Raw genomic sequence first — 113,408 nt, 5'->3', positions numbered from 1 at the left:
CGGAGTCCAGGGCGGCCGGGGCCGCCGTGATCCACAGCAGCGCCGCGATGCCGTAGCCGAACTGCTCGGAGTCGAACTGCACATCGACGAAGAGGGCTCCGGAGCCCAGCAGCTGATCGAGCCTGCGCCGGACCGCCGACTCGGACCGCCCGGTCGCCTTCTGGAGCTCGGCGAGTGTGGCCCTGCCGTCCCGTTCGAGCGCGGTGACCAGCGGTTCGTCGTCGGCCGAGATCCCGGGAGCCGCCCCCGTGCGGGGCCAGGGGGGCGGACGGAGCGCCGCCACCTGGGCCTCGGTGAGGGCGCGGCTCTTGCCGAGCCAGCCCTCGGGACCACCGTAGAAGCGGTGCAGCAGCTGGTGGGCCCTGATCTCGGTGATGCTCGGGGTACGCGGAAGCTTGCCGAGCAGCAGTTCCTCGTGTTCGCCGCGGGTGCGCGCCCTGGTCTGGCCGACCACTTCCGTACCACCCGATGTGAGCCCGATCCAGGCGGTGTCGGGGCGGCGCGCCAGCGCCCTGGCGATCGAGTCGGCGGCATCGGGCGCGCAGCGCAGCCGGAGCATCCAGGTGTCCTGGCCGAGGCCGGCCGCGTCGCGGACCCCGACCACCCGCATCTCGCCCTCGGTGTGCAGCCGCCGGTAGCGGCGGGCGACGGTCTGGTCGGAGACCCCGAGTACGGCGGCGAGCCTGCTGAAGGAGGCGCGCGCGTTCACCTCCAGCGCGTGCAGCAGCTGCAGGTCGAGTTCGTCGAAGTCGTGGGATTCCACTGTTTCTCGCCCTCCGGTGTCGGGTTCCGGCGAAATTCCGGCCGTGGTTAGGGAATCCCGCCGTACGCCACGGATCGTACGGGGACCGGAAGCACACAGCACAGCCGGCCGTGGCACACGGCACACAGGGAGAAAACGAATGCGTAAGTGGGGACCGCTCATAGCGGTCTGTCTGGGCACCTTCATGCTGCTGCTCGATGTGACGATCGTGATCGTGGCGCTGCCCGACATGGCGGGCTCGCTGCACGCCTCGCTCTCCGATCTCCAGTGGGTGATCGACATCTATGCGCTCGCGCTCGCCGCGCTGCTGCTGGGTGCGGGGGCGGCGGCCGACGTCACCGGGCGGCGCAGGCTGTACGCGGCGGGCACCGCCCTGTTCGCTCTGGCCTCGCTGGCCTGCGGTCTGTCGACGAGTCCGGCGATGCTGATCGCCATGCGCGGGCTGCAGGGGGTGGGCGGCGCCGCCATGTTCGCGACGACGCTCTCCCTGCTCGGCGCCGCCTACCAGGGACGCGACCGCGGTGTCGCGCTCGGGGTGTGGGGTGCGGTGAGTGGCGCAGCTGCGGCCATCGGCCCGGTGCTCGGCGGGGTACTGACCCAGTCGCTGGACTGGCGGTGGATCTTCTTCGTCAATCTGCCGGTGAGCGCCGCCGCCATCTGGATCACGCTGCGGACGGTCACCGAATCGCAGCGGCAGACCGACCGCAGGGTCGACTGGGCCGGGACGGTGGCGTTCGCGGTGTTCGCCGGGGCCCTGACGTTCGCGGTGGTGCGTGCGGACACGGTCGGCTGGACCTCCGGGCGCACCGCGGCCGCTGTGGCCGTTGCCGTGGTGGCGCTGGCCGCCTTCGTGGCCGTCGAGCGGCGCGCCGCCCATCCGCTGCTCGACCTCGGGCTGCTGCGCCGCCCGTCGTTCGCCGTGGTGATGGTGGGCGCGCTGGCCTTCAACGCTGCCGCCTTCGGCGTGCTGCCCTACACCTCGATCTGGCTCCAGACGCTGCTGGGGATGAGTCCGGTACGGGCGGGGCTCGCCGTACTGCCGCTGGCCGTGGCCTCGTTCGTGGTCGCGGCGGTCGCGGGCCGGTTCCTGCACGGCAGGTCGCCCCGGCTGGTGATCGGCGGCGGTCTCGTCCTCATCGGCGCCGGCGCGCTGACCCAGGCCACGCTGGACGCGGGGTCGGACTGGACCGGTCTGTCAGCGGGCCTGGTGCTGGCCGGGATCGGGGTCGGCCTGGTGTCGCCCGCACTCGCCGGCGCGGCGCTCGCCTCCGTACCCGCGCGCAACGCGGGGATGGCGGGCGGCGCGGTCAACACCTTCCGCCAGCTCGGGTTCGCCCTGGGTGTCGCGGTCTTCGGCACCGTACTGACCTCGCGGATGGAGGGCGCTCTGCCCGGTCCCACCGCCCAGGCGCACACCGCGGCCCACGTCCTGGCGGGCGGCGGGGCGTCCGTGCTGCGCTCCCGGGTCCCGGATGCCGTGCTGCACAGCGCCTTCGCCTCGGGCCTCAACGGCGCCGCACTGGTCGCGGGCATCCTGGGCCTGGTGGCCGGGATTGCCGTGCTGGCCTTCCTCCGCCCCGCTCCGGCCGAGCCGGCTGCGGTCCGCGCCGAGGAGCCGGTGCCCGCCGTGTCCGGCTGACCGGACGGGTGAGCACCGCCGCCGGCCCGGAACCGGTCGCCGCGGACCGTTGCTCACGGCGTGGCCCGTAAAACGGCCGCACATCACCGAGGGTGCCCGCACGCGTCGTGCGGGCACCCTCCGCGTTTTCCGCGCGGCCCCGCTCCCGCTCCGGCCGCTCCGGGCGCGCGGGTGATCACAGTGGGATCACAGCGACGTCACAGGACGCTGCCACCCACGGAACGTCCGCCCTCCAGGACCCGCGCAGGTCACAGGGGTTGAGCGGCCCCGGTGCCCGCTCCGTACAGATTCGGTGGAGATTCCGTCTCGCGGAACTTACCGATCAGTCAGGAGGGTGCCCAACCCTTCCCCATGTGGGTAGATTTCACCTGCCGGGCCCCCGCGGAGCCTCGCAATATCCCTGCAAACCGGTCACCGGATCGCTCTCCCGCCGGATCTCACGTTGGGGTAGCGTCACGGCGCTGTGCGGAGCGTCACATAGGAGCAGGTCATTTTGCGCGAGTTCACTGTCCCACCCATAGTGACGGCGCCCCAGGTCGGCGGACTGGCGGACGTCGTGTTCGAGCACGCCGAGGACGACCCCCACCGGCCCGCGCTCGGCCGGAAGGCGGAGGGCCGCTGGTACGACATGTCGTCCGCCGAGTTCCGGGATCAGGTGCTCGCGCTCGCCAAGGGGCTGCTCGCCGACGGAGTGCGGTTCGGCGACCGCGTCGCGATCATGTGCAGGACCCGATACGAGTGGACGCTCTTCGACTTCGCCCTCTGGGCCGTGGGCGCCCAGCCGGTGCCGGTGTACCCGACCTCCTCCGCCGAGCAGGTCTTCTGGATGCTGTACGACTCCGAGGTCACCGCGTGCATGGTGGAGCACGAGGACCACGCCATGACCATCGGCTCGGTGATCGACCGGCTGCCCAGCCTGCGCAGACTCTGGCAGCTGGACGCGGGCGCGCTCGGCGAACTCCTCGAAGCGGGCGCCGGTGTCGAGGACGAGGTGGTGCACCGCCACCGGCGGGCCGTGACCCCGGAGTCCGTCGCCACCGTCATCTACACGTCGGGCACCACCGGCCGCCCCAAGGGCTGCGTGATCACCCACGCCAATCTGATGTACGAGGCCGACACCATGGTCGCCCGCTGGGAGCCGGTGTTCCACTCCAAGCGCAGCGAGCCCTCATCCACCCTGCTCTTCCTGCCGCTCGCCCATGTCTTCGGCCGGATGGTCGAGGTCGCCGCGATCCGCGGCCGGGTGAAGCTGGGCCACCAGCCTGAGCTGGCGGCCCGCGCGCTGCTGCCCGATCTGGCCGCCTTCCGGCCGACGTTCATCCTCGCTGTGCCCTACATCTTCGAGAAGGTCTTCAACGCGGCACGGCGCAAGGCCGAGAGCGAGGGGAAGGCCGGGCCCTTCGACAAGGCCGTCGAGGTGGCCGTGCGCTACGCGGAGGCCATGGAGCACAAGGCGTTCGGGCTGGGCCCCGGCCCTTCCGCGGGCCTGCGGATGCAGCACCAGTTCTTCGAGAAGGTCGTCTACGCGAAAGTGCGGGACGCGATGGGCGGCCGGGTACGGCACGCGATGTCCGGCGGTTCCGGTATGGACCGGCGGCTCGGCCTCTTCTACGAGGGCGCCGGTGTCACCATCTACGAGGGGTACGGCCTCACCGAGTCGACGGCGGCGGCCACCGCCAACCCGCCGGAGCGCACCCGGTACGGCACGGTCGGCGTGCCGATTCCCGGATCCACCGTGTACATCGCCGACGACGGCGAGGTGTGGGTGCGCGGCCGGAACGTGTTCGGCGGCTACCTCAACTCCCCCAAGGCGACCGACGGTGTCCTGCACGACGGCTGGCTCTCCACCGGTGACCTGGGCGCGCTGGACGACGACGGCTACCTGACGATCACCGGCCGCAAGAAGGAGATCCTGGTGACCTCCGGCGGCAAGAGCGTCTCGCCGTCCGGTCTTGAGGAGCGGGTGCGGGGCCATCCCCTGGTCGCGCAGTGCCTCGTCGTGGGCAACGACAGGCCGTACATCGCCGCGCTCGTCACACTCGACCAGGAGGCCGTCGCCCACTGGCTCACCCTCCACGGCAAACCGCCGATGTCCCCGGCCGCACTGGTGCGTGACCCGGAGCTGGAGACGGAGGTCCGGCGGTCCGTCGTCGCGGCGAACACCCTGGTCTCGCAGGCCGAGTCGATCAGGACGTTCCGCATCCTCGCCCATCAGTTCTCGGAGGAGCACGGTCTGCTCACCCCGTCGCTGAAGCTCAAGCGCAAGGCGATCGAGGGCGCGTACAGCGAAGAGGTCGATGCGCTCTACCGCTGACGCCGGCCGGCGGACGGGCGCCGGTGTCCTGAGGGGTTTGCCCACAAGTGGGGTGGCGGGGAATGGGTCGCACTGTGTGATCGTTGACCATGGGCGTATCAACCGATGACGTACTCACCACCACGCACCAGAGGAGTCAATCGCTCGTGAGCAAGGTCCCCTTCATCACCCTCAACAACGGCGCCCGGATGCCGCAGCTCGGCTTCGGGGTCTGGCAGGTCGCCGACGACGAGGCCACGGAGGCAGTCGGCACCGCGCTGGAAGCCGGCTACCGCAGCATCGACACCGCTGCGATCTACGGCAACGAGGAGGGCACAGGGAAGGCGCTCGCCGCGTCGGGAATCGCCCGTGACGAGCTCTTCGTCACCACGAAGCTCTGGAATGCCGAGCAGGGGTACGACTCGACCCTGCGCGCCTTCGACACCTCACTGGCCAAGCTCGGCCTCGACCACGTCGACCTGTACCTGATCCACTGGCCGGTCCCCTCGAAGGACGCCTACGTGGATACGTACAAGGCCTTCGAGAAGATCCTCGCCGACGGCCGCGCGAAGAGCATCGGTGTCTCCAACTTCCTTCCGGAGCACCTGGAGCGCCTGCTGGGCGAGACCTCCGTGGTCCCCGTCCTCAACCAGATCGAGCTCCACCCCCAGCTCCAGCAGGCCGAGTCCCGCGCCTTCCACGCGGAGCACGGCATCCACACGGAGGCCTGGTCGCCGCTCGGGCAGGGCAAGGGCCTTCTGGAGGTCCCGACCCTCGTGGCCATCGCGCAGAAGCACGGCCGCAGCGCCGCCCAGGTGGTCCTGCGCTGGCACCTGCAGACGGGCAACGTGGTCATCCCCAAGTCCGTGACCCCGTCGCGGATCAAGGAGAACATCGACGTCTTCGGCTTCGAGCTGGACGCCGACGACCTGGCGGCCATCGCCGCGCTCGACGAGGGCAAGCGGCTGGGCTCCGACCCGGCCACCATGGCCATCGGCGCCTGAGGCCCACCACCCGCCGGCTCCGCCCGGGCCCTGCCGTCCGGGCCTGCCGCGGGGCGACCCGGTGCGGTCACCCGTACCGCGCCGGCGCCGCCGGGCCCTGTCCGGGCGGCGCCGGCGTACACGGGGCGGCGGTGCCGTGGCCCCGCCCTCAGCGCGCGCCGTGCCCCGGGGCGGCCTCCTCGACCCGGCGGGCGAGCTCGAAGTCCCTGGCGGTGACGGCGCCACCCGCGTCATGGGTGTGCACGCTCAGCGACACGGTGTTGTAGCCGAGGGCCAGATCGGAGTGGTGGCCCAGCTCCTCCTGGATCTGCGCGATGTGGACGACCATCGCGGTGGCGGCGAAGTGGCCCCCGAAGCGATAGCTGCGGGTGATTTTCCCGCCGTCCAGGGACCAGGCGGGCAGCTCGCGCAGCCGGTCCTCGGTCTCTTTCCGCGTCAGCGGTTCTGCGGGCATGTGCGGCACTCCTTCCGGAAGACTTCTCACACGACGTTACGGTCTGGGGATGACAACTGTCGCTCCCGGAAACGGAGTCGGTCCGCTGCTGCGCGACTGGCGCAGGCAGCGCCGGATCAGCCAGCTGGAGCTTGCTCTGCGGGCCGGCTCGTCGGCCCGCCACATCAGTTTCATCGAGACGGGCCGCGCCCGCCCCAGCGACGAGATGGTGCTGCGCCTCGCCGAGCACCTGGATGTTCCCCTGCGGGAGCGCAACGCCCTGCTCCTGGCTGCGGGGCACGCACCGCGGTACACGGAGACCGTGCTCGACGACCCCTCGATGGGCGCGCTGCACGAGGGCATCGGGCGGCTGCTGCGGGGATATGAGCCGTACCCGGCGCTGGTGGTCGACGGCCGTTACGACATCGTCGCCGCCAACAGCGGTATCGCGATGCTCACGGCGGGGCTGCCGGACCTGTTGCTCACGCCCCCGCTGAACGCGATGCGGCTCACCCTGCATCCCCGCGGGCTCGCCCCGCGCATCCGCAATCTCCGGCAGTGGCGGGAGCATCTGCTGCACCAGCTGGAGCGCCGGCTGGCTCCGGCCCGCTCGCCTGCGCTGCGCGAGCTGTACGAGGAGGTCGCCGCCTACCCGCTTCCCGCGTCCGCGGAGACCCGGGAGGAGCTGCCACCGGCGCCGGTGGCGCGATTCGCACTGCCCCTGGAGATCGAACACGACGGCCGGGTGCTGTCCTTCCTCTCGTCCATCTCCACCTTCAACACCCCGATGGATGTGACGGTGGCCGAGCTGGCGATCGAGACGTTCCTTCCCGCCGACCCCGCGACGGTCGCCTATCTGCGCTCGCTGGAGTCCTGACCCGCGGAGGCGGCACGCTGCCGGGGCGCCGTCCGACGGGTAACCCGGCGCCGGGCCGGGTCCGGGCCCTACGGCACCTGCCGCAGATAGAGCGCACCGCAGCTGTGACAGAAAGGCTGGCTCCCGGCGGTCCCCCAGGCGTCCGTGGACTGTCTGGGCGCTCCCGGGTCGAGCTCACGTCCGCACAGCGCGACCCGCGCACCGGCGTGCGCGATATGCCACCACTCCACCTGCGGGTGCTCGTCCGAAGGGGACGAGCCCTCCTGGAGATGGGCCTGCATGACGTATTCCATTGTCGCCTCCTTGTCCCGATTCTCCCACCCCGGGGCGGGGAACGGCCTGACGAACGCAGGGCCGGGGCCCCGTCCCGATGCCGCGCCCCGGAGCGATTGCGATCCGGAACCGCCCCGCCGGCCCTCCCGACGGCCCCGGTGCCTCGTCCCCCCGGCAGTCCCCGGGCCGGACCCGGGTCGCATATGCTTCGCGGCGATACGGCGCCCCGGCAACCCGCGCCGTCAGGCCTGGTGGGGGTGGAGTGTGTCCGAGATGCCGGCGACCGCCGCCGCGCGTTCGACGGTGCCTGCTGCGAGGAACCGCCAGCAGCTCCTGACGGCGCCCAGAGGCTCCGTGCGCGACATAGAGGCGGTCCTGCTGCTGGTCGAGGACGACGCAGGGGACGCGCTGCTCGTCGAGGAGATGCTGGCCGACAGCGATCTGGGCTCCCCGGTCAGCTGGTGCAAGACCCTGGCGGCAGCCCAGCAGTTCCTGCGCACCTGCCGCACGCCCGTGTGCGTGCTGCTCGATCTGCACCTGCCTGATGTGCAGGGGCTCGACGCGGTCACCCGCATCGTCGGCGCTGCTCCGGACGTGGCGATCGTGGTGCTCACTGGCCTCGCCGAGGCCGGGGCCGGGCTGGCCGCCGTCGCCACCGGGGCGCAGGACTACCTGGTCAAGGACCGGCTCGAACCGGAGTCGCTGAGCCGCGCCGTCCGCTACGCCCTCCAGCGCAAGCAGACGGAGCAGTCGGCTGCGGCGCTGCAGGCCAACCGGCTGATGGCCGAGGAGAACGCCAGACTGGAGCGGGGGCTGCTGCCCGTGCCGCTGCTGCGCGGGCGCGACTTCGAGGCCGTGGCGCGGTACACCCCGGGGCGGGCCCACGGACTGCTCAGCGGGGACTTCTACGACGTGGTGCAGACCGCCGACCAGACGGTGCACGCGGTCATAGGTGACGTCTCCGGCCACGGGGCGGCCGAGGCGGCGCTCGGGGTGTGCCTGCGGGTCGCCTGGCGCACCGCCGTGCTGTGCGCGATGGAGCATCTGGAACAGATCAGGCTGCTGGAGGAGATTCTCGTCGCCGAACGCTCCGATCCGAGCATCTTCGCGACCGTGACCTCACTGGTCTTCTCCCCCGGCGGTCGCACCGTGCGCGTCACCCGCGCCGGGCACCCCGGCTTCCTCGTCCGGCACGGTGCGGAGGTCGACTGGGCCGAGCCGGACGGCGGGATGGCCCTGGGGCTGCTGCCGGGCCACGCCCGCTGGACGGAGACCGAGCTGCCGCTGCCCCGGGGCGGACAGGTCGTGCTGTTCACCGACGGACTGTTCGAGGGGCGTACCGGCGAGGAGTCCCGGCTCGGCGAGCCGGGTCTGCTGGATCTCGCCCGAAGACACGGGGCGCTGTCCGCCACCGGATTCGTCGACGCGCTGGTGCGCGGCGCGACCGAGGGCGCAGCGCCCTACGGAGGCCTCGCGGACGACGTGGCCGTACTGCACCTGGGATGGGGGGCCGGCTCAGCATGAGCAGTCAGGTCATCGGCCGGCACGGCGAGAGCCGCGCGGACAACGGCACCGGCACCGGGATACCCGCCGGGACGGAACCGCCGGCCCTCGCGGCCCGGCCGGGTTTCGCGGCACGCCTCTCCGTCCAGAACTGGGTCCGTCTCATCCTCGCCGGGTTCGTGGTCGTGGTCTGCGGCTGCACCGTCGTCGGGGGTGTCTTCCTCTCCCGTACCGACGACCGCACGACGACGCTCGTCGACCGCATCCAGCCGGCCCGCTCCGCCTCCTTCCAGCTGCAGAAGGCGCTCCTGGACCAGGAGACCGGGGCACGGGGGTACGCGCTCAGCGGGGACGAGTCCTTCCTCGCCCCGTATGCGGAGGGCGTACGCGACGAGCAGCTGTACCGGGCCCGGGTGAGTACGGCCATCGGGGGCGGGAGCCCCTACACGCAGGACCTGGACCGGATCCGGCTGGCCGCGCAGAAATGGCGCCGGGAGCAGGCCCAGCCGCTGATCGCCGCCGTACGGGCGAAGGGCCCCGGCGCCGCCTCGGCGGAACGCATCGGGCGGAGCAAGGCCGCCTTCGACGGGCTGCGGGCCGACATGGCCGTGCAGCAGCGCCACATCGAGGCCGCCGGGACACGGGCGCGGGCCGGGCTCGACGCCTCCCGCCACACCCAGAACCAGGTACTGATCGCCCTGCTCGTGGCCTTCGCGCTGGTGGTGGTCACCCTCAGCGTGGTGCTGCACAGGATCGTGGGCCGACCGCTGAACGCGCTGCGCGCCTCTTCGGACCTGGTGCGCGGCGGGGGGTTCCACCACAGGATCGAGATCCGGGGCCCCGCCGATGTGCGGGCGGTCGGAGCCGCCGTGGAGGACATGCGGCGGCGGCTCGCCGGCGAGCTCGCCGACTCGCTGGAGCGCGAGGAGCTGCTGGCCGGGCAGGCCGAGGAGCTCAGACGGTCCAACTCGGAGCTGGAACAGTTCGCCTATGTGGCCTCGCACGACCTCCAGGAGCCGCTGCGCAAGGTCGCCTCGTTCTGCCAGCTGCTGGAGAAGCGGTACGGCGGGGAGCTGGACGACCGGGCCAAGCAGTACATCGGCTTCGCCGTCGACGGCGCCAAGCGGATGCAGGTCCTGATCAACGATCTGCTCACGTTCTCGCGGGTCGGCCGGGTACTCGACAGCTGGAAGCCGGTAAGCCTCGACTCCTCGCTGGACCGGGTGCTGGCCGATCTGGCGCTCGTGACCGAGGAGGCGGGGGCGACCGTCGTGCGGACGGGCCCGCTGCCCGAGGTCACCGGGGACCCGACGTCGCTGGCCATGCTCTGGCAGAACCTGATCGGCAACGCGATCAAGTTCCGCAGAGCCGGTCATCCGCCGGTCATCACCGTCGGCTGCACCGCCGAGGACGACACCTGGCATCTGACGGTTTCGGACAACGGCATCGGTATCGCACCGGAGTTCGCCGAGAAGGTCTTCGTGATCTTCCAGCGGCTGCACGCACGGGACGAGTACGAAGGCACCGGCATCGGCCTCGCGCTCTGCCGGAAGATCGTCGAGTTCCACGGCGGCCGGATCTGGCTGGACGAGTCGGTGGCCGAGGGCGCCTGCATCCACTTCACCCTGCCGGTATCCCCCGACCCCGCCCTCGTGGCCGGGGACCCCACCACAACCCAGGGAGAATCCGAGTGAACACCCCGCTCCAGCCCATCGAGGTCCTCCTCGTGGAGGACGATCCCGGCGACGAGCTGATGACGCGTGAGGCCTTCGCGGACAACAAGATCGGGAACACGCTGCACGTCGTGCGGGACGGCGAGGAGGCGCTGGACTTCTTCTACCGGCGCGGCGCCCACGCCTCCGCGCCGCGCCCGGACCTGGTGCTGCTCGATCTGAACCTGCCCAAGTACGACGGCAGGCAGGTCCTCGAACAGATCAAGTCGGACCCGGAGCTCTGTGACATCCCCGTCGTGGTGCTGACGACGTCGTCGGCGGAGGAGGACATCGTGCGCAGCTACCGGCTGCACGCCAACGCCTATGTCACGAAGCCGGTCGATCTGGAGCAGTTCATGTCGGCGGTGCGCCAGATCGACGACTTCTTCCTCACGGTGGTGCGCCTTCCGCACCGGAGGTGACGGGCCTGCGGCTACCTGTTCTCCAGCTGGAGCTCCAGCTCCTTCTCCTGGTCGCCCATGGCCGACCCGTGCTCCTCCACGGAGAACGCGCTGCCGAGCGCGGTCCGCAGCAGGTCCACCGCGTGGTAACCGCCCTGCACGGTGGCTTTGACCGGTGCCGAGAGCCTGGTGGTGCGGAGGTCTCCCGGAGACGCGTCCAGTACCTCGTAGGACGCCGTCCACACGGTCGGCCTGCCGGGGATCTCCGTCTGCGGGGTGTCATCGGCTCCGCGGTCGCTGGGGAAGGCCTCCCGCAGCGCGCCGAAGACGGCCGCCGCGTCGTCCTTCGAGTGACCGGTGAGTGCCACCGTGACGAGTGTGTCCTGGTTCTCCGTGTCGGCCATCGTGCTCACTTTCCTCGCTGGGGCGCACCGGGTACGGGGCGGGTACCGGTCACGCGTCGGGGTCGGCCGCGTGCCAGACCGTGGTGATGTTGCAGAACTCCCTGATGCCGTGGCCGGAGAGCTCACGGCCGTACCCGGAGCGCTTGACCCCGCCGAAGGGCAGGGCAGGGTGGGATGCGGTCATGCCGTTGAAGAAGATGCCACCCGCCTCGATGTCCCGTACGAACAGTTCCACCTCGTCGGCTTCCCTGGTCCACACGTTGGAACTCAGACCGAAGGGTGTGTCGTTGGCCACTCGGACCGCTTCGTCGGCGCTCGCCACCCGGTAGAGGGTGGCCACCGGGCCGAACGCCTCCTCGTGGTGGATCCGCATGTCGGTGGTGATCCCCATGAGGACGGTGGGCGAGTAGAACCAGCCGCGGTCGGTCCCGGCCGGCCGTGAGCCGCCGCAGAGTGCGGTCGCGCCCTTGCGCACGGCGTCGTCGACCAGCTCCTCCAGGTCGGTGCGGCCCTGTTCGGTGGCGAGCGGTCCGACGTCGGTCGACTCGTCCAGCGGGTCGCCGACCTTCAGTGCGGCCATCCGGGTGGTGAACTCCTCCGTGAACGCGTCGTAGACATCCGTATGGACGATGAAGCGCTTGGCGGCGATGCAGGACTGGCCGTTGTTCTGCACCCGGGCGGTGACCGCGGTCCGCGCGGCCCGGGCCACATCGGCGGACGGCATCACGATGTACGGATCGCTGCCGCCCAGCTCCAGGACGGTCTTCTTGACCTCGTCGCCCGCGACGGCCGCGACCGAGCGGCCGGCCGGCTCACTGCCGGTCAGGGTCGCCGCTGCCACCCTGGGGTCGCGCAGGACGGACTCGACCGCGCCGGAGCCGATCAGCAGGGTCTGGAAGCAGCCCTTGGGGAATCCGGCCCGTTCGAAGAGTTCTCCCAGGTAGAGAGCGGTCTGCGGCACGTTCGACGCGTGTTTCAGCAGGCCGGTGTTGCCCGCCATCAGAGCCGGCGCGGCGAATCGCACGACCTGCCAGAGCGGGAAGTTCCAGGGCATCACGGCCAGCACGACGCCCAGCGGACGGTAGCGGGTGTACGCGCGGGTCGCGCCGGAGTCGGCGGCATCTGCCCGTGAGGGGTGCTCGTCCGCCAGCAGCGCGGGCGCGTGCTTGGCGTACCAGCGCATCGCCTTCGCGCACTTGGCCGCCTCGGCACGGGCGGCGGCGACGGGCTTCCCCATCTCGGTGGTCATCGTGCGGGCGATGTCCGCCTGCTCGCTCTCCAGCAGATCGGCGGCGCGGTTCAGCAGTCGCGCCCGTTCGGCGAACTCCGTGGTGCGGTAGGTGCGGAAAGCGGCGTCGGCCGCCGCGAGACAGCGCTCGATCTCCTCGGCGCCCAGCGCCTCGAAGGTCTGGAGCGTTTCACCGGTGGCGGGGTTCACCGTGGCGATGGGCATGGGTGGGTCCTCCTCGTACTCGCCCTCCGACCTTCGCGCGCCCGGTGCGCCACCGCAACGCGGGCGCCGGGCGGACGTCTCCCCGCGATGGTTCGTGACACGAACCGTCGCCCCTATGCTGACCCGATGGAGATGGCCGGGGGCGAGGAGCCGATGGGGATCGCGGCGGCGCTGGTGAGGACGTCGTTCCTGGTGCAGGCGGTGTACACGGAGGCCAGCCGGGAGTACGGACTTCCGGTGCAGCAGGCCCAGTTGATCTGCCTCCTGATGGCTCAGCCGCGCGGGATGGGAGAGCTGAGCTCCATGCTGGGCCTGGAGAGGTCCAGCATGACCGGACTGGTCGACCGGGCGCAGCGGCGCGGGCTGGTGCACAGGGAGCCGGATCCGCTGGACAGACGCGCGGTACGGGTCGCGCTGTCCGCCGAGGGAGCACGGGTCGCCGGTGACTTCCGGATGGACGCGGCCGTACGGATGGAGGCGCTGGCCGACGGGATAGGACCGGCCGAGCGCGACCGGCTCGCAGCCGTGCTGGGAGAGCTGGTGCGGGGCCACGAGGTGCCGGTGGTCTTCACGGAACCGGAGCAGACCGGGGCGCCCGCGATACGGCGGCCCGCGACGGCGGACGACGGCAGCCCGTGGAAGGCGTGAAGGCGGCTCGGTGAACGAGTTGTCTGAACAAGTTCCGCGAAAGCTGACCGAAATCGGCCGAGTTGTTCGCTTCATATGCCGTGTTCGGTCACTTGTCTGTCACCACCTCTTCCCTTTCACCCCGTCATCTGGGAAGACTCGGCTGGATCATTCCCCTCACACCGCGAGAGGTTCTTCTACACATGCCTCAGTTCAATCGGCGCCGCTTCCTCCAGATCGCGGGCGCGACCGCAGGCTTCTCAGCCCTCTCGAACAGCATCGACCGCGCCGCCGCCATCCCCGCGAAGCGGCGCTCGGGGACGATCAACGACATCGAGCACGTCGTCGTGCTGATGCAGGAGAATCGTTCATTCGACCACTACTTCGGCTCCATGAAGGGCGTACGCGGCTTCGGCGACCCCCGGCCGATGACGCCCGTCGGCGGCAAGCCGGTCTGGTACCAGTCGGACGGCACCAAGGACGTCCTGCCCTACCACCCGGACGCCAAGGACCTCGGCATGCAGTTCATCGCCGGGCTCGACCACGACTGGGCCGGCGGGCACAAGGCCTGGAACCAGGGCAAGTACGACCAGTGGATCCCCGCCAAGTCCGCGGGGACCATGGCCCACCTGACACGTCAGGACATTCCGTTCCACTACGCCCTGGCCGACGCGTTCACGGTCTGCGACGCCTACCACTCGTCGTTCATGGGGGCGACCGACCCCAACCGCTACTACCTGTGGTCCGGTCACGTCGGCAACGACGGCAAGGGCGGCGGCCCGGTGCTCGGCAACGCCGAGGCGGGGTACGACTGGACGACATACCCCGAGCGCCTGGAGAAGTCCGGCGTCTCCTGGAAGATCTACCAGGACATCGGTGACGGCCTGGACAAGGACGGCTCCTGGGGCTGGATCGACGACGCCTACCGCGGCAACTACGGCGACAACTCGCTGCTGTACTTCAACACGTACCGCAACGCCAAGCCGGGCGACCCGCTGTACGAGAAGGCGCGCACCGGTACCGACGCCAAGAACGGCGACGGCTTCTTCGACCTCCTCAAGGCCGACGTGAAGGCGGACAAGCTCCCCCAGGTCTCCTGGATCGCCGCCCCCGAGGCCTTCTCCGAGCACCCCAACTGGCCCGCAAACTACGGCGCCTGGTACGTCTCGCAGGTGCTGGACGCCCTCACGTCGAACCCGGAGGTGTGGAGCAAGACGGCGCTCTTCATCACCTACGACGAGAACGACGGCTACTTCGACCACGCCGTCCCGCCCTTCCCGCCCGCCTCCGCCGACCGGGGCGCGTCGACCGTGGACACCTCGCTCGACTGGTTCCCAGGCGACGCGAGTTACGGCGCCGGGCCCTACGGCCTCGGCCAGCGTGTCCCGATGACCGTCGTCTCCCCCTGGAGCACCGGCGGTTATGTCTGCTCCGAGGTCTTCGACCACACCTCGGTCATCCGGTTCATGGAGCGCCGCTTCGGTGTATCGGAGCCGAACATCTCGCCCTGGCGGCGGGCCATCTGCGGCGACCTGACGTCCGCCTTCGACTTCGCGCTGAAGGACACCAAGCCCGCCAGGCTGCCGGACACCGACGGTTTCCGGCCGCCGGACAACGCCCGGCACGACAGCTATGTGCCGAAGGCGCCCGCGGACCCGGCGCTGCCCAAGCAGGAGGCAGGCTCGCGGCCGTCGCGGCCGCTGCCCTACGCCCCGCTGGTGGGCGGGAAGGCCTCGCCGTCCGACGGCAAGTTCACGCTCTCGTTCAGCGGGGGCGCGAACGCCGGTGCCTGCTTCACGGTGACGTCGGCCAACCGCGGTGACGGGCCGTGGACGTACACGGCCGAGGCGGGGAAGACGCTCTCCGACACCTGGAACACCACGTACTCCAAGGGTTCCTACGATCTGTCCGTGTTCGGCCCGAACGGCTTCCTCCGTACGTACAAGGGCCCCGGCACCACCGCGGGCCCCGAGGTGACCGCCCGCCACCGGGCAGGTGACGGCTCGGTCGAGCTGACCATGACCAACGCGGGCAGCGCCGACTGTCATCTCACCGTCACCAACGCGTACGGCGGGAAGAGCGAGACCTTCACCGTCCGCAAGGGGAAGACCGTCGTGCACACCGTGGACCTGCGCTCCACCCGGCGGTGGTACGACCTGACCGTGGTCTCGGACCGGGACGGCGGCTATCTGCGCCGGCTGGCCGGGCACGTCGAGACCGGCAGGCCCGGGGTGAGCGACCCGGCGATCATCACCGGCTGACAGCTGCAGGTGCCGGACCCCGCGATCCGGGGCCCGGCACCGCACACCGGAGGGCGCCGGCTCAGGCCGCGCCGCCGGGCACGGTCCCGTCCGGCACGGGAACGGACGGGCCGAGCGGGACCTCCGGGCCCCGGCACTCGGTCAGCCAGCGCCGCAGGACGCGGTGCACCTGTTCGGCGCCGGTCAGCTGCCCCTCGTCGAGGGGTGCGGAGAGATCGAGCGGCGTCAGCAGGAAGGGCACCGACTGTTCCCCGCCGAGGCCGCCGTGCGAACCGATCTGCCCCTCGAAGGCGTGCACCGTGCCCGTCTCCGGGTCGTACATCGAATTGACCATGACGTCGGCGACGTGCGGAAAGGTGTCGGTCCTGCGCACCGCGTCGGCCGCGCCGGGCCCGAAGCCCGCGAGGGGCCCCTCGCCGTCGGCCAGCAGGGCGACGGGCACCTCGGCGCCCCCCGCCCCGAGCACCACCGACCCGTGCTCCTCGCTCGCCAGGAGCAGGAACGCGATCCCCGGATGGTTGGCCAGGGTCGGCAGCAGCGCCGGGTGGCGCCGGTCGAGCTCCTCGCGGGTGATCCGGCCCGGCGCGTCCGGGAAGGAGATCAGACCGAGGTTCCCCGAGGCCAGCACCACCGGGTCGGAACCGGGGTCCGGCGGTGTCTCGTCGCCCGCGGGCGCCGGCCGGTGCAGGACGACACGGACCGCGGCCCGCGCCTCCGAGCCGCTCCGGGTCCGCTGCGCCCGGCGCGGGACCGGCAGCCCGCAGCCCGCCCGCACCAGGTCCTTGAGCGTCAGCCCGTACGCGCCCTCGAAGGTCTGCCCGGGGCTCTGCCCGTGGTCGGAGAGCAGCACGATGCGGTAGGGCCGCGGGGCGTGCTCCTCGGCCTTCGCCATCAGCGCCAGCGAACGGTCCAGCCGTGCCAGTACCTTTGCCGCGTCCCGGCTGTGGGGTCCGCTGTGGTGCGCCACCTCGTCGTACGCCACCAGGTCCGCGTAGACGGCGGTCCGCCCGGCGAACATGTCGCCGATCACCGCGGACACCACCACGTCGCGCTCCACCACCGTCGCGAAGGCCCTGATGAACGGGTAGAGGCCACCGCGCTTGATCCGCGGTTCCACCTGGCGGGCGCGGGCCCGCGTCGACTGGCCGATCTCGCGGCCGACCTCGGCGAAGAACGAGATCGCGGTGCGGACCGCGTTGGCCGGGTCGGAGAAGTACGCGAAGTAGCCCGCCCGTGAGCGGTGGTCACGGTCCCGGCGGGCGGCGACCGACAGCACCAGGGCCAGCTCGTCGGCCCCGCCGCTGAAGAGGTTCCCGCGGCTCGCCCCGTCCACCGTGAGCAGCCCGGCGTCGCCGGTGCGCCCGGCGGCCCTGCGCTGGAGCTCGGCCGCGCTGGCCGGCCGGTTGCAGACCATCACGTCGCCGGTCTCCTTCTCGTACCAGCGGAAGGCGGGCACGTCGTGATTGGAGCCGTGCAGGATGCCGAGCTGGCTGGCACCGGTCTGGCTGGACCAGTCGGTGCGCCAGGAGTGGAGCCGGTGGGTGGAGCCCATCCACCCGGCGACGGTGGGCATCAGCCCCTCGTGCACCGCGCGGAGCAGCGCCGCGTGCCCCACCCCGTCGAGCTGGAGGAAGACCGTGCCGTGCGGCCCGCCCCGCCCCGTGTCCGCGCCGCTTCTGCGCCGCCGGCGCGAGGCGAGGCGGGAGAGCCTCCTGCGGTACGCCTCGTCGTCACGGACGGCGAGGCCGGTGGAGGTGGCGGAGGCGACGGCGGACATCACGGCCGCCACCACGACCGCCGTCTCGGGGTTGGACGTGCCCCGGCCGTTCGGGATCAGGTCCAGTGCCACCAGCAGGAGCGAGCCGTTGAGGAAGAAGACCAGCAGCCCGAGGACGAGGGCGGGGACCAGCAGCAGCGCGCGGACGACCACGGGCCACACCAGCGCGCTGAGCAGGCCGAAGGCGGCGGCTCCCCATCCCGCGGTGATGGCCACCGTCGTGGCGCTGTCACCCCGGGCGGACTCCAGCCGGAAGTCGGGCAGGATCCCGGCGAGCGCCAGCATGGTCAGCGTGGACACCGCCCACACCACGATCACCCGGAACAGAGCGCTGCCCGCCCTGCGCCATCGTCCTGCGGCCACGCCTCTTCCCCCTCACGTCCTGCGGCCCCGGGTGGACCCGCCGGTCAGTTTTCCACAGGAGCCGGCAGCGCCCCTGCCGCGGCCCGGGGCGGGAGGGGCGGCGACGGGCCTCCCGCCCCGGCGCACGTCAGGGCGGGGAGGAGTATCCGCAGGAGTGGCAGATCTTCCAGCCGTCCTGCGTGACGGCGAGGACACCTCCGCAGCGCGGACACTGCTCCGAGTGCAGGGTCACGGAGCCTCCTCCCGTTGTGCTGGATCGCTACCCACCATGGGCGGCGGCAGACGTGACACGCTGTCCCGGGAACGGGCCGGACGATGTCGCGCGGAGCCCGGGACGAGGGACGCGACCAGACGTGAGGAGGCGGCAGGTGCCGGTCGATGTGACCTGGTGGGGACATGCCACATGTACGGTCGAGGACTCCGGGGTCCGGGTGCTCACCGACCCGCTGTTCACCCGCAGACTCGCTCACCTGCGGCGCCGCCGCGGCGCGGTGCCGCCGCCCAGCGCCGCGGTGGCCCGTGCGGTCCTCGTATCGCATCTGCACGCCGACCATCTGCATCTGCCGTCGCTCGCCCGGCTGGCACCGGGCACGACGCTGATCGTGCCGCGCGGCGCGGTCCGCGCGGTCCCCGGGCTGCGGCGGCTCGGCCTGGCCGTCACCGAGGTCGGCGCGGGCGACGAGGTGCGGGTCGCGGACCTCGTCATCCGTGCGGTACCCGCCCGCCACGACGGCCGCCGGATGCCTTTCGGCCCGCAGCGTGCCCCCGCGCTCGGCTTCGTCGTCACCGGCGAGGCACGCACCTACTTCGCCGGGGACACCGGTCTGTTCGACGCGATGGCCGAATCCGTGGGCGAGGTGGATGTGGCGCTGCTCCCGGTCGGGGGCTGGGGCCCCTTCCTCGGCCAGGAGCACCTGGACGCCCGGCGGGCCGCCCAGGCGCTGGCCGCGCTGCGTCCGCGCTCCGCCGTCCCGGTGCACTACGGCACCTTCTGGCCGGTCGGGATGGACGGCGTCCGCCCGCACGAATTCCACACGCCCGGCGACGAGTTCGTACGGCAGGCGGCGCTGCTGGCACCGGAGGTGTCCGTGTACCGGCCCGCACACGGCGAAGTCGTACGGCCGGAGGTGGCCGGGTGATACACGAACTGGTGAGCCAGGTGCCCGCCGAATCCACCCAGCAGGCCGTCGGCTACCCGACGCTCTTCCTTCTCGTGGCCCTGGGGTCCCTGGTGCCGGTGGTGCCCACGGGCGCGCTGGTGAGCTCGGCCGCCGTGGTCGCCATCCACCAGACCGATCCGCTGGCACTGCTCTTCGTATTCGCCGTGGCCTCTTCCGCCGCTTTCCTCGGGGACATCGCGCTGTACTGGCTCGGGCGGCGCGGCGTGCACTCCAGGAAGGGCTCACGCTGGCTGGAGGCGCTGCGCAGACGGGCGCCGCAGGCGCGGCTGGCGAACGCGGAGGAGAAGCTCGACAAGCACAGCAAGTCGGTGCTCGTGCTCTCCCGGCTGGTCCCGGCCGGGAGGATCCCGGTGATGCTCGCCTGTCTGCTCGGCGAGATGCCGCTGCGCAGATTCGCCCGCGGCGACGTTCCGGCCTGTCTCGCCTGGGCCGCCGCGTACCAGCTCATCGGCATACTCGGCGGTTCGCTCTTCGACGAACCCTGGGAGGGCGTGGTGGCGGCGATCGCGCTCACCCTGCTGCTCAGCGGGGCGCCGGCCGCGTGGCGCAGGCTCAGGCCGCACGGCGGTTCGCCCGCACCGCGCTGAGCCGCCCGGTTCCGCCAACCCCCCGCCGGCCGCCGCCTGTTCACACCGACCCTCCCCCTACCCGTAGTACTCAGGAGTGACGCGGGAGGTTCGCCCCACAGCGGGACGCCTGCCACCCGGTGTGCTCCCTACCTTCAGTACCGGAAGCACGAAAGCCATCCGGTACGGAAGGACCACCCCATGGCGTCCCGCCCGCACAGCAGCCGTCTGCGCCGCGCCCTGCTCACCGCACTCGTCACCGCTTCGGTGGCCGTGCCGGTGTCGGGTGCGGCCCGCCCGACGGCCGTCCCCGCACCCGCGCCGACGGCCCTCGCCCCTCTGCGGACCGTGACCCCCGCGGTCCTCGCCGAGCGGTACGCGGCGACCCGGGCCGACATCAGGGCCGCGGGGCGGACGGCCCTGGCCGACGGCGACCGGGGGCGCGCCGGTTCGCTGCGTGCCATGGCGCGGCCGGGGCGGCACTTCCTCGCCTTCGACGGGCGTGACGGCGGACGTACCGCCGAGGTGTTCGGCGATCTGTCCCGGGCCCGGCACATCGCGGTACTGGTACCGGGATCGGACACCGGCATCGACCAGTACGAGCGCCTGCTGGACGGTGCGACGGCGCTGCGGCGGCAGCTGGGCACCGGGTCCGCCGTCGTGGCCTGGGTGGGGTACGCGACGCCCGCCACGGTCAGCACCACGGTGCTGACGACCGGCCGTGCGGACGAGGCAGCCCCAGGGCTGCGGCGTTTCGTCGGAGAGCTGGCCGGCGCAACGGCGGGGGCCAGGATCTCGCTGCTCTGCCACTCCTACGGTTCGGTGGTCTGCGGACGGGCCGCCTCCGGCCTCGCTGCCGCCGACATCGTGCTGTACGGCAGCCCCGGAGCAGGGCGCGGCAGTGAAGCCGCCCTGCACACCCGGGCCACCGTCTGGGCGGGCCGGGGCAGCCATGACTGGATCGCGGACGTGCCGCATGTACGGATTCCGCTGCCCTTCGTGACCGTCGGGCTGGGCGCGGACCCGGTCTCGGCGGGCTTCGGCGCCCGGGTCTTCGACGCGGGGGGCGGCGGCCACAGCGACTACCTGAAGCCCGGTTCCCTGTCGCTGGCGAATCTCGCCCGGATCGTCGAGGGCCGGACGCCTGCCGCCGGCACCGGCTCCGGTGAGGCCCGTCGGGTGTGAGCCCGGCAGGCGGCGGGGGCGGTTCAGTCGGCCGGGGCCGGCCGGTCGGCCGACACCTCCTGGAGCACCCGGGACCCGCCCACCGGCAGGTCCCACAGCTCGTCGCGCGGGCGTCCCGCCCGCTCCCAGGCCGCGCGGACCCGGGTGAGCGGTTCGAGTACCGGCTCGGCGGAGAGCAGGAACGCGCCCCAGTGCATGGGCGCCATCCGGCGCGCGCCCAGGTCCTCGCAGGCCGCGACCGCCTCCTCCGGGTCGGTGTGCACCGGCCCGAGCATCCAGCGCGGCTCGTACGCCCCGATCGGCAGCAGCGCCAGGTCGATGCCCGGGTGCCGGTGGCCGATCTCCCCGAACCAGTGGCCGTAACCGGTGTCGCCCGCGAAGTACACCCGCTGCCCCTGCTGGTCGGTGAGGACCCAGCCGCCCCAGAGGGAGCGGCAGGTGTCGGTGAGCGTGCGCTTGGACCAGTGGTGGGCGGGCACGAAGTCGAAGCGGACACCGCCGGTCTCGGCCGACTCCCACCAGTCGAGCTCGGTGACGCGGGTGAAACGGCGGCGCCGGAACCACCGGGCCAGTCCCGCCGGGACGAAGAGCGGGGTGTCGCGCGGGAGCCGCTTGATGGTGGGGGCGTCCAGGTGGTCGTAGTGGTTGTGGCTGATGACCACCGCGTCGATCTCCGGCAGGTCGGCCCAGCGGACCCCGACGGGTGTGACCCGGGCGGGCGTGCCGAGGATCCTGCGCGACCAGACCGGATCGGTGAGGACGGTGAGACCGCCGATACGCACCACCCAGCTCGCGTGCCCCGCCCAGGTGACGGCGATGGTGGTGGCGTCGGTCTCGGGGAGCGGGGCGGGGGCGTACGGCAGCAGCGGGATGTCGCGCAGCCCCTCCGGGCGCGGCCGTACCGCACCTTCGCGGGCCAGTCTGGCCAGCGCCCCGACACCGGGCAGCGGGGCGGTGAGCCGGTCGGCGAAGGACTTCGGCCAGAGCCTGGTCTCCCCCGGCGCGCGCAGCATGCCCGGGGTGCGGCTGCGGGGCCGGGTGTACGGCCGGGGCTGTGCGGGATGCCCGGCCCGCTGCTGCGCCCCGGTCCGGGGCTCCTGGCCGGCCGTGGGTTCCTGGCCCGTCCGGGGCGGGGCCCCGGACGGTGCCTGGGGTTGCGGCCCGGTGAGGGAGCTCTCGGTCTGTTCCGTCATCGAAGGGCTCCGTCCGGTGGCGGTGAGTCGGTCATCGCAGTTGCTCCAGGGCCGTCGCGAAGGTCCTCAACGCGCGGGCCACGTGGGGAAGTCCGAGCGGCTCCGCGGAGCCCAGGGACTCCAGCCGCTCCTCCGGGGTCGATCCGACGAGCGGGCCAGTCGCGAACCTCACCCGCAGCGCGGCCGGATCGTCGCCGAAGCGGTGGCCCCCCGGCGCCGGCGCCCCGAGCCGCTTCCCGAGGTAGTCCTCCAGATCCATCGCGTCGGTGACGCCGTGCTCCGCGAGTCCCGCGCCCAGCGGGCCCAGATCCGCGTAGAGGTGACGCCCGGCCTGCGGGGGCCTGGCGAGGGCGCCCGCGGCGAGTACCGCGTGGTGGGCGGCCGCGGCCACCCGGGCGTGCAGCAGGGCCGCCCGCACCGCCCTTTCCCGCACAGCCACCGGTTCGCCCAGCGCGCACGCCGCGGCCGCGGCGACGGGTGCGGGGACCACGGCCCCGATGGCGGTGAGCGCGTCCAGCGTCCTGGCCCGCCGGGCAGCGCCCTCCCCGGTGGCGGGGAACCGGGCGATGGCCACCGGCCAGGCCTCCGGGGTCAGCGAACCCGCCAGGTCGGACAGCACGGTCACCTCACCGGGGCACATCTCGGCGGGGCTGAGCAGCACGGTCTCGTCCGGCCTGTGCCGGGTGTCGCGCCAGGTCTCGTCGCTGATGATGTGCAGCCCCTCGGAGAGCGCGGCCTCACAGGCCTCGTGCAGCAGTTCGGGCGAGGCGGCCGTGGCGGTGGGGTCGTCGGCGACGGAGAGCAGCAGCAGCCGGGGGTTGCCGCCCTCGGCGCGCACTCTGCGTACGGTCTCCAGGAGTGCGTAGGGGTCCGGCACGCCGCCGCACTCCGCGGGCGTGGGCACCGGGTAGGCGGACCGCCCGGCCAGACGCGCCTGCGGTATCCACCAGGCGGGGCACGGACGCGGCAGCATGAGATCACCGCCGTCCGCCGCGAGCAGGGCGAGGAGCAGCGCCTGGGCGCCCCCGGCGGCGACCGTGTCGCCGGGGGCGCAGCCGAGTCCGCGCCGGGTCCAGTATCCGCAGGCCGCCGCCCGCAGCGCGGGTCCGCCGCCCGGCGGCTCGGGGTCGGTACGGCGGGCCGCGCCGGTGAGCGCCGCGGCCAGTTCGGGGAGCACCGGCAGTCCGGGGCCGGGGGCGGGAGGCCCGTAGCGGACAGGGCCGCGGCTCTCCGGAACCGTCCGCTGCATGCCCGCACCTCCGCTGTCTCCGTCCCCCGAGACCTTTATACGTAGATTTGCCCGGACGGGCGACCGTGGCCGCCGCTCCGCTGCGGGCGGCGCAGGAGCCGTACCGCCCGGGTTCACGGCGCCTGCGCAGGCCGGCGGCGCCCGCGGCGTGCGCCGACGCGCCGGAGCCGCCGGAAGCATCCCCCCGGCCGGACGGGGTACGACGATCAGTCAGCAGAACCGCTGCGCGGAGCTGTCCGCCGCACCGGCGGCCGGTCAGGACGTGCGCACCGATCGTCGAGAGGGTTGATTTCCATGGCATCCGCCGTCCCCCCGAGCGGCCCGCCCCGCTTCGAACGGCTCGTGAGCTGGTTCGGGGCCCGGGACCAGGCGCTGTTCCGGTCCGCGGCTGCCCGGCACTGGCCGGCCGCCGCGCCGGTGCTGCCCCGGCTGAGCCGCAGTGCCAACCACGGCCTGCTCTGGTTCACCACCGCCGCCGGGATCGCCGCAGTGGGCGGTTCGCCCCGCGCGCGGCGGGCCGCGCTGCGCGGAGTGGCCTCGCTGGCTGTGGCCTCGGCCGTCGCCAACACGGTGGCCAAGCGGTCCGTTCGCAGGTCGAGACCGATACTGGACGCCGTACCGGTGATGAGGCAGCTGAAGCGGCAGCCCGTCACCACGTCCTTCCCCTCCGGCCACGCGGCGTCGGCCGCCGCCTTCGCCACGGGTGTCGCCCTGGAGTCGAAGGGCTGGGGCGCGGCCGTCGCGCCGCTCGCCGTCAGCGTCGCGGCGTCGCGGGTCTACACCGGGGTGCACTATCCGAGTGACGTGCTGATCGGAGCCGCGCTCGGGGTGGGAGCCGCCTTCGCGGTGCGGGGGCTCGTACCGACCCGCAGTCAGCTGCCCGCCCCCGGCCGCCCGCACACCGAGGCACCGGTGCTGCCCGGCGGCGAGGACCTGGTCGTGGTGGTCAACAGGGCGTCGGGGTCGGCCGCGGCCACGGCGGCGCTCGTCAGGGACGCGCTGCCGCTCGCCGATGTGGTGGAGTGCGGCCCCGGTGAGCTGGTGGCCACGCTGGAGAAGGCCGCCGGGCGCTGCCGGGCCCTGGGTGTCTGCGGCGGCGACGGGACCGTCAACAGGGCTGCCGTGGTCGCGGCCCGCCTCGGCGTGCCGCTGGCTGTCTTTCCCGGCGGAACGCTCAACCACTTCGCGTACGACGTCGGGATCGAGGAGGTCCACGACACCTGCCGGGCGCTGGCGTCGGGCGACGCGGTCAAGGTCGACCTGGGCCGCTTCACCCCCGGGCCCGCAGGCCCAGGAGGCGAGCCGGGACACTTCCTCAACACCTTCAGCCTGGGGTCCTATCCGGAACTGGTGCGGATCAGGGAGCGCTGGTCACCGAAGATCGGCGGCTGGCCGGCGGGCGTACTGGCGGCGGCGCGGGTGCTGAGTTCGCAGCGGCCGCTGCAGGCCGAGTTCAACGGCGAGCGGCGGACCCTGTGGATGCTCTTCGCGGGCAACGGCATGTACCGGCAGATGGGCCCGACCCCCGGCCGGCGCTTCGATCTGGCCGACGGCCTGCTGGACGTCCGGGTGGTGCACGGCGGCCGGCTGCCGGGGCTGCGGCTGCTGGCAGCGGCGCTCGCGGGTCCGCTGTCCCGCTCCCCCGTGCACGCGGCGGAGCGGCTGCGCCGGGTCCGGCTCGCCGGTCTCACCCCCGGCACACCGCTCGCGTTCGACGGCGAGATCACCCGGGCCCCGGCCACCCTGTGGATCGACAAGGACGACGAGGCACTCACGGTGTATCGTCCGCTGCCGCTCTAGCGGCGTCCGTCACGTCGAGATAGACCTGGTCGGCCTCCGGCCAGGCCTCCTCGATGGACCCCCTGATCCGCATCGAGGTGAGCTCCACCTGCTCGCTCTCCAGACCGGGCACCAGGTCGATCCGGGCGGCCACGAGCGTCGAGTCCATGCCCAGCCGCATGGTCAGCAGCGAGGACACCTCGTCGATCTCGGGCTGCGCGGCGAGCATCTCCTCGATGCCGCGGCGCAGTTCGGGATCGGCGGCCTCGCCGATCAGCTGCTCGCGGGCGTCCTTGCCCAGCCGGTAGGCGACGTATCCGAGCAGGGCCCCGATCGCGATCGAGGCGGAGGCCTCCCAGGCGATGTTCCCGGTCACCATGTGCAGGACCATCCCGGCCATGGCGAGCAGGACACCCACCACGGCCGTGCCGTCCTCGGCGATGACGGTCCGCAGGGCGGGGTCCTTGCCGATGCCCTTGCCGGGCTGGCTGCGCACCTGGAGTACGGCGCGCGCCAGCGAGGTGCCCTCGGCGATCAGCGCGACGCCCAGCACGACGAGCCCCACCACGTAGCCCGACGTGGACTCCTGCTCGCCGCCGCCGCGCAGCGCCTCGACGCCCTGCAGGACGGAGAAGCAGGCGCCCATGACGAAGATGCCCACGGCGGCCAGCAGGGCCCAGAAGTACCGTTCCTTGCCGTAGCCGAAGGGGTGCTGCGGATCTGCGGGACGCTTGCTCCGCCGGAGCGCGAAGAGCAGGAACACCTCGTTGAGGCTGTCGGCGACCGAGTGCGCCGCCTCGGAGAGCAGGGCCGGGGAGCCGGCGAAGACACCGCCGGCCGCCTTGGCGACGGCGATGACCAGGTTGGCGGCGAGCGCCACCAGTACCGTCACCCTGGTCTTCCGGTCGTCGGCTCCGTCCTTCCCGCTGCCGGTCCCGCTGTCGTCCGTTCCGTTGCCGGGGTCGTCACTCATGCCGTACCCCCCGGACGCGCGGTCCCGCCCTGCCGGGTGGCCGGGCGAGTGGCCCGGCCGTGCGGTGACCTGCCGGCCCGCGGCTCCGGGCGTGCCTCTCCCGGTACGTCGTCCCGGTGGGGCCTCCGGTGCGGCTCCGGCTTCCACCGGCCCTCTCCGGCCGTGTGCGCGTCATTGGATCTCATGAGCCACCAGGTACCCGCTCCGGTCAGGGGGAATCCGGGCGGCCCGCCCCGGCCGCCCGGACTGTTCCCCCGGCGAAGGCTCCGCGAGAGGTGCTCAGGCGACCGAGCCCGGCCGGATCACCGCCTTCTCCACCAGCAGCCGGGCGCCCGCTGCGATGCTCTGCGCGTCGATCCCGGCAGCGGCCAGCTGCTCCTGCGGAGTGGCCGACCCCGGCATGTTGCCGACCGCGAGCCGGACCAGCCGGGGCACCGGCCTGCCGTCCGCGAACGCCTCTGCCACCGCGTCCCCCAGGCCGCCCTCGGGGTGGTGGTCCTCGACCGTGATCAGGCAGCCCGTCTGGTCCGCCGCGGTCCGCAGGGTGCCCGCGTCCACGGGCTTGACCGAGTAGAGGTCGATCACCCGTACGGCGATGCCCTCCTGCGCCAGGAGGTCCGCCGCCCCCAGGCACTCATGGAGGGTCTGGCCCGCACCGATCAGGGTCAGCGCGTCGTCCGGGCCGGACCGCAGGACCTTGCTGCCGCCGACCGGGAACTCCTCGTCGGGCCCGTAGACGACCGGGGTCTCACCGCGGTTCGTGCGCAGGTAGCGGATGCCGCGCAGATCCGCCATCGCGGCCACCAGCTTCGCGGCCTGGTTGGCGTCGCTCGGACAGAGGACCGTGCTGCCGTGCAGCGAGCGGAACATCGCCAGGTCCTCCAGGCCCATCTGGGACGGGCCGTCCTGCCCGATCGCCGTGCCGACGTGCGAGCCGACGATGTTGATGTCGGCGGCGCCGATCGCCGCCATCCGGAAGAAGTCGTGGGCCCGGGTGAGGAAGGACGCGAAACTGCAGGCGAACGGGGTGTGGCCGCGTGCCTGCATGCCGACGGCCGAGGCCACCAGCTGCTGCTCGGCGATGTAGCACTCGAAGTACCGCTCGGGATGCTCCTTCGAGAAGAACTCGGCGCGGGTCGAGTCGCCGACCTCCCCGTCCAGCACGACGACCTCGCCGCGCGCCGTACCGAGTGCGGTGACCGCCTCGCCGAACGCGTTGCGCGTGGCGACCTCGTCGCCCTTCTCGTAGCGCGGCAGTTCGAGCTTTCCGCTGCCGGCGATCCGCCGGGGCCGCACGTCCTCGGGCTTGTGCACATCGACGCGGATGGAGCGCGGCCCGCCCAGCTCCTCGACAGCCGCGTCCGCGTCGGGCAGCGGCTTGCCGTGCATGCCCTCGCGGTCCTCGACTGCGGCCACGCCGCGCCCCTTGCGGGTGCCCGCGATGATCGCGGTGGGGACGTCCTTGACGGCGAGGACTTCCTGGTACGCGGCGTCGACGGCGCCGATGTCGTGCCCGTCGATCTCGACCGTGTGCCATCCGAAGGCGCGGAGCCTGCGCCCGTAGGCCTCCAGATCCCGGCCGTGCCGGGTGGGCCCGCGCTGGCCGAGGCGGTTCACGTCCACGATCAGGGTCAGATTGCCGAGGTTCTCGAACCCGGCGTGCTCGGCCGCCTCCCAGACGGAGCCCTCGGCCATCTCACTGTCGCCGCTCAGCACCCAGACCCGGTAGTCCACCTGCTCCAGGCGCTTCCCCGCGAGGGCCATGCCCACCCCTACCGGCAGCCCCTGCCCCAGCGATCCGGTGGCCACGTCGACCCAGGGGATGCGCGGCGTCGGGTGGCCTTCGAGACGGCTGCCCCTGGTGCGGAAGGTGAGCAGTTCCTCGTCGTCGACAGCGCCTGCGGCCTTGTACATGGCGTACAGGAGCGGTGTGGCGTGCCCCTTGGAGAGGATGAACCGGTCGTTGGCCGGATGCTCGGGCCGGTCGAAGTCGTAGCGCAGATACCTGGAGAGCAGTACGGCGGCCAGATCCGCCGCCGACATCGAGGAGGTGGGGTGCCCGGAGCCCGCCGCGTCCGCGGCGCGCACCGCGTCCACGCGGAGCTGCTGGGCCAGTTCGAAGAGTTCTGCGTTCTTGTCCGTGCTCATCATGACGTTCCCTTCCCGCGACCGGACGTTTCGGCGGTGCGGCGTCGAGCGGGCCGCTCCTGAAGTGGGCTCGCCCGCTGGTTCACCCTGTCCCGGCCGCACAGCACCGCGTACCCGGTACGCCGCGACGCGCACACGTTTCCCCGGCATGGCGGCAGACACCCCTCCGGCCGCCCGCTGCGGAGCGGTCGGCCCCACGGATTCCCTGTATCAGGATGCGAGATATGAATCTCAACATTCGGCATGAGCATCTACGGTGGTGACACCACTTCGGATGAGCACGACGTCGAAAAGGGGAGATCCGTCATGCCGGAAGAGACAGCCGTTTACACCCACGGCCACCACGAGTCGGTGCTGCGCTCGCACACCTGGCGGACGGCCGCCAACTCCGCGGCGTACCTGGTGGACGAGCTCAAGCCGCACATGCGGATCCTGGACATCGGCTGCGGCCCCGGCACCATCACCGCCGACCTGGCCGCGCTGGTACCGCAGGGCAGCGTCACCGGGGTCGACCGGGCACCCGCGGTCCTGGAGAAGGCGCGCGCGCTGGCCGCCGGACGCGGCCTGTCCAATGCGGACTTCGCGGTCGCCGACGTGAACGCACTGGACTACCCGGACGAGAGTTTCTGCGTGGTCCACGCACATCAGGTGCTCCAGCATCTGGGCGACCCGGTCCAGGCGCTGCGTGAGATGCGGCGCGTCACGAAGCCCGGCGGCATCGTCGCGGTGCGCGAGAGCGACTACGGCTCGTTCACCTGGTATCCGGAGTCCCCGGTGATGGACGACTGGCTGGACCTGTACCACCGGGTCGCCCGTGCCAACGGCGCCGAACCGGACGCAGGACGACGGCTGTTCTCCTGGGCGCGGCAGGCCGGATTCACCGACGTCAGGACGACCGCCACCAACTGGGTCTTCGCCACGGGTGAGGAGCGTGCCTGGTGGAGCGGGCTGTGGGCGGACCGTACGACCGAGTCGGTCTACGCGCAGCAGGCCGTGGACGGCGGCCACGCGACGCCGGAGCAGCTGACCGCGATCGCCGGCGCCTGGCGCGAGTGGGGGGCGCAGGACGACGGATGGTTCCTGGTGCCCCACGGCGAGATCCTCTGCCGGGTCTGACACACCCGGCCGGAGCGGGCCGCCCGCTCCGGCCGCACGTTCCGCCCGCCCTGACCGAGGGCGCGGCCCCCTTCAGCGCTGAGCGCGAAGGCCGCACCCCGCGCGGGGAGTTGGGGCCGGCGGACTCCGCGGTGCCCGCCCGCGGGGCCCGTGCAATCATGAAGGCCCTGCGGGCGCATCGGGACATGCGCCCCCGGCGGGCCGGAGGGGCAGCGTCGCTCGACCATCTCCCCCTCGTCCGCGCCGGGTTACGAACGTACTGGTCAGAGGGGTAGGAGCATCCCGCATATGGAGATCCTGGGTACTACGCTGCGTATCTGCGTCGCCGACCTCGAAGCTTCGGTGTTCTTCTACGAACGGCTCACCGGGGCCAAGGCGCTGCGCTTCGAGCGCGGCGGGGTGTCGGTCGCCGCGGTGGGCTTCTTCCTCCTGATGAGCGGGCCGGAGTCGGAGCTGGAGATTCTGCGCAAGGTGACGGCGACCATCGCGGTGCGTGATGTCGACGAGGCCCTCACCACCCTCACCGAGGTCGGCGCCCAGGTCATCGCGGGGCCGGTGCCGACCCCGGTGGGCCGCAATCTGATCGCGGTCCACCCCGACGGTTCGGTCTTCGAGTACGTCGACAGGAACGGGAACGGCTCCACCGCCTGAGCCCCGCCCGGCCGGCGGCCCGCCCGGGCCGCCGGCCAAGGGACCGTCAGCTCCGCGGCCGCATCCGGTACTCGTACGCCTCGGGCAGCGGGTCGTCCGTGAGCGCCGACCAGACCTCGTCGAGGATCTCCGCACCCTCCCGGAGATCCGCCACCTCGAAGCCCGCGTCGAAGAGCGCGCGTGCTTCCCCGGTGGCTCCTTCGGCGAGCAGCAACTGGGCCTCGATCAGCCGGAACCGGCCACGGGCGCGGGTCTCCGGGTGCAGCCGGTCCCAGACACTCCGCGCCTCCGCGGTGCGTCCCACCGCCAGCAGTGCCTCGATCGCCTCACGGCCGAGTGCGGCGGTCACCGCCGTCCACTCGCGGCCCTCGCGCCGCTCGGCGCAGAGGTCACCGAAGGCCTCGGACCAGCGGTCGGCCGCCCTCCCGTCGTGTCCGTCGCACCGGTCGGCGACCGCGAGACAGCGCAGCAAAGGCCAGCGCGCCGGGGCCAGTTCGAGACCGCGCTCCCAGCTGCGCACCGCCTGGGCCCGGTCGCCGCCGTGCCACTGCGCGACCCCCAGGTGGTACTCGGTCAGCGGTTCGGCGAGCGCCGTCTCCAGCATGTCCCGCCAGTGCCCGGAGACCAGGGAGGGGCCGGGCGGGGTGGCCTCGCGCGGCGCGGGAAAGGCGCCCGAGCGGCACAGTTCGAGCCAGGGCTGCTGGTCGTCGCCGATGGCCGACTCGTCGAACGGAGTGCCGGGCAGCTTGTATCCGCCGCGCAGCACTTCGAGCGCGCCCCAGCCGGAACCGATGGCGAGCACCTCGTGCGGCTCGCGGTCGGCGCAGCCGCGCCACGCCTCGTGAGCGGCCTCGACCGCGGCTCGGGGAAGTGCGGCTTCGAGCCGGTCGGCCGCCTCACGGCGGGCAGCCGCCCAGTCGTCGCCGTGGACGGCCGACGCGTCCGCGGTGAGCGGCCCGTACGCTTCGAGCCAGCTGAACTCGGCGCCCGCTTCGAGACGTACGTGCTCCAGCTGGGTGCGGGCGAGACCCGCCTGGATCTCCGCGTATCCCCCGGTGCCCGGCTCGGTCAGCCACTGCTGCCAGCGCCGGCCGCCGGCGCCCGAGCCCCAGAGGAAGAGCTTGCGGCCGCCGAGCCGGTCGGTCGACGTCTGCACGAGGCCCCGGCCGCCCGCGTCAAGGGAGGCGATCCACTTCCTCGCCTCGCGCGGGACCTCGTAGAAGTAGTCGGCCGGGTACTCGCTGCGGAGCGGGTACGTGCGGTCCGCGCCCTCCCAGCCGGGGACCGGGACGCGGCGCAGGCTGCGCTCGTAGCCGAAGTGCCAGGCTTCGTCCGCGGGGGCGACGACCCGCGTCTCCGGGCCCTCGGGGACGGCGATGTTGGACCACCAGTAGGTGGGGACGGGCTGCTCGTGCGGGTTGCGGATCCGCACGCCCACATAGAGGAAGTCGGAGTCCTCCGGCAGCCAGAGGTCCACCTGGAAGGGCAGGTCACGCAGCCGCTCCCACTCCCAGAGCCGCACCATCTCGCCGCCGTCGGGCGCGGTCACGAGCGCGGCGTGCAGCGGGGCGCAGCTGAGGGTGGTGTGCCCGGTCGCTCCGATGTTCCACTCGATGCCACCGGAGAACCAGGCGCCGTTCAGCGCGAAATCGGCGGGCTGGAGCACGGGGTTGCGGTAGAGCAGCTCCCGGCCGGACGGCTTGTGGAACAGGGAGTGGATCCGCCCGCCGAGGCCGGGCAGCACGGTGGCGCGCAGCCGGTCGTTCTCGATCACGATCGTGTCGATTCCGGTGGGCGTGCGCCTCCTGCCGTATCCGTCGAGGACACGGGCGGGCAGCACGCTGGTCAGCGGCTCGTATCCGATCTGACGGGCCATGTCGTGCGGCAGCCCGGACCGCCCGTCGGCGTCCACGGTGTGCGTCTCGTCGAGCGGGCGCAACGCAGGGAGCGGGTTCTCCGGCCCCAGCGGGGCAGCGGGCAGCGTCATTACGGCACGTCGCACGGTCGTGGCCAAGGCAACCTCACTCGCTCATGCGGAGCGGCCGTCCGCCCGGCGCCCCTGACGACCATGGAACACCGGCGGAGCGGGTCTGACCAGGGGTTCCCGCGAGCCGATTTACCCGGAGAGGTGCGCGATAAATGAGGTACGCCGGGCCGGAAGCGCCCCGTACCCTTCAGCGGGAACGTGTACGAACGAGACGAGGGCAGGACGAGATGGCCGAGCAGCACACCTACCGGGTCATTGTGCGAGGCACCTGGGACGGGCTGACGGATGGTTCGCGGGCCCGGCTGCTCGCCGAGGTGGACGACCACGGGCTGACGCGGATGCACTTCACCGAAGAGGGTTCCCTCACCTACGACAAGGCGCTCCGGCACTTCTCGTTCCGCTATGTCGTCGTCTCCGACGTGGCGGACGGCACGGAGATGGCGGGTGCCATCGCCGAGGACCGGGCCGAGACCGCGCTGAAGGAGCTGGGGCACGGCTTCGGACCGCTGCGCTCGACCGTGACCGACATGGACACCATGAAGATCAACCGCAAGGGCCGCTGACCGGAACGCCGCGGGCCGGGCCCTGAGGAGGGCGCTGGGCCCGTCGGACGCCGGGCGTCAGCGGTGCGTCATCTCGGCGGTGACCGCCCAGCGCTCGTGGTCCCGCCAGGCGCCGTCGATGAACAGGAAGTCCGGCGAGTACCCCTCAAGACGGAAGCCCGCCCGGCGGACCAGCGCGAGCGAGGCCTCGTTGGCCGGCTGGATGTTGGCCTCCAGCCGGTGCAGGCCGAGCGGACCGAACGCGTAGGCCATCACCAGGCGCAGTCCCTCACCCATGAGCCCGCGGCCGGCGGCGTGCGCGAAGGCGCCGTAGCCGATGGCCCCGCTGCGGAAGGCGCCCTCGACGATGTTGTTGATGTTGATGAACCCGGCGATGCGCCCGGCAGCCCCGCCCTCGCGCTCGCACACCAGGAAGCCTGCCCTGGTGGGGTCCTCGATCAGCCGCCGGGCGTAGACATGGAAGGTCTCGGGGTCGGCGGGCGGTGCGAGCCAGGGGTGGTGCAGCTCCCTGCTCTGCCGTACGAGCGCGGTGAATTCGCCGGCGTCCGCGTACGAGAAGGGGCGTACACCCGCCCGCGGGCCCGAGGTGAGATATGCGGTCTTGTCTGCCATCGGCCCAGGTTAGACGGCCGGGGTGCGCTGCGCAGAGGGGCCCGCGCTGCCGCGCCCCGGCCGGTCAGACCAGCGCCGGGACGTCCAGTTCGAGGGTGCCCGCACCGGCGTCCAGGACTGCGGGGACACCGAGTGGCATCGTCTGCGCCGTGCTGCAGTGCCCGAAGCCGAACTCCCCGGCCACCGGGACGCCGAGGCCGCCGAGCCGGTCCAGCAGCACCTCCCGCACCTCGTCGCCCGGAGTGCAGTCCACCCACGAACCGAGGGCGATCCCCGCGACGCCGTCCAGCACTCCCGAGCGGAGCAGCTGGGTGAGGATCCGGTCGATGCGGTAGCCCTCCTCGCCGATGTCCTCGATCAGCAGAAGACCGCCGCGCCCCGTGGGGCGGGCGTACGGGGTGCCGAGTTCGGCGGCGAGCAGTGAGACGCACCCCCCGAAGGTGATGCCGGCCGCCCGGCCGGGCACGAGGGTGCGGGCGGTGCCGAGGCCGAGCGTACGGACGGTCTCGGGTGCGAAGAGCGTGGCCCGCAGGGACTCCTGGGTCTGCCTGTTCTCGATGAAGCTGAGCGCCGCGGTCATCGGGCCGTGCAGGGTGGCAAGCCCCATCCGCAACGCGAACGCCTCGTGCAGCGCGGTCACATCGCTGTAGCCCACGAACACCTTGGGCCCGGCGGCGCGCATCGCCGCCCAGTCCAGCAGGTCGGTCATGCGCTGCGCGCCGTATCCGCCGCGCGCGCAGAGAACCGCGGAGAACCCGGGGTCGCACCAGGCCGTCTGGAGGTCATGGGCGCGTGCCCCGTCATCGCCTGCCAGGTACCTGAACCGTGGGTGCCTGTCGAGGACATGAGGCATCACCACCGGGTCCAGGTCCCAGCTGCGGAGGATGTCGAGTCCGGCGGTCAGCCGGTCCTCCGGGACGGGCCCGCTGGGCGACACCACGGCGACCCTGGCGCCCGGACGCAGCCGGGCCGGCCGGGTCAGCGGGGTGAGCGCCGGCGCCGCGGGGGCGGGGCCCGGGCGGGCGGGCGGGGCCGGCGACGGTGTGGTGCGAGCCGGGGCCTGCGGGGTGCGCGGTGACGGCGGGTTGCTCACCTGTCCAGCTCCAGCACCGGGACCTCGGGCCGTTCGATGCCGAAGGTCTGGGCGTACAGGGAGAGTTCGGCCTCCAGGGCCCGGATCATGGTGCCGGCCTTGCGGAAGCCGTGCCCTTCGCCCTCGAACGTGAGGTACGCGTGCGGGACGCCCCTTCCGGCCATCAGTGCCAGGAAGCGCTCGCACTGCGCCGGCGGGCAGATCACGTCGTCCAGCCCCTGGAGCAGCAGGAACGGCGCGGAGATCCGGTCCGCGTGCTGGGAGGGCGAGCGGTCGAGGTAGCGGCCGGGCACCTCGGCGATGGGCCCGATGAGGGTCTCCAGGTACTGGGACTCGAAGTCATGGGTGCCGTCCTCGGAGGCCCAGTCGGTCAGATCGAGGATGGGGTACATGATGGTGCCGCAGGCGTAGACGCCCGCCGACGCCAGTGAGGCGGCCGAGGTCCAGCCGCCCGCGCTGCCGCCGCGGATCGCCAGCCGGGCCCGGTCGGCTGCGCCTTCGTCCGCGAGCGCCCCCGCGACGGCCGCGCAGTCCTCCACATCCACGACGCCCCACTGCTCGCGCAGCCTGTTGCGGTACTCCCGGCCGTAGCCGGTCGAACCGCCGTAGTTCACCTCGGCCACCCCGATGCCGCGCGAGGTGAAGTAGGCGATCTCCAGGTCGAGTACGAGCGGCGTACGGCTGGTGGGGCCGCCGTGTGCCCAGACCACGAAGGGCGGCAGTTCGCCGTCGGGCGCGGTCATGTCCGGGCTGTGCGGGGGGTGGATGTGGGCGTGGATCTCCCGCCCGCCGGGCCCGGTGAACGTACGGGTCCGCGCATCGGGGTAGTACGCGGGGTCCACCGCGTCCCGGTGCGGGGAGCCGATGACCCGGGTGTGACCGGTACTGGTGTCGAGCTCGACGATCTCGAACGTGCTGTGCGGGCTCGCCGCGAGACCGATCACCCGGCTGCCGTCCGACGCGAGGGACGACGCCCACTCGGTCCAGGGGCCCGCTGCGTCGACGAGTTCGCCGCTCTCCGGGTCGAGCACACCGAGCGCCGTGGCCCCGGCGCCGTGGACGACGGCGATCAGTCCGCAGTCCAGCGGCTCGAACCAGGTGTGGCCGATCTTCCAGAGCGGTCCGCCGAACTCCTCGTCCCGGGGGCAGAGAGCGACGGCCGTGCCGTCCGGTTCCGCCCGGTAGAGGTTCCACCAGCCGGTGCGGTCGGACGCGAAAAGCAGCCGGCCGTCCGCTCCCCAGCCCACTTGCGCGACGGACTCGCCCGGCCCCCCGGCGAAGTGCCGGATCCCCGTGAAACGGCCGTCGTCCGTGACGTCGGCGAGCATGACGTCGCTCCCGTCCCACGGCATCCGCGGGTGGTCCCAGCCGAGCCAGGCTGCGCGCCGCCCGTCGGGCGACAGCCGCGGGCCGGTGACGAAGCGGTGGCCGCCGCCGGAGAGTTCGCGTACGGCAGCGCGGTCCCCGGCGGCCGAGCCGTCCAGCGGTACGGCCGCGACGACCCGCCGCACATCGGTGGGTGACTCGCCGGTGAACTCCTCCAGCACGCACCACACTTCGCCGCGGTCCAGGCGGATGACCGGGTCGACCCACCGCAGACCGCCACCCACGGCGGAGACCGGGGTGAGCGGCCGGGGCTGCGCGCCTGCGCCCGCTGCGTCCGGTTCGCACGCGTAGAGACGCTGGTCCGCGAAGTGGACGAAGACCACGAGCGGCCCGCCCGAGCTCCGTACCGCACCCGCCCAGGGCTGTCCGCCGTACTCGATGACCCGGCTGCGGACGTTCCACGGAGCGGGCAGGGCCGTCTCCTCGCTGCCGTCGGTCCGCCGCCGCACCAGTGCGCGCCGTCCGCCTTCGGCGGGGCGCGGCGCGGTCCACCACACCTCGTCGCCGACCGTCCCGATGAATTCGGGACGGCCGTCCTGCGACGCCGCGAGGGCGGCGTCGATCGGCGAAGGCCATGTTCCGTAGGCCCCGGTGGGTGCCATGCTCACAACTCCCCTATGCCGTACGCAGATAGTGATCGAGCACCCGGACCCCGAAGTGCAGCGCGTCCACCGGCACCCGCTCGTCGACCCCGTGGAACAGGGCCTGGTAGTCGAAGCCGATGGGCAGTCTCAGCGGTGCGAAGCCGTACCCGGTGATCCCCAGCCGGGAGAACTGCTTGGCGTCCGTGCCCCCGGACATGCAGTAGGGCACCACATGCCCCTCCGGCGCGAACCGCTCGACGGCCGCGCGCAGTTTCGCGAACGTCGGCGAGTCGACCGGTGCCTGGAGTGCGACCTCCCCGTGGTCGAACTCCCAGTCGACGTCGGGCCCGGTGAGCAGGTCGAGCGTCTCGCGGAACTCGTCCTCCCCGCCGGGCAGCATCCGCCCGTCGACGTACGCCGTCGCGTGCCCGGGGATGACATTGACCTTGTAACCGGCGTCCAGCATCGTCGGGTTGGCGCTGTTGCGGACGGTCGGCTCGACCAGTGCGGCCGCGGGGCCCAGCTTCGCCAGCAGCGCGTCCACGTCGAAGTCAGCGGCGAAGGTGTCCACGCCGATGCCGTGCAGCGCGGCGATCTCGGTGAGCGCGGCCCGTACGGTCGGGGTCAGCCGTACCGGCCAGCGGTGTTCGCCGATCCGGGCGACCGCGGCTGCGAGCCTGCTGACCGCGTTGTCCCTGTTGACCTTGGATCCGTGGCCGGCCTTGCCGTGCGCCGTGAGCTTCAGCCAGGCGGTGCCGCGCTCACCTGCGGCGATCGGGTAGACCGGCAGGTCGGGGCCCGCGTGGAAGGTGAAGGCGCCGGACTCGCTGATGCCCTCGGTGCAGCCGTCGAAGAGCCCGGGGTGGTGGTCGGCGAGGAAGCCCGAGCCGTCGACTGCGCTCGCCTCCTCGTCCGCCGTGTAGGCGATGACGATGTCGCGCCGGGGGCGGACACCCTCACGCGCCCAGGCCCGCACCACCGCCAGGACCATCGCGTCCATGTTCTTCATGTCGATGGCGCCGCGGCCCCACACGACCCCGTCGCGGATCTCCCCGGAGAACGGGTGCACGGACCAGTCGTCCGGCTCGGCGGGCACCACGTCGAGGTGCCCGTGGACCAGCAGGGCGTCGGCCGACGGGTCGGTGCCCTCGATGCGGGCGACCACGTTGGTGCGCCCCGGGGTGCGCTCCAGCAGCGTCGGCTCGATCCCCGCAGCGGCCAGCCGCTCGGCGACGTACTCCGCGGCGGGCCGCTCCCGGCAGTCGCCGCCGCCCCTGTTGGTCGTGTCGATCCGGATCAGCTCCGAGGTGAACCGCACCACCTCGTCGAGGGCCACCGCGTCCAGCGAGACCGCTTCCATCGCGTTCACCTCAGCCATACTGTTCCTCCACCGCGGACGAGACGAGCGTCGTGACCGCCTTGAAGGTCCGAATGCCCTCATACATCGTCGCGCTGGTGTACGCGACACGCCGTTCGGCGGTCTTCCGGACCCCCGGAACGACGGTCGCCGCGCCCACCAGGTGCTCCGCGTCGAACTCAAGCTCCACGGTGAAGGACGTGCCCGTGACCGGTTCGTGGCGGACAGCCAGCGCGACGGCATCCGCCGCGGCGAGACGGATGTCCGCCGCCGTACGGGCCGGGGTGCGGCAGACGGCCGCGTACCGCGAGACATGGTCCTTCACCGCCACCGTACGGGCCCCGGGCGCATAGCCGAGTGCGTCGGCGCAGGCCAGGTCGTCCCCGGTGACGAGCACCACGGGGACCCCGTACTCCGCTGCCACGTGGGCGTTCAGGAGGCCCTCACTCGCCCGTACGCCGTTGAGCCAGACCCCGGTGATCGAGTTGGCCAGGTAGGTGTGGGCGAGCACACCCTCCATTCCGGCACCCGTGTGATAGCCGACGAAGGCGATCCCGTCCACGTCACCGTGCTGGACCCCCTCCACCATGGACAGCGACTTGTGACGGCCCGTGAGCATCTGGACCCGGTCGTCGAGCTGCTCGATGAGCAGGTTGCGCATGGACCAGTGGGCCTCGTTGACGAGCACCTCGCCGGCGCCCCCTTCGAAGAATCCGAGGGCGGCGGCATTCACGTCGGAGGTGAACAGCGACCGGCAGCGTTCCCACTGCGCGCTGCCCGGCAGCACGTCGCCGGGCCAGGTCACACCTGTCGCGCCCTCCATGTCGGCGCTGATGAGGATCTTCATGCGCATGACGCTACCTGGCGCCGAATATGCAGGCCAGCGAGGGCGCGAATACCACAGGTCCATACCGCTGACATCCGCTGTTCAGATCGGTTCCCGCGAGCCGTGAGCGAGGGCGCCCGCCCTGACGAGGGGGCCGGCCGGGGGGCCTGCGGGGGGGCGGAGAGTCAAGGGGACGGAATCACCGGCCCACCCGCGCCGCGCACTTCACTGTCCGGGATGCCCCTGGCCCCTGTGATCCTCTTCGATCACGGCGAACAGGCCTGCCAGGAGGCTCGAGAGGTCTACTCCACTGACGGGTCCTGTTGGTCTGGATCAGCTAACTTCCCGGGATCCGGCACAGCCCGGGGCCCACCGGGGAATACCTGATCACATCGACTCTTCTTCCCGGGGCCCTCTCATGGCGACTGCTCTGTTCGCGCCGGACACCCGGCGGCCGGCGATGCTCGTCGCGCAGATGCTGCTGGTGGCCGCCGCGTACTACGGCTCGGCCCGCCTCGGGCTCCTCCGGGAAGTGATCGTCGACGGCGCGGTGATCACGCCGCTCTGGCTGCCCACCGGTGTCGCGCTCAGCTCGCTGCTCTATCTGGGTCTGCGTATCTGGCCCGGCATCGCGATCGGCGCGCTGCTCTCCATCGCCACGATCAGCAACACGCTCACCCAGCCCGGTGTCACCATCGCGGCGGGCAACACCCTCGCCCCCGTCTGCGCGTTCCTGCTGCTGCGCAGGGTGGGATTCCGGCCGGCACTGGACCGGCTGCGGGACGGCGTGACCCTGGTCTTCCTCGGCGGGCTCGCGGCGATGCTGGTCAGTGCCTCCATCGGGTGCACCACACTGGCAGTGACCGGCAAACTCCCCCTCCGCGACTTCTGGCCGGTCTGGTCGGCGTGGTGGGCCGGTGACGCCATGGGGGTGCTCGTCGCCACCCCCGTCCTGCTCGTCCTGAGCAGGGCGCGGCTGCCCCGGGCCTCCGACCGGTGGGTCGAGGCGAGCGTGCTGGCCGTCGCCGCGGTCGCGGTCACCCTGCTGGCCACCCGGAGCTCGCTCCCCCTCCTCTTCCTCGTCTTCCCCCTGCTCATCTGGGCGGCGCTCCGCTTCGAGCTGCCGGGGAGCGCGCCCTGCGCGTGCCTGGCCTCAGTGTTCGCCGTCATCGCCGCGACCGGGAACAGCGGCCCCTTCCGCGACAGGTCCCTGTTCGCGGTGACGGCCAATGTCGCCGTGTTCAACGGTTCGGTGGCGCTGACCGCGCTGCTGCTGGCCGCGGTCGTCACCGAACAGAAGAACGTCCGCAGCAAGATCGAGCTGGCCTGTCTGGAACTGGCCGACCTGGTCGACCAGCTGGCCCCCGGGAAGCTGGACGTCCGGCCGCCCGCCGACGGGCGTCCCGGCTTCTGACCCGCCCGCGTGCGGGCCTCAGGACGCCGGAGCGAGCACGAACCAGCGGGCCGGCAGCTCGACCCGGGTGCCGTCCGCCAGATGTGCGGTCTGAGCCAGCGCGGTGTCGCCGCTCGCCAGGACGGCCAGGCCCGCGTCGCGGAGCAGTCCGGGCACCTCGTCCTCGGTGGCGTCGGCCGGCTTGAGCCCGTGCTCGAAGACCCTGCGCAGCTTCTCCGGCGGCCCGCCGGGGGCTTCCGCCAGACTCCGGAGCACCTCCTTCGACCCCGGGGTCAGCTCCACGACGAACCCCCGCCCCCGCTCGCCCAGCAGCGTCGCGACGGCCGCCGCGACGGCCGGACGCGTGGGAGGCTCGCTCTGGTGGATCACCGCCCGCATGTAGACGTTGGTGTCCCCGATCCGCCGGCTCAGGGTCCTGACCCCTTCGCCGTCGGCCAGGTCGAGCTGGGCGAACTCGGCCGCCCCCGCGGTGTCCGCCCGGCGTGCGTGCCCGATCGCGGCGTGCGAGAGGTCCACGCCCAGCGCACGGGCGAAGACGGTGGACAGATAGCGGGTCTGGGTGCCGTTGCCGCAGCCGAGGTCCACGACCGGAAGCGATGTGTCGGCGTACGGCAGCAGCAGCTCGCTGTGGGGGACGGAGGTGAGCGACGGGTCGGAGTCCCAGATCGCCTCGCCCGGTGCGTCCGATGTGGCCGACCAGAACCCTTCCCACGCCTGCCGGTACTGCGGCGACACATCCATACGTACTCCCACGTCCGTCACGTCATTCACGTCCTCGGTGCTCTGCCGGGGAACGGCTGCTGTTCCCGCCTCCGCGAAAGCGCAGCAGGCACGTTCCACCGGTCGGAGGGCTTCTTGTACCGTCGCGCCTTCCGCGAAACCCGTCCCCGCCGTACGGTGCGTCCGGGCCGCAGGCGAGCGGCCGGCCGCGGCGGGCGGGCACCGGCGCACGCCGGGCCCGGTGCCCGTCGCGGACCGGCACCCGCCCTCCGGTCAGTCCTCGTGCCCGAGCTGCAGGTCGCGCTCGGTGCGTCCGCCGCCCGCGACCTGGAGCACCGTCGCCACCGGCGGGTAGCCCGCCGCGATCACCGTGTACTCACCGGAGGACAGATCGACGAAGCGGAATGTGCCGTCGGAGCCCGTGGTGAGCGTGTCCACCACGTTGCCCGCCGCGTCGAGCAGCGTCACCCGCGCGTCCTCGACCGCCCGGCCGCCGCTGGCACGCACGGTGCCGCGCAGCACGGCGCCGCCCGCGAGTTCCACATCCTGCCGGGTCTCCCGTGCGGCCTGCACACTGACCGGCATCGCGGCGGGGCGGAACGCGGGCGCGCTGCCCGCGAGGGTGTACTCGCCGGCCACCAACTCGTTGATGACGTAGCTGCCTTCCCGCCCGCTGCGGGTGGAGGCGACGACCTCGCCGCGTACGTCGGTGAGGGTCACGGCCGCATCGCGCACCGGCGTGCCGTCCGCGGTGACGACGGTCCCGGCCAGCCGTCCGGCGCCGCCGAGCACCACATCGAGATCGACCGGCCGTTCGCCGACGGTCACACTGACGGCCTGCGGCTGGTGACCGCCCGCCGCCGCGATGAGGACGTACGAGCCGGATCCGGGGACGCTCAGTGCGTACCGCCCGTCCTCGCCGCTCGCACCGCGCCCGATCTGGCGTCCGGTGATGTCGATGAGGGTGAGTGCCGCGCGCGGCACGGTGGATCCGTCGTAGTGCTGGACGATCCCGCAGACCGGGACGCCCGGGACGTACGGGGCTTCCGGGGCGCGGGCGGCGGGCACGGCTGCATCCGGTGTTGCTGCGGGGGCGTTGTGGGACACCAGTGGTTTCTCCTTGAGGAAGAAGGCGATGAGCAGGCCGAGCACGAGCACCGGCACGAGGTAGAGGAAGATCCGGGGCATCGCGTCGGCGTACGCCCGGACGTAGCCGTCCCGCAGTGCGGGCGGCAGGGAGCGGACCAGCTGCGGCGTGATCGACTCGGGATCGGGCAGCTGCGCACCGGACGGGATGCGGACCTTGAGGGCGTCCGTGAGACGGCCGGCGAAGAGCGCGCCGAACACGGCCGCTCCGACACTGCCGCCGATCTGCCGGAAGTAGTTGTTGGCGCTGGTGGCGGTTCCGAGATCGCGGGGGGCCACGGAGTTCTGCACGGCAAGCACCAGGACCGACATGATCAGCCCGATGCCGATACCGAGTACGGCCATCCAGACGCTGTACGTGAGCTGGGGGGTGTCGGTCTCCAGACGCGAGAGCAGCCACATCCCGACCGCCGAGATCGCGCAGCCGAGCAGCGGAAAGATCTTGTACCGCCCGGTGCGGCTGGTCAGTTGTCCGGAGACGATGGAGGCGATGACGACGCCGCCCATCATCGGCAGCATGAAGAGCCCGGACTCGGTGGCGCTGGCGCCGTCGACCATCTGGAGGAAGGTCGGCAGATAGCTGGCGGCGCCGAAGAGCGCGACGCCCACGACGGCCCCGACGAGCGCCGTCACATTGAAGATCGAGTCGCGGAACAGCCGCAGCGGGATGATCGGTTCGGGCGCCCGGTGTTCCACGGCGAGGAAGAGCAGGGTCGCCACGACGCAGCCGCCGGCCAGTCCGAGGATGGTGCGCGAGCCCCAGGCGTACTCGTTTCCGCCCCAGGTCGTCAGCAGCACCAGACAGGTGGACGCGACGGCCAGGAGCAGCGCGCCGAAAATGTCGAGGCGCGGCTTGGCCGTGGGTTTGGGCAGCTTCAGCACGAGAGCGATGACGGCCAGGGTGACCAGGCCGAACGGCACGTTGATGTAGAAGCACCAGCGCCACGAGGCGTGGTCGGTGAAGAAGCCGCCGATGAGCGGCCCCGCCACGGAGGCGAGCCCGAAGACCGCGCCGATCAGCCCCATGAAGCGGCCGCGTTCGCGCGGCGGCACGATGTCGCCGATGATCGCCTGTACGCCGATCATGAGGCCGCCGCCGCCGATGCCCTGGACGGCGCGGAAGGCGATGAGTTCGTTCATGGTCCGGGACCAGCCGGCCAGCGCCGAGCCGATCACGAAGACGACGATCGCGAACATGAAGATGCTCTTGCGGCCGAAGAGGTCGCCGAGCTTGCCGTAGACCGGCAGGCCGATCGTGGAGGCGAGCAGATACGCCGTCACGGCCCAGGACATCTTGTCCAGGCCGTGCAGCTCACCGACGATCTTCGGCAGCGCGGTGGCCACGATCATCTGGTCGAGAGCCGCGAGCAGCAGCGTGAGCATCAGCCCGAGGAAGACCATCCGCACCCGGCTGGGGCTGAGTCCGGCCCCTTCCCCCACGGCGGGGGGTGGTGGGGGCGGGACGGCCACCTCCTCCGTCCGGACATCGGTCCGTCCGTCCGGACCGTCCTTCACCAGAGTGCTTCCACCCACGTACCGCTCCCCTCGTCGCGCCTGCGCCGCCCTTTTCTCGCATTCGACGACAAGGGGTGCAAGCGCGACGATTGGCGCGCGAGGCGCACGCCGGGGGCTTCGGGGCCGGTGAGAGCCCCTGCGGCGCACAACGAGGCCGTTCAGAAAACCACTCGAACCGGTGAGCTTCCCTTCCGCCCGAAGGGGTTGTGCGACGGGCCGGGCCGGTCACCAAGGCAGCGGCCCGCCAGGCCACTTCGGCCCGCCGGGACGCCCGGCCGGTGCGGCGGCTACGGCTGCTTGGCCACTTCGGCGTCGAGGTTCGTGAGCAGTTCGTCGTAGATGCGGCCGAGTCCCTTGGGGGCGAAGGTCTTCTCGAAGAACCCGCCGATGCCGCCCGCGCCGTTCCACACGGTGGAGACGACGACCGCGGACCGGCCCTCCCCGGCGGGAGTGACGGTCCAGGTGGTCACCATGGAGGAGTTGCGGTCCTTCTCCACGAGCCGGCCGTCGGTCGGCTCGGTCACGTCGAGCAGGCAGTCCCGGATGCGCTTGCTGGTCGCCTGGAGCTTCCAGTGGACGAGCGTGCCGGCGCCGTCGCCGCCCTCCCGGACCTCGTACTCGCTGAAGTGCCCCGGCAGGAGCTTCGCGCGCGTGCCGCTGTAGTCGGCGAGTGCGTCGAACACCGCCTCGGGGTCCGCCGCGATGATCCGCTCCGTGGTGGCCTCTACCTGCGCCATACCAGTTCCTCCAGCTGTCGTTCTTCAGTCGGTGTGATGAACCGCGTGCTGAGCCAACCACCTCGGGTGCGGGCACGGAAATCCGGGTTGCGTGAATCATGGGAACAGGTGTTCTATTCACAGGTACGTGCTACCGAGGAGGCGCCATGCGCTGGGACCAGCTGACCGGGAACGGCGGGAACGACACCACCACAGGGGGCGCAGGGACCGGCGGGAACGCCGCGCTGTTCGGCGCGGACGCCGTGACCACGCGTACCGTCGACACCCCGGAGTTCCGCGGAATCACCTTTCACGAGGTACGGGCCCGGTCGATCGTGAACCGGGTCCCCGGCGCCTCCCGGATGCCGTTCGAATGGACGGTCAACCCCTACCGCGGGTGCAGTCACGCCTGTGTCTATTGCTTCGCCCGCAAGACCCACAGTTATCTGGACCTCGATACCGGGCTCGGCTTCGACTCGCAGATCGTCGTGAAGACCAACGCCCCGGAGCTCCTGCGCGCCAAGCTCGCCTCCCGCCAGTGGCAGGGCGCCCACATTGCGATGGGCACCAATGTCGACTGCTATCAGCGGGCGGAGGGGCGGTACGCGCTGATGCCGGGCATCATCTCGGCGCTGCGCGACTACGCGAATCCGTTCAGCATCCTCACCAAGGGCACCCTGATCCTGCGTGATCTGGAGCTGTTGCGGCAGGCCGCGCAGGTGACCGAGGTGGGCGTCTCCGTCTCCGTCGGCTTCGTGGACGAGGAGCTGTGGCGCACGGTCGAGCCGGGCACCCCCGCGCCACCGCGCCGCCTCGACGCCGTACGCACCCTGACGGACAGCGGAATCAGCTGCGGAGTGCTGATGGCTCCGGTGATCCCCTTCCTCGGCGACCATCCGGACCAGCTGCGCGCCACGGTGCGCGCCGTGGCGGCGTCCGGCGCGACCTCGGTGACCCCGCTCGTCCTGCATCTGCGGCCCGGGGCGCGGGAGTGGTTCATGTCCTGGCTCGCGGAGCACCACCCGCAACTGGTGCGTCGCTACGAGCGGTTGTACGCGGAAGGGGCCTACGCCCCCAAGTGGTACCAGCGCGGGATCACCCGCCAGGTGCACGAGCTGGCCACCGAGTACGGCATCGGCCCCGCCCAGCGCGGGGTACCGCGCCGGATCCCGGCACCCCGGGAGACATCACCCGCGGCACCCACCCAGCTGTCCCTTCTCTGACGGACCGTCACCCGGAGGGAGACCGCCCCGGGAAGCAGCCGCACCCCGCAGGGTCCGGCACCCGGGAAGCCGCGTCAGGCGAGCAGCCGCAGCGCCCGTGCGGCCGCGGTGTGCAGCTCAGGGCGGGCCAGTGCCGCTTCCAGCACCGGCAGCGCACGCCGGTCACCGAGCAGCCCCAGCCCCTCGACGCAGCCGAGTGCGACCCGCGGATGGGGGCCGCCGGGGGCCACCAGCGGCGCCAGGGTGCTGATGAGCGCGGGCACGGACTCGGGGGCCCGCAACTCGGTGAGCAGCCGCACCGGCTGGAGCGCGTAGGCCGTGCGCAGGGGATTGGTCGCGAGGGCCGCGGCGGCGCGGGCGGTGCGCGGGTCGCCGAGGCGGGCCAGCGCGTGAGCGGCCGGGACACAGCGCTCCGGGTCCCGGTGGTTGAGCAGCAGCACCAGGGCCTCGAAGGCGCGGCGGTCCCCCGCGCAGCCCAGCCGGAACGCCGCCAGCTCCCGGGCCCACAGCGGCCGGCCGGCCTCGGTGAGGACTCCGGCCAGCACCTCGCGGTCCTCGGTGGCGGCCAGTCGCTCGTACTCCGCCGAACCGCCCGCCTCGTCGCGCAGCCGGTGGGTGAGCGACCGGAGTTCCTCGTCCCTGGCGGAGTCCATACCGGCAGCGTAGGACCTGGCGGGGAGCCGCGGCCGCGCTCCCGGCGATCCAGATCACAGCCCTCCAGGTCTGGCGCGCTCGTTACTCGCCGGTTACTCTCAAGTGAGCGGGACACCATCCCGCTCGTTCCACCTCAGCGCGGCCTGGTGACGCAGCCGTGACGAGTGTCTGTCGGTTCAGCAGTTCTGTACGACGTGGCCCCGGGACCGGGCCCGTCGGCCCCCTCTCACGACACCTCACGCACGCCCGGCGTACCCCGCGTACGGCCCCGCCTCGTGCGTCCCTCAGTCGTCACTCATCCCTGGAGTCCCCTGATGGACATCCCTCTCCACACCATCGCCGTGGTCGGCCTCGGCACCATGGGCACCGGCATCGCCGAGGTCCTGGCCCGCGCCGGACGCGAGGTCATCGGAATCGACGTCAGCGCCGACGCGGCCAGCCGCGCCGTGGCGGCACTGGATGCCTCCACCGCCCGCGCCGTGCGGCGCGAGCGTCTCACCGCGCAGGAACGCCTGGACGTGCTCGCCCGCTTCCGCACCTTCTCCGACCTGCAGGCGGCGGCCGACGCCGACCTGGTGATCGAGGTCGTGCCGGAGTCGTACGAGACCAAGCAGCAGGTCTTCCGCGCCCTGGACGGCATCGTCAAGCCCACCACCATCCTGGCCACCGGCACCAACGCGCTGTCCGTGACCCGGCTCGCCGCCGACACCTCGCGCCCCGAACGCGTCCTCGGCCTGCACTTCTTCAACCCGGCCCCTGCGATGAAGCTGGTCGAGGTGGTGTCGTCGGTGCTGACCGCTCCGCCGGCCGTGGAAGCCGTCACCGCACTCGCCCGCGAGCTGGGCAAGGAGCCCGTCGCGGTCGGGGACCGCCCCGGCTTCGTCGCCGACGGGCTGCTCTTCGGTTACCTCAACCAGGCAGCGGCGATGTACGAGGCCAAGTACGCGTCCCGCGAGGACATCGACGCGGCGATGCGGCTCGGCTGCGGACTGCCGATGGGCCCGCTCGCGCTGCTCGACCTGATCGGGGTCGACACCGCGCGCACCGTCCTGGAGGCGATGTACAGCGCCTCCAGGGACCGGCTGCACGCCCCCGCGCCGATCCTCAAGCAGCTCAGCGACGCAGGGCTGACCGGGCGCAAATCGGGCCGCGGCTTCTACACGTACGAGGCCCCCGGCAGCGCCACCGTGGTGCGGGACGCCCTCACCCCGCTCGACGGCGCGCAGCCCGTCGCGCCCCGCCCGGTCACCTCGGTGGGCGTCGCGGGCTCGGGGACGATGGCGTCCGGCATCGCCGAGGTCTTCGCCAAGGCCGGCTACGACGTGGTGCTCGCCGCCCGCAGCCCGGAGAAGGCCGACATTGCGAAGGCCCGTATCGCCAAGTCGCTGGCACGCTCCGTCGACAAGGGACGCATGACCGCGGCGGCGCGCGACGAGACGCTGGCCAGGATCGCCCCGGCCGGTTCGCTCGACGCGTTCGCCGGGGTGGACCTGGCCGTCGAGGCGGTGGCCGAGGACCTGGAGGTCAAGCAGCAGCTCTTCGAGACGCTCGACAAGGTCTGCAAGCAGGGCGCGGTACTCGCCACCACGACCTCGTCGCTGCCGGTCATCGCCTGCGCCCGCGTCACGTCGCGCCCGCAGGACGTCGTCGGGATGCACTTCTTCAACCCGGCCCCTGCGATGAAGCTCGTCGAGGTGGTCCGTACCGTCCTCACGGCCGACGACGTCCACGCCACGGTCCGCGAGGTCTGCACCGCGGTCCGCAAGCACCCGGTGGACTGCGGCGACCGCGCCGGATTCATCGTGAACGCGCTGCTGTTCCCGTACCTCAACAACGCGGTCAAGATGGTCGAGGAGCACTACGCGACGCTCGACGACATCGACGCGGCGATGAAGCTGGGCGGCGGCTATCCGATGGGCCCCTTCGAGCTCCTGGACGTGGTCGGCCTGGATGTCTCGCTCGCCATCGAGCGGGTGCTGCACCGGGAGTTCCGCGACCCGGGACTGGCCCCCGCGCCGCTGCTCGAACATCTGGTCGCGGCGGGCTGCCTCGGCCGCAAGACCGGGCGCGGATTCCGCGAGTATGCCCGTCGCTGATCCGCCGGGCGACTGGGGCGGGCTGCTGGAACCGGGTGGACAGCCCGGCACCGGCAGCCCGGCGACGCGTTCCGCCGGTCCCATGCAGTACGTTCGGACCATGCCCGAGCTCACCGGCCCCGTCCGACGGCCTGTCCGCAAGAAGGCGTCGCCCGACGCCCCTGAGAGTGCCGCAGGCAGCCGCGCGGCTGCCCAGCGCCTCAAAATGCGGCGTGAGCTGGCCGCGGCGGCCATGGAGCTCTTCGCGGCCAAAGGGTACGAGGCGACGACCGTCGACGAGATCGCGGCGCAGGCAGGGGTCGCCCGCCGGACCTTCTTCCGGCACTTCCGCTCGAAGGAAGAGGCGATCTTCCCGGACCACGACGACACACTCGTGCGGGCCGAGGCGGTACTGAACGCGGCGCCGCCGCACGAGCACCCCCTCGACACCGTGTGCCGGGGCATCAAGGAAGTCATGCGGATGTACGCGGCGTCGCCCGCGGTGTCCGTGGCGCGGTACAAGCTGACGCGTGAGGTGCCGACGCTGCGGGAGGCGGAGATCGCCTCGGTGGCCCGCTACGAGCGGCTGTTCACCCGATATCTGCTGGGCCACTTCGACGAGCACGAACAGCACGACGGCAACGACGACCCGCTGCTGGCCGAAGTGGCCGCCTCCGCCGTGGTCACCGCGCACAACCATGTGCTGCGCCGCTGGCTGCGGGCCGGCGGCCAGGGCGATGTGGAGACCCGTCTCGACCACGCCTTCGCCATCGTCCGGGACACCTTCGGCACCGGGATAGGCGCCGGCCGCACCGCCGGGCGCACCCCCGCGGCGACGGCGCGGAGCACCGGTGAGGTTCTGGTGACGGTGGCACGTACCGATGCCCCGCTCGATGAGGTCATGCGCACCATCGAGCAGGCGCTGAGGAAGCGCTGACCGCTCCCGACCGCATCCGTACCGCGACGGCCGCCCCTCCGGGGGCGGCCGTTCTGCTGCCTCCCCGGCTCTTTTGCTCATACGTGACCCGCGGGTGACAACTGAGAGAATTTGTTGGCACTCAGTGTCTTGCGGCTTGGCACCCGGTGCCATACGTTGAAGGTGTCCGGGCGGCCGGCGTACATCGACCTTCGTATGCCGGCTGTCCCCGTGGATCACGTGTTCACGCGCCCGGACGCCTGCGTCACAGGCACCTTCAGCGCCCCACAACGGCGCGGCCCGCTCCACAGCTCACGCCGAACCGACGGCACACCTCCACAGCAGCAGCCCCGCCCTCCCTGGGGCTCACCGACCGATCCCCTCAACACGCTTCGCCGGAGGCAGCACCGTGAAGGACATCCTGGACGCGATCCAGTCGCGGACCGACACAGCCAGTGGCTCGACCGCCGCGACGGCGGCCGACTTCGCCGCCCTGCCCCTGCCCGATTCGTACCGCGCGGTGACCGTGCACAAGGACGAGGCCGAGATGTTCGCGGACCTCGAAAGCCGCGACAAGGACCCCCGCAAGTCCCTGCACGTCGAGGACGTGCCGGTGCCCGAACTCGGCCCCGGCGAGGCCCTGGTGGCCGTGATGGCCAGCTCGGTGAATTACAACTCCGTCTGGACCTCGATCTTCGAGCCCGTCTCGACCTTCTCCTTCCTGGAGCGGTACGGAAGGCTCAGCGAGCTCACCAGGCGTCACGACCTGCCGTACCACGTCATCGGCTCCGACCTCGCGGGCGTCGTGCTGCGCACCGGGCCGGGCGTCAACGCCTGGCAGCCCGGCGACGAAGTCGTCGCGCACTGCCTCTCGGTCGAGCTGGAGAGCTCCGACGGCCACAACGACACGATGCTCGACCCCGAACAGCGCATCTGGGGCTTCGAGACCAACTTCGGCGGCCTCGCGGAGATCGCCCTGGTCAAGTCCAACCAGCTGATGCCCAAGCCCGGCCACCTCAGCTGGGAGGAGGCCGCGGCCCCCGGACTCGTCAACTCCACCGCCTACCGCCAGCTGGTCTCCCGCAACGGCGCCGGCATGAAGCAGGGCGACAACGTCCTCATCTGGGGCGCAAGCGGCGGCCTGGGCAGCTACGCCACCCAGTTCGCCCTGGCCGGCGGCGCCAACCCGATCTGCGTCGTCTCCAGCGACCAGAAGGCCGACATCTGCCGCCGGATGGGCGCGGAAGCGATCATCGACCGCAACGCCGAGGACTACCGGTTCTGGAAGGACGAGCACCACCAGGACCCGCGCGAGTGGAAGCGCTTCGGCAAGCGCATCCGCGAACTGACCGGCGGCGAGGACGTCGACATCGTCTTCGAGCACCCGGGCCGCGAGACCTTCGGCGCCTCGGTGTACGTCACCCGCAAGGGCGGCACCATCGTCACCTGCGCCTCGACGTCCGGCTACACCCACGAGTACGACAACCGCTACCTGTGGATGTCGCTGAAGAAGATCGTGGGCTCCCACTTCGCCAACTACCGCGAGGCCTGGGAGGCCAACCGCCTGATCGCCAAGGGCAAGATCCACCCCACCCTGTCCAAGGTCTACTCACTCGACGACACCGGCCAGGCGGCCTACGACGTCCACCGCAACCTCCACCAGGGCAAGGTCGGCGTCCTGGCACTGGCACCCGCCGAAGGACTCGGCGTGCGCGACACCGAGCTGCGCGAGAAGCACATCGACTCCATCAACCTGTTCCGTGACACCGCGGCCGCGCCGGCCGCCCGGAACGTCTGAGGTCTCCAGATGACTGAACGTCACAAGGACCGCCCCTGGCTCATGCGGACGTACGCGGGCCACTCGACGGCCGAAGCCTCCAACGAGCTCTACCGGCGCAACCTCGCCAAGGGCCAGACCGGTCTGTCGGTCGCCTTCGATCTGCCCACCCAGACCGGCTACGACCCGGACCACGTCCTGGCCCGGGGCGAGGTCGGCCGGGTCGGGGTGCCCGTGTCCCATCTCGGTGACATGCGGCGGCTGTTCCAGGACATCCCGCTGGAGCAGATGAACACCTCGATGACGATCAACGCCACGGCCATGTGGCTGCTCGCGCTCTACCAGGTGGTCGCCGAGGAGCAGGGCGCGGACGCCGGCCTGCTCCAGGGCACGACGCAGAACGACATCGTCAAGGAGTACCTGTCCCGCGGGACGCATGTGTTCCCGCCGGGCCCCAGCCTGCGGCTCACCACCGACATGATCACGTACACGGTGGCCCGCATCCCCAAGTGGAACCCGATCAACATCTGCAGCTACCACCTGCAGGAGGCGGGAGCCACGCCCGTCCAGGAGATCGCGTACGCCATGTCCACCGCGATCGCGGTCCTGGACGCCGTACGCGACTCGGGACAGGTGCCGCCGGAGCGGTTCGACGCGGTCGTCGCCCGGATCTCGTTCTTCGTGAACGCGGGAGTCCGCTTCATCGAGGAGATGTGCAAGATGCGCGCCTTCGGCCGCATCTGGGACCGGGTGACGCGGGAGCGCTACGGCATCACGGATCCCAGGAAGCGCCGCTTCCGCTACGGCGTCCAGGTCAACTCGCTCGGGCTCACGGAGGCGCAGCCGGAGAACAACGTCCAGCGCATCGTCCTGGAGATGCTCGCCGTCACGCTGTCCAAGGACGCACGGGCGCGCGCGGTGCAGCTGCCGGCCTGGAACGAGGCGCTGGGGCTGCCCAGGCCGTGGGACCAGCAGTGGTCGCTGCGGATCCAGCAGGTGCTCGCCCAGGAGAGCGACCTGCTGGAGTACGAGGACATCTTCGACGGCTCCCATGTCATCGAGGCCAAGGTCGAGGAGCTCGTGGCGGAGTCCCTCGCCGAGATCGACCGCATCCAGCAGATGGGCGGCGCGATGGCGGCCGTCGAGTCCGGCTACCTCAAGTCGGAACTGGTCTCCTCGCACGCCGCCCGCCGGGCCAGGATCGAGGGCGGCGAGGAGAAGATCGTCGGCGTCAACTGCTACGAGTCCACCGAGCCCAATCCGCTCACCGCCGACCTGGACACGGCGATCATGACCGTCGACCCGGAGAACGAGGCGAAGGTCGTCGCGGCGCTGCACACGTGGCGCGACAACCGCGACGAGAGCGCCGCGCAGGACTCACTCGCACTGCTCAAGGCGACCGCGGCCGGCGACGGCAACCTCTTCGAGGCGACGGTGGCGTGCGCCCGTGCGGGTGTCACCACGGGCGAATGGTCCTGGGCCCTGCGCGATGTGTTCGGCGAGTTCCGGGCCCCCACGGGAGTGGGCGGCGCGCCGGTGGCGGTGACCGCCGAGGAGGGCACCCCGCTCGCCGCCGTACGCGCCGCCGTGACCCGTACGGCCCAGGACCTCGGCAGTGGAAGGCTGCGTCTGCTGGTCGGGAAACCGGGGCTCGACGGACACTCCAACGGCGCCGAGCAGATCGCCGTACGTGCCCGTGACGCCGGGTTCGAGGTGGTCTACCAGGGCATCAGGCTGACACCCGAGCAGATCGTGGCGGCGGCCCTGGCCGAGGACGTGCACTGCGTGGGCCTGTCGATCCTGTCGGGCTCCCACGCCGAGCTGGTCCCGGACGTGCTCCAGCGGCTGCGCGAGGCGGGCGCCGCCGACATCCCCGTGATCGTCGGCGGGATCATCCCGAACGCCGACGGCACGGCGCTCAAGGAGGCCGGCGTCGCCGCCGTCTTCACCCCGAAGGACTTCGGGATCACCGAGATCATCGGACGTATCGTCGAAGTGATCCGGAAAGCGAACAAGCTCGACCCTCTGGAGGTCCCCGCATGACCGAGTCAACCAGCCCCGTGAACCGTCTGCGTCCGCGGCGTTCCTGTCTCGCAGTCCCCGGATCGAACCCGCGCTTCCTGGAGAAGGCCCAGGGGCTCCCGGCCGACCAGGTCTTCCTCGACCTGGAGGACGCCTGCGCGCCGCTCGCCAAGGAAGGCGCCCGGCACACCATCGTCGAAGCGCTGAACAAGGGCGACTGGACGGGCAAGACCCGCGTGGTGCGCGTCAACGACTGGACCACCCACTGGACCTACCGCGACGTGGTCACCGTCGTGGAGGGCGCGGGCCACAATCTCGACTGCATCATGCTCCCCAAGGTCCAGGACGCCCAGCAGGTCGTGGCCCTCGACCTGCTGCTCACCCAGATCGAGAAGACCATGGGCCTGGAAGTCGGCAAGATCGGCATCGAGGCGCAGATCGAGAACGCCAAGGGCCTGGTCAATGTCAACGAGATCGCGGCCGCCTCACCCCGCAACGAGGCCATCATCTTCGGTCCTGCCGACTTCATGGCATCGATCAACATGAAGACCCTGGTGGTCGGCGAACAGCCGCCCGGCTACGGCGCGGACGCCTACCACTACATCCTGATGAAGATCCTGATGGCCGCCAGGACCTACGATCTCCAGGCGATCGACGGCCCCTATCTGCAGATCCGCAACGTCGACGGCTACCGCGAGGTCGCCCAGCGCGCGGCGGCCCTCGGCTTCGACGGCAAGTGGGTCCTGCACCCGGGGCAGATCGAGGCGGCCAACGAGATCTTCTCGCCGTCCCAGGAGGACTACGACCACGCCGAGATGATCCTCGACGCCTACGAGTGGTGCACCTCCGAGGCCGGTGGCAAGAAGGGCTCGGCGATGCTCGGCGACGAGATGATCGACGAGGCCAGCCGCAAGATGGCCCTCGTCATCTCCGGCAAGGGCCGGGCCGCAGGCCTGCGCCGCACCACCGCCTTCGAAGCCCCGGAGGCCTGAGCCATGCAGTTCGGACGCACCTACGAGGAGTTCGAGGTCGGCGCTGTCTACAAGCACTGGCCGGGCAAGACCGTCACCGAGTACGACGACCACCTCTTCTGCCTGCTCACCATGAACCACCACCCGCTCCACCTGGACAGCAACTACGCCGGGCGGACCACCGACTTCGGCAAGAACGTCGTCGTCGGGAACTACGTCTACTCGCTGCTGCTCGGCATGTCCGTACCCGACGTCTCCGGCAAGGCCATCGCCAACCTGGAGGTCGAGTCGCTGAAGCACATCGCGCCGACCTTCCACGGCGACACCCTCTACGGGGAGACGACCGTGCTGGACAAGACACCGTCGAGGTCCAAGACCGACCGCGGGATCGTCCACGTCGAGACCAAGGGCTACAACCAGGACGGCACCGTCGTCTGTGTCTTCCGCCGCAAGGTCATGGTCCCCACCGCGACCTACGTCAAGGAGCGCGGCGGAGAGCAGCCCGGCCGCCCTGTGCCTTCGCAGTAGGCCGATTTCCCACCACCAGCGTGACGTCACAGGAGAAGCAGTCATGAGCCGACTCGCCCAGACCCCGGGTCTGACCGATGTGCAGCAGGAAATCCTGGCCACCGTCAGGGAGTTCGTCGACAAGGAGATCCTGCCGGTCGCGACCGAACTCGAACACCGCGACGAGTACCCCTCCCAGATCGTCGAGGGCCTCAAGGAACTCGGCCTGTTCGGGCTGATGATCCCCGAGGAGTACGGGGGCCTGGGCGAGTCGCTGCTCACGTACGCGCTGTGTGTCGAAGAAATAGCGCGTGGCTGGATGAGCGTGTCGGGCATCATCAACACGCACTTCATCGTGGCGTACATGCTCAAGCAGCACGGCACCCAGGAGCAGAAGGACACCTTCCTGCCGCGGATGGCCGCCGGCGAGGTCCGCGGCGCGTTCTCGATGTCCGAGCCCGCGCTGGGCTCGGACGTGTCGGCCATCACGTCGAAGGGGGTCAGGGACGGCGACGAGTACGTCCTCGACGGCCAGAAGATGTGGCTGACCAACGGCGGCACGTCCTCGCTGGTCGCGGTTTTGTGCCGCAGTGACGAGGGTCACCCCGAGGGGACCGCCCGGCACAAGTCGATGACGACGTTCCTGGTCGAGAAGGAGCCGGGATTCGGCGAGGTACGTCCGGGCCTGACCATCCCCGGCAAGATCGACAAGATGGGCTACAAGGGGGTCGACACCACCGAGTTGATCATGGACGGCCTGCGAATTCCGGCCAATCGCGTACTTGGTGGGGTTACGGGCCGAGGGTTTTACCAAATGATGGACGGAGTCGAAGTCGGGCGGGTGAATGTTGCAGCGCGTGGCTGCGGAGTGGCGCAACGCGCCTTCGAGCTGGGCATCAGTTACGCACAGCAACGACACACTTTCGGCAAACAGATCGCACAGCACCAGGCGATTCAGTTCAAGCTGGCCGAAATGGCTACCAAGGTGGAAGCCGCCCATGCGATGATGGTCAATGCGGCACGCAAAAAGGACTCCGGGGAACGAAACGACCTTGAAGCAGGGATGGCCAAGTACCTGGCCTCCGAGTACTGCAAGGAGGTCGTGGAGGACGCCTTCCGTATCCACGGTGGATACGGGTTCTCCAAGGAGTACGAGATCGAGCGGCTCTACCGCGAGGCCCCGATGCTGCTGATCGGCGAAGGTACCGCCGAGATCCAGAAAATGATCATCGGTCGGCGCCTCCTCGAAGAGTACCGATTCCAGGGCTGATTGTCCCTTTCGTGGCGATATATCAGCGAAGAAGATCACAGCCAGTCATCGTCTTCCGGCCGCCGACTCGGCTTCCTGGCTTGCCCAGTTGTGGTCCACAACCGATAGCATCGCCCGAAAGCCGCCGTCCCCCGTTTCCTGCGCGGCATCATCCGCTACGAAGGTCATCCATGCCCCACAGCCAAACCTCTGCACCACGCGGTCGCGTACGTCTTGCGCGCGGAGCATCGCCGTGGCTCCTGCCGACTGTCGCGACCGCGGCCCTCAGCCTGGCCCGGGCCCGGCGGTCCGGCCGCTGGGCTGCTGTCGCCGTGCCCACCACCGCCCTCGCGGCGGGCATGCTGTGGTTCTTCCGCGACCCCGAGCGGGAGATCACACAGGGCCGGGTCATCTCCCCGGCCGACGGCGTAGTGCAGAGCATCATGCCGTGGAAGGACGGGCGCACCCGCGTAGCGATCTTCATGAGCCCGCTGAACGTCCACGTCAACCGCGCACCGCTGGCGGGGACCGTGACATCCGTCGAGCACATCCCCGGCGGTTTCGTCCCGGCGTTCAACAAGGAGAGCGAGAACAACGAGCGCGTAGTCTGGCACTTCGACACCGAGCTCGGTGACATCGAGATGGTGCAGATCGCCGGCGCCGTCGCGCGCCGCATCGTGCCTTACCTTCCCCAGGGCACGAAGGTGGAGCAGGGCGAGCGGATCGGCCTGATCCGTTTCGGTTCGCGCGTCGACATCTACCTTCCGGAAGGTATCGATGTCGCGGTCGAGGTCGGCCAGACCACCACCGCGGGGGTGACTCGAATTGACCGTGATTGATCCCGAGACACAGACCGGCTGGGTTCCCGAGGCAGAGGCCGAGGACGGCACCGAGGACATGCCGCTCTCCATGCGGCTGTCGATAGCGGACACGCTGACACTCGGCAACGCGACATGCGGATTCATGGCGGTGTACTTCACCACCACCGGAATCCTCATCCCGCACCTCCAGGGCAGCCAGGAGACCGGCATGGGGCGGCACTCAGCCGCGACCGCCGTGATCCTCATGCTCCTCGCCGCGATCTTCGACCTCTGCGACGGGCTCGTGGCGCGCAAGCTGCGCAGCTCGCCGATGGGCGCGGAGCTGGACAACCTCTCCGACCTGATCAGCTTCGGACTCGCCCCGGCCTACTTCGTGCTCGTGTACGGCATGGTCGCGGACGACGCCCACCAGCGCGTCGCCGCGGTGGCGGCGATCGTGGTGCTGCTGGCGGTGGTGCTGCGGCTCGCGCGGTTCTCCTGCGTGGCCCTGAAGGACGGCACCTTCCAGGGCATGCCGTCCCCCTTCGGGGCGCTGACGGTGGTCTCCATCGTGCTCCTGGAGCTGCCCTTCGTACCGACACTGCTCGCCGTCATCGGCGTCGCCTGGCTGATGGTGAGCCGGGTCGAGTACCCGAAGCCCCGGGGTGTCCTCGCGGTGGGGATGCTCAGCTGGATCGTGGGCGCCATGGGGCTGCTCGCCGCGTGGGCGTTCGACGCGCCGGGCGGCCAGCTGCTCCTGCAGACCGGCTGCGCGCTCCAGGTGGTGCTGGGGGCGGTCATCCCGCTCTTCGCCACCGCGCGCAGGGTGAACACCTTCCGCGGTAACCGCCGTGAGGCGCGTACGGCGCAGCTGCCGTAGTCCCGGACAGCGCGAGGGCCCCGAGTGCACCGCACTCGGGGCCCTTCTGCGTACGGACTCGCCGGACGGGCTCCGCTGCGGGGCCGGCCCGCCCGGGGTCACGGTGTCGGGCCGCCCCTCGCCGGGGCGGTGAAGACCCGCTCCAGGAGGTCCTCGAGAGCGCCACGGTCGGCGTCGGGCAGGGCTTCGAGGCCGGCGAGCGTCGTGTGCATCCCCGCCCGGATCGCGTCGACGGTACGCTCGCCCTCCGCCGTGAGCAGGACGGTCTTGACGCGCCGGTCGGTGGGGCTGGGTTCCCTGCGCACCAGCGCACGTTTCTCCAGCCGGTCGATGATCCCCGTCATATTGGACGCGTCACAGGCCAGGGTCGTCGCCAGGGCCCGCATCGCGGACGGCCCCCGGCGCAGCACGCTGAGCGTCTTGCCCTGGCTGGCCGTGAGGCCCTCGGCGGCGGCTGCCGCCGTGAAGTCTCCGTAGTAGGCGCCGAGCGAGACCGAGAGCAGCTCCATGAGCCGGTCGGTGCCGGGTCCAGGGGTTTCTGGCATGGGACGATGCTACGCCAGGAAATTTGACCATCTCAAACATCTGGCCGCGGCCGGGGACGCGCCCGGGCCGGGCGGTTGCCCGCCCGGCCCGGTTCGCACCGAGGAGGATCCGGCCGTCAGCCGCGCACGAGGAAATCGCGGGCGATGTTCTCGGCGGCCTGCTCCAGGAGCGGGCCCGCGTTGGCGATGCAGCGCTCCACATCCGGCTCCAGCTCCGTGAGGGCGTACGCACGGCGGATGCCCGCCCTGCCGAGGACCTCGGCAGGGAGCGTGAGGCGCCCGCAGACCGCGACGACCTCCTTGCCCGCGGCCCTGGCCGCAGCGGCGACACCGGCCGGGGCCTTGCCGTGCAGGGTCTGCTCGTCGAGCGAGCCCTCACCGGTGATGACCAGGGTCGCCCTGGCGACGGCGGGGGCGAAGCCCAGTACGTCGAGCATCACATCGATACCGGCACGGAAGCTCGCTCCGAGGCCGACCAGCGCGCCGTAGCCGATCCCGCCCGCGGCCCCGGCGCCCGGTGCGAGCGCCGCCTCAGCGGCCGACGAGCCGATGGACTTCTCCAGCACCGCGGCGAAGTGCGCCAGGGCGGTGTCCAGAGCCTCCACCTGCTGCGGTGACGCGCCCTTCTGCGGCCCGTACACCGCGGGCGCGCCCTTGGGCCCGGTGAGCGGATTGTCCACATCGCTGGCGAGCACGATCTCCGTACCGGCGAGCCGGGCGTCCAGACCGGACAGATCCGCGGTCGCCAGCTCGCTCAGTCCCCCGCCGCCCGGTCCCACGGGCTGTCCGCCCGCGTCCAGGAATCGGGCGCCGAGCGCGGCCAGCATGCCCGCGCCGCCGTCGGTCGTGGCGCTGCCGCCGACACCGAAGACGATCGAGGTGGCCCCCGCGTCGAGCGCCGCGCGCAGCAGCTCGCCTGAGCCGTACGTGGTCGCGGTGAGCGGCGCGAAGACCCCGGCGGGCAGGTGCTGGAGGCCGGATGCCTCGGCCATCTCCACCACGGCGACACCGTCGCGCAGCGCGAAGGCCGCGTTCAGCTGCTCACCGAGCGGTCCGGTGACGGGTACCTCGTGCCGGTCGAATCCGGCGGCGACCGCGGCGGCCACGGTGCCGTCCCCGCCGTCGGCGACGGGCAGTGTCTCGACCTCCACACCGGGAACGATTTTCCGCAGCCCGGCCGTCACCCGCTCAGCGACCTGCACGGCCGTGAGGGACCCCTTGAATTTGTCGGCCGCCACGAGCACCCGTGCGGCTTCAGTTACTGCTCCGTCCGTCACCTTGTTATCCCTTGCTTTCGAACAGGCAGTCGCGCCGCTCCGACCCTATCCGCACCGCATGCCCGCTGCCCATGGGGACCGGTCAGAAGAGGGTGGACTCCCCCGGCACGGCGCCGCGGGATTCGAAGGCCAGCAGCTGCTGCTTCCGGCCGATGCCGCCGCCGTATCCGGTGAGACCGCCCGTCGAGCCGATGACCCGGTGGCACGGGACGATGATCCCGACCGGGTTCTTGCCGTTCGCCAGGCCCACGGCCCGTGAGGCGCCAGGTCTGCCGAGCCGGCCCGCGAGATCGCCGTACGAACGGGTCTCGCCGTACGGAATCTGCCGCAGCTCTTCCCAGACGGTGCGCTGGAAGGGCGTCCCCGCCAGGTGCAGCGGCACCGTGAACTCGGTCAGCTCCCCCGCGAAGTACGCGGTCAGCTCCTCCCGCACCTGCCCGAAGGGGCGGGGGTCGGGTTCGCCGAAGGTCTCATCGGCCGGCCGGTGGCGCTGGTCCGTCATGTACAGGCCGCTCAGCAGGCCGTCGGCCGCCACGAGGGTGAGCGGGCCGTACGGGCTGTCGATCACGGTGTGCCGCTTCGCGGACATGGGTGATGCTCCTTTCCCCGGGACGACCGGAGTCAGACGGGCAGATCATTGACGGGGTGGGAGCCGGTGGCCCACAGGTACTGCACGGCGTACGCCCGCCAGGGGCGCCAGGCCGCGGCCCTGGCCGTGAGCGCGGCCGGGGTCGGGGGCAGCCCCAGATCCACGGCGGCCCGCCGGATGCCCAGGTCCGTGGCGAGGAAGGCGTCGGGGTCCCCCAGCGCGCGCATCGCGACAGCCTCGACGGTCCAGGGCCCGAGGCCGGGAAGGGCCCGCATCCGGGCGCGGGCCTCGTCCCAGTCGCTGTCCACCCCGAGGGCGAGCGACCCGTCGGCGAGCGCACCGGCCAGTGTGGTCAGGGTGGTGCGCCTGCTGCGCGGCAGCGCCAGGGACTCGGGGTCGAGGGCGGCAAGCGCCTGGGGCGAGGGGAAGAGGTGGGTGAGCCCGCCCCGGGCGTCGTCGACCTGCGCCCCGTGCGCCACGACGAGACGGGCCGCGTGGGTGCGGGCCGCCGCCGTCGAGACCTGCTGGCCCAGCACCGCCCGTACGGCGAACTCGTCCGGGTCGACGGTCCGGGGCACCCGGCGGCCCGGCGCCTTGTCGACCAGGGGTGCCAGCAGCGGGTCGTTCCGCAGTTCGCCGTCGACGGCGACGGGATCGGCGTCGAGGTCGAGCAGCCAGCGGCAGCGGCTGATGGCGTGGGTGAGGTCGCGCAGATCGGTGAGGGAGAGCAGGCAGCCGATGTGGCCGGGGTGCGGGGTGAGTTCGGCGATGCCGTGCCCGTACGGCAGTGAGAGCGTCCTGCGGTACGCGCCGTCCCGCCACTCCTCCACGCCGGGGACGCCGGTCGCCGCGAGGTGGCCGAAGAGGTTGTCCGGGTTGAGCGGGGCACGGAACGGGAGGCGGAGCGGGATGGTGCCGGGGGTGTGGGGCCCCGCGCCGCGGGCGGCGCGGCTGCGCAGTTCGCCCGGGGCGAGCGCGAACACCTCGCGGACCGTGTCGTTGAAGGTGCGGATGGAGGAGAACCCGGCGGCGAACGCCACGTCTGCCATCGGCAGTTCCGTCGTCTCGATGAGGACGCGCGCCGTCTGGGCGCGCTGTGCACGGGCCAGGGCGAGTGGTCCCGCGCCGAGCTCGGCGAGGAGCTGGCGCTCGATCTGCCGGGTCGAGTACCCGAGGCGCCCGGCCAGGCCGGGTACGCCTTCCCGGTCGACGGTCCCGTCCCGGATGAGGCGCATCGCGCGGGCCACGACATCGGCGCGGGTGTTCCACTCGGGGGAGCCGGGGCTGGTGTCCGGGCGGCAGCGCTTGCAGGCGCGGAACCCGGCCTGCTGACAGGCGGCGGCGCTCGGGTAGAAGGTCATGTTCCGGGCCTTCGGCGGCACGACCGGGCAGCTGGGACGGCAGTAGATCCCGGTGGTCAGGACGGCCGTGAAGAACCAGCCGTCGAAGCGGGCGTCCTTCGAGCGGACGGCACGTACGCAGCGCTCGGTGTCGGTGTGCATGGCTCAAGCATCCGCCACGTCCGGCCCCGGGGCTGGCGGGAATCCGACATGTGCCTCGGGGGCTCCCGGCGGCCGGCCTGCCCGCTGCCGGCCCGCCGTCACCCCCGGCGCAGGCGCCGCCATACGGCCTTGGCAGCGTTGTGCCCCGACATGCCGTGGACCCCCGGCCCCGGCGGGGTCGCCGACGAGCAGAGATACACCGCCGGGTGCGAGGTCGTGTAGGGGAACGCGGAGATCTTGGGCCGCAGCAGCAGCTGTAGTCCGGAGGCGGCCCCGCAGGCGATGTCACCGCCCACGTAGTTCGCGTTCCGCGCGAACAGCTCGGCCGGTCCCGCGGTGGCGCGGGCGAGCACCCGGTCGCCGAAGCCGGGCGCGAAGCGCTCGATCTGCCGCTCGACGGCCTCGGTGAGGTCTCCGTCCCAGCCGTGCGGGACATGGCCGTACGTCCAGAAGGCATGCTTGCCCCGGGGCGCCCTGGAGGGGTCGACGAGGCTGGGCTGGGCGCCGATCAGGAAGGGCGTACCGGGGGCGCGGCCACCGGCTGCCTGGCGCAGCGCCGTACCGATCTCGCGGCTGCTCGGGCCGATCTGCACCGTCCCGGCCACCCTGGGCTCCTGCGCCGTCCAGGGCACCGGCCCGTCGAGGGCGTAATCGATCTTGAAGACGCTCGCCCCGTACCGGTATCCGTCGTAGGCCCGGCCCAGACCGGCGATACGGGCGGCGGCGGTCGGGGAGGTGTCGAAGATGTACGCGCGTGCGGGCGGCAGATCATCGAGCCGCTTCACCTCGAAGCCGGTGTGCACCACTCCGCCCAGATCGCGCAGATATCCGGCCAGCGCGTCGGAGATCGACTGCGAGCCGCCACGCGGCAGCGGCCAGCCGCCCTCGTGCGCGGCCAGCGCGAACATCAGTCCGACGGCGCCGGTGGCGAGGCCGTCGAGCGGTGCGATGACATGGGCCACGAGACCGGCGAACAGCGCCCGGGCCCGGTCGTCACGGAAGCGCTTCATCAGCCAGGTGGACGGCGGCAGGCCGGTCAGGCCGAAGCGGGCGAGCGTCACCGGGTCGCGTGGCAGCGCGGTGAGCGGCAGTGACATGAAGTCCCGGGCCAGGGTGTCCCACCGGCCGAGGAACGGCGTGACGAGCCTGCGGTACGCCCCCGCGTCGCGCGGCCCGAAGGAGGCAGCGGTCTCGGCCACCGAGCGGGAGAGCACAGCGGCCGTGCCGTCGTCGAAGGGGTGCGCCATGGGCAGCTCCGGATGGAGCCACTCCAGGCCGTACCGGTCGAGCGGCATGGTCTTGAAGACCGGCGAGCCGACACCCAGCGGGTGGACGGCGGAACAGGGGTCGTGCAGGAAGCCGGGGAGCGTGAGCTCCTCGGTCCGCGCGCCCCCGCCGACGGTCTCCCGGGCCTCGAAGACCTCGACGGCGAATCCGCGGCGGGCCAGCTCCACGGCGGCGGTCAGCCCGTTGGGTCCCGCCCCCACGACGACAGCATCGAGCATCGACGGCACCTTCGGACTCCTTCGTCAGCCGACGGCCAGTGCCCCAAGGATATTCCCGCGCACCGACCGTGCGGCCGGGGGTAGCGTCTCGGCCGATGAAACCGACGATCGAGACCATGGCGGACCGGCTCAGCGGCGTTCCCGGCATCAGGGCGGTGGCACTCGGCGGCAGCCGTGCGCGGGGGGCCGGGCATCCCGGCTCCGACTGGGATCTCGGCCTCTACTACCGCGGCGCCCCTGACACGGCGGCGCTCACCGCGCTCGCGTGCGAGGTGGCGGACCGCCCCGTCGAGGTGGCGGGCCCCGGCGGCTGGGGCCCGTGGGTCGACGGCGGCGCCTGGCTCACCGTCGGCGGTGTGGCGGTGGACTGGATCCTGCGCGACCTCGACCGGGTGGAGCGGGTCTGGGCGCAGTGCCGCGAGGGCCGTTACGAGGTGGGCGTCCAGCCGGGACATCCGCTCGGCTTCTGGTCCCCCGCGTACCCCGGGGAGGTGGCGCTCTGCCGCGTACTCTCCGATCCGGCGGGGGAGTTGAGGACGCTGCGCGAGGAGACACTCCGCTACCCGGAACCGCTGCGCGCCGCGCTGGCGGGGGCCGCCTGGGAGGCGGACTTCTCGGTGACCGCCGCCCGCAAGTCCGCCGGCCGCGGGGACACCCTGCACGTCTCGCTCTGCCTCTCCCGCGCCTTCGGTGTCCTCGCCCAGTCCCTGCACGCCCACCACCGCACCTGGTGCGTCAACGAGAAGGGCGCGCTGGCTGCCGCCGCGGCCCTGCCGGATTCCCCGGACCGCTTCGCCGAGCGGGCCTCGTCGGCGCTCCGCGCGCTGGACCCTGCGGCCGTGGAGGCGGCGGCGGTTCTGGTGGCGGAGGTACGCACGGTGCTGGGCTCCGGCGGCTGACGGCCGGGGGTGCCGGCCCTGGCGGGCCGTCAGGGCCGGCACGTACGTGTGCCGGGGCTACGGCTCAGGCACCCGCCGCCAGCAGCTGGTGCACCCGGCGCGCCGTGGCCGCGTCACGGGCGGCGGTGAAGGGCAGCGCGTTGCCGCCCGTCACACGGAACGGCTCCCCCGTGAGCGTCAGATGGGCGCCGCCGGCCTCCTCCACGAGCAGGAGACCGGCCGCGTGGTCCCACGCCAGCTCCCAGTTGAACGCCACGGCGTCGAGGGTGCCCCTGGCGACGGCCAGATACTCCAGGCCCGCCGAGCCGCACGGCCGGGTGGTGATCCCCTCGGTCCGCAGAGCGAGCAGTGAGCGCTTCTGCTCGGGCGTGGTGAAGTCGGGGTGCGAGGTGGCCACCCGGAGTTCCGCACCGGGCGCGGGCGAACCGGCGTGGAGCAGTTCTCCGTTGAGCCGCGCACCGCCGCCGCGTACGGCGATGGCCATGTCGCCGAGCGCTGCCGCGTAGGTCCAGGAGGCGAGCAGTTCGCCGTGGTGGGCGAGGGCCACCAGGGTGCAGAATCCCGGCTCGCCGCGGACGAACTGGCGGGTGCCGTCGACCGGGTCGACGATCCAGACGGGCGCGTCGCCCCGTATCGCGGCGTACGAGGCCGGGTCGGCCGAGACGGCCTCCTCACCGACCACCACCGAGCCCGGCAGCAGTGCGGTGAGGGCGGCCGTGAGGTGTTCCTCGGCGCCGCGGTCGGCCACCGTCACCAGGTCGTGCGGGCCGCTCTTCTCGGCGATCTCGTGAGCGGCGAGCTGCCGGAAGCGCGGCAGGATCTCGGCAGCGGCAGCCTCACGGACCGCCGCGTCGACCTCGGTCAAGTCCCTGGTCAGAAGGTGTTCGGTCATGCCCCCATCTCAGCACACCCCGGTGAAGGCACCGCACCGGTTCAGCGGCCGACGGCATAACCCTGCATGCCGCGCGGATTCGCCGCCGCGCTCAGCACCCCGGTCGCCGGATCGCGGGCGACCGCGCTCAGCCTCCCCTCCGACCAGGCGTCGCCGACGGTGACGTCGTGCCCGCGGCGGCGCAGCTCCGCGATGATCTCCTCCCCTATCCGCGACTCGACGGTGACACTGCCGGGCCGCATCCCGCGCGGGTAGAAGGAGCTGGGGAAGGAGTCGTTGTGCCAGTTCGGTGCGTCGATCGCGCCCTGGAGGTCCAGACCGCCGCGGACCGGGGCGGTGAGCGCCACCGCGAGGAAGAAGTGCAGCTGCCACTGGTCCTGCTGGTCGCCGCCCGGTGTGCCGAAGGCGAGCACAGGAACGCCGTCGCGCAGGGCGAGCGAGGGTGTGAGGGTGGTGCGCGGACGGCAGCCGGGAGTGAGCGAATTCGGCAGCCCCTCGTCCAGCCAGGTCATCTGCAGCCGGGTGCCGAGCGGGAAACCCAGCTCCGGCACGACCGGGTTGGACTGGAGCCAGCCGCCGCTCGGGGTCGCCGAGATCATGTTGCCCCAGCGGTCGACGATGTCCAGGTGGCAGGTGTCACCGCGGGTGGCGCCGTCCCTGGCGACGGTCGGCTCGCCCGCACCTGCCGCCGGGACCCCCAGGGCATCGAAGCCGGGCTCGCCCCCGGTGATCGCGGTGGCCTGCCTGCTGAGCCGCGGCTCACGGCCGTCGGGGCTGCCGGGCCGCAGGTCGTGCGAGGCCTCGCCGGTGATCAGGGCGCGGCGCTCCGCGTTGTACGGGCCGGAGAGGAGCGCGCCGAGCGGTGTGTCGGCGGCGTCGCCGTACCAGGCCTCCCGGTCGGCCATGGCGAGCTTGCATCCTTCGACGAGCAGGTGGACGTAGTCGGCCGACCCGTAGCGGGGCAGCTCGGCCGGGAGGAGGGCCAGCTGCTGGAGGAGGGCCGGGCCCTGGCTCCAGCCGCCCGCCTTGCAGAGCGTCCAGCCGTTCCACTCGTACGTCGCGGGAGCCTCGTACGAGGCCGACCAGCCGGCGAGGTCGGCGGCGGTGAGGGTGCCGGTGTGGTGGGCGCCGCTGGTGTCCCTGGTGGGGCGCTGTGCCTGGCGGACCAGCGCCTCGGCGACGAAGCCCTCGCGCCAGACCGCACGGGCGGCGTCGATCTGGCCGGCGCGGTCCTGTGAACCGGCGGTGGCCTCGTCGATCAGCCGGCGCCAGGTGGCGGCGAGCGCCGGGTTGCGGAAGAGCTCGCCGGGTACGGGCGCCCTGCCACCGGGGAGGTACACGTCGGCGGAGGACGGCCACTCGGTCTCGAAGAGTTCCCGTACGGTCTCGACGGTCAGTCCGACGCGCTCCACCGGGGCGTGGCCGTCCTCGGCGTAGCCGATGGCGTACTTCAGCACCTCGGCGAGGGACTTGGTGCCGTGGTCGCGGAGCAGCAGCATCCAGGCGTCGAAGGCTCCCGGCACCGCGGCGGCCAGCGGCCCGGTGCCGGGCACCAGGTCGAGGCCGAGCGAGCGGTAGTGCGCGACGGTCGCGCCCGCGGGGGCCACACCCTGTCCGCAGAGGACCTGCACCTCGCCGCCGGCCGGGGCGATGATCGCGGGCACCTCACCGGCCGGGCCGTTGAGATGCGGCTCGACGACGTGCAGGACGAAGCCCGCGGCGACGGCGGCGTCGTAGGCGTTGCCGCCGTCCTCCAGGACGGCCATCGCGGACTGCGAGGCGAGCCAGTGGGTCGAGGACACCATGCCGAAGGTGCCCTGCAGGGTCGGCCGGGTGGTGAACATGTCGTGCGGCTCCATCACTGTGCGGTTGCGGGGGCGTGCGGGGTTCCGGGGACGGCCTGCGGGGTCCCGGCGACGGCTGCCGCGTCCGGCGCTGTGCCGTCGTCGGCGACCAGGTGGCAGGAGACCTGCCGTTCCCCGTCGAGGGTGCGCAGCACCGGGATGTCCGTGCGGCAGCGTGCCTCGGCGAGCGGGCAGCGGGTGTGGAACCGGCAGCCGGGCGGCGGGTCGAGGGGGCTCGGCAGCTCGCCGTTGAGCACGATGCGCTCGCGGGTGCGCTGGGTGACCGGGTCGGGTACCGGCGCGGCGGAGAGCAGAGCCTGAGTGTACGGATGTTTCGGGTCGGCGAACAGCTCCGCGGTGGGCGCCTGTTCCACGATCTGGCCCAAGTACATCACGGCGATCCGGTCGGCGAGGAACTCCACGGCGGCGAGGTCGTGCGTGATGAAGAGGCAGCCGAAACCCCGGTCCCGCTGGAGGTCGGCGAGCAGGTTGAGCACCGAGGCCTGGACGGAGACGTCGAGCGCGGACGTCGGCTCGTCGGCGACGAGCAGTGCGGGGTCGACGGAGAGCGCACGGGCGATGGAGATGCGCTGGCGCTGGCCGCCGGAGAGCTCGTGCGGGTGACGGTCCGCGTGTTCGGGGCGAAGCCCCACCTGCCCGAGCAGCTCCTCGACCCTGGCCCGTACGGCGGGGCCCTTCGCCAGACCGTGCAGCGTGATCGGCTCGGCGACGATCCGGCCGATGGTCATCCGGGGGTCCAGGGAGGACGAGGGGTCCTGGAAGACCAGGTGGAAGTCCTTGCGCAGCGGTCGCAGGGCCCGCCGGCTCATATGGGTGATGTCGGTGCCGTTGACGGTGACGGTGCCCGCGGTCGGCTCGTCCAGACGTACGGCGCACCGGCCGACGGTGGACTTACCGCTGCCCGACTCACCCACCAGGCCGACGACTTCGCCCCGCCGGACACTTATCGATATTCCGTCGACGGCGCGCACCGGGCCGAAGTGCCGGGCGAGTCCGTCCAGTTCGAGTGCGAAGTCGCTCACCGTGTGCTCTCCTCGGCCGGGTCCGGCACCGGGATCTCCATGTGCCAGCAGGCTGCCTTGTGCCGGGTGTCCGCCTCCGGCCGCGGGCCGGCGGTCCGCAGTCCCGGCCGCCGGGTGGTGCACTGCTCGTCGGCGAGGGCGCAGCGGGGTGCGAAGGTGCACGCGTCCGGCTGTACGCCGAGGCTCGGGACGAGCCCGGGGATCTCCGGCAGGCGGCGCTTGCGCTGCCCGCCCGGTGTGAGCACGGCGCCGAGCAGCCCGCGGGTGTAGGGGTGCCGGGGTGTCGCGAACAGCTCGTCGACCGGGGCCTGTTCGACGGCGCGGCCCGCGTACATCACCAGGACCCGGTCGGCGGTGTCGGCCACCACGCCGAGGTCGTGGGTGATGAGGACGATCGCGGTGCCGAGGCGCTCCCGCAGCGACTGGAGGACTTCCAGGATGCCCGCCTGGACCGTGACGTCGAGGGCCGTCGTCGGTTCGTCGGCGATCAGTACGGCGGGGTCGCAGGCGACCGCGATGGCGATCATGACGCGCTGCCGCATCCCGCCGCTGAGCTGGTGCGGGTACTCGTCGATCCGCTGCCGGGGTGCGGGGATGCCGACCAGCGCGAGCAGTTCGGCCGCCCGCTCCCGGGCTTGCCTGCGGCCGAGTCCCCGGTGGCGGCGGAGCACTTCCCCGATCTGGCGCCCGATGGTGAGCACCGGGTTGAGTGAGGTCATCGGCTCCTGGAAGATCACGGCGATGTCGTTGCCGCGTACCTCCGCGAGCTCCTTCTCGCCGGCCCCCACCAGCTCCTGCCCGCTGAGCCGCACCGAGCCGGTGACGGTCGCGGTGGACGGGAGGAGCCCCATCACGGCCATGGAGGTGACGGACTTGCCGCACCCCGACTCACCGACGACCGCGAGGACTTCGCCGGGCGTCAGGTCGTACGAGACATGGTCGACGGCGTGCACGGTGTGTCCGCCGGAGCTGAAGGAGACGGACAGGTCGCGGACGCTGAGGAGGGGATGACCCGGCCCCCCGGCGGCGGACGGGAGAGTGGTGGCCAGGGGTTCGGCGTGCGGGAGGCCGGCCGGCGGGGAGGCGTCCGGTGCGGGATCCGGCTGAGGGCTCATCGGGTTGCTCCACGGGGGTCGAGGACGTCACGGAGTCCGTCGCCGAGCAGGTTGAAGGCGAGCGTCGCGGCGACGATCGCGAGGCCGGGGAAGACGGCCATCCAGGGCGCCGGGGCGAGGAACGACTGCGCGCTGGAGAGCATCACACCCAGCGAGGCGTCGGGCGGCTGGACACCGAGCCCGAGGAAGCTCAGCAGCGCCTCGCCGATGATGGCGGCGGGGATCCCCACGGTCCCCTGGACGATCAGCGCCGACGTGGCGTTGGGCAGGATGTGCCGCAGGAGCACGGTCGCGTCGCCGCCGCCGTTGGCGACCGCGGCCGCCACGAAGTCGGCGCTCCTGAGCCGGAGCGTCTCGGCGCGGGTGATCCGGATGACCGCCGGGATCTGCGAGATGCCGATGGCGATGGTCGCGTTGGTGAGCGAGGGTCCGAGGATGGCCGCGAGACCGACCGCCAGCACCAGGAAGGGGAAGGCCAGCATGGTGTCGGTGAGCCGGGACACCGCGCTGTCCGCGAGGCGGCCGTAGTACCCGGCTGCGAGCCCCAGTGGTACGCCGACGACGAAGGCGAGCACCACGGCGACCACTCCGACCTGCATGGATGCCCTGGCTCCGTAGACGATCCTCGACAGCTGGTCGCGTCCGAGGTCGTCGGTTCCGAGCCAGTGCGCCCAGCCCGGCCGGCCGAGGACATGGCCGAAGTCGGGGCTCGACGGGTCGTAGGGGGCGATCAGCGGGGCGCAGAGCGCCACCAGGACGAAGACCGCCGCGATGGTGCCGCCGGTGAGCGCGAGCCGGTTGCGGCGCAGGGCGCGCAGCCTGGCGCCGCCCATCCGGGTCCGCACCGCTGTGATCGTGGTAGCCGTCACCGGGCACCTCCGAGCCGGATACGCGGGTCGATGACCGAATAGCCGACGTCGACCAGCAGATTGATGAGGATGTACGCGGCGGAGGTGCAGAGCACCACGCCCTGCAGCGTCGCGTAGTCGCGGGTGAAGACGGCGTCGATGGTGAGCTTGCCGAAGCCGGGGAGTACGAAGATCTGCTCGGTGACGACCGCGCCGGAGATCAGGCTGCCGAGCTGGAGGCCGAGCACGGTCACCACCGTCACCAGGGAGTTCCGCAGGGCGTGGCTGCCGATGACCTCCCGCTGGGACAGGCCCTTCGCTCTGGCCGTACGGACGTAGTCGGCGGAGAGCGAGTCGAGCATCGCGGCGCGCGTCTGGCGCATCACGACGGCCGCGAGCCCGGAGCCGAGGACGATGGCGGGCAGCACCATGCGCCGCAGGTTGTCGAGCGGGTCGGTGGCGAACGGTACGTACCCGGAGCCGGCGAAGACCGGGAGCGCGACGGCGAAGCCGAGCACCAGGACCATGCCGAGCCAGAAGGTCGGGACCGAGAGTCCCAGCAGTGCGATGCCGTTGGCGAGCCACTCGGCCGGCCGCCCGCGCCGTACGGCCGCGACCACCCCGGCGCCGATACCGAGGACGACGGCCAGCAGCAGGGCGAGCGCGGCCAGTTCGAGTGTCACGGGCAGGGCGCCGCCGATCGCGTCGGCGACCGGGAGCCCGGTACGGGACGAGTTGCCCAGGTCGCCGCGGAGGGCGTGCCAGAGGTAACGCCCGTACTGCACCGCGATGTTGTCGTCGAGGCCGTAGCTCCGGCGGATCGCGGCGAGCGCTTCCGGGCTGCGCTCCTCCCCCGCCATGGCGAGCGCGGGGTCGCCGGGCAGCGCCCGGATGCCCGCGAAGACGACGACGCTCACCAGGAAGAGCGTGATCAGGGACTGACGGACCCGCGTCAGCAGGTACTTGGTCACCGGGTGTACCCCGCAGTCTTCACTCGGACCAGGCCGTCGCCGTACACCCGGACGCCCGAGACCGTTCTGCCGGCGACGACGTAGTTCTTCTGCCGGTAGAGGTAGATGAGCGTGTGCGCGTCGGCGACCCGCTTCACGATCCGGTCGTAGATGCGGGTACGCGCGGCCGGGTCGGCCTCCGCACGGCCCCGCTCGATGAGCCGGTCGGTTTCGGGGTCGCCGTAGCCGTAGGCGTTCATCGCGCCCGCGGTCTGCAGGAAGTTGGAGATGTTGCCGTCCGGGTCCAGCCGCCCCGACCAGCCGCTCGTGAAGGCGTCGTAGTGGCCGGCGTCGGTCTCCTCCAGGAGCGTCGCGTACTCCATGGGCTGGAGGACCACGTCGAACCCGGCCTCCTTGGCCATGGCCTGGACGACCTGGCCGATACGGCTCGACTCGGGCGAGGTCTGCACCTTGAAGCCGATCCGCACCGGGGTCCTGACCCCGGCCTCCTTCAGCAGTTTCCTGGCTCTGGCGATGTCGCGCCCGGGACAGGCCGACGGTGCGACGCCCGGGGCGATGGCGGACCCGGGCGAGACGGGGCCGCAGGCCGGTTCGTACATCCCCTGGAAGACGACCTTGTTCAGCAGGTCCCGGTCGATGGAGAGCTCGAAGGCCTCCCGGACCCGGACGTCCCGGGCGAGGGGGGTGCCGAGCTTTCCGGGCTTCTCGCCGAGGCCCTTGACGTTGCCGACGTTCAGCCCGATGCCCTGGTAGCCCAGTGAGGGTGAGCTGAAGAGCTGGAGCTTGGGTTCGGCCAGCGCGCTCCGCACATCGACCGGCGCCATCTGGTCGCCGATCTGGACGTCCCCGGAGCGGAGGTTCGCCAGTCTGACGTTGCCGTCGGGGATCGGTTTGTAGATCACCTGCTGGAGGTGGACATGCGCGGCGTCGTAGTAGTGGGGATCCTTGCGCAGGACGATCCGGTCACCGCCGACCCGCTCGACGAAGCGGAAGGGGCCCACGCACGAGGGGTGGTTGGTGAAGTTCGTGCCGTACTTCTTGAGTGCGGCCGGGGACATGACCATTCCGGCCCGGTCGGCGAGCACGCCGGTGAGCGGGGTGTACGGCTGCTTCAGGCGCAGTCGCACGGTGTAGGGCCCGGTGGCCCGGATATCCCGCAGCGGGGCCAGCTCGGTGGCGCGGGCCGAGCCCGGCAGGTCACGGTGGCGGGTGAGCGAGGTGACGACGGACGCGGCGTCGAGACCGGTCCCGTCACTGAACTCCAGGCCCTTGCGGACCCGCACGGTGACCGTTCTGCCGTCCGCCGACGTCTTCGGCAGCGCGGCGGCCAGCTGCGGCACGATCGTGCCCCGCTGGTCGATGTCGTAGAGCTTCTCGCACATACCGGCGAAAACGGTCCGCCCGACGAGGGTCTGGGCGAGGGTCGGGTCGAGCTTGTCCGGATCCGCGTTGAGCGCGACGGTCAGCGTGCCGCCGTCGCGTACCGGCCGGGTGTCCGCCATCCGTTCCGCGCCGGCCTGGGCCGCCGGGGACTGGAGTGACGTACAGCCCGATATGAGGGACACCAAGGCAACTGCCATCAGGGCAACCGCGTTTCGGCGCACGAGGGACCACCTCCCGCCAAGGGCGATCAAGGAATACCGCAGACCGTATTTCGCATACAGTCCACAGACAAGCCCCTTGCCCAGATAGCGGACGGCTCCCGATGAAGATCGGGTAACGCGCGACGGCATAAGGGGCATCACGCCGCCCCGGCCGGTCACAGAGCCGGACGGCGGCCAGGGCGGCGGCGCCCCCGCGTCACGCCGCCTCGCCGCTCACGAGCAGGTCAGCCGCACGGGCGGGCGCTCAGCCGTCGCGGGGACCGCGATCGCCGTCGCCGCTCTCCTCGCCCCCGCCACCGCCGTCACCGGACCCGCCGGAGAGACCGTCGCCGCCGGAACCGCCGGAGGGGCCTCCCCCGCCGGGCCCGCCCCCTCCCCCGGCGGCCCCGGCTTCCTCGGCGGCACGGACCCGCCTGCGCAGCCGGAGGCCCTGGGCCGCGAAGACCGCGGCGATGACGATCCACAGGACGGTGGCGATCCAGGCGTACGGCTTCGGCGCCCAGGCAAGCCAGACGAACGCCCAGACGAAGAAGATCCCCGCCAGCGCGAAGTACCTGGTCGCCGTGGTGCGGGCGAGCCACCGGGACGCGGCTGCGGTCGGCCGTTCATTGCGCTCCATGGCCGGAACCTACCCGCGATCACACCCCGCCGTACCCCGGCGACGCGCCCGGCGGGCACGCGCCACCCGGGCTCGGCGGGGAACGATCCCGGCACCGCTATCGTCTACAGTTACGTAGACCGTATACCGGCTGTAGTCACTCCGGCGGGATGCGGCGCGGCCCGCCTCCGGGCCGGTGCCGTACCCCTCCCCCGTGCGGCGCCGGGTGCGGGCCGTCCCTCGTCCGACCGGAAAGGCCGGGACCCTTGCTTACAGCCTCGTCACTAGCGGTGAACATCCTCGACGCACAGTCCGTGCTGGCGGCTTTCGGCGTGGCCGGAATCGCCGTGGTGATGTTCGCCGAGACCGGTCTGCTGGTCGGCTTCTTCCTGCCGGGCGACTCCCTGCTCTTCACCGCGGGGCTGCTCTGCACGGGCAGCTCGGCCGGCGCCCTCACACTGTCGCTGCCGATGGTGCTGCTCGCATCGGCGGCCGGCGCGCTCGCGGGAGCGCAGTGCGGCTATCTGATCGGGCGGAAGGCGGGAGGCGCCCTGCTCGCCCGCAGCCGCTCGGAACACCTGCACAAGGGAGCGGCCCGCGCGGAGGAGCTCCTCGGCAAGTACGGCCACGCGAAGGCCATCGTGCTCGCCCGCTTCGTCCCGGTGGTGCGCACGGTACTCAATCCGATGGCGGGCGCCCTCGCCGTCCCGGCCAGGACCTTCACGCTCTGGCAGGTGGTCGGAGGCCTGGTCTGGAGTCAGGGCCTGGTTCTCGCCGGGTACGCGCTGGGGTCGTCCATCCCGAACGTGGACCGCTATCTGCTGCCGATCATCGCCGTGATCGTCGTCCTGTCCCTGCTGCCGCTGGCGCTCGAACTGCGGCGCTCCCGCAGGAACCGCCCGCGGACGGACGGGGTGAGCGGATGAACCTCGCGTACGACGGATCAACGATCGACGGCGGCCTCTACACGGAGACGGTGGATCTGGCCCGTCGCGCCCCCGGGTGGCTGGACTCTGCGGTCTCCGCCTGGTCGGGGTACGGCCTCGCGGTGTTCGCCGTGCTGATGCTCGCCGGGTGGTGGCGCGCGCGCCGGCAGGGGGCGGCCGCGGGCCTGATGGCGCTCACGGTGCCGGTGATCGTGGTGCTGGCCTACTGCGCCAACGACGCGGTGAAACTGGTCGTACGGGAGGACCGGCCGTGCCAGAGCCTCCATGTGACACCGCTGGAGGCGTGCCCGGCGCCGGGTGACTGGTCGTTCCCCAGCAACCACGCGGCCCTCGCCTTCGCGGCGGCGGTGGCCCTGCTGTTCGTCTCCCGGCGGCTGGGGGCGGCCGGGATGGTCTGCGCGGTCGCGATGGCCGTCTCCCGGGTCTGGGTGGGCGCCCACTATCCGCACGATGTCGCGGTCGGCGCGCTGATGGGCGCACTGGTCGCGCTGGTGTCCATGGCGGCCCTGCGCCGCCGGCCCGAAGCCCTGGCGAACCGTCTCTCGGGCACCAGGCTGCGGCCGCTGCTGGTCTCGTCGTGAACCGGCGCGGGGCGGCCGACCTTGCCGTGTCCGCGGCCCTGGGCACGCTGGTCGCGTTCGTACTGCTGGCCATGGTGGTGGCGGGGCACCACGGCGCCCCGCTGCTGACGGACAGCGGACTGCTCTCGTGGTCGGTGCACCACCGCCCGCCGGTGGCGGTCGCCGCCGCGCGCGGCGTCACCGCCACCGGCACCGGCGCGATCCCGTATCTGCTGGCCGTCCTCGCGGGGGTGATCGCCGGACGCACCGCCCGGCAGCGGGTGACCGCCGCCGTCCGCTGCCTCGGCTGCCTGATCGCGGCACAGTGTCTGCGGTACGGAGTGATGGCGCTGGCCGGGCGCCCGCGCCCGCCTTCCGGCGAGTGGGACACACAGGCCTCCGGGTGGTCGTTCCCCTCCGGTCACACCACCACATCGGCGGTCACGGCGGGGCTGCTCATCGCGTCGGTGCTGCTGCGGGCACCGCACGGCAGAAGGACCATCGCGGCCGGCATCGGCTGCTGGGCCGTGCTCGTCGGGCTGAGCCGCGTGTATCTCGGCGTGCACTGGTCCACCGATGTCGTCGGCGGCTGGCTGTTCGCCCTCTGCTGGCTCTCCCTCTGCTTCCGGCTCGCTCTCCGTCGCTGTCCCGCCGTGCCGCATCCGCCGGACGGCTGCCCGGCCCCGCTCCGGGACGGTGCGCCCTCGCACCGCTCGCGGGAGAGCGCGGGCAGGCCCGCCGGTCCGCCGGGCGGCTCCCCGGGGGAAGCCCGCTGACCCTGGCCCCGGACCGCGCACGGTGCGGGCGCAGAGCCGGTTCACGGGCCGCGGCGGGCCCGCCGGCGGCGCCCGCCGGCGCGGAATGACCCCGCGGGCTCCGGCGTTCTTCCTGGCCGGAGCCGTTTCACGGGTGATGCGCGGGCGGCCCGGCCCGGACTGGAGGCAAGGCAGTGCACGGTGAGTACAAGGAGCCCGGCGGAAAGCTCGTCGTCGTCGACCTGGACGTCGAGGGCGGCGCCCTGCGCGACGTCCGCGTGGCCGGTGACTTCTTCCTTGAGCCCGACGAGGCGATCCTGGCCATCGACGCCGCCCTGGAAGGTGCGCCCGCCCACACCGGCGCCACCGCGCTCGCCGCGCGGATCAGCTCCGCACTGCCGCCTTCCGCCGTGCTGCTCGGCCTCTCCCCCGAGGGCGTCGCCGTCGCGGTACGCCGGGCTCTGACCCGGGCCACCGAGTGGAGCGCCCACTCCTGGCAGCTGATCCACGACGGCCCGCAGTCCCCCGCGCTCCACATGGCCCTGGACGAGGTCATCACCGCCGAGGTCGCCGCCGGTCACCGCCCGCCGACGCTGCGGGTCTGGGAGTGGGCCGCCCCCGCCGTGATCATCGGCAGCTTCCAGTCCCTGCGCAACGAGGTCGACCCGGAGGGCGCCGAGCGGCACGGAGTGACGGTCGTCCGCCGCGTCTCCGGCGGCGGGGCCATGTTCGTGGAGCCGCGGAGCACCATCACCTACTCCCTCTCCGTCCCGGAATCGCTGGTGTCGGGACTCTCGTACGCGGACAGCTACGCGTATCTGGACGACTGGGTGCTCGGCGCGCTGGCAGATATGGGCATCAAGGCCTGGTACCAGCCGCTCAACGACATCGCCACCGAAGCGGGGAAGATCGCGGGCGCGGCGCAGAAGCGCATCGCCGGCGGCGGGGTGCTGCACCACGTGACCATGGCGTACGACATCGACGCCGACAAGATGACCGAGGTGCTGCGCATCGGCCGGGAGAAGCTGTCCGGCAAGGGGATCGAGAGTGCCAGGAAGCGCGTGGACCCGCTGGCGCGGCAGACGGGTCTGCCGCGAGAAGAGGTCATCGCGCGGATGATCGGCTCCTTCCGGAGCCGGTACGGCCTCGCCGACGGCAGCGTGACCGCGCGGGAGATGGGCCGGGCACGGGAGCTGGCCGCGGCCAAGTTCAGCTCCCAGGAGTGGACCGCGCGGGTCCCGTGACCGTCAGCGGGCCCCGCCGAGGGCCGGGATGACCTGCTCGCCGTACGCGTCGATGACGGTCTCCCGGGCGTCGTGCATCGCGTACACGGCGAACTGGTCCACGCCCAGGGCCCGCAGCGCCCGCAGCTTCTCGATGTGCGCCTCGGCGGGGCCGAGCAGACAGAATCGGTCGACGATCTCGTCGGGAACGAACGCGGCGTCCGGGTTCCCGGAGCGGCCGTGGTGGCTGTAGTCGTATCCCTCACGCTGTTCGATGTACGCGGTGAGGGCCTCGGGGACCAGCGCGGAGTGCTCCCCATAGCGCGCCACCAGGTCCGCGACGTGGTTCCCCACCATCCCGCCGAACCAGCGGCACTGCTCGCGGGCGTGTGCCGGATCGTCACCGATGTACGCGGGCGCGGCGACGCAGATCGTCACGGAGGCGGGATCCCGCCCCGCGTCGGACGCCGCCGTCCGTACGGCGGTGACCATCGATTCGGTGAGGAAGGGGTCGGCGAGCTGGAGGATGAAGCCGTCGGCCTGCTGTCCGGCCAGGGCGAGGGCCTTGGGGCCGTACGCGGCCATCCATACCGGCAGCCTTCCGTCCTCGACCCAGGGCAGCCTGAGCGGCTTGCCGTCCACCTCCGCCTCGCGCCCCTCGGCGAGATCGCGGATGACGCCGATCGCTTCGCCCAGCCTGGCCAGTGTGTTGGGCTTGCGGCCCGCGACCCGCATCGCCGAGTCGCCGCGCCCGATACCGCAGACCGTGCGGTTGCCGTACATCTCGTTGAGCGTGGCGAAGGTGGAGGCGGTGACCTCCCACGTCCGGGTGGACGGGTTGGTGACCATGGGTCCGACGATCAGGCCGGTGGTGTGCTCCAGGATGCGGCTGTAGATGACGAACGGCTCCTGCCACAGGACGGCCGAGTCGAAGGTCCAGCCGTAGCGGAAGCCGTTCCGCTCCGCGCGCCGCATCAGTCCGACGACGGCGGAGGCAGGCGGATCGGTCTGCAGAACGAGTCCGAAGTCCAAGGCGGGGCTCCTAGTGCGGGTGCGGTGCGGATTCCGGGGAGCGGTCGGGGTGCGGTGGCGTGCACCGCGGGCCGGTGCGTACGGGCCGGTCACCCACCCTCAGTGGGCGTACTCGCCGAGCCCGCGCGGCACATAGGCCCCGTGTCCCGCGTGGCCGGTGTAGGTGCGGTTGTCGATCACCGGAACACCACGGGAGAGCACCGTCTCCACCCGGCCCGTCACCCGCTTGCCCTCGTACGCCGAGTAGTCGACGTTCATATGGTGCGTCCCGGCGGACATGACCTGCTCGGCGGCCGGGTCGTAGATCACGATGTCGGCGTCGGCGCCCGGCGCGATCGTCCCCTTCGCCGGGTACAGGCCGAACATCCGGGCCGGCGCGGCGCAGGCGATCTCGATCCAGCGGCGGCGGCTGATGTGCCCGTCGACGACGGCCTGATGGAGCAGGTCCATCCGGTTCTCGACTCCCGGCATGCCGTTGGGGATCTTCGAGAAGTCCCCCCGCCCCATCTCCTTCTGGCCCTTGAAGCAGAACGGGCAGTGGTCCGTGGAGACCACCTGCAGGTCGTTCGAGCGCAGCCCCCGCCACAGCGCCTCCTGGTGGTCCGCAGGGCGCAGCGGAGTGGAGCAGACGTACTTCGCACCCTCGAAGTCCGGCTCCGCCAGGTTGTCGGTCGACAGGAAGAGATACTGCGGGCAGGTCTCGGCGAAGACCGGAAGGCCCTCGTCCCGCGCCCGCGCCACTTCGGCGACGGCTTGCTGCGCCGACACGTGCACCACGTAGAGCGGGGCTCCCGCGACCTGGCTCAGCTTGATCACCCGGTGCGTCGCCTCGGCCTCCAGGAGCGCGTTGCGGACCTCACCGTGATAGCGCGGATCCCTCTCACCGCGCGCCAGGGCCTGCTCCACCAGTACGTCGATGGCCAGGCCGTTCTCCGCGTGCGTCATCACCAGACCGCCGTTGGAGCCGGCGCGCTGCATGGCCCGGAGGATCTGGCCGTCGTCGGAGAGGAACACCCCCGGGTACGCGGTGAAGAGCTTGAACGAACTGACGCCGCCGGCGACGAGCCGGTCCATCTCCTTGAGGGACGACTCGTTCACGTCGGACATGATCATGTGGAAGCCGTAGTCGACCGCGCACTTCCCGTCCGCTTTCGCGTGCCAGGTGTCGAGTCCCTCGCCGAGCGATCCGCCCCTGGACTGAATGGCGAAGTCGATGATGGTCGTCGTGCCGCCCCAGGCCGCAGCCCGGGTCCCGGTCTCGAAGGTGTCGGAGGCGAAGGTGCCGCCGAAGGGCATCTCCATGTGCGTGTGGGCGTCGACCCCGCCGGGCACCACGTACTTCCCGGTGGCGTCGATCGTGCGGTCGGCGGTCCAGGCGTCAGCGGCGGACGAACCGTGCGCGGCGAGCGCGGCGATCCGGCCGTCCTCGATGAGGACATCGGCGTGCGTCTCCTCCGCGGCGGTGATGACGAGACCGCCGCGGACCAAGGTGCGGGTACTCATGGTGCTGTGCTCCCTCTCTCGTACACCGGTGCGTGCTGCGGAGGCCGCTGTCAGCCCGCGTGCAGGGCCTGTTCGAGGATGGCCGCGCCCGCTTCGGCCTCCGCGACGTTGAGCGAGAGCGGGGGTGCGATCCGCAGCACGCTGGTGTCGTGGCCGCCGCCCTTGCCGATCAGCAGGCCGCCCTCGCGGGCCGCCTCCAGCACGGCGGAGGCCGCCTCTGGGTTCGCCTCGTCCGTGCCCGGCTTCACCAGCTCGACACCGATCATGAGGCCCCTGCCGCGCACTTCGCGTACGAGCGGGGACTGCGCGCCGACGGCTCGCAGGCGCTCCAGCAGGAGCCCGCCGACGCGGCGGGAGTTGCCCTGGAGGTCGTGTTCCAGGAGGTACGTCAGGTTGGCGAGACCGGCGGCCATGGTGACGGGCGAGCCGCCGAAGGTCGAGATGGAATTGGCGTCGAGGCAGTTCATGACCTCGGCGCGGGCGACGACCCCGCCGATGGACATCCCGTTGCCGATGCCCTTGGCGAAGGTGAGGATGTCCGGCGGGCCGTTCCCGGCGTGCGCCTGCCAGCCCCAGAAATGGTCGCCGGTACGCCCCCAGCCGGTCTGCACCTCGTCGGCGATCCAGAGGATCCCGTCCCGGTCGAGCACTTCACGGAACGCGGCGTAGAGCCCGTCGGGCGGCGCGGTGAAGCCGCCGACGCCCTGGATCGGCTCGGCGATCAGGGCCGCCACGTCACGGGTGTGGCCGAGCAGGTCCTCCAGGTCGGCGACGCACGCCGCGATGAACCGGGCGTCGTCGAGGTGCGCGTACGGGCCCCGGCTGCGGACTCCGCCGTGGACGTACAGCGTCTGGAGCGGGGAGAGGCCGGTCGGCGACCAGCTGCGGTTGCCGGTGATCCCGACGGATGTGAAGGAGCGGCCGTGGTAGCTGTTGCGCATCGCGAGGATCTGGTTGGACCTGCGGTAGGCGGTGGCGAGCAGCAGCGCCGTGTCGTTGGCCTCGGTCCCCGATGTGGTGAAGAAGACGCGGGCGTCCGGGATCCCGGAGAGAGTCGCGACCCGCTCGGCCAGCTCCACCATCGGCCGGTTGAGGTAGAGCGTCGAGGAGTGCACGATCCGCCCGGCCTGCTCGCTGACCGCCTTGGTCACCTCGGGCAGGGCGTGGGCCGTCATGGTGGTGAGGATGCCGCCGAAGAAGTCCAGGTACCGGTTGCCTTCCGCGTCCCAGACGTGCCGGCCCTCCCCGTGGGTGATCTCGATCGGCTGCCGGTAGTAGGTGGCGAGCCAGTCGGGGAGGACGGCCAGATGGCGGTTGTGGAGGTCGGTCACGGCTTCACCAGGCCTTCGTACGCGTCGGGCCTGCGGTCCCGGTAGAACGCCCACTGCTGCCGCACCTCGTCGATGAGGTCCAGGTCCAGATCGCGTACCAGGAGCTGCTCCTCCTTGTCGTCCGCGACCTCCCCGACGAACTGTCCGCGCGGGTCGACGAAGTAGCTCGTGCCGTAGAAGTCGTTGTCCCCGTACTCCTCCGTGCCGACCCGGTTGATGGCGGCGATGAAGTACTCGTTGGCAACGGCGGCGGCGGGCTGCTCCAGCTGCCAGAGGTACGCCGAGAGGCCGCGTGAGGTGGCGGAGGGGTTGAAGACGATCTGCGCGCCGTTCAGGCCCAGTTGGCGCCAGCCCTCGGGGAAGTGGCGGTCGTAGCAGATGTAGACGCCGACCTTCCCCACAGCCGTGTCGAACACGGGCCAGCCCGCGTTCCCCGGTTTGAAGTAGTACTTCTCCCAGAAGCCCTTGACCTGGGGGATGTGGTGCTTGCGGTACTTGCCCAGGTACGTGCCGTCGGCGTCGATGACGGCCGCGGTGTTGAAGTAGAAGCCCGACTGCTCCTCTTCGAAGACCGGGACCACGATCACCATGCCGGTCTCGCGCGCGAGTTCCCGCATCCGGGTGACGGTCGGCCCGTCCGGGACCGGCTCCGCCCAGCGGTAGTGCTCCGCCTCCTGCACCTGGCAGAAGTACGGGGCGTTGAAGACTTCCTGGAATCCGATGATCCGCGCGCCCTGACGGGCCGCCTCCCGGGCATGCTCCTCATGCTTGGCGATCATGGATTCGGTGTCGCCGGTCCAGGTCGCCTGGACCAGTGCGGCGCGTACGACATGGGACATGAGCAGCTCCTTCAACAGGGCGCCACGAACGCTCTACGCACGTAGACAGGTTGCGTAGGAGGAGAACGTAAGCCCCGTCACACACAGGGGCAAGACCATCGCCGTTAACCAGCCGAGTCGATCACGTTTCGACTCTTCATGATCACTTCGTCGTCGCGCGCTGATCAGATTACGCATTCCGCACCCGGCGGCAGCCCGGCTCGCCGGGCCACCCGGGCCGGTTCAGCCGAACGTGACGGCGATCCCCGTGTGCGGGCGCTTGCCCAGCCGGACGATGGCGCCGGGCACGTCGAGGAGGACGAACTGCCAGGTGTACTTGGCCCTCAGCAGCCGCCGCACCCGGCGCATGCCGGCCTCGTCTTCGAGCAGGCGCCCGACCCCCTCGGCGGATGGCGCGCCCTCCGCGACCCTGCCGCGGACATCACAGGGGGTCACCAGGACGCGGCTGTCCCGGCGCAGCCGCTTGATCTTCCAGGAGTCGGAGCGGGTCCAGACGAGGAGCTCAGCACCGTCCACCGCGGCCCAGACGGGGGTGGCGACCGGCGTACCGTCCTTACGGAAGGTGGTCAGGCTGACGTATTTGCTGCGGCCGAGTGCGTCGAGAGTCATGCCCGGAGCCTAGGGGCTTCCGTGCGGACCGGGCCGCTCCCGTCAGCCGGCGCACTTCCTGGTGTCCCGCCAGGCCTCAGGGCCGTCCCGCCGGGTGGACGACCATGGCGGAGCCACCGCCCCGGCGGACCGGCTCTGCCGCCGCGAGCCAGCGGCCGTCCGGGAGGCGCTGCACCCCCGTCGCCGCGCCGATCTCGGGATTGAGCGTGAACTTGTGGCCGAGTGCCTCAAGTTGGGCCCGCAGCGGACTGTCGTAGAGGGCTGGTTCGAGCTCCGTCGTGGCGGCGTTGCGCTGGCTCGCCCGCGGGGCCGCGATGGCGTCCACCAGGGGCAGCCCGCGGTCCAGGTGGCCGATGAGCGTCTGGAGCACGGTGGTGATGATGGTCGCGCCGCCCGGCGATCCCAGCGCCAGGACGGGCTTCCCGCCCTGCAGGACGAGGGTGGGCGAGATCGACGAGCGCGGCCGCTTCCCCGGCCCAGGGAGGTTCGGGTCGTGCGCCGACGGGTCGGCCGGGACGAAGGAGAAGTCCGTCAGCTCGTTGTTGAGGAGGAACCCACGGCCCGGCACGGTCATGGCGCTGCCGCCCGTCTGCTCGATGGTCAGCGTGTACGCGACGACGTTGCCCCATTTGTCGGCCACCGTCAGATGCGTGGTGTTCTCGCCCTCGTACGTGGTGGGGGCCGCGCTGCCGCTGTTCCCGCACCGCTCCGGGTGACGGGGATCGCCCGGCGCCAGCGGACTGGTCAGGACCGCGTCGTCCTTGATGAGGCAGGACCGCGAGTCCGCGAATCGCTGCGAGAGCAGTTCCTTCGTCGGAACGGACTCGAAGGCCGGGTCACCGACCCAGCGGCCCCGGTCGGCGAAGGCGATCCGGCTGGCCTCGATGTAGTGGTGCAGATACTGCGCCTGGGACGCCTTCGAGAGGTCCGTGCGCTCCAGGATGTTGAGTGCTTCGCCGACCGTGGTGCCGCCCGATGACGACGGCGCCATGCCGTACACGCCGAGGCCGCGGTAGGTGGTCTCGGTGGGGGCGCGGTGCAGCGGCTCGTACGCGCGCAGGTCCTCCGCGGTCAGGTCGCCCGGGCGGGCGTTGCGCGTCGAGCCGGGCGCCAGGTCCGGCTTGCGGACGGTACGCACGATGTCCTGGCCGAGACCGCCCCGGTAGAGGTCGCCGACGCCCTCGCGGCCCAGCTCCTCGTACGTCCGGGCGAGATCGGGGTTCCTGAGGGTCGAGCCCACGGCGGGCGGCTGCCCGCCGGGCAGGAAGAGCTTCGCCGTCGCGGGAAAGTCCGCGAACCGCGACTGGTTGTCCTGCGTCTGGCCGCGGAAGGTCGGGTCGACGGTGAACCCGTTCCTGGCGATCCGCTCGGCCGGCTTCAGTACCGCCCCCAGCGACTTCCGGCCCCAGGAGGCGAGCGCGGAGTCCCAGGTGGCCGCGGTGCCCGGCGTGCCCACGCTCAGACCACTGGTCACCGCGTCGGCGAACGCCAGCGGCTTGCCGTTCTCCAGGAAGAGCGACGAGCCGGCGGAGCGCGGCGCCGTCTCGCGGCCGTCGATCGTCCGGACCCGGTGGGATTTCGCGTCGTAGTAGACGAAGTAGCCGCCACCGCCGATGCCCGCCGAGTAGGGCTCGGTCACACCGAGCGCGGCGGCCGTGGCCACCGCCGCGTCGACCGCGTTGCCGCCCTCGCGGAGCACCTCGATGCCCGCGGCGGAAGCGTCCTGGTCGACGCTCGACACCGCACCGCCGTACCCGACCGCGACCGGCGCCTTCGCCGCGGCGTCTCCCCCCGGCCGCCCGGGCGGCCCGCCGGCCGCGGAGGGCGGCGCTGTCGCACCCACCGAGAGCAGGGCGGCGGCGACGGCCAGGCAGGAAAGGTTCCGGACGGTGACACGGCGCATCCATGACCTCCAGCGGAGAGACGTACGGCGCAGCGTAGCCCGGCCCCCACCCATTAGTCATGAGCATGTCGGTAGCATGCCGCACCATACTGTTCCCGGAACCGCCTCCGGCGGGCAGGCCCGCCGGAGGACCCGGACCGAACCGCCGAGGTGCATGCCATGAACGACGACCTGCGCAACATCCTGCTCGGTGTGATCGCCGCCGGTGTCAGCGCCGCGCTCGGCTGGCTGGCGCGCACCTCCCTCTGGCAGCGCGGACTCCGGAAGAAGCAGGCGTTCTTCGGGCTGCCCGGGAACGCCGAGTGCCTGCTGGTCGTCAACCGCGAGGCGGGGGGCGACGGCGCCGTCGCCCGCAACGACGTCTTCGCGCTGCTCGAACTCTCCTCGCTCATCAAGGACTGCGGCGCCCACGTCCAGATCCTCGCGGCGGACACCGCGCAGCAGGGCATCGGCGAGCGCACCGAGTTCTGCGTCGGGGGCCCCGGATCCAACCGCCGGACGGCCGCCCACCTCCAGTCGCTGCTCCCCGGCATCGAGGTGAACACGGACGCGGAGCCGGGACCCGACCGCGCCGCCTTCCAGATCGCTGGTGAGCGCTACCGGCTGGAGAGCGGCAGGCTCGCCCATGCCGTACTGGCCCGCCTCACCACCCAGCCCGGCGCCCGCCCCGTCTTCCTCTTCTGCGGCCAGCAGTCCATCACCAACCAGGCAGCCGCCCGCTACCTCGCCCGCAACCACGAGAAGCTGGCCCGCAAGTACGGCGACAAGCCCTTCTGCCTGCTGCTCAAAGTGATCAACTCACAGGCGTACGGCCCCGACGTGGTGGAGCTGATCGCGGATGTCACGCGTGCGGCACAGGCCCCGGCCCCGGCTCCCCGTACCTCGCACCGGGCGGATCGCTGACGGGGACCCCGCCGGGGGCGTGCTCCCGGATGAACGCCACCAGTTCCGCCGGGTCCACGTCGAAGACCTGAGCCTCGATGCAGAGCCCCTCCGCCCGCTCCCCCCTCCCGAGCGACGGGGCGAGTCTGCGGTACATCGAACGCGGCCGGCAGAACCGGGGCAGCACGTCCGCACCCGGTGCGAAGTCCACGACGACATGGGCGCCTGCCCTGCCGCCGCCGACTGTCCCGGCGCCGGTCACCCCCGTCACCGTCGGCCACGGCACGGTGCGGGCGGGCCAGAGGGGAAGGCGTACGGTCAGGCCGTCCGGGCCGGCCGCCAGCCGCAGCGGCCGCAGCAGATACCCCGCGAAGGTGGCGGCGAAGAAGGCGAGCAGCAGTCCCGCGATCACCATCAGGGTGCCGCCGACCGCCCCGTACGCCCCGGAGGCGACCGGCGGGATGGCCATCACCCAGGCGACCAGTACCACCACCGCGCCCACCGGGACCCACTGCAGCTTTCCCCTGAGCCGCAGGGCCATGTCCGCCTGCCCCTGCCCCAGGTCCGCGCCGTTCTCCGAATTCGTCACACCGAGAGCTTGGGGCGCCGGGCGCTCCCGCGCCAGGGTTTTACTGAATTTCAGTCAACAATCCCGAACGGCACGGCCGGGGAGCGCTGCACGGCCACCCATGGCCGCCCCGGGGGTTCGATGCACGGGATCGAGTACGCCACCCGATCCGGGAGGCCCGGCGACTTGGGCCATGCGGCGGTCAGTTGCACCGTGCCTGACCACGGGGGGGGGAACCGCACCCTTCGATGCCCTGTACGGCTGTGCGCCCCGATCCGCACCCCGGCCCGCACGCAAGGAGAGCGGCACCCTCATCGCGTACCTGTACGACGTGGGGCCGCTCGGCCTCGGCAAGCTGGTCAGCAACGCGCCGCACACCTTCCACGGCAAGACGCCCGGCGAGGCGCCCCCCATGGACCTGGATCCGTTCTCCACGGCGTACGACGTGCCGGCGGGCCATCATCTGGCCCTGGTGACCGGCACCGTCGACCCGCTGTACATCGAGCACAACCCGACCGGCGCACAGCTGACCTTCTCCTCACCCGAGTCCGACCCGTGTACCTGTCGGTCCCGCTGCGCGAGAAGTGATCACCGGCTGCTGCCGGGCGAGCTTGGTGCCCTACGTGCTACTGCGCACCCGGCAGCAGCGTTCCTGGTTCGGCCGGGCCCGGCCGCCTCCGGACGGTCGATGACGCAAACTATCCGCCCCGACAAGGGACTTCACACCCGACACGCGCTAAGTCACCATAAACCGTATTTGTATTGAAAAGCGGTGAACTAGCCTAATTCGGGCGTTCAGGCCTCCGCTGCCTCCGCGTAGACCTGGGACAGTTCGGGCGCCCCGGCTACCGCCCAGTCGAGGCCGGCCTCGACCACGTTGATCTCCCGCCCCGACCCCAGACGGACCACCGGGGTGCCGCCCGGCCAGACGTCCCAGACCGCGCCCGGAACGGTCCTGACGATGATGGTCCCCAGGTAGAGCCCCGCGTCATTGCCCAGCCAGGGCAGCTCCTCGGGATCGTCGCGCCAGTGCGGCGGGAGCTGGTCGAGTGCGGTCAACGAGGCAGGTGAGTCATCGAGTTGAAGCCCTTCCTGTCCGGCTCTGGCCCGCAGCAGTTCACACTCGGAGAACAGCTCTCCCACGCCCTTCGGGTCCTTGCGCACAGCCGTGGCGAGCGTCTGCGCGTGCTCCGTGCCGTGCCGTCTGCGCCAGTGGTCAAGGAAAGGGATATTCACACCGCCCAGCCTCGCATTCCGCTCGACACTCGCACCAACCGGCGCGCGGACTCCCGGGGCTTCAGGCGTCGAGATCGACGACGACCGGGGCGTGGTCCGACGCGCCCTTCCCCTTGCGCTCCTCGCGGTCCACGTAGCTGTCCTTGACGGCAGCGGTGAACGCGGTGTTGCCGTACACGAGGTCGATGCGCATGCCCTTGTTCTTCGGGAAGCGCAGCTGGCGGTAGTCCCAGAAGGTGTACGGGCGGTCGTACTTGAGCGGGCGCGGCATCACGTCGCTCAGCCCCGTCCCGCGGAGCGCGGTGAGCGCGGCCCGCTCGGCCGGGGTGACATGGGTGGCGCCCTCGAAGAGCGCCGGGTCCCAGACGTCCTCGTCCGCGGGGGCGACATTGAAGTCCCCGAGGACGGCGAACGGGCGCGCGTCCGCCGCGTCCCCGGCGGCCGCCGCCTTCAGCGCCGCGAGCCATTCGAGCTTGTACGCGTAGTGCGCGTGGTCGACCTCGCGGCCGTTCGGTACGTACACCGACCAGACACGGACCGGGCCGCAGGTCGCCGAGATGGCCCTCGGCTCCTGCGCCCCCTCGTACTCCGGGCCACCGGGCAGCCCCATGGTCACATCGTCCAGCCCGAGCCGGGAGACCAGCGCCACCCCGTTCCACCGGCCGGTGGCGTTGACCACCGACTCGTACCCCAGCTCACGCAGCTCGTCGGCGGGGAACTGCTCGGCGGAGCACTTGGTCTCCTGGAGGCACAGCACGTCCGTGCCGGTGCTCTCCAGCCAGGCCAGCACCCGCGGGAGCCGGGCGGTGATCGAATTGACGTTCCAGGTGGCGATGCGCATGGGACCAAACCTAGCCGGTGCCACCGACAGTCACAGGTCCGTGGCGTCGCCAGGCATCAGACGGGTGTGGCCGGCGCCGCCCAGGTTGCCGATATGTGTGTCGTACACACCGCGGGCCAGGTCCTTGAGCAGCACGTCGTGGATGTCGATGGCGCGCTGCGGCCGTACCTCACGCACGTAGTCGATCACCTCGGAGATCTTGTTCCACGGAGCGTGCACCGGAAGCATCAGGGTCTCGACCGGCTGGTCCGGCACCGTGAAGGCGTCGCCCGGGTGGAAGACCGAACCGTCCACCAGATAACCGACGTTGGTGATCTGCGGCAGATCCGGGTGGATCACCGCGTGCAGCTCGCCGTGCACCTGGACACCGAACCCGGCCGCCTCGAAAGTGTCGCCGTGGCCGACGGTGTGGACCCGGCCCGGGAACGCGGCGGAGAGCTGCTCCGCGACACTGCGCAGCGTCCAGATCTCGGCAGCGGGGTTCGCCTCCATCCCGGCGCGCAGACGGTTCTCGTCGAAGTGGTCGAAGTGCTCGTGCGTGACGAGGATGACGTCGGCGCCCAGGGCCGCGTCCTCCTCACTGAACCCGCCGGGATCGATGACGAGCGTCTGCCCGTCCTTCTCCAGCCGGACGCAGGCGTGGGTCTTCTTCGTCAGTTTGATCGTCATACCCACCATCCTCCTACGCCCCGGGCGTCGTCTCCTGCTGGATCACGGTCCTGGCCACCTCGAAGGCCGAGTTCGCCGCCGGGACACCGCAGTAGACCGCGGTCTGGAGCAGCACTTCCTTGATCTCCGCCGGGGTGAGGCCGTTGCGCAGGGCCGCGCGGACGTGGGAGGCCAGCTCCTGCGGATGACCGCCGGCGACCAGAGCCGTCAGGGTCACCACGCTGCGGGTGCGGCGGTCGAGGCCGTCCCTGGCCCAGACCTCACCCCAGGCGTAGCGGGTGATCAGTTCCTGGAAGTCCCCGGTGAACGCGTCCGCCGCCGCCTCCACCCGGTCGACATGGGCATCGCCCAGCACCTCCCGGCGGACCTTCGCCCCCGCGTCGTACGGGTCGGGCCGCCCGGCCGGCACCGCGTCCGGCTGGAACACCGCCGGGGCGATCTCGGCGATGGGCATCACCGGGGCCGAGAGCCCCGGCATCTGCGGCGGGACCGGCAGGGAGGCCGAGGTCGTCGATGACGACGACGAGGCGGTCTCCTGCCACCCGGTGGAGAAATGCCGTACGAGCAGATCGGTGACGGCAGCGGGCTGCTCCACCGGCGCCAGATGGGAGGCGGCGGGGACCATCGCGAGCCGGGCGTCCGGTATCCCCGCCACCAGGGTGCGGGCGCCCGCGGGACCGGTCACCCGGTCCTCGGCGCCGACCACGACGAGAGCGGGCACGCCGATCCTGCCGAGCTCCGCGCGGATGTCGAAGGCGGCGAGGGCCTCGCAGGCCGCGATGTAACAGCCGGGGTCGGTGGTGCGGACCATCTGCACGGCCCACTCCACGATGGCAGGCTGCGCGGCGGCGAAGCCGTGGGTGAACCACTGCTCGGGCGCGCTGCGCGCCATCGGGTCGAGCCCGTTGGTCCGGACGATCACTCCGCGCTGGCGGAACTCGTCCGCCGTCCCGAAACGGGGCGAAGCGGCGACGAGCGCCAGCGAGGCGACCCGCTCCGGGTGGCGCAGCGCCAGCTCCATGCCGATCGCGCCACCGATGGAGCAGCCCGCGTATCCGAAGCGCTGCACGCCGAGCTCGTCGAGGGTGGCCAGCAGCCGCCCGGCGATCCCGGCGACCGAGGGCACGGGGTGGGCGGGGGCGCCGCCGTGCCCCGGGAGGTCGAAGCGCAGGACACGCCACGTCCTGGACAGTTCGGGCGTCTGCCTGTCCCACATGTGCCATGTGGTGCCCAGTGAGGGACCCAAGACCAGCACCGGTGCGTCTTCTGGCCCGTCAAAGCGGTACTGGAGGGTCTGCTGCGTCGTCTCGCTCATCCGGCTCACGCTCTCATATCTCACCGCTACCTGCGTGCCTGCATCCCCACCGGCCCCGGCCGGGCCTCCCCGCTGGCCGGCGGACGCCCCGAGGCCGTTCTCGCCGAGGCGCAGCGGACCGGGCGCCGGCCCTGACCATCCCGACCTGGAGGAGCATGCCCCACCCCACCCCCTACCCGGTGCGGCTGGCCGACGAGATCACCCGCCAGCTCGCCGAGCATCTCGCCCGCCTTCCGCCGAACGAGGCCACGCCGCTCATCGCCCGCATTCTCGATCCGGACGACGGAGCCCTCGGCGGCGCCACCCACCTCGTGGCCACCGGCAGCACCTTCGCCAAGTTCCAAGCGGAGCGTGGCGTGCTGCCGGCCGAAGTGTGGCTGGCGCTCGGCCGGGCCGCGAACGAACTGAACGACATCGCCGTGGACTTGGACGACCACCGCGAGACCCTGCGGCATGTCAGCACGCAGCCGGGCCACGACAACTGTCCGGGACTACGGGATCAGCGGGTGGTATAGCCGCCGTCGACGGGCAGGGGCCTCGCCCTGGGGTGCATGAGCTACGGCGACCCGACCGTGGCCGGCGCTCATCCCTGGGCGCTGACCGAAGACAAGGCAGCCCCGTTCTTCCAGCAGGCCATCGAGCTGGGCATCACCTTCTGGGACACAGCCAACGCCTACCAGGCAGGCACTTCCGAGGAAATCGTCGGCCGCGCCATCCATGAGTACTCCCGGCGCGAAGACATCGTGCTGGCCACCAAAGTCCGGGGGAAAATGCACGACGGGCCCGGTGGCGTGGGCCTGTCCCGCAAAGCGATCCTTGAGCAGGTCGACGCTTCTCTGACCCGGTTGGGCACCGACCACATCGACCTCTACCAGATCCACCGCTTCGACGACGAGACGCCAGTCGAGGAGACGATGGAGGCACTGCACGACGTCATCAAGGCCGGCAAGGTCCGCTACATCGGCGCCTCATCCATGTACGCCTGGCAGTTCGCCAAGCTCCAGCACACCGCCGACCTCGGCGGATGGACCCGCTTCGTCTCCATGCAGAACCAGTACAACCTCCTGCGCCGCCAAGATGAGCCGGAACTCATGGCCATGTGCGGCGACATGGGCGTGCGGCTGGTGCCGTACTCCCCGAACGGGAAGGGCCGCCTCGCGCGCCCCGCCGGCGAGCAGAGCACCCGCTCCCGCACCGACCACGTCGTGCAGTCCTTCGACAGCCCGCACGACGAGCCGGTCATCAACGCCGTACAACAACTCGCCGAAACACGAGGCGTGACCATGGCCCAGATCGCTCTCGCCTGGGTGCTACGCAATCCCCTGGTCTGCGCCCCGATCGTGGGTGCCACCAAGCCCACACACCTGACCCAAGCAGTGGACGCCCTCGATCTACAGCTGTCGGACGTGGAGGCGGCTGCTCTGGAAGAGCCCTACACCAACGCGGGACCGTCCTGGTTCTGAATCCGGTCGGCGGCAAACCCTATGCGCCTCAATGCCGCGCAGGGCTGTGTGGACAACGCGTGAAGGTCTCCGGGGTGTCAGCTGGCACCGTTCGGGTGCAGCACGACCTTCGTCCAGCCGTCGTCTCGGGCGTCGAAGTGGTCGTACGCCGTTGCGGCCTCGTCGAGGTTCAGCTCGTGCGAGACCAGGAAGCTCGGCTCTGCCTTGCCGCCCGCGATGAGGTCGCGCAGTGCCCGGTTGTACCGCTTCACTGGAGCCTGTCCCGTGCCGACCTTCTGGCCCTTGAACCACATCATGCCGAAGTCGATCGGCGTCTTGCCCTTGGCCTGGAGTTCTCCCTGTGCTTCGGCTCCGCCTGGATCCTCGGGAAGGAAGACGCCCACGACACCGAGGGCGCCGGTGAACCGGACCGCGTCGATCAGCCCGTTCATCGTCAGCGCGGCGTTTTCGTGTCCCTGCGGATCGTGCGCCTGGTAGCCGACGCACTCACAGCCGTTGTCGGCGCCCAGCCCCAGCGTTGCTTCCTTGACGACCTCGGACGGGTCCTGGTCTTTGGTGTTGATCGGGATCGCGCCGATCTCCTCGGCGAGCCGCAGCCGATCCGGTTGGTGATCGGCCACCCACACCCGGCCGGCTCCCTTGAGGATCGCGGAGTAGGCCGCCATCAGTCCCACAGGCCCGGCGCCGAAGACGAGGGTCTGGTCACCGGGCTTGACGCCCGCCATCTCTGTGGCGTGGTAGCCGGTGGGGAAGATGTCGGACAGCATCACGTAGTCCAGCTGGCGCTCGGCGGCGTCCTCGCCCAGCCGCAGGGCGTTGAAGTCGCCGTACGGTACGCGCAGCAGTTCGGCCTGTCCGCCCTGGTAGGTGCCCATCTCGGCGAAGCCGTAGGCGGCGCCGGCGTAGGCAGGCTCGGGCTGCATGGTCAGGCAGTAGTTCGTCAAGCCCTGCTCGCACTGTTTGCAGAAGCCGCACGCGATGTTGAACGGCAGGCACACGTACTCGCCGACCTTGACCTTGGTGACCGCGGAGCCGACATCGACGACCTGCCCCAGGTTCTCGTGGCCCAGCGTGCGGCCGGTCTCGAACGAGGTGCGGCCTTCGTACATGTGCAGGTCGGAGCCGCAGATGTTGGTGCTCGTGATCTTCACGAGGATGTCGCTGGGGTGCTCGATCTTCGCGTCCGGTACGTCTTTCACCGCAATGGTGCGGGGTCCTTCGTACACAGCTGCCTTCATGATCAATCATTCCCTTTTCGCCGCTACGCGCGAGCGCCATCGCAGCTTGCGCTTGGCGGCGGGTAGTCGACGGCGCCACCGGCGGTGCTCTGCCGCCCGGCGCCTTCCGGAGGGGGCGTGGGGCCACCCCCGCTTCCCCGTTCCAGCCTGCCACTCGCCTTGGCCGGGCGCGACTCTCCAGCTCTTGCCGCCGGGTTGAGCGTCGTGCTCGGGTTCAGCAACAAGAACCGCCTGCTGGACGGCGACGAATACTGGCTGGACCTGAACGGGTTCACCCTGTAGACATCAAATGTGCGGCCCGTAATAAGACCACGGGGCGCACATTCGCATCACGAATCAGTATTTGCTCCGCGTGGCCGTCGATCCCTTTCCTGGCCTATTGGCGCCTGCCTCGCCGCCCGCGCAGCTTGCCAACTTGAAGGCTCAAACACGGCGGGGGGCACCCGCCGGACGGGTCTCAGGAACGAGCAGCGAGGGCAACCGATGCCAGCTGTTCTGCCGCCTTTACCACCGGTGCCGGCGGGCGGTCTGCGATGCGAGGTGTGCCGCCGTACGCCGGATCCGCTCCTGGCGAAGACCTGGCGGTGCATTCTGTGCTGAGCTCAGTGCACCCGGCGGCGACGCCACGGACCGTAGGGCCGGCGCGGCTCCGTGCCGTGCTGGACAGCGCGGCTTACCGCGTGACCGACGATGCCGACGCGCTGCCCCCGTCTCCGAGGAGCCCGCCGATGATGCCGACGACTGCCGGCCCCGCCGGGGGGCGATCGCCACGGCGATCTTCTGCAGCACCACGGTGGTGGTCGTATCGCGGATGAGGCGCAGCAGTTCCCCGAGCATCAAGGCCCTTGGCGGGTTGTGGGGCGCCCTGTGCGAGGCTGCCCCAATCCCGGACGATCGACGTGGCCTTCTTGTCCACCCACCACGCCTTGAGGGCCCGCGGGTACGGGTGGGGGCTCTTCGGTGCGGCAGCGAATTCCCGTACTCGCGGCCCAACGGGCCCGTCCCGAACTTTGGGCTGGCGAGTGTCGGGAGGCGCACGACCTTCCACCAGCCGACCTACGTCCTGAACCCGTCCGCTGCCAGCCCAAGACCGGCTGCCTCCGCTGCCACTTGAAGGGCAATGGCCCAGTCGTACGGGTCTGCATCCGGAGCCTGCTGGGAGCCTCTGCCCATCGAGTCAGTTGTCCGCAGGTCCCACCAGCTCAAGATCCACGTACCCGGAGTGCGGGTTGCTCTCCGCCGGGCTGCCGTCCGCGGTTCCGATGGCCGCCACCTTCCATAGCCGGCCGGCGAACTCCAGAGTGTCGCCCACGCGGGCGTCCCGGTAGGCGGCGTCACCGCCGCCCCGGGCTGTGATGCCAATATCGGCGCGTGGGCCCGGGTTGATCTCCGTCACCACAGCGCTGTACTGCCCGCTGTACTCGTTGTTCGGCACATGCCACCTGAGGCGGAAACGCCCGTCGGTCAGAGACGGCCACCCGGCCGCGTTGCCGGGCTGCGGTGACTCATTCACGTTCTTCTGGCCCTTCGGCGTGAGGACGACTCGGTACGTGCAGATCTGCGTCACCATGAACGATGCACCGCCCACAGTGACGTCCTGGCCCGGCTTCACGGTACGGCCCCGGGAAGCGGCTCCCGCCCCGCCGACCGCAGGCTCGTTTCCCAGCACCGCCGTGCGGGTCGAGCCGTCAGACCGCGCCCCCCTGTAGGAGACGATCCCGGCACCACCGGGCAGCTCGAGGGACCCACCACGCAGCACGTGGAGCCCCCGTGCCGCTGAATCCCCGTCGCATACCGGCCCTTTGTCGGCGGGCGGCGCGGGGCTCGTTGCCGGTGTGCTGGCGGACGCCGAGGTCACAGCCTGCTTCCCGGACGAGCCGCAGCCCACAGCAAGCAGCACACAGCCGCAGGCCGCGGCGAATCGGACTGCCTTCATGACGTGGGTACCTCCAGAGCCTGCGGATTCCCGAAGAACTGCTTGTACTCGTCGGGCGTGGCCTCGATGTCCTGGTAGGGCGGGCCCCATGGGTTACCGAGCACGATTTTGCCGTCCTTAAAACCCTTAACGAAATAAACGTGCCGGGTAGAGAAGCTCGTTCCCCATTTGTCCTGGCCCTTTTTGTTCACATCGTCCCCGCTGCCGGTACTGACGATCACTGGGTGCCCGGACTCGAAACTCGTCCGCACCGAATCGACATTGTTGTCGATGCCCTTGGAATCATGACCGGTGACATAGGGAGGGGCCTTCTCGTTGTAGTCCCACTCGATCGCCCCGTACGTGCCGTCTTCCGTACGGTCGTAGCGCTTGTCGTCCTGGTGCCCGTCGGGCGCGCCGCCGTCGTCGCCCCCGTAGACGAGGGCGAACGCCTTCTCGTAGTAGGCGGGCCACATTGCTCCCTGGGCATGGGCGGTCATGGGTGTGCCGTCCTTGTCCAGCGGCAGGTCCGGGGTGACGGTCACCCAGCGCTTGTTGCCGTCCTTGTCCCAGATACGGACATTTATGGTGCCATTGGCATTCTGCTTGATCCCGTCACGGACGAACTGCGGGTTCACCTGGGCCGTCGAGGTGAGCGACGCGATGTACCAGCAGTCGCCGAACCGGCCCTGGTTGATGTCGGCGGCGTTGATGTCCTGGCCGTTGGAGCCGGGGGCGAAGAGCGGGTCGGCCGGGGTGCCCCAGTGCATTCCCTTGGCGTCCATGCCTGACTGGGAGTTCTTGCCGTCCAGATAGGCGTCCGTCGTATCGAATCCCGGCTGTGTGCCTGGAAAGGCCGTCTGAGCCTTGGCCCAGTGCTCGGGGCCGATCTTCGCCAGCATCCTGCTGAGGTGGTCACGGCGCTCCCCCTCGGGCAGGCCGTTCTCGTCCCACCACTTCCAGCCGCTGTCATCCGTGTTGTTGATCAGGTCGTTGTAACGCTTCAGGTCGGCTTCGGGAACGCGGTCAAAGAAGGCGTCCAGTTCGGCCGACGTCATCCCGTCCAGCACGCTCTCGACGTTCTTCAGGTCGTCACGGTTACCGTTGGTGCCGAAGTCCTTGCCGTCAAGGTCCCCCAGCTGTTTCAGCGCGCCTTCGATGTGCTGCTCATTGGCCGGGATCTCGTCGGCGAAGAGAAGGGCCGGGTCGACCGCGTAGCCGTGGTCGATAAGCACCTTGCATTCGTCGAGCTGCTTGCAGCGGCGGTCCATCGAATCGGCCATGCCGCCGAGTTCGCCGTCGAGCACCCCGGGCATCTGGGTGGGCCCGCCGAAGAACGACGGCATGAGTAAGACCTGGCCGACCAGGGGCTGCAGGAGCGGATCGGTGGTGGCCGGCTTGCCCTTCATGAGCTGAGCCGCCTCGGTGAGGACGGAGGCCACATCCCGGTGCAGACTGCGTGCGTCACCGCCCAGCTTGCGCAGACTGGAGGCGAGGGCACGTATCCCGGCGCTGTCGAAGCCACGGAATTCGCTCAATGCCCCGGTCCGGTCTTCCGCTTGACCGATGCCGTCTTCGCCTCATCGTCGAGCCGATCCGCCTCTGTGTCCCAACGGCCGGCGTCGTGCATCAGCGCGGACGCCATCTGACCCAGTGTGACCTTGCGATTCGTGATCTGCCGAGTCGACTGTGTGGCAAACGGTCCGCGCCAGAGCGGTGGATCGGCCTGCCGGGCCTTCTTCGCTGCGCCGTCGAGATGGGGACCGAGCTTCTTGGCGAGTGTGCGGGCCTTGCGGGCGCACGCCCGCAGGTCTCCCGCGCGCTTCTTCAACTGCTCCGGCGTTTCCCCAGCCGGACCGTCCGGTCGCACCACTGTGCATCCCCCTTGCCCACGGACTTCCCAGAGCGACTGGTCAGGCTAACATCCTGCTCCGAGCGGTCTTGAGCAGTCATCTCATGCAGTGAGTCTGCGGCAGCAGATGAGGGTGCAAGCGATACTGGTGAAGGCGAGAAAGTGCCCTGCTTCGATCTCGTAGCGTCGGTGGAGACGGCGGCGGACCAGGGTCTGTAGCTGGATCCTGGGAGCAGCCTTCGCCCTGCGGCCTCACCTGTTGAGGACACCTGCCTCGTGCTGTGATCGGGAAGGTTCACCGGGTTGCTCGTCGTGCTGGTCGGAAATGCCTCCCGGACCAGTGGGGAGGCGGGATGGCGCAACCGGTCCGGGTTCGCAGTCTGACCGAGCAGGAGGGTCAGAACTTCAGCACATCGTGCGGCGGGGCAGTAGCAGCTCGGTACGGTTCCGGCGGGCGATGATGCTGCTGGCCTCGGCCGGCGGCAGCACGGTTGCGGTCATAGCCCGTCTGGTCCAGGCGGACGAGGACACCGTCCGCGACCTGATGGCCTGGGCCGCGCCTTCGCCCAGCGACTGCTCGAACGGGGCGCCCGCAAGGTCTACGCGACGGCCCGCCGGCCCGAGACCATGGACCTGCCCGGGGTGGACGTGCTGCCCCTCGAGATCGCGGATCACGCATCCGTGAAGGCCGCAGCCGAGGCCGCCCCGGACGTCTCGCTGCTAGTCAACAAGGCGGGGATCCAGACAGGGACCGACCTGGTGACCGGTTCAGGGTGTTCGTAGTGCTCGCCGGCGCGGATGACGGCCAGTTTGCCCTGATCCCCAGCGCCACGCCACGCGCGGTTTGTGCTGCCCCGTCATCACGGTCCCCGGGCGGCGAACCGCGTGGGCCCTGGCTACCCGGTACAGCCTGTCGAGGTGGCGTGGACACCAGGGGCCCGGTCGGGACTGGCTCCCCCACACCCGGCGCACCGGCTCGTAGAGTTCGTGACGGCTTGCCCGCTTCCCGCCCTCGGCGCACCTGATCGACGCACGGCCACTACCCGCCATGCCACGACCACGGTGACCCGCGTTCGCTGAAGGGCCCTGAGAGGGGGCGGACCACGCGAGCACCAGAAGCTGCCATCGTCGCGTCCGCCGTGTATCCGCAGTGTCCCTATTGCTCTTATTCGATGTAGCCGTTGCCCTCTGAGCTGCCGGTTTCCCCGCCGTGTATCCCGTGTATCGGGGTCCCTCTGGGCAGCGCGGTATTGGAGCAGGCGCGTACCGGTAGCATCGTCGTTGCTTCACCGGTTTCTCCACGAACTGCACTGGCTATGAACGCAGTTCACATGTCTCCGGGGCCTGATCAGCAGGCGCCGGCCGGAGAAAGGTGAGGTGGTACCGGTAGAGGTTGACACCGACGGCGGCCTTGCCCAGGTACTCCAGGCAGTCCTGCGGCTTGGCCGGCATCATATGGGCGAAGGACACCTCGCGGACCAGCCGCTCCAGGGAGTGGGCGCGGCTGACGGCGAGCGAGCCGCAGAGCCGCAGCGCGTCCTGGGCGAGCTGCGGACCGACCTCGCCGACGACGTACTTGGCGGCGTGCACCATCGCGTTGGCCTCCAGGCTGCCGCGCTCGGTATCGACGAGGTCTCCGGCCTCGTGCACCAGGGCGCGGGCGGCCCGCAGCCGGGCCGACATCCGGCCCAACTCCTGTTGCACCACCGGGGACTGGGCCCGCGCGGGTGACGCGGTGACATGATCGACGGTGTGCCGGAAGAGGGCCTCGGCGATGCCGAGGTAGGCGCCGGTGTAGCCCGCGATCATCCAGTGCGGCTCGCGTACGACCTTGAACAGGGACATGCCCTCGACGCCCAGGTAGAGCCGGGAACGCGGCACCGGGACCTCGTCCAGGGTCATGGCGGCGGTGCTGGTGCCATACATCGCCGACATGTGGTGGACGCTGCCGAAGCTGACGCCAGGGTCGTCGCCGGCGACGACGAAGTGCGAGACCTCGGCGGAGTCCTCGGTACCGTCCTCGGCAACGGCCGCCACCACGTAGTAGTCGGCGGCGCCCGCCAGCGAGACGAACGACTTGTGCCCGGTCAGAATGTAGTGCGCGCCGTCGTCGGAGAGTCGGTAGCGGGTCTGCATACCGCGGAGTTTGGCGCCCCGGCCGGTCTCCGAGGTGGCGGAGGCGAACGGTTGCGGCCGTGGACGACCTCGTCCAGCATCCAGGCGCGGAACGTGTCGGCGGCCGGGGAAAGCCGGGTGCCGACGGAGTCGGCGAGCGCGCCGATGACGACGTGGTGCATGTTGAAGCCGAGGGCGGCGGCCCCGTTGTACGCGCCGAGTTCGGCAAGGACACGCCAGTAGTCACCGAAGCCTAGGCCGGCGCCCCCCGACTCCTTGGGGACGAGCAGCTCACCCGGCTGGACCAAACAGATAGGGGCACCCCCCGACGAGGTCCGGCGACGGGCAGCGGGCCCGCCGGCAGGACCGGAATGCGCCGGGGCTCGCGCTGATAAACTGGGGTCACGCTTGAAAACCGTTGGGGCCCGTACCGAGGGGTACGGGCCCCGGCGCGTTCCGGGCGCCAGACCGAGGAAGGTTCCCCCATGAACGCGAAGCCGCAGGCCCCGGAGGGCGAACTCACCACGCCGCAGGGGGCTGCCCGCGGCCTGCCGCCGGTCGAGTCCTTCGGCGCACTCGGGCTGCCGCCGGAGCTCACCGCGGTGATGACCGGCCTCGGCGTGACCGAGCCCTTCCCGATCCAGGCGGCGACCCTGCCCAATGCGCTGGCCGGCCATGATGTCCTCGGCCGCGCCAGGACCGGCTCAGGCAAGACGCTCGCCTTCGGGCTCGCGCTGCTGGCGCGGACAGCAGGGATGCGAGCGGAGCCGAAGCGGCCGCTCGCCCTGGTCCTGGTGCCGACCCGCGAGCTCGCGCAGCAGGTGAGCGATGCGCTGGCGCCGTACGCGCAGGCGCTGGACCTGCGGCTCGCGACGGTGGTGGGCGGGCTGTCGGTCAACCGGCAGGTGGCGCTGCTGCGGACCGGCGCAGAAGTGGTCGTCGCGACGCCGGGGCGGCTCGCCGACCTCGTGTCGCGTCGGTCCTGTGATCTGCGGGAGGTACGGATCACGGTGCTGGACGAGGCGGACCAGATGTGCGACCTGGGGTTCCTGCCGCAGGTCTCGGAAATCCTGGGCCAGGTCCGCCCCGGCGGACAGCGGCTGCTGTTCTCGGCCACGCTCGACCGCAATGTGGACCAGTTGGTGCAGGAGTATCTGCACGAGCCGGTGGTGGCCTCGCTCGACCGGGTGGCGGGCTCGGTCACCACGATGGAACACCATGTGCTGAACGTCCACCCCGCCGACAAGTACGCCACCGCGACCGAAATCGCCGCGCGGGACGGCCGGGTCCTGATGTTCCTGGACACCAAGGCCGGCGTGGACCAGTTCACCCGGCACCTGCGGGCCAGCGGCGTACGGGCCGGCGCCCTGCACAGCGGGAAGTCGCAGCCCCAGCGCACACACACGCTCGCGCAGTTCAAGGACGGCGAGATCACCGTGCTGGTGGCCACCAATGTCGCGGCGCGAGGCATTCACATCGAGGCGCTCGACCTCGTCGTCAACGTCGACCCGCCTGCCGACGCGAAGGACTATCTGCACCGTGGGGGGCGTACGGCCCGCGCCGGGGAATCCGGGAACGTGGTCACGCTGGTCACCCCGAACCAGCGGCGGGACGTCAACAAGATCATGACCGAGGCCCGGATCCGGCCGGCTGTCACCCAGGTGCGCTCCGGCGAGGAGAAGCTGACCGCCATCACCGGGGCGAAGCGCCCGCCGGTCGAAGGGAAGGGCAGCGGCAACGCCCCCTTCCGCGGCATGGGCACTCGTCCGGGCCGCCCCAAGGAGACCCGCAGGACGGCCGATGCCCGCAGGACGGCGGAGGCCCGTGCGGCGGCCCGGGTGCGCAAGGGCCGCTGACCCGGGCGGAGTTACCGGGAGGGGACCTGGCGTCCCCGAGGCCGCCGTCCGTCCGGGCACCGGTCGGTGGTCACCGCCGGACAAGGGCGAGCACTTCGGCCAGGACGCCCTCAGGGACGCGGGCGCGGCGTGGTCGCGCAGCGGGCGAAGAGCCTGTACCGCGGGCTCCGCCGCGGCGCCCGGGCGAGGCAACTCCCGGAGGCTCAGCCCGACTTCGGCGGCTTCCTCGCATCGAAGGCGAAGAGGGTGTTCTTGGTCGCGGCCACGACCACCGCCCGCCCCGCGACGGTCACCCGCGGACTTGCGCCCTGGTCACCCGTCAGGCCGTCGGCCTGCGGATCCGTCATCCACAGAACTCTGCCGTCGTGCGGCGCCAGCGCGACCACCCGGCCGGTGGCCGAGCTGAAGTACAGCGCGCCGGCTCCCGCCACGGGACCCGAAGCCCCCTCCACGCCCGTCTGCCGTGACCACTTCTCCCGGCCGGTCGCCGGGTCGAGCGCAGTGACGCGACCGGTCTGCGCGCTCACGTAGACGGTGCCGTCCGCCATACCGGGCGCCCCCGCGTACGACTTGGCCGTCCGGGAGTAGGTCACCTTGCCCGAGGCCGGGTCGAACCGCGCCAGCCCGTCGTAGCCGGCCAGCGCCGTTCCCTCCGTGCGCTCCCGGAGGAGTACGAGCCTGCCGCCGGCGACGCCCATCGGCACGGCGGGCCCGTCGACCGCGACCCGCCGGCCCAGTGCCCCCGAGGCCCGGTCGACCCTGTACAGAGTGGGGTGCTGCACCGACGAGGCGTCCACCTCCGCATCCGTCGCGCACATCGCGTAGAGCTCTGCGCCCACCGGGACCGGAGCGCACCGCGTGCCCGCGGGGAACGGCGTCGTCCAGGCGACCTTGCCGCTGTGCGCGTCCCGGGCCTCGAAGCGGGAGTCGGTACCGTCGACCGTCACGACGGCGGAGCCGGCCACGAGGGCGTCCTGGGTCCGGCCCGTGACGGCCATCGACTGGGCGCCGGACGGTACGGACCACAGCTCCCGGCCGCTGTCCGCGTCGATGGCCACCACCTCGCTGGGAGGGTCCTGCGGAGCGTTCTGGGCGGCGAAGCGGTAACCGAGCACCGTGTCGTCGGTGGCGCCCACCAGGTGCATGCCCTGGACGGGGACGCCCGGGCTCTTCGCCGTCCACACCCGTGAGCCGTCCGAGACCCTGATACGGGTCGCGACGACACCGCCGCCGCCGCAGAACAGCGCGTCACCGTGCGCGACGCAGCGCAGTTCGTCGGGGATGTCCTTGAGGCCGCCCTGCACGGTCCTGCGCCACGGCTCGAAGCCGGCCGGAAGCGCGGCGGCCGGCGCCGCGATGCTGTTGTCCTTGTCGCCGCCGCCGTTCCCCCCGGCGCTGCCCGCCGTCAGCGCGGCGCCTCCTCCGCCGATCGCTGCCACCGTGACCGCGGCCGCGAGCACGGGACGCCACCGGCGGCGCAGACGGCTGCCGATGGGGGTGCCGTCGCTCCCCGTGCCGGGAACGGCGGGGGCTGTGGTCAGGGCAGTCGGCGCGGAGGTGTCCCGCGTCGCGAAGTGATGCTGGGTGATCATGTCGCGGGTACGGCCCGGGCCGTACCCGTCCGTGCGGGCCCCTCCGAGGTCGGTCGGCAGGTCCCGCAGCAGCACGAGGAGTTCGTCCGCCGACGGGCGGCCCCCGGGCTCCTTCTCCAGGCACGGCTCGACGACCGCCCGCAGAGCCGCAGGCACGGCGTCGAGCGACGGCTCCTCGTGCACCACCTGGTACGCCGTCAAGTACGGGCTGTCCGCGTCGAAGGGCCCGTGGCCCGTCGCGGCGTACACCAGCAGCGTCCCCAGCGAGAACACATCGGACCGCGGTCCGACACCGCGCGGGGCCTGCAACTGCTCCGGCGACATGAAAGGCGGCGTACCGATGACCCGGCCGGTCATCGTCAGCGTCTGCTGGTCCACGGCGCGCGAGATACCGAAGTCGATGACGCGCGGGCCCTCGGGCGAGAGCACGACGTTCGAGGGCTTCAGGTCGCGGTGGACCACCCCCACCCGGTGGATATCGCGCAGCGCCTCCGCCAGGCCGATGGCGAGCATCCGCAGCTCCGCCCCGTTCAGCGGGCCCTCCGTCGTGATGCGCTGGGCCAGCGTCTGCCCCTCGATGTAGGTCGTCGCCATCCACGGCTGCTCGGCCTCCGGGGCGGCGTCGACCACGGCCGCGGTGAACGCGCCGCTCACCCGCCTCGCCGCGGCCACCTCCTGCCGGAAACGGATGCGGAACTCGTCGTCCCCCGCGTACTGCTGGTGGATCAGTTTGATCGCGACTGGCCGCCCCGAGCTCGTACGGGCGAGAAAGACCGTGCCCATGCCACCCGAACCGAGCCGCGCCTCAAGCGGGTAGCCGCCGATCTCGGCTGGATCACCTCCGCGCAGCGACACTCTTCCCGACCTCCCGTCCCCCGTGCGCCTCTGCCGACACGGGCCCGCCTGTCTGTCCTTCCCACAAACTAGCCGCAAGGCAGTACGGCAGGGCACAGCGGGCGTCGGACAGGGCACCGGCCCACGCTGCCCGGGGCTGTTCCCGCGCCGCTCACGACGGAGTCCGCGGCGGGGAGGGCGGGGCTCCGTGGGACGCGTGGGAGAGCCACGGCCTCCGCCGGCAGGTGCCGCCGGGGAGTCTTCACCCACCGGCCATGGTCTGCGGAGGTTTCGCCGTGGCACGATGAACCGACACGAGACCGGTCGGCGCTGCGGGCGCCGGCCCTTCGGGTTCTGGGCGTTGCCCCCTCCCCGGGCATCCAGTCCCCGCCATCGTCGGCCGCCCCCTTCCTGGGCGCCTCGCCTTTGGGCTCACCACCCCCGGAAGGGGGCGCCCCGGATGCACATCACCACGGAGATCGACGGCACCACCGCCCTGATCACTCCGCACGGAGAGATCGACTACGACTCCCTGGCCGCACTGCGCGCCACCGCCGCCGGGCTTCCGCAGGCCGTGACCGATGTGACCTGGGACCTGCACGACGCCCGGTTCATGGACGTCGCCGGCCTCCACCTGCTCGGGGACCGGAGACGGCAGGACAGGTCTCCCCGTAGAACGGCGGTGACAGGGCTGGCGCCCCAGCCCCTGCGGCTGCTGCACCTGGCCGCCGAGCTGTTCCCCGCCATGGAACTCGCCGCCCGGCTCCCGGCGCCGTCTCCGGGCCGCGCGGCCTGAACCGGCCACTCCGGCCGCCCCGGTGCGACCCGCGGTGATCAGGGCGTGTCGGTCGAGACGAGGTACACGCGCTTGCCGCGCGGGAAGGTCCGGTCGACGGTGATGTCGACGCTGGGCAGCGGGTTCTTACGGGTGACGGTCGTGCCGGCCCAGTCGCGGGTCTCGGGGAACTTCCAGCCGACGATCTTCGCGTTGCGCGGCGAGACGGTGACCTTCCCGTCCTTGAGCGCGGCGGAGCTGGTACCCGACTTCTTGAGGAAGGCGTCGAGCCCGGCCTGTGTGGTGGTGAACCGCACGTACAGCCGGCTGACCTTCCAGTTGCTGGTCTGGTAGTACCAGACGCCGACCGCGTTCTTCGGGATCGGTACGTCGAACGTGCGGCGCTGTACCTTCGTCGGCCAGCCATGGGTGAGACCGGTCGCCATGGCCTCCCGCTCGTTGGACCGGCCGCTGTCCCGGCTCTGCCCGGCCGAGATGACCAGGTAGCCGGCGGGGATCCCGATGAGGAGCACGATGATGACCGCGGTGAGCCATCTGCGGCGGATCATGTGCCGGTGGTCCTCCGGCGACTGGCCACCGCCCTCCGGGGGCGAGGTCTGGGGCGGCACGGACGTCGTCATTACGGGGATCCCTGGGTGGTGCGGGTGGTACGGGCAGCCTGTGCGTACCGCTCGTAGCGCTCCACACGGCGGCGGTTCGCCCTGCGGAACCGCCGGGCGATCAGCCTGGAGAGGTCGGCCGCCCCGACCATACCTGCCTCGGGCCCGAGCTGCGCCTTGGCGATCCGGGCCTCGGGACGGTAGCCGCGACCGGTCAGCTGGCGCCGGAAGGCGTCCCGCGCGGGCCCGATCAGCAGGTCGTCGGCGGCACTGACGCCCCCGCCGATGACGAAGCACGACGGGTCGAGCGCGGCGGCGAGATTGGCGATGCCGACCCCGAGCCACTGACCGATGTCCTGGAACAGCTCGACGCACATCGCGTCGCCCTCGCGGGCCAGTTCGGTGATGAGCGGCCCGGTGATGTCGGGGATGTTGCCCTTGACCCGGTCGATGATGCTGTACGCCACCGGCGAGTCGGCCGCGGCCATCTCCTTGGCCTCACGGACGAGTGCGTTGCCCGAGCTGTACTGCTCCCAGCAGCCGCGGTTTCCGCACGGGCACCGGTGCCCGCCCGGGACGACCTGCATATGACCGAATTCACCCGCGACGCCGTACTTGCCGCGCTTGACCTGGCCGTCCTCCAGGATCGCGCCCCCGATACCCGTACCGAGCGTGATCATGACCAGGTGGTCCTCGCCCCGGCCCGCGCCGAAGCGCCACTCCGCCCAGGCGGCGGTGTTGGCGTCGTTGTCGACCATGACGGGTACCGCGAGCCTGCCCTGGAGGGCGTCGCGCAGCGGCTCGTCACGCCAGGCGAGGTGGGGTGCGAAGAGGACCCGGGAGCGGTCGGCGTCGACCCAGCCGGCCGCCCCGATGCCGACGGCGTGCACATCGTGGCGGTCGGAGAGGTCGAGGACCAGTTCCACGATGGTGTCCTCGACGACCTTGGCGCTCTTGGACTTGTCCGGCGTCTCGGTCTTGATCTTCTCCAGGATGACGCCGTCGGCGTCGACGACGCCCGCCATCACCTTCGTACCGCCGATGTCGATGCCGACGGTCGGGACGCGGGGCGCTGTGAGGTGCGAGCGCCGCTCGCGGGTCCCGACGGTCCGCAGGACCGTGGCGCGGGCGGAGCCGCGGTGCGCGAAGTCACGGTACGTACTCATCGGACAGATGATGCCATCCGAATCCTCAGGAGGCGTCCCCGGAGGGGTTTCCGTCCGCCTTGTCGGGGCCCTCCCCGCCGGGGCCCGGCTCGCCGGGGCGCGGGGCGCGCCGCAGCTCGTGGCTGAGTTCCTCCAGTTCGCTGCCGCCCGCCATCTGCCGGGTGAGCTCGTCCAGAGTGATCTCGTCCTTGTTGTGGCTGCCGAACATCGTGCCGCGCTTCAGCAGCACGAAGCGGTCGCCGACCAGGTAGGCGTGGTGCGGGTTGTGGGTGATGAGGACCACGCCGAGTCCGGCGTCCCTCGCGGCCGCGACGTACTTCAGGACCACCCCTGACTGCTTCACGCCGAGCGCGGCGGTGGGCTCGTCGAGGACCAGCACCTTGGCGCCGAAGTGGACGGCGCGGGCGATGGCCACGCACTGGCGCTCGCCGCCGGAGAGCGTGCCGATGGGCTGATCGACGTCGCGCAGGTCGATCCCCATGCGCAGCAGCGCGGAGCGCGTCGTCTCGCGCATCAGCTGGACGTCGAGGCGTTTGAGGGGTCCCGTGCCCTTCGTGGGCTCGGAGCCGAGGAAGAAGTTGCGCCAGACCGGCATCAGCGGGACGACGGCGAGGTCCTGGTAGACGGTCGCGATCCCCCGGTCGAGCGCCTCGCGCGGTTTGCCGAGGCTCGTCTCCTCGCCGTCGATCAGGAAGCGGCCCGCGTCGTGCCGGTGCAGCCCGGAGATGATCTTGATGAGGGTCGACTTGCCCGCACCGTTGTCGCCGAGCACACAGGAGATCTCGCCCGCGTGCACGACGAGGGAGACCTCTTCGAGCGCCTTGATGTTGCCGTAGAACTTGCTGACGCGGTCGAGTTCCACCAGGGGTGTGGTCCGCCCGGTTTCCACCAGGGGTGTGGTCCGCTCGGTCATCGCGACGCCTCCGCTCGCTTGCGCACCCAGGCATTGAGCAGGGCGGCCAGGAGCAGCATGGCTCCCAGGAAGAACTTGAACCAGTCAGGGTTCCACTCCGCGTACACGATGCCCTTGCTGGTCATGCCGAAGATGAACGCGCCGACCGCAGACCCGACCGCCGAACCGTAGCCGCCGGTGATCAGACAGCCGCCGATGACGGCCGCGATGATGTACGTCAGCTCGTTGCCGACCCCCTCACCGGACTGCACGACGTCGTAGCTGAAGAGCAGGTGCTGGCCGGAGATCCAGGCCGCGAAGGCCACACCCATGTAGAGGCCGATCCGGGTCTTGACGACCGGGACGCCGACCGCGCGGGCCGCGTCGTCGTTGCCGCCGACCGCGAAGATCCAGTTCCCGGCACGGGTGCGCAGCAGCACCCAGGTCGCCACGGCGATCAGGGCGGCCCACCACAGGAGCGTGACCTTGAGGTCGACGTCGCCGATGGTGAGCTGGGAGGCGAAGACCTTCTTCGCCGACGGGAAGCCCTCCATGTCGCCGATGGACTTCGTCGAGACGGTGCCGCTGATCAGTTTGGTGAAGCCGAGGTTGAGCCCGGTCAGCATCAGGAAGGTGCCCAGCGTGATGATGAAGCTGGGGAGCTTGGTGCGGGTCAGCATGAAGCCGTTGAACGCCCCGATGGCGAGCGTGACCAGCAGCGAGACCCCGACACCGACCCAGACGTTGGCCGTCATCTGGTAGCTGAACATCGAGGAGATCAGCGCCGAGCTGGTCACCAGGACCCCGGCCGAGAGGTCGAACTCACCGCCGATCATCAGCAGCGCCACGGGTACGGCCATGATCCCCAGGGTCGAGGCCGCGTACAGCACGGTGGAGAGGCTGGAGGGCCGCAGGAAGCTGTCGGCGACGACCGAGAAGAAGATGAAGACGGCTACGGCCCCGACGACCGAGCCCAGCTCGGGCCGGCCGAGCAGCCGGCGCAGCGGTGAGCTGCGCAGCAGCCGTTCGTCCGGCGCCCGGGTGGCGCTGCTCATCGAGTACCCCGCTTGGTGTAGGCGGCCAGGGCGCTCGCGTCCTTCTTGGTGATGACCTGGGGCCCGGTGAGGACCGGCCGGCCGCCGCCGAGGACGTTGGCGTTGTACTTGTAGAGCCAGAGCAGGTCCACCGCCTCGTACCCCTGGAGGTACGGCTGCTGGTCCACCGCGAAGCCGAGGGCCCCCTTCTCCAGCGCGGACGCGACCTTGGCGTTCAGGTCGAAGGTGTCGACCTCGGCCTTGCTGCCCGCGGTGTCCTTGGCCTGGACCGCGGCGTCGGCGAAGGGCGCGCCGAGGGTGACGACCGAGTCGATGGAGCGGTCTGCCTGGAGCTTGGCCTCGATGGAGGACTGCACGTCGGGCATGTTGGTGCCGTCGACGTACAGGTTCTCCATCGTGCCGTGGAAGCTCTTCCTGGCTCCGGCACAGCGCTGCTCATGGCCCACGTTGCCCTGCTCGTGGAGGATGCAGAGGGCCTTCTTGCGGCCGCGCTTGTTCAGCTCGTCGCCGACCGCCTCGCCGGCGATCGTCTCGTCCTGGCCGATGTGGGTGAGCGCTCCGAACTGCTTGGACTCCTCGGAGCCGGAGTTCACCGTGATGACCGGGATGCCTGCCTTCTCGGCCTTCTGCACGACAGCCTTCAGCGAGTCGGGCTTGGCGAGGGTGACGATCAGTCCGTCGACCTTCTGGTCGATGGCGGTCTGCACGAGCTGCGCCTGCTGCTGGCCCTCCTCGCTGTGCGAGTAGAGGAAGGTGATGTTGTCCTTGGCGGCGGCCTGCTTGGAACCCTTCTGGACGATGTCCCAGAAGGTGTCCCCGTCGCCGGAGTGGGTGACCATCGCGAACTTCCAGCGGGGGGTGTTCACCGCCGCCTTGCCGACGGCCGCGGCCCGCGATGCGCGGTCCTCGGCGCGTTTGCCGCCGGTGCTGCTGCATCCCGCCAGGGAGAGCCCCAGCGCTAGCGCCAGTGCCCCGCTGACCCAGGTTCGTACCCTTGCCACGACGTGATGCCCTTCTCGGTGTTCCTGTGCTTCCTGCGGTCGCTGTGACGGCTGTGCCTGCTGCGACCGCTGCCGTACCCGCCGGTGCGGACGGTGGCCCTTCCGGTCCGGACCGGCGGCCCAAGTATGGGTCACCGCTGGTCGCGGGCGAGTCATCGGGTACCGCCCGCGGGTGCGGCGAGGCGTGCTGCTCCTGCTGTACGGCTCGTGCGCAAGGGTCCGCCCTCTCTCCTCGCCGCCGGGTTGCGGCAGAGGAGTTCTAGCGGCGGGCACCGGGCGCCGTCAATGGTTTGTCAGAACATCCTGACGAGCCGGGCAGCCGTGCGGCGGTCGCGTCAGGGGCGCACCAGCAGCTGGAACTCGAAGGCGTACCGCGAGGCGCGGTAGGTGTGCGTGCCGAATTCGACGGCCCGTCCTGTGGTGTCGTACGTGGTGCGCTCCATCGTCAGCAGCGGAGCCCCCTCGGGCTCCGCGAGCCGTATGCCTTCCTCGGCGCCGGCGGCGCACGCGCCGACCGACTGACGGGCGCTGTGCAGGGTGATCCCCGCGGCGCGCAGCATCCGGTACAGGCCGGTGGCCTCCAGCCGCGGCGTGTCCAGCGCCAGCAGCCCCTCGGGCAGGTAGTTGCGCAGATGCGCCATGGGTTCGCCGTACGCGAGCCGGAGCCGGTCGAGATACCGCACCTGGCTGCCCTCCGGCACACCGAGCGCGGCGGCGGCCTCGGCCGTCGCGGGGGCGGACTCGTTGCGCAGCACCCGGGTGGCGGGGCGCTGGCCGGCGGCGAGCAGGTCGTCGTAGAGGCTGCTCAGTTCGAGTGAACGCTTGACCTGGGCGTGCACCACCTGGGTGCCGACCCCCCTGCGGCGCACCAGCAGCCCCTTGTCGACCAGCGACTGGATGGCCTGACGGACGGTGGGGCGCGAGAGACCGAGCTTTCCCGCGAGGTCGATCTCGTTGCCGAGCAGACTGCCCGGGACGAGCCGGCCGCGCTCGATGGCCGACTCCAGCTGCTGGGCGAGCTGGAAGTACAGCGGGACCGGGCTGCTGCGGTCCACGCCGAGCTCAAGGCTCAGGGCGGGGTCGGCCACGGGTTTGGACACGCCGAGAGGGTAGCCCAGGTCCGGTTGTCAGGACAAAGGCTTGACAGTGGGTGCGGCTCCGGCCACGTTGGGGTCCATGCGTATCGGACTCATCGGCACAGGCCGCATCGGTTCCTTCCACGCGAAGGTGCTCAGTGGCCACCGGGACGTCGGCGCGCTGGTGGTGACGGACGCAGACCCGGCGCGCGCCCGCGACATCGCACGGCGGACCGGCGCGACGGCTGTCCCGACGGCCGAGGAGGTCTACGCCCGGGGCGTGGACGCGGTCGTCATCGCCTCGGCGACCGCCTCGCACGCCGCTCTGATCGGCAGGGCCGCCCGCGCCGGTCTGCCGGTCTTCTGCGAGAAGCCGGTCGCCACCGACCTGCCGGGCACCCTGGACGCCCTGCGGGAGGTCGAAGCGGCGGGCACCGTCCTCCAGCTCGGCTTCATGCGGCGCTTCGACGCCGGGTACGCGGCGGCGCGTGAGCGGGTGCGCTCGGGGTCGCTGGGCCGGCTGCACACCGTCCGCGCGCTCACCTCCGATCCGGCGCCGCCGCCCGCCGCGTATCTGCCGCTCTCCGGGGGGCTCTACCGGGACTGCCTGGTGCACGACTTCGACATGGTGCGCTGGGTGACCGGCCGCGAGGTGGCAGAGGTGTACGCGACCGGCTCCGACGCCGGACCCGCCATGTTCCGCGAGGCCGGTGACGTGGACACGGCCGCCGCGCTGCTCACCCTGGACGACGGGACCCTCGTCACCGCGACCGCGACCCGGTGCAACGGCGCGGGCTACGACGTCCGGATGGAACTGGCAGGTGAACGGGACCAGATCGCGGTGGGGCTCGGCGACCGCACCCCGCTCACCTCGGCCGGGCCCGCGGGCCGGCCGCCCGCGGGCCGGCCGTGGCCCGGCTTCCTGGAGCGGTTCGGCCCGGCATACGAGGCCGAACTGGACGCCTTTCTGCGGGTGGCCCGGGGTGAACTCGCCAACCCGTGCGACGGCCGGGAGGCGCTGGCCGCGCTGCGTGTCGCTGAGGCGTGCGAGCTGTCCCGGCGGGAGCGGCGCCCCGTCCGTACCGACGAGCCCGGCACCGGCTGACCCGGCAGGCCGGGCGGGAACCGGACCTGACGGCAGGTCGGATCAGGCCGGCGCGAGCGGGTCGGTTCAGGCCGGAGCGGCCGGGCCTGATTCGGCCGGGTCGGGGGCGGGGTCCGGCCGCGTCGCGGGCGCGGCGGCGAGCACAGTCCCCTGGGCCACGGCGCAGAGCACCTCATCGCCGTCGTCGCGCACCATGACCAGGTCGCAGCGGACGGTGGCCTGACGTCGTCCGGTGTGCACCACGCGGGCGCGCGCGATGAGTGTGCGTCCGGCACCCGGTCGTACGTACTGGATGGAGAAACCGCCGGTCAGGACGGCCACCCCCAGCGTGGTCCCGGCCGCGAAGGTCAGGGCGTTGTCCGCCGCGTACGCCAGCACTCCCCCGTGCAGAAAGCCGTTCTGCTGGAGGAGTTCGTCGCGGACGCCGACCTCCAGTACGGCCGCGCCGCCGCCGAACGCGGTGACGCGCGCCCCCAGCAGACGGCTGAACGGCTGCGCGTCGAGTGTCCGGCGCGCGAGCTCCAGGTCCGGTTCGCTCATCGCCCCGCTCCCGCGGGCCGGGCTCCGGGCCGCTGTCCCGGCCTCACCAGCGCACCGGCAGCTTGCGCACCCCGTGCATCAGAAGGCCCGGAATCCAGTCGTAGACGCCGCCGTCCGGGTCGAGTGCCAGCCCGGGACAGCGCTCCAGCAGCGTGCGGACGGCGATCCGGCCCTCCATTCTGGCGAGCGGCGCGCCGAGGCAGAAGTGGATGCCGTGTCCGAAGGCGAGGTGGCCCTGCGGGGCGCGCCGGATGTCGAACCGGTCGGCGTCCGGGAACCGGGCCGGGTCGCGATCGGCCGAACCGAGCGAGACCAGTACGGGCTCGCCCGCCGCGATGTCGGCCGAGCCGATCCGCAGCGGTTCCGCCGCGTGCCGGTAGGTGGCGGTCCCCACCGGGCCGTCGTAGCGCAGCATCTCCTCGACCGCACCGTCCAGCAGGCTCATGTCGGCGCGCAGCGCGGCCAGTTGCTCCGGGTGCGCCAGGAGGGCGCGTATCCCGTTGGAGATCAGGTTGACGGTGGTCTCATGGCCTGCGACGAGCAGCAGGAAGGCCATTCCGACGAGTTCCCTGGCCGACAGCTGCTCGCCGTCCTCGTCGCGGGCCCGGATCAGTGCGCTCAGCAGATCCTCGCCCGGCCGGTCCCGCTTGGCCTCGATGAGCGAGACGAGGTAGTCGCTCATCGCCACGACCGCGGCGCTCTCCTGGTCGCCTCCGGTCGGAGCGATCAGCTCGTTGGACCAGACCCGGAAACTCGCCCGGTCGAGGCCGGGCACTCCGAAGAGCTCACAGATGACGGTCATCGGCAGCGGGAACGCCAGCGAGTCGACCAGATCGGCCGTGCGGTCCTGGGCGGCCAGCATCGCGTCGACGCAGGCGTCGGTGATCTCCTGCACGCGCGGGCGGAGCGCCTGGATGCGGCGGGCGGTGAACTCACGCACCACCAGCTTGCGCAGGCGCGTGTGCTGGGGCGGGTCGGCGTCCAGCATGTTGGTGAAGAGTCCGCCCGACTCGTCCTGCCGGCCGTTGATCCGCCGGGCGTCCTTGACGAGCCGGGGGTCGTTGAGCGCGGCCCTGGCCTCCTCGTGACCGACGACCAGCCAGACGCTGTCCGCGTCCTCGCTGCGGATGCGGTGCACCGGCCCGGCGGCGCGCATCTTCTCGTAGTACGGGTACGGATTCGCGTTGAAGTCCGCAGTGTCCTGCCGCAGATCGATCAGCGTCATCGCCTCAGCCTACGTCGCTGCCTCCGTCGAGGAAGCCCGCGTCATGGACCAACAGCGCGATCTGGACACGGTTGTTGAGGCCGAGCCGCGCCAGAACGCGCGACACCTGGGTCTTGACCGTCGGCACGCTCAGATAGAGGGCGGAGGCGATCGTCGCGTTGGACTCGCCGCGGCCGACGGCGACCGCCACCTCCCTTTCGCGGTCGGAGAGCCGGCCCAGCCGCGCGCGGGCCTGCGCCGCCCGTTCATCGGCGGCACCGCCCGCCACATGGGTCATCAGCTGCCGGGTGACCGCGGGCGACAGCACCGGATCGCCGGACGCCACCCTGCGGACGGCCGCGACGATCTCGGCGGGCGGTGTGTCCTTCAGTACGAACCCGGCCGCCCCCGCGCGCAGGGCCCCCAGCACCTGTTCGTCGGCGTGGAAGGTGGTGAGCAGGACGACCTCGGGCGCACCGGCTGCGCCGCGCAGCCGTTCGGTCGCCGTCAGGCCGTCGACGCCGGGCATCCGGATGTCCATCAGGACCACATCGGGCTGGACGGCGGCCACCAGCTCCGGGACCTCGGACCCGTCCGCCGCCTCGCCGACGATCTCGATGTCGGCGGCGCCGCCGAGCATGAGGGAGAGTCCGGCGCGTACGAGGGGGTCGTCGTCGACGACGAGAAGCCTGATGGTCACGTGGGCCAGGGTAGCCAGGCGGCGACCCGGAAGCCGCCCCCTTCCACCGCGCCGTGGTCGAGACGGCCGCCCGCGAGAGTGGCACGCTCGGTGAGCCCGATCAGCCCCTGGCCGGACCCCGGGACCTTCGGCACGTCGCCGGGCGGCGCCGGATTCCGTACCTCCACCGTGAGCCCGGCCCCGGCGCTGCCCGCCACCGTGACCGTCACCGCGGCGCCCGGAGCGTGCTTGCGCGCGTTGGTGAGCCCTTCCTGGGCGATGCGGTAGGCGGTGCGCCCGGTCGCGGCGGGAACCGTGGCGGGGTCCGCGACCCCGTTCTCCATGACGACCTCCATCCCGGCCTGCCGGGACTCGCCGGCCAGGACTTCGAGCGTGGCGAGGGTCGGCTGCGGGCGGTTCTCCTCGCCCTCGCCGGGGGTCCGCAGTACGCCGATGATCTCGCGCAGGTCCTGGAGAGCCTCGTGGGCGCTGTCCCTGATCACTCCGGCGGCCCTGGCGACCTCGGGCGCGGGTGCGCCGGGCCGGAACTCCAGGGCTCCGGCGTGGACGCTGAGCAGGGTCAGCCGGTGCGCCAGTACGTCGTGCATCTCACGGGCGATGGCCTCCCGGGCGAGCCGCTGCGCCTGCGCGGCGCGGAGGTCCGCCTCCGCCTCGGCGCGGTGGGCGCGTTCGCGGAGCACCACGACGAGCTGACGCCGGGAGCGTACGAACATCCCCCAGAAGATCACCAGCAGGATCAGCACCGTGCCGAAGAGCGTCGAGCGGATCCAGGACATGGTCGGATCGGGGCGCAGCGCGGCCTGCACTCCCCCGGCCGCCACCGCTGCGATCCCCAGCACCAGGACCGGACGGAACCTGCGGTGCACGGCCAGGCTGAACAGCGCCACCAGCACGGCCCCGGCCACGAGCGGGGCGAACGCGCTCGCCACGACCAGGACCACCGCCAGTCCCACCGGCCACCGTCTGCGCAGCCACAGCGCACAGCAGGAGGCGACGCCCGTCACCTGGTCCACGACGCTGTCGAAGCCGGAGTAGCCCGCGCCGTTCTTGATGGAGTCCAGGGCCACCACACCCACGGCGCCCGCCAGCAGGAAAGCGGTGAAGTCCACGATCCAGTCGCGCAGCGTCCGGCGCGGGCGCTCGCGGTCGGCGGCAGGCTCCGGGTCCGCCAGGGCCGAGGGCAGCAGCCAGGGGTACTCCGAACGCGTCATATCGACACGTTACGCAGCCGGCGGTCCGGGCGCGGGGTCCCGGGCGGCAGTCGAGACCAAAGTCGCGGCCACCGAGACCTTCGGACCCCCGGCGGGCCGCGCGTTCCCCTTCCGGCCTGCCGGGGATGCGGCCCGTCCTGCGGGTCCTGTCCGGCTGGGACCCGGCCTTCCGGTCCTGTCCCGGCTGGGTCCTGTCCGGCTGGATCCTGTCCGGCTGGGTCCTGTCCGGCTGGGGCCCGTCCTGCTCCGGGACAGCGCTCAGCCGATGTTCGTGGAGAAGAGTCCGCCCGTGGGTCCCTGCTTGTCGCCGCCCTGCGCCTTCTTCAGGGCGTTCGCCAGGCCCTCGATGGTGAGCGACTGGAGGATGACGCGGCCGTTGCCCTCCAGCGTCGCCAGGGAAAGACCCTCGCCGCCGAAGACGGCGTTCATCATGCCCTGGCGGTTGAGCCCGCCGATGCGCTCGACCCCGTACTCGATGCCCTCCTCGAAGGCGACGATGCAGCCCGTGTCGACCTCGATGCGTCCGCCGAAGTCGGCCGGATTCAGGTCGATGAAGTTGCCCGCGCCGCAGATGATCACGGTGCCCCGGCCGGTGAACTTCTCCAGGATGAAGCCCTCACCACCGCTGCGGCCCGTCCGGCCGCCCTGCCAGGCGATACCGAAGTCGACGGTGGACTCCGCCGCCACGAACGCGTCCTTCTCGGCGAACCACGCCCGGGAGCCGTTCAGCTCCAGGGCCCGCATCTCACCCGGGAGCACGCCCGCGAAACCGACCGTGCCCTCGCCGCCGGTGGCCGCGAAGTACTGGAAGGCGAGCGATTCGCCCGCCAGGGCCCGCTGGCCGACCTGCATCGCGGTGCCCATGGCCTGCCTGAGCATCCCGCCCATACCGCCGGACTGGCCCTGCTGACCGCCCGGCCCCTGCCCGCCGCCGCC

100 protein-coding genes and 3 pseudogenes (2 of these 103 only partly in view) are annotated in these 113,408 nt (G+C 71.6%); 42 read left to right on the top strand and 61 right to left on the bottom strand.

The window, feature by feature from the left end; genetic code table 11:
• A protein-coding gene (locus tag OG917_RS28250; protein ID WP_328320887.1) for an Lrp/AsnC family transcriptional regulator crosses the window boundary here: on the bottom strand, positions 1-763 show its 5' portion. 230 nt of this gene lie to the left of the window's left edge; 763 of the gene's 993 nt are visible here — the first part of the coding sequence; its start codon is at positions 761-763; its stop codon lies off the left edge, out of view.
• Positions 764-902: 139 nt separating this feature from the next.
• Here OG917_RS28250 and OG917_RS28245 point away from each other — a divergent pair, with 139 nt between their 5' ends.
• The 3 genes from OG917_RS28245 (at position 903) to OG917_RS28235 (ending at position 5,699) form a co-directional block, all read left to right on the top strand.
• Positions 903-2,402 carry an MFS transporter gene (locus OG917_RS28245; RefSeq protein ID WP_328320885.1) on the top strand — a complete coding sequence of 500 codons (1,500 nt, stop codon included), beginning with the start codon at positions 903-905 and terminating at the stop codon, positions 2,400-2,402.
• A 493-nt stretch (positions 2,403-2,895) separates the two neighbouring features.
• On the top strand, positions 2,896-4,716 hold the full coding sequence (locus tag OG917_RS28240) for an AMP-dependent synthetase/ligase (protein ID WP_328320883.1): 1,821 nt from the start codon (positions 2,896-2,898) through the stop codon (positions 4,714-4,716).
• A 146-nt stretch (positions 4,717-4,862) separates the two neighbouring features.
• Positions 4,863-5,699 carry an aldo/keto reductase gene (locus OG917_RS28235; protein WP_328320881.1) on the top strand — a complete coding sequence of 279 codons (837 nt, stop codon included), beginning with the start codon at positions 4,863-4,865 and terminating at the stop codon, positions 5,697-5,699.
• Between the two features lie 148 nt (positions 5,700-5,847).
• Here OG917_RS28235 and OG917_RS28230 read toward each other — a convergent pair whose 3' ends face one another.
• Positions 5,848-6,153 carry a 4a-hydroxytetrahydrobiopterin dehydratase gene (locus tag OG917_RS28230; RefSeq protein WP_328320879.1) on the bottom strand — a complete coding sequence of 102 codons (306 nt, stop codon included), beginning with the start codon at positions 6,151-6,153 and terminating at the stop codon, positions 5,848-5,850.
• 49 nt (positions 6,154-6,202) lie between these two features.
• Here OG917_RS28230 and OG917_RS28225 point away from each other — a divergent pair, with 49 nt between their 5' ends.
• Positions 6,203-7,009 carry a helix-turn-helix domain-containing protein gene (locus OG917_RS28225; RefSeq protein ID WP_328320877.1) on the top strand — a complete coding sequence of 269 codons (807 nt, stop codon included), beginning with the start codon at positions 6,203-6,205 and terminating at the stop codon, positions 7,007-7,009.
• 68 nt (positions 7,010-7,077) lie between these two features.
• Here the strand turns inward: OG917_RS28225 and OG917_RS28220 are convergent, their stop codons facing one another.
• On the bottom strand, positions 7,078-7,302 hold the full coding sequence (locus OG917_RS28220; RefSeq protein ID WP_328320875.1) for a hypothetical protein: 225 nt from the start codon (positions 7,300-7,302) through the stop codon (positions 7,078-7,080).
• A 253-nt stretch (positions 7,303-7,555) separates the two neighbouring features.
• On the opposite strand from OG917_RS28220, the gene OG917_RS28215 reads away from it, so the two are divergent.
• Genes OG917_RS28215 through OG917_RS28205 form a run of 3 tightly spaced genes read left to right on the top strand, consistent with a single transcriptional unit; the run spans position 7,556 to position 10,919 of the window.
• Entirely contained in the window at positions 7,556-8,806 is a 1,251-nt protein-coding gene (locus tag OG917_RS28215) for a PP2C family protein-serine/threonine phosphatase (RefSeq protein ID WP_328320873.1), read from the top strand.
• On the top strand, positions 8,803-10,479 hold the full coding sequence (locus OG917_RS28210) for a sensor histidine kinase (protein ID WP_328320871.1): 1,677 nt from the start codon (positions 8,803-8,805) through the stop codon (positions 10,477-10,479). The genes OG917_RS28215 and OG917_RS28210 overlap by 4 nt, the downstream gene beginning before the upstream one ends.
• Positions 10,476-10,919 (top strand): response regulator, encoded by a 444-nt coding sequence (locus tag OG917_RS28205; RefSeq protein ID WP_328320868.1) that lies wholly within the window; start codon positions 10,476-10,478, stop codon positions 10,917-10,919. The genes OG917_RS28210 and OG917_RS28205 overlap by 4 nt, the downstream gene beginning before the upstream one ends.
• An 11-nt stretch (positions 10,920-10,930) precedes the next feature.
• Here OG917_RS28205 and OG917_RS28200 read toward each other — a convergent pair whose 3' ends face one another.
• Both OG917_RS28200 and OG917_RS28195 read right to left on the bottom strand, forming a co-directional pair.
• Positions 10,931-11,302, bottom strand: a complete 372-nt coding sequence (locus OG917_RS28200) for a hypothetical protein (protein ID WP_328320866.1) — start codon at positions 11,300-11,302, stop codon at positions 10,931-10,933.
• 49 nt (positions 11,303-11,351) lie between these two features.
• A complete protein-coding gene (locus OG917_RS28195; RefSeq protein WP_328320864.1) occupies positions 11,352-12,755 on the bottom strand; it encodes an NADP-dependent succinic semialdehyde dehydrogenase in 1,404 nt (467 codons plus the stop codon).
• Positions 12,756-12,881: 126 nt separating this feature from the next.
• On the opposite strand from OG917_RS28195, the gene OG917_RS28190 reads away from it, so the two are divergent.
• Both OG917_RS28190 and OG917_RS28185 read left to right on the top strand, forming a co-directional pair.
• Positions 12,882-13,403: a MarR family winged helix-turn-helix transcriptional regulator gene (locus tag OG917_RS28190; RefSeq protein ID WP_328320861.1), complete on the top strand. Its 522-nt coding sequence runs from the start codon at positions 12,882-12,884 to the stop codon at positions 13,401-13,403.
• Between the two features lie 182 nt (positions 13,404-13,585).
• On the top strand, positions 13,586-15,643 hold the full coding sequence (locus OG917_RS28185; protein ID WP_328320859.1) for a phosphocholine-specific phospholipase C: 2,058 nt from the start codon (positions 13,586-13,588) through the stop codon (positions 15,641-15,643).
• A gap of 61 nt (positions 15,644-15,704) precedes the next feature.
• On the opposite strand, the gene OG917_RS28180 is transcribed toward OG917_RS28185, so the two are convergent.
• A complete protein-coding gene (locus OG917_RS28180; RefSeq protein WP_328320857.1) occupies positions 15,705-17,783 on the bottom strand; it encodes a phage holin family protein in 2,079 nt (692 codons plus the stop codon).
• A 368-nt stretch (positions 17,784-18,151) separates the two neighbouring features.
• On the opposite strand from OG917_RS28180, the gene OG917_RS28175 reads away from it, so the two are divergent.
• From OG917_RS28175 to OG917_RS28165, 3 genes are all read left to right on the top strand, one after another.
• Positions 18,152-18,922: an MBL fold metallo-hydrolase gene (locus OG917_RS28175; RefSeq protein WP_328320855.1), complete on the top strand. Its 771-nt coding sequence runs from the start codon at positions 18,152-18,154 to the stop codon at positions 18,920-18,922.
• Positions 18,919-19,551 carry a DedA family protein gene (locus OG917_RS28170; RefSeq protein WP_328320852.1) on the top strand — a complete coding sequence of 211 codons (633 nt, stop codon included), beginning with the start codon at positions 18,919-18,921 and terminating at the stop codon, positions 19,549-19,551. The genes OG917_RS28175 and OG917_RS28170 overlap by 4 nt, the downstream gene beginning before the upstream one ends.
• Positions 19,552-19,731: 180 nt before the next feature.
• Positions 19,732-20,715, top strand: a complete 984-nt coding sequence (locus OG917_RS28165) for an alpha/beta hydrolase (RefSeq protein ID WP_328320850.1) — start codon at positions 19,732-19,734, stop codon at positions 20,713-20,715.
• A 23-nt stretch (positions 20,716-20,738) separates the two neighbouring features.
• Here the strand turns inward: OG917_RS28165 and OG917_RS28160 are convergent, their stop codons facing one another.
• A complete protein-coding gene (locus OG917_RS28160) occupies positions 20,739-21,908 on the bottom strand; it encodes an MBL fold metallo-hydrolase (protein ID WP_328320848.1) in 1,170 nt (389 codons plus the stop codon).
• 31 nt (positions 21,909-21,939) lie between these two features.
• Positions 21,940-23,157: an aminotransferase class I/II-fold pyridoxal phosphate-dependent enzyme gene (locus tag OG917_RS28155; RefSeq protein ID WP_328320846.1), complete on the bottom strand. Its 1,218-nt coding sequence runs from the start codon at positions 23,155-23,157 to the stop codon at positions 21,940-21,942.
• A 294-nt stretch (positions 23,158-23,451) separates the two neighbouring features.
• On the opposite strand from OG917_RS28155, the gene OG917_RS28150 reads away from it, so the two are divergent.
• Entirely contained in the window at positions 23,452-24,957 is a 1,506-nt protein-coding gene (locus tag OG917_RS28150; RefSeq protein WP_328320844.1) for a bifunctional phosphatase PAP2/diacylglycerol kinase family protein, read from the top strand.
• Here the strand turns inward: OG917_RS28150 and OG917_RS28145 are convergent.
• Both OG917_RS28145 and OG917_RS28140 read right to left on the bottom strand, forming a co-directional pair.
• The gene (locus tag OG917_RS28145) at positions 24,929-25,909 is read right to left on the bottom strand and encodes a cation diffusion facilitator family transporter (protein ID WP_328320842.1); all 981 of its coding nucleotides are present in this window, start codon (positions 25,907-25,909) and stop codon (positions 24,929-24,931) included. The two genes, OG917_RS28150 and OG917_RS28145, sit on opposite strands and share 29 nt — an antisense overlap.
• Positions 25,910-26,188: 279 nt before the next feature.
• Positions 26,189-28,057, bottom strand: a complete 1,869-nt coding sequence (locus tag OG917_RS28140; protein ID WP_328320840.1) for a transketolase — start codon at positions 28,055-28,057, stop codon at positions 26,189-26,191.
• 306 nt (positions 28,058-28,363) lie between these two features.
• Here OG917_RS28140 and OG917_RS28135 point away from each other — a divergent pair, with 306 nt between their 5' ends.
• Together OG917_RS28135 and OG917_RS28130 are read left to right on the top strand one after the other, a co-directional pair.
• Positions 28,364-29,173, top strand: coding sequence for a methyltransferase domain-containing protein (locus OG917_RS28135; RefSeq protein ID WP_328320838.1), 810 nt, complete (start codon positions 28,364-28,366; stop codon positions 29,171-29,173).
• A gap of 288 nt (positions 29,174-29,461) precedes the next feature.
• Positions 29,462-29,824 carry a VOC family protein gene (locus OG917_RS28130; RefSeq protein ID WP_328320836.1) on the top strand — a complete coding sequence of 121 codons (363 nt, stop codon included), beginning with the start codon at positions 29,462-29,464 and terminating at the stop codon, positions 29,822-29,824.
• A gap of 46 nt (positions 29,825-29,870) precedes the next feature.
• On the opposite strand, the gene OG917_RS28125 is transcribed toward OG917_RS28130, so the two are convergent.
• A complete protein-coding gene (locus OG917_RS28125) occupies positions 29,871-31,811 on the bottom strand; it encodes a DUF5107 domain-containing protein (RefSeq protein ID WP_328320834.1) in 1,941 nt (646 codons plus the stop codon).
• A gap of 227 nt (positions 31,812-32,038) precedes the next feature.
• On the opposite strand from OG917_RS28125, the gene OG917_RS28120 reads away from it, so the two are divergent.
• Positions 32,039-32,374: a DUF6204 family protein gene (locus tag OG917_RS28120; RefSeq protein WP_328320832.1), complete on the top strand. Its 336-nt coding sequence runs from the start codon at positions 32,039-32,041 to the stop codon at positions 32,372-32,374.
• 57 nt (positions 32,375-32,431) lie between these two features.
• Here OG917_RS28120 and OG917_RS28115 read toward each other — a convergent pair whose 3' ends face one another.
• From OG917_RS28115 to OG917_RS28095, 5 genes are all read right to left on the bottom strand, one after another.
• Entirely contained in the window at positions 32,432-32,986 is a 555-nt protein-coding gene (locus tag OG917_RS28115) for a GNAT family N-acetyltransferase (protein WP_328320830.1), read from the bottom strand.
• Positions 32,987-33,050: 64 nt separating this feature from the next.
• Positions 33,051-33,968: a S66 peptidase family protein gene (locus OG917_RS28110; protein ID WP_328322249.1), complete on the bottom strand. Its 918-nt coding sequence runs from the start codon at positions 33,966-33,968 to the stop codon at positions 33,051-33,053.
• 107 nt (positions 33,969-34,075) lie between these two features.
• Entirely contained in the window at positions 34,076-36,067 is a 1,992-nt protein-coding gene (locus OG917_RS28105; RefSeq protein ID WP_328320827.1) for a S9 family peptidase, read from the bottom strand.
• A gap of 13 nt (positions 36,068-36,080) precedes the next feature.
• Entirely contained in the window at positions 36,081-37,427 is a 1,347-nt protein-coding gene (locus OG917_RS28100; protein ID WP_328320825.1) for a M20/M25/M40 family metallo-hydrolase, read from the bottom strand.
• Entirely contained in the window at positions 37,420-38,253 is an 834-nt protein-coding gene (locus OG917_RS28095) for a M55 family metallopeptidase (protein ID WP_328320823.1), read from the bottom strand. The genes OG917_RS28100 and OG917_RS28095 overlap by 8 nt, the downstream gene beginning before the upstream one ends.
• Positions 38,254-38,650: 397 nt before the next feature.
• On the opposite strand from OG917_RS28095, the gene OG917_RS28090 reads away from it, so the two are divergent.
• Positions 38,651-39,646, top strand: a complete 996-nt coding sequence (locus tag OG917_RS28090; RefSeq protein ID WP_328320821.1) for an MASE1 domain-containing protein — start codon at positions 38,651-38,653, stop codon at positions 39,644-39,646.
• A gap of 18 nt (positions 39,647-39,664) precedes the next feature.
• Here the strand turns inward: OG917_RS28090 and OG917_RS28085 are convergent, their stop codons facing one another.
• The 3 genes from OG917_RS28085 to OG917_RS28075 form a co-directional block, all read right to left on the bottom strand.
• Positions 39,665-40,387, bottom strand: coding sequence for a class I SAM-dependent methyltransferase (locus OG917_RS28085; protein ID WP_328322247.1), 723 nt, complete (start codon positions 40,385-40,387; stop codon positions 39,665-39,667).
• A 252-nt stretch (positions 40,388-40,639) separates the two neighbouring features.
• A complete protein-coding gene (locus OG917_RS28080) occupies positions 40,640-43,045 on the bottom strand; it encodes an MFS transporter (RefSeq protein ID WP_443059029.1) in 2,406 nt (801 codons plus the stop codon).
• Between the two features lie 269 nt (positions 43,046-43,314).
• Entirely contained in the window at positions 43,315-43,764 is a 450-nt protein-coding gene (locus OG917_RS28075) for an SRPBCC family protein (RefSeq protein WP_328320819.1), read from the bottom strand.
• Between the two features lie 146 nt (positions 43,765-43,910).
• On the opposite strand from OG917_RS28075, the gene OG917_RS28070 reads away from it, so the two are divergent.
• Entirely contained in the window at positions 43,911-44,966 is a 1,056-nt protein-coding gene (locus tag OG917_RS28070; protein WP_328320817.1) for an Rv2578c family radical SAM protein, read from the top strand.
• A gap of 74 nt (positions 44,967-45,040) precedes the next feature.
• On the opposite strand, the gene OG917_RS28065 is transcribed toward OG917_RS28070, so the two are convergent.
• Positions 45,041-45,619: a HEAT repeat domain-containing protein gene (locus OG917_RS28065; RefSeq protein WP_328320815.1), complete on the bottom strand. Its 579-nt coding sequence runs from the start codon at positions 45,617-45,619 to the stop codon at positions 45,041-45,043.
• A gap of 315 nt (positions 45,620-45,934) precedes the next feature.
• Between OG917_RS28065 and OG917_RS28060 the strand changes: the two genes are divergently transcribed.
• The 9 genes from OG917_RS28060 to pssA all read left to right on the top strand — a co-directional run bounded on the left by OG917_RS28060 (position 45,935) and on the right by pssA (position 56,817).
• The gene (locus tag OG917_RS28060) at positions 45,935-47,716 is read left to right on the top strand and encodes a 3-hydroxyacyl-CoA dehydrogenase family protein (RefSeq protein WP_328320813.1); all 1,782 of its coding nucleotides are present in this window, start codon (positions 45,935-45,937) and stop codon (positions 47,714-47,716) included.
• Positions 47,717-47,798: 82 nt separating this feature from the next.
• Positions 47,799-48,632 carry a TetR family transcriptional regulator gene (locus OG917_RS28055; RefSeq protein WP_443059105.1) on the top strand — a complete coding sequence of 278 codons (834 nt, stop codon included), beginning with the start codon at positions 47,799-47,801 and terminating at the stop codon, positions 48,630-48,632.
• 388 nt (positions 48,633-49,020) lie between these two features.
• Positions 49,021-50,409, top strand: coding sequence for a crotonyl-CoA carboxylase/reductase (gene ccrA, locus OG917_RS28050; protein WP_328320809.1), 1,389 nt, complete (start codon positions 49,021-49,023; stop codon positions 50,407-50,409).
• A 9-nt stretch (positions 50,410-50,418) separates the two neighbouring features.
• Positions 50,419-52,431, top strand: coding sequence for a protein meaA (locus tag OG917_RS28045; protein ID WP_328320807.1), 2,013 nt, complete (start codon positions 50,419-50,421; stop codon positions 52,429-52,431).
• Positions 52,428-53,402 (top strand): HpcH/HpaI aldolase/citrate lyase family protein, encoded by a 975-nt coding sequence (locus OG917_RS28040; protein WP_328320805.1) that lies wholly within the window; start codon positions 52,428-52,430, stop codon positions 53,400-53,402. The genes OG917_RS28045 and OG917_RS28040 overlap by 4 nt, the downstream gene beginning before the upstream one ends.
• A 3-nt stretch (positions 53,403-53,405) precedes the next feature.
• Positions 53,406-53,909, top strand: a complete 504-nt coding sequence (locus OG917_RS28035) for a MaoC family dehydratase (protein ID WP_328320803.1) — start codon at positions 53,406-53,408, stop codon at positions 53,907-53,909.
• Positions 53,910-53,952: 43 nt separating this feature from the next.
• Positions 53,953-55,158: an acyl-CoA dehydrogenase family protein gene (locus tag OG917_RS28030; protein ID WP_328320802.1), complete on the top strand. Its 1,206-nt coding sequence runs from the start codon at positions 53,953-53,955 to the stop codon at positions 55,156-55,158.
• Positions 55,159-55,328: 170 nt separating this feature from the next.
• Positions 55,329-55,976 carry a phosphatidylserine decarboxylase gene (locus tag OG917_RS28025; RefSeq protein WP_328320801.1) on the top strand — a complete coding sequence of 216 codons (648 nt, stop codon included), beginning with the start codon at positions 55,329-55,331 and terminating at the stop codon, positions 55,974-55,976.
• On the top strand, positions 55,963-56,817 hold the full coding sequence (pssA, locus tag OG917_RS28020) for a CDP-diacylglycerol--serine O-phosphatidyltransferase (RefSeq protein ID WP_328320800.1): 855 nt from the start codon (positions 55,963-55,965) through the stop codon (positions 56,815-56,817). The genes OG917_RS28025 and pssA overlap by 14 nt, the downstream gene beginning before the upstream one ends.
• Before the next feature lie 98 nt (positions 56,818-56,915).
• On the opposite strand, the gene OG917_RS28015 is transcribed toward pssA, so the two are convergent.
• From OG917_RS28015 to OG917_RS27995, 5 genes are all read right to left on the bottom strand, one after another.
• Entirely contained in the window at positions 56,916-57,362 is a 447-nt protein-coding gene (locus OG917_RS28015; protein ID WP_443059028.1) for a MarR family winged helix-turn-helix transcriptional regulator, read from the bottom strand.
• A 116-nt stretch (positions 57,363-57,478) separates the two neighbouring features.
• Positions 57,479-58,639, bottom strand: coding sequence for a glycerate kinase (locus OG917_RS28010; protein WP_328320799.1), 1,161 nt, complete (start codon positions 58,637-58,639; stop codon positions 57,479-57,481).
• Between the two features lie 82 nt (positions 58,640-58,721).
• Positions 58,722-59,228, bottom strand: coding sequence for a methylated-DNA--[protein]-cysteine S-methyltransferase (locus OG917_RS28005; RefSeq protein WP_328320797.1), 507 nt, complete (start codon positions 59,226-59,228; stop codon positions 58,722-58,724).
• Positions 59,229-59,260: 32 nt separating this feature from the next.
• Positions 59,261-60,730 (bottom strand): AlkA N-terminal domain-containing protein, encoded by a 1,470-nt coding sequence (locus OG917_RS28000; RefSeq protein ID WP_328320795.1) that lies wholly within the window; start codon positions 60,728-60,730, stop codon positions 59,261-59,263.
• 98 nt (positions 60,731-60,828) lie between these two features.
• Positions 60,829-62,244, bottom strand: coding sequence for a phytoene desaturase family protein (locus tag OG917_RS27995; protein ID WP_328320793.1), 1,416 nt, complete (start codon positions 62,242-62,244; stop codon positions 60,829-60,831).
• Between the two features lie 86 nt (positions 62,245-62,330).
• Here OG917_RS27995 and OG917_RS27990 point away from each other — a divergent pair, with 86 nt between their 5' ends.
• A complete protein-coding gene (locus OG917_RS27990; protein ID WP_328320791.1) occupies positions 62,331-63,134 on the top strand; it encodes a nucleotidyltransferase domain-containing protein in 804 nt (267 codons plus the stop codon).
• A 64-nt stretch (positions 63,135-63,198) separates the two neighbouring features.
• Here OG917_RS27990 and OG917_RS27985 read toward each other — a convergent pair whose 3' ends face one another.
• From OG917_RS27985 to OG917_RS27950, 8 genes are all read right to left on the bottom strand, one after another.
• The gene (locus OG917_RS27985) at positions 63,199-64,026 is read right to left on the bottom strand and encodes an inositol monophosphatase family protein (RefSeq protein WP_328320789.1); all 828 of its coding nucleotides are present in this window, start codon (positions 64,024-64,026) and stop codon (positions 63,199-63,201) included.
• Between the two features lie 41 nt (positions 64,027-64,067).
• Positions 64,068-65,870, bottom strand: coding sequence for a gamma-glutamyltransferase family protein (locus tag OG917_RS27980; protein ID WP_328320787.1), 1,803 nt, complete (start codon positions 65,868-65,870; stop codon positions 64,068-64,070).
• Positions 65,871-65,884: 14 nt separating this feature from the next.
• Positions 65,885-66,913, bottom strand: coding sequence for an ABC transporter ATP-binding protein (locus OG917_RS27975; protein ID WP_328320785.1), 1,029 nt, complete (start codon positions 66,911-66,913; stop codon positions 65,885-65,887).
• Positions 66,910-68,028 (bottom strand): ABC transporter ATP-binding protein, encoded by a 1,119-nt coding sequence (locus tag OG917_RS27970; RefSeq protein ID WP_328320783.1) that lies wholly within the window; start codon positions 68,026-68,028, stop codon positions 66,910-66,912. Before OG917_RS27970 ends, OG917_RS27975 begins: the two co-directional genes overlap by 4 nt.
• Positions 68,025-68,861, bottom strand: a complete 837-nt coding sequence (locus OG917_RS27965) for an ABC transporter permease (RefSeq protein WP_328322241.1) — start codon at positions 68,859-68,861, stop codon at positions 68,025-68,027. The genes OG917_RS27970 and OG917_RS27965 overlap by 4 nt, the downstream gene beginning before the upstream one ends.
• A gap of 32 nt (positions 68,862-68,893) precedes the next feature.
• The gene (locus tag OG917_RS27960; protein WP_328320781.1) at positions 68,894-69,847 is read right to left on the bottom strand and encodes an ABC transporter permease; all 954 of its coding nucleotides are present in this window, start codon (positions 69,845-69,847) and stop codon (positions 68,894-68,896) included.
• Positions 69,844-71,427: an ABC transporter substrate-binding protein gene (locus OG917_RS27955; RefSeq protein WP_328320779.1), complete on the bottom strand. Its 1,584-nt coding sequence runs from the start codon at positions 71,425-71,427 to the stop codon at positions 69,844-69,846. Before OG917_RS27955 ends, OG917_RS27960 begins: the two co-directional genes overlap by 4 nt.
• Before the next feature lie 268 nt (positions 71,428-71,695).
• Positions 71,696-72,070 (bottom strand): hypothetical protein, encoded by a 375-nt coding sequence (locus tag OG917_RS27950; protein WP_328320777.1) that lies wholly within the window; start codon positions 72,068-72,070, stop codon positions 71,696-71,698.
• A 269-nt stretch (positions 72,071-72,339) separates the two neighbouring features.
• Between OG917_RS27950 and OG917_RS27945 the strand changes: the two genes are divergently transcribed.
• From OG917_RS27945 to OG917_RS27930, 4 genes are all read left to right on the top strand, one after another.
• Positions 72,340-72,975 (top strand): DedA family protein, encoded by a 636-nt coding sequence (locus OG917_RS27945; protein WP_328320775.1) that lies wholly within the window; start codon positions 72,340-72,342, stop codon positions 72,973-72,975.
• Positions 72,972-73,577, top strand: coding sequence for a phosphatase PAP2 family protein (locus OG917_RS27940; protein ID WP_328320773.1), 606 nt, complete (start codon positions 72,972-72,974; stop codon positions 73,575-73,577). The genes OG917_RS27945 and OG917_RS27940 overlap by 4 nt, the downstream gene beginning before the upstream one ends.
• Positions 73,574-74,332, top strand: a complete 759-nt coding sequence (locus OG917_RS27935; protein ID WP_328320771.1) for a phosphatase PAP2 family protein — start codon at positions 73,574-73,576, stop codon at positions 74,330-74,332. Before OG917_RS27940 ends, OG917_RS27935 begins: the two co-directional genes overlap by 4 nt.
• Before the next feature lie 173 nt (positions 74,333-74,505).
• Positions 74,506-75,555, top strand: a complete 1,050-nt coding sequence (locus tag OG917_RS27930; RefSeq protein WP_328320769.1) for a lipoate--protein ligase family protein — start codon at positions 74,506-74,508, stop codon at positions 75,553-75,555.
• A gap of 3 nt (positions 75,556-75,558) precedes the next feature.
• Here the strand turns inward: OG917_RS27930 and OG917_RS27925 are convergent, their stop codons facing one another.
• From OG917_RS27925 to ggt, 6 genes are all read right to left on the bottom strand, one after another.
• Positions 75,559-76,566, bottom strand: a complete 1,008-nt coding sequence (locus OG917_RS27925; RefSeq protein WP_328320767.1) for a TIGR03842 family LLM class F420-dependent oxidoreductase — start codon at positions 76,564-76,566, stop codon at positions 75,559-75,561.
• Between the two features lie 99 nt (positions 76,567-76,665).
• Positions 76,666-78,069, bottom strand: coding sequence for a dihydropyrimidinase (gene hydA / locus OG917_RS27920; protein ID WP_328320765.1), 1,404 nt, complete (start codon positions 78,067-78,069; stop codon positions 76,666-76,668).
• 50 nt (positions 78,070-78,119) lie between these two features.
• Complete coding sequence (locus OG917_RS27915) at positions 78,120-79,400, bottom strand: aspartate aminotransferase family protein (RefSeq protein WP_328320763.1); 1,281 nt, start codon at positions 79,398-79,400, stop codon at positions 78,120-78,122.
• On the bottom strand, positions 79,397-80,239 hold the full coding sequence (locus OG917_RS27910; protein WP_328320760.1) for a nitrilase-related carbon-nitrogen hydrolase: 843 nt from the start codon (positions 80,237-80,239) through the stop codon (positions 79,397-79,399). Before OG917_RS27910 ends, OG917_RS27915 begins: the two co-directional genes overlap by 4 nt.
• 222 nt (positions 80,240-80,461) lie before the next feature.
• On the bottom strand, positions 80,462-80,848 hold the full coding sequence (locus OG917_RS27905; protein ID WP_328320758.1) for a PPOX class F420-dependent oxidoreductase: 387 nt from the start codon (positions 80,846-80,848) through the stop codon (positions 80,462-80,464).
• Positions 80,849-80,924: 76 nt separating this feature from the next.
• Positions 80,925-82,751 (bottom strand): gamma-glutamyltransferase, encoded by a 1,827-nt coding sequence (gene ggt / locus OG917_RS27900; RefSeq protein WP_328320756.1) that lies wholly within the window; start codon positions 82,749-82,751, stop codon positions 80,925-80,927.
• 159 nt (positions 82,752-82,910) lie between these two features.
• Here ggt and OG917_RS27895 point away from each other — a divergent pair, with 159 nt between their 5' ends.
• Positions 82,911-83,654, top strand: a complete 744-nt coding sequence (locus tag OG917_RS27895) for a hypothetical protein (RefSeq protein ID WP_328320754.1) — start codon at positions 82,911-82,913, stop codon at positions 83,652-83,654.
• Here the strand turns inward: OG917_RS27895 and OG917_RS27890 are convergent.
• The gene (locus tag OG917_RS27890; RefSeq protein WP_328320752.1) at positions 83,593-84,222 is read right to left on the bottom strand and encodes a hypothetical protein; all 630 of its coding nucleotides are present in this window, start codon (positions 84,220-84,222) and stop codon (positions 83,593-83,595) included. The genes OG917_RS27895 and OG917_RS27890 overlap by 62 nt on opposite strands.
• Positions 84,223-84,496: 274 nt before the next feature.
• On the opposite strand from OG917_RS27890, the pseudogene OG917_RS27885 reads away from it, so the two are divergent.
• Positions 84,497-84,789: pseudogene (locus OG917_RS27885) on the top strand (CocE/NonD family hydrolase C-terminal non-catalytic domain-containing protein); the annotation flags it as partial.
• A gap of 207 nt (positions 84,790-84,996) precedes the next feature.
• On the opposite strand, the gene OG917_RS27880 reads toward OG917_RS27885, so the two are convergent.
• The 4 genes from OG917_RS27880 to pcaDC form a co-directional block, all read right to left on the bottom strand.
• A complete protein-coding gene (locus OG917_RS27880; RefSeq protein WP_328320750.1) occupies positions 84,997-85,437 on the bottom strand; it encodes a DUF6278 family protein in 441 nt (146 codons plus the stop codon).
• A gap of 61 nt (positions 85,438-85,498) precedes the next feature.
• On the bottom strand, positions 85,499-86,278 hold the full coding sequence (locus tag OG917_RS27875; protein WP_328320748.1) for an exodeoxyribonuclease III: 780 nt from the start codon (positions 86,276-86,278) through the stop codon (positions 85,499-85,501).
• A 30-nt stretch (positions 86,279-86,308) separates the two neighbouring features.
• The gene (locus OG917_RS27870) at positions 86,309-86,956 is read right to left on the bottom strand and encodes an MBL fold metallo-hydrolase (protein ID WP_328320746.1); all 648 of its coding nucleotides are present in this window, start codon (positions 86,954-86,956) and stop codon (positions 86,309-86,311) included.
• Between the two features lie 4 nt (positions 86,957-86,960).
• On the bottom strand, positions 86,961-88,262 hold the full coding sequence (gene pcaDC, locus OG917_RS27865) for a bifunctional 3-oxoadipate enol-lactonase/4-carboxymuconolactone decarboxylase PcaDC (protein WP_328320744.1): 1,302 nt from the start codon (positions 88,260-88,262) through the stop codon (positions 86,961-86,963).
• 155 nt (positions 88,263-88,417) lie between these two features.
• On the opposite strand from pcaDC, the gene OG917_RS27860 reads away from it, so the two are divergent.
• Both OG917_RS27860 and OG917_RS27855 read left to right on the top strand, forming a co-directional pair.
• Entirely contained in the window at positions 88,418-88,777 is a 360-nt protein-coding gene (locus OG917_RS27860; protein WP_328320742.1) for a hypothetical protein, read from the top strand.
• A gap of 27 nt (positions 88,778-88,804) precedes the next feature.
• The gene (locus OG917_RS27855) at positions 88,805-89,725 is read left to right on the top strand and encodes an aldo/keto reductase (protein ID WP_328322239.1); all 921 of its coding nucleotides are present in this window, start codon (positions 88,805-88,807) and stop codon (positions 89,723-89,725) included.
• 77 nt (positions 89,726-89,802) lie between these two features.
• On the opposite strand, the gene OG917_RS27850 is transcribed toward OG917_RS27855, so the two are convergent.
• The 4 genes from OG917_RS27850 to OG917_RS27835 form a co-directional block, all read right to left on the bottom strand.
• A complete protein-coding gene (locus OG917_RS27850; RefSeq protein WP_328320740.1) occupies positions 89,803-90,963 on the bottom strand; it encodes a glutathione-independent formaldehyde dehydrogenase in 1,161 nt (386 codons plus the stop codon).
• A 1,177-nt stretch (positions 90,964-92,140) separates the two neighbouring features.
• On the bottom strand, positions 92,141-92,551 hold the full coding sequence (locus OG917_RS27845; RefSeq protein ID WP_328320738.1) for a hypothetical protein: 411 nt from the start codon (positions 92,549-92,551) through the stop codon (positions 92,141-92,143).
• A gap of 344 nt (positions 92,552-92,895) precedes the next feature.
• Positions 92,896-94,416: a C2 family cysteine protease gene (locus OG917_RS27840; RefSeq protein ID WP_328320736.1), complete on the bottom strand. Its 1,521-nt coding sequence runs from the start codon at positions 94,414-94,416 to the stop codon at positions 92,896-92,898.
• A complete protein-coding gene (locus OG917_RS27835; protein WP_328320734.1) occupies positions 94,413-94,751 on the bottom strand; it encodes a hypothetical protein in 339 nt (112 codons plus the stop codon). The genes OG917_RS27840 and OG917_RS27835 overlap by 4 nt, the downstream gene beginning before the upstream one ends.
• Before the next feature lie 332 nt (positions 94,752-95,083).
• Between OG917_RS27835 and OG917_RS27825 the strand changes: the two are divergent.
• Together OG917_RS27825 and OG917_RS27820 are read left to right on the top strand one after the other, a co-directional pair.
• Positions 95,084-95,277: pseudogene (locus tag OG917_RS27825) on the top strand (IS630 family transposase); the annotation flags it as partial.
• 2 nt (positions 95,278-95,279) lie between these two features.
• Positions 95,280-95,501: pseudogene (locus OG917_RS27820) on the top strand (short-chain dehydrogenase); the annotation flags it as partial.
• A gap of 543 nt (positions 95,502-96,044) precedes the next feature.
• Here OG917_RS27820 and OG917_RS27815 read toward each other — a convergent pair.
• Positions 96,045-96,950 (bottom strand): acyl-CoA dehydrogenase, encoded by a 906-nt coding sequence (locus OG917_RS27815; RefSeq protein ID WP_328322237.1) that lies wholly within the window; start codon positions 96,948-96,950, stop codon positions 96,045-96,047.
• Between OG917_RS27815 and OG917_RS27810 the strand changes: the two genes are divergently transcribed.
• Both OG917_RS27810 and OG917_RS27805 read left to right on the top strand, forming a co-directional pair.
• On the top strand, positions 96,926-97,102 hold the full coding sequence (locus OG917_RS27810; protein ID WP_328320732.1) for a hypothetical protein: 177 nt from the start codon (positions 96,926-96,928) through the stop codon (positions 97,100-97,102). The two genes, OG917_RS27815 and OG917_RS27810, sit on opposite strands and share 25 nt — an antisense overlap.
• Positions 97,103-97,330: 228 nt before the next feature.
• Positions 97,331-98,701 carry a DEAD/DEAH box helicase gene (locus OG917_RS27805; protein ID WP_328320730.1) on the top strand — a complete coding sequence of 457 codons (1,371 nt, stop codon included), beginning with the start codon at positions 97,331-97,333 and terminating at the stop codon, positions 98,699-98,701.
• Between the two features lie 203 nt (positions 98,702-98,904).
• Here the strand turns inward: OG917_RS27805 and OG917_RS27800 are convergent, their stop codons facing one another.
• Positions 98,905-101,148, bottom strand: a complete 2,244-nt coding sequence (locus OG917_RS27800) for a serine/threonine-protein kinase (RefSeq protein ID WP_328320728.1) — start codon at positions 101,146-101,148, stop codon at positions 98,905-98,907.
• A gap of 439 nt (positions 101,149-101,587) precedes the next feature.
• Here OG917_RS27800 and OG917_RS27795 point away from each other — a divergent pair, with 439 nt between their 5' ends.
• Positions 101,588-101,923: an STAS domain-containing protein gene (locus OG917_RS27795; protein WP_328320726.1), complete on the top strand. Its 336-nt coding sequence runs from the start codon at positions 101,588-101,590 to the stop codon at positions 101,921-101,923.
• Positions 101,924-101,961: 38 nt separating this feature from the next.
• Here the strand turns inward: OG917_RS27795 and OG917_RS27790 are convergent, their stop codons facing one another.
• From OG917_RS27790 to OG917_RS27765, 6 genes are all read right to left on the bottom strand, one after another.
• Complete coding sequence (locus OG917_RS27790; protein WP_328320724.1) at positions 101,962-102,543, bottom strand: hypothetical protein; 582 nt, start codon at positions 102,541-102,543, stop codon at positions 101,962-101,964.
• Entirely contained in the window at positions 102,543-103,688 is a 1,146-nt protein-coding gene (locus OG917_RS27785) for an ROK family glucokinase (RefSeq protein ID WP_266851538.1), read from the bottom strand. The genes OG917_RS27790 and OG917_RS27785 overlap by 1 nt, the downstream gene beginning before the upstream one ends.
• A gap of 25 nt (positions 103,689-103,713) precedes the next feature.
• Positions 103,714-104,601, bottom strand: a complete 888-nt coding sequence (locus OG917_RS27780; RefSeq protein ID WP_328320717.1) for an ATP-binding cassette domain-containing protein — start codon at positions 104,599-104,601, stop codon at positions 103,714-103,716.
• Positions 104,598-105,635: an ABC transporter permease gene (locus tag OG917_RS27775; RefSeq protein ID WP_328320715.1), complete on the bottom strand. Its 1,038-nt coding sequence runs from the start codon at positions 105,633-105,635 to the stop codon at positions 104,598-104,600. Before OG917_RS27775 ends, OG917_RS27780 begins: the two co-directional genes overlap by 4 nt.
• Positions 105,632-106,636: a sugar ABC transporter substrate-binding protein gene (locus tag OG917_RS27770; RefSeq protein WP_328320713.1), complete on the bottom strand. Its 1,005-nt coding sequence runs from the start codon at positions 106,634-106,636 to the stop codon at positions 105,632-105,634. Before OG917_RS27770 ends, OG917_RS27775 begins: the two co-directional genes overlap by 4 nt.
• Positions 106,637-106,971: 335 nt before the next feature.
• The gene (locus OG917_RS27765) at positions 106,972-107,736 is read right to left on the bottom strand and encodes a GntR family transcriptional regulator (protein WP_328320711.1); all 765 of its coding nucleotides are present in this window, start codon (positions 107,734-107,736) and stop codon (positions 106,972-106,974) included.
• A 76-nt stretch (positions 107,737-107,812) separates the two neighbouring features.
• Here OG917_RS27765 and OG917_RS27760 point away from each other — a divergent pair, with 76 nt between their 5' ends.
• Positions 107,813-108,817 (top strand): Gfo/Idh/MocA family protein, encoded by a 1,005-nt coding sequence (locus tag OG917_RS27760; RefSeq protein ID WP_328320709.1) that lies wholly within the window; start codon positions 107,813-107,815, stop codon positions 108,815-108,817.
• Between the two features lie 66 nt (positions 108,818-108,883).
• Here OG917_RS27760 and OG917_RS27755 read toward each other — a convergent pair whose 3' ends face one another.
• From OG917_RS27755 to OG917_RS27735, 5 genes are all read right to left on the bottom strand, one after another.
• Positions 108,884-109,357 carry a PaaI family thioesterase gene (locus OG917_RS27755; protein WP_328320707.1) on the bottom strand — a complete coding sequence of 158 codons (474 nt, stop codon included), beginning with the start codon at positions 109,355-109,357 and terminating at the stop codon, positions 108,884-108,886.
• Positions 109,358-109,400: 43 nt separating this feature from the next.
• Complete coding sequence (locus OG917_RS27750; RefSeq protein ID WP_328320705.1) at positions 109,401-110,582, bottom strand: cytochrome P450 family protein; 1,182 nt, start codon at positions 110,580-110,582, stop codon at positions 109,401-109,403.
• 4 nt (positions 110,583-110,586) lie between these two features.
• The gene (locus tag OG917_RS27745; RefSeq protein ID WP_328322235.1) at positions 110,587-111,270 is read right to left on the bottom strand and encodes a response regulator transcription factor; all 684 of its coding nucleotides are present in this window, start codon (positions 111,268-111,270) and stop codon (positions 110,587-110,589) included.
• Positions 111,258-112,472 carry a sensor histidine kinase gene (locus tag OG917_RS27740; protein ID WP_328320703.1) on the bottom strand — a complete coding sequence of 405 codons (1,215 nt, stop codon included), beginning with the start codon at positions 112,470-112,472 and terminating at the stop codon, positions 111,258-111,260. The genes OG917_RS27745 and OG917_RS27740 overlap by 13 nt, the downstream gene beginning before the upstream one ends.
• Before the next feature lie 258 nt (positions 112,473-112,730).
• A protein-coding gene (locus OG917_RS27735; protein WP_328320701.1) for an AIM24 family protein crosses the window boundary here: on the bottom strand, positions 112,731-113,408 show its 3' portion. It continues 144 nt past the right edge of the window; only the last 678 of its 822 coding nucleotides appear in the window; the start codon falls outside the window, past its right edge; the stop codon is at positions 112,731-112,733.

The organism is Streptomyces sp. NBC_00388 (assembly GCF_036061255.1).
Classification (GTDB): Bacteria; Actinomycetota; Actinomycetes; order Streptomycetales; family Streptomycetaceae; genus Streptomyces.
The sequence above is the reverse complement of the archived record's forward strand: the minus strand, read 5'-3'. Positions and strand labels throughout refer to the sequence as shown.

What these genes read in the sequence shown, in the direction of transcription:
- OG917_RS28245 (WP_328320885.1), top strand. Translation starts at nt 903, where the DNA reads ATGCGTAAGTGGGGACCGCTCATAGCGGTCTGTCTGGGCACCTTCATG.
- OG917_RS28230 (WP_328320879.1), bottom strand. Translation starts at nt 6,153, where the DNA reads ATGCCCGCAGAACCGCTGACGCGGAAAGAGACCGAGGACCGGCTGCGC.
- OG917_RS28225 (WP_328320877.1), top strand. Translation starts at nt 6,203, where the DNA reads ATGACAACTGTCGCTCCCGGAAACGGAGTCGGTCCGCTGCTGCGCGAC.
- OG917_RS28220 (WP_328320875.1), bottom strand. Translation starts at nt 7,302, where the DNA reads ATGGAATACGTCATGCAGGCCCATCTCCAGGAGGGCTCGTCCCCTTCG.
- OG917_RS28215 (WP_328320873.1), top strand. Translation starts at nt 7,556, where the DNA reads ATGCCGGCGACCGCCGCCGCGCGTTCGACGGTGCCTGCTGCGAGGAAC.
- OG917_RS28210 (WP_328320871.1), top strand. Translation starts at nt 8,803, where the DNA reads ATGAGCAGTCAGGTCATCGGCCGGCACGGCGAGAGCCGCGCGGACAAC.
- OG917_RS28200 (WP_328320866.1), bottom strand. Translation starts at nt 11,302, where the DNA reads ATGGCCGACACGGAGAACCAGGACACACTCGTCACGGTGGCACTCACC.
- OG917_RS28195 (WP_328320864.1), bottom strand. Translation starts at nt 12,755, where the DNA reads ATGCCCATCGCCACGGTGAACCCCGCCACCGGTGAAACGCTCCAGACC.
- OG917_RS28190 (WP_328320861.1), top strand. Translation starts at nt 12,882, where the DNA reads ATGGAGATGGCCGGGGGCGAGGAGCCGATGGGGATCGCGGCGGCGCTG.
- OG917_RS28185 (WP_328320859.1), top strand. Translation starts at nt 13,586, where the DNA reads ATGCCTCAGTTCAATCGGCGCCGCTTCCTCCAGATCGCGGGCGCGACC.
- OG917_RS28165 (WP_328320850.1), top strand. Translation starts at nt 19,732, where the DNA reads ATGGCGTCCCGCCCGCACAGCAGCCGTCTGCGCCGCGCCCTGCTCACC.
- OG917_RS28160 (WP_328320848.1), bottom strand. Translation starts at nt 21,908, where the DNA reads ATGACGGAACAGACCGAGAGCTCCCTCACCGGGCCGCAACCCCAGGCA.
- OG917_RS28155 (WP_328320846.1), bottom strand. Translation starts at nt 23,157, where the DNA reads ATGCAGCGGACGGTTCCGGAGAGCCGCGGCCCTGTCCGCTACGGGCCT.
- OG917_RS28150 (WP_328320844.1), top strand. Translation starts at nt 23,452, where the DNA reads ATGGCATCCGCCGTCCCCCCGAGCGGCCCGCCCCGCTTCGAACGGCTC.
- OG917_RS28145 (WP_328320842.1), bottom strand. Translation starts at nt 25,909, where the DNA reads ATGAGTGACGACCCCGGCAACGGAACGGACGACAGCGGGACCGGCAGC.
- OG917_RS28140 (WP_328320840.1), bottom strand. Translation starts at nt 28,057, where the DNA reads ATGAGCACGGACAAGAACGCAGAACTCTTCGAACTGGCCCAGCAGCTC.
- OG917_RS28135 (WP_328320838.1), top strand. Translation starts at nt 28,364, where the DNA reads ATGCCGGAAGAGACAGCCGTTTACACCCACGGCCACCACGAGTCGGTG.
- OG917_RS28130 (WP_328320836.1), top strand. Translation starts at nt 29,462, where the DNA reads ATGGAGATCCTGGGTACTACGCTGCGTATCTGCGTCGCCGACCTCGAA.
- OG917_RS28125 (WP_328320834.1), bottom strand. Translation starts at nt 31,811, where the DNA reads ATGACGCTGCCCGCTGCCCCGCTGGGGCCGGAGAACCCGCTCCCTGCG.
- OG917_RS28120 (WP_328320832.1), top strand. Translation starts at nt 32,039, where the DNA reads ATGGCCGAGCAGCACACCTACCGGGTCATTGTGCGAGGCACCTGGGAC.
- OG917_RS28115 (WP_328320830.1), bottom strand. Translation starts at nt 32,986, where the DNA reads ATGGCAGACAAGACCGCATATCTCACCTCGGGCCCGCGGGCGGGTGTA.
- OG917_RS28105 (WP_328320827.1), bottom strand. Translation starts at nt 36,067, where the DNA reads ATGGCACCCACCGGGGCCTACGGAACATGGCCTTCGCCGATCGACGCC.
- OG917_RS28100 (WP_328320825.1), bottom strand. Translation starts at nt 37,427, where the DNA reads ATGGCTGAGGTGAACGCGATGGAAGCGGTCTCGCTGGACGCGGTGGCC.
- OG917_RS28095 (WP_328320823.1), bottom strand. Translation starts at nt 38,253, where the DNA reads ATGAAGATCCTCATCAGCGCCGACATGGAGGGCGCGACAGGTGTGACC.
- OG917_RS28090 (WP_328320821.1), top strand. Translation starts at nt 38,651, where the DNA reads ATGGCGACTGCTCTGTTCGCGCCGGACACCCGGCGGCCGGCGATGCTC.
- OG917_RS28085 (WP_328322247.1), bottom strand. Translation starts at nt 40,387, where the DNA reads ATGGATGTGTCGCCGCAGTACCGGCAGGCGTGGGAAGGGTTCTGGTCG.
- OG917_RS28075 (WP_328320819.1), bottom strand. Translation starts at nt 43,764, where the DNA reads ATGGCGCAGGTAGAGGCCACCACGGAGCGGATCATCGCGGCGGACCCC.
- OG917_RS28070 (WP_328320817.1), top strand. Translation starts at nt 43,911, where the DNA reads ATGCGCTGGGACCAGCTGACCGGGAACGGCGGGAACGACACCACCACA.
- OG917_RS28065 (WP_328320815.1), bottom strand. Translation starts at nt 45,619, where the DNA reads ATGGACTCCGCCAGGGACGAGGAACTCCGGTCGCTCACCCACCGGCTG.
- OG917_RS28060 (WP_328320813.1), top strand. Translation starts at nt 45,935, where the DNA reads ATGGACATCCCTCTCCACACCATCGCCGTGGTCGGCCTCGGCACCATG.
- OG917_RS28055 (WP_443059105.1), top strand. Translation starts at nt 47,799, where the DNA reads ATGCAGTACGTTCGGACCATGCCCGAGCTCACCGGCCCCGTCCGACGG.
- OG917_RS28045 (WP_328320807.1), top strand. Translation starts at nt 50,419, where the DNA reads ATGACTGAACGTCACAAGGACCGCCCCTGGCTCATGCGGACGTACGCG.
- OG917_RS28040 (WP_328320805.1), top strand. Translation starts at nt 52,428, where the DNA reads ATGACCGAGTCAACCAGCCCCGTGAACCGTCTGCGTCCGCGGCGTTCC.
- OG917_RS28035 (WP_328320803.1), top strand. Translation starts at nt 53,406, where the DNA reads ATGCAGTTCGGACGCACCTACGAGGAGTTCGAGGTCGGCGCTGTCTAC.
- OG917_RS28030 (WP_328320802.1), top strand. Translation starts at nt 53,953, where the DNA reads ATGAGCCGACTCGCCCAGACCCCGGGTCTGACCGATGTGCAGCAGGAA.
- OG917_RS28025 (WP_328320801.1), top strand. Translation starts at nt 55,329, where the DNA reads ATGCCCCACAGCCAAACCTCTGCACCACGCGGTCGCGTACGTCTTGCG.
- OG917_RS28015 (WP_443059028.1), bottom strand. Translation starts at nt 57,362, where the DNA reads ATGCCAGAAACCCCTGGACCCGGCACCGACCGGCTCATGGAGCTGCTC.
- OG917_RS28005 (WP_328320797.1), bottom strand. Translation starts at nt 59,228, where the DNA reads ATGTCCGCGAAGCGGCACACCGTGATCGACAGCCCGTACGGCCCGCTC.
- OG917_RS28000 (WP_328320795.1), bottom strand. Translation starts at nt 60,730, where the DNA reads ATGCACACCGACACCGAGCGCTGCGTACGTGCCGTCCGCTCGAAGGAC.
- OG917_RS27990 (WP_328320791.1), top strand. Translation starts at nt 62,331, where the DNA reads ATGAAACCGACGATCGAGACCATGGCGGACCGGCTCAGCGGCGTTCCC.
- OG917_RS27985 (WP_328320789.1), bottom strand. Translation starts at nt 64,026, where the DNA reads ATGACCGAACACCTTCTGACCAGGGACTTGACCGAGGTCGACGCGGCG.
- OG917_RS27980 (WP_328320787.1), bottom strand. Translation starts at nt 65,870, where the DNA reads ATGTTCACCACCCGGCCGACCCTGCAGGGCACCTTCGGCATGGTGTCC.
- OG917_RS27970 (WP_328320783.1), bottom strand. Translation starts at nt 68,028, where the DNA reads ATGAGCCCTCAGCCGGATCCCGCACCGGACGCCTCCCCGCCGGCCGGC.
- OG917_RS27965 (WP_328322241.1), bottom strand. Translation starts at nt 68,861, where the DNA reads ATGGGCGGCGCCAGGCTGCGCGCCCTGCGCCGCAACCGGCTCGCGCTC.
- OG917_RS27955 (WP_328320779.1), bottom strand. Translation starts at nt 71,427, where the DNA reads ATGGCAGTTGCCTTGGTGTCCCTCATATCGGGCTGTACGTCACTCCAG.
- OG917_RS27950 (WP_328320777.1), bottom strand. Translation starts at nt 72,070, where the DNA reads ATGGAGCGCAATGAACGGCCGACCGCAGCCGCGTCCCGGTGGCTCGCC.
- OG917_RS27940 (WP_328320773.1), top strand. Translation starts at nt 72,972, where the DNA reads ATGAACCTCGCGTACGACGGATCAACGATCGACGGCGGCCTCTACACG.
- hydA (WP_328320765.1), bottom strand. Translation starts at nt 78,069, where the DNA reads ATGAGTACCCGCACCTTGGTCCGCGGCGGTCTCGTCATCACCGCCGCG.
- OG917_RS27910 (WP_328320760.1), bottom strand. Translation starts at nt 80,239, where the DNA reads ATGTCCCATGTCGTACGCGCCGCACTGGTCCAGGCGACCTGGACCGGC.
- OG917_RS27905 (WP_328320758.1), bottom strand. Translation starts at nt 80,848, where the DNA reads ATGACTCTCGACGCACTCGGCCGCAGCAAATACGTCAGCCTGACCACC.
- ggt (WP_328320756.1), bottom strand. Translation starts at nt 82,751, where the DNA reads ATGCGCCGTGTCACCGTCCGGAACCTTTCCTGCCTGGCCGTCGCCGCC.
- OG917_RS27895 (WP_328320754.1), top strand. Translation starts at nt 82,911, where the DNA reads ATGAACGACGACCTGCGCAACATCCTGCTCGGTGTGATCGCCGCCGGT.
- OG917_RS27875 (WP_328320748.1), bottom strand. Translation starts at nt 86,278, where the DNA reads ATGCGCATCGCCACCTGGAACGTCAATTCGATCACCGCCCGGCTCCCG.
- OG917_RS27870 (WP_328320746.1), bottom strand. Translation starts at nt 86,956, where the DNA reads ATGGTGGGTATGACGATCAAACTGACGAAGAAGACCCACGCCTGCGTC.
- pcaDC (WP_328320744.1), bottom strand. Translation starts at nt 88,262, where the DNA reads ATGAGCGAGACGACGCAGCAGACCCTCCAGTACCGCTTTGACGGGCCA.
- OG917_RS27860 (WP_328320742.1), top strand. Translation starts at nt 88,418, where the DNA reads ATGCCCCACCCCACCCCCTACCCGGTGCGGCTGGCCGACGAGATCACC.
- OG917_RS27850 (WP_328320740.1), bottom strand. Translation starts at nt 90,963, where the DNA reads ATGAAGGCAGCTGTGTACGAAGGACCCCGCACCATTGCGGTGAAAGAC.
- OG917_RS27805 (WP_328320730.1), top strand. Translation starts at nt 97,331, where the DNA reads ATGAACGCGAAGCCGCAGGCCCCGGAGGGCGAACTCACCACGCCGCAG.
- OG917_RS27795 (WP_328320726.1), top strand. Translation starts at nt 101,588, where the DNA reads ATGCACATCACCACGGAGATCGACGGCACCACCGCCCTGATCACTCCG.
- OG917_RS27790 (WP_328320724.1), bottom strand. Translation starts at nt 102,543, where the DNA reads ATGACGACGTCCGTGCCGCCCCAGACCTCGCCCCCGGAGGGCGGTGGC.
- OG917_RS27785 (WP_266851538.1), bottom strand. Translation starts at nt 103,688, where the DNA reads ATGAGTACGTACCGTGACTTCGCGCACCGCGGCTCCGCCCGCGCCACG.
- OG917_RS27780 (WP_328320717.1), bottom strand. Translation starts at nt 104,601, where the DNA reads ATGACCGAGCGGACCACACCCCTGGTGGAAACCGGGCGGACCACACCC.
- OG917_RS27775 (WP_328320715.1), bottom strand. Translation starts at nt 105,635, where the DNA reads ATGAGCAGCGCCACCCGGGCGCCGGACGAACGGCTGCTGCGCAGCTCA.
- OG917_RS27760 (WP_328320709.1), top strand. Translation starts at nt 107,813, where the DNA reads ATGCGTATCGGACTCATCGGCACAGGCCGCATCGGTTCCTTCCACGCG.
- OG917_RS27755 (WP_328320707.1), bottom strand. Translation starts at nt 109,357, where the DNA reads ATGAGCGAACCGGACCTGGAGCTCGCGCGCCGGACACTCGACGCGCAG.
- OG917_RS27750 (WP_328320705.1), bottom strand. Translation starts at nt 110,582, where the DNA reads ATGACGCTGATCGATCTGCGGCAGGACACTGCGGACTTCAACGCGAAT.
- OG917_RS27740 (WP_328320703.1), bottom strand. Translation starts at nt 112,472, where the DNA reads ATGACGCGTTCGGAGTACCCCTGGCTGCTGCCCTCGGCCCTGGCGGAC.